Below are 114513 nucleotides of genomic sequence, written 5' to 3'. Positions count from 1 at the left end.
GCGGCCACCACCACGATCCGCCCGGTCACCATGATCCATCCCGCGTACCAGCCGAAGGCGGGGGTGCCGAGCCGGCTCGCCCACTGGTAGATCGCCCCGGCGATGGGCAGGCGGGCGGCGAGCTCGGCGAAGCAGGCGGCGACGAGGAGCTGCCCGGCCAGGACGGCGGGCCAGGTCCAGAAGAAGAGCGGCCCTCCGAAGGAGTAGCCGAGGGAGAAGAACTGGAAGACCGTGGTCAGCACGGAGATGAAGGAGAACCCGGCGGCGAAGGAGGCGTACCGCCCCATCCGCCGCCGCAGTTCCTGGGGATAGCCGAACGAGGCGAGTGCGTCGCCGTCCCCGGGCGGGGGAGACGCCGGTCGTGCGGGATCGGTGGTCACGGTCATGGCGGGCCCCTGTCGCGGAGGTGAGGGTCGTCCCTAATTCCTGTCGGTTGACAGAAATTAGGGACGACCCGTTTCCGCCGCGTGTCGCGGCCGTGTCCCGTCCGTTAGTGACTGCTCTCGTGGCGCCCCGCCCGGCGTCCGGCTCAGCCGGAGGTCTCGCGGACGGCTTCCTCGATGAGGTCGGCGACGGCCTGGGGCCGGGAGGCGAGGGAGGCGTGGCTCGCGTCGAGTTCGATGGTCTTGCGGGGGTTCATGCGCCGGGCCATGCGGCGTTCGTTGTCGGGGTGGATCATGCGGTCCTGGGTGGAGACCTGGTACCAGACGGGCTTGTTGCGCCAGGCGGGGGCGGTGACCTCGTCGCCGAAGGTGGAGCCGACGGGGGCCTTCTGGGTGACGGCCATGACGAGGGCCTCGTCGGGGGAGAGGTCCTGGGCGAAGCTCTCGTGGAACTTCTCGGGCTTGATCCAGAGGTAGCCGTCGGAGTCGGGGGCGATGTCGTCGAACGCGGCGGGCGGGTTCTCCTGGCTGATCCCGCCCGGGCTCTCGCCGGCGTCCGGGGCGAAGGCGGCGATGTAGACGAGGGCCTTCACGTTCGGCAGGTCGCCGGCCTCGGTGATGACGGCGCCGCCGTAGGAGTGGCCGACGAGGACGACGGGGCCGTCGACCTGCCGGATCATCTTGCGGGTGCGTTCGGCGTCGTCGGCGAGGGAGGTGAGGGGGTTCTCGACGGCCCGGATCCTGTCGTAACCGCGCTTGTTCAGCTCGACGATGACGTTCGCCCAGTGGGCGGCGCCGCCCCAGAAGCCGTGGACGAGGACGATGGTGGGCTTGTCGGTCATGGTTCTCTTCCTTCTCGGTGCGGGGGTCGGCGGGCGGTCCCGGCGGCCTCGTCGACCGGGCCGGCGACGGTCCCGGGGCGGGACCTCACGGCGACGTGCGAGGAGTCGGGCCCCACCGCCCGCGAGCCGGCACGCTCGGCCTCGAAGCGCTCCGTTCCCGCGACGGCGACCGGCGGGGCGGGTCCGAGGACGGAGCGACGCCGGGCGGGCGCGTCCGGGCGGGACGGGGCATGCGGGCTCCTGGGAGGGGATACGGGACCACCGGGAGCGAGTCTCGCGGTCCCGGGAGCCGGTGGCGCGCCGAGCCGTCCAAGGGAGTGAGCGCGCCGGGCCGGGAGGCGCACCGGACGGCGGCGCCCGCAGGCGCGGCGGACGGGGCGGGCAGGCGTGCGGCCTCGCCCCGTCAGGACTCCAGGACCTCCACGTGGTCGCCGACCGCGACCACCAGGACCCGCGAGCCCGGCTCCGTGGAGCGCCAGCGGTGGCGGACGCCGCCGGACAGCAGCAGGCTGTCCCCGCGGCTCAGCCGGTGGACCCGGCCGTCGGCCTCCACCTCCACCGCGCCGTCCGCCACGTACACCAGCTCGTCGTTGCGGTGCCGGAACTCGCGGTCCGCCTCGTGCTCGCCGGTGAACTCCAGCGCGTGCAGTTGGTGGCGGCCGCGCACCACCGGCCGGACGCGCGCCTCCCGGTCGAGGCCGCTGTCGTCGCCGGCGCGGACCACGTCGACCGCACGGGTCTCGTCCGAGGCCGCGAGCAACTGGACCGCCGTGGTGCCGAGCGCGTCCGCGATCCGCTGCAGCGACCGCATGCTGGGGCGCGCCCGGTCGTTCTCGATCTGGCTGAGGAACGGGGAGGAGAGCCCGCTGCGCCCGGCCACGTCGGCGAGCGTCAGGTCGAGTGCCCGTCGGCGGCGGCGTACGGCGCCGCCCACGCGAGGTGTGTTCGCGGCCTCCATGGGTCCGTCCCGTCCTTCCGCCCCGAGGCGCCGTTCTCCCTGGTCGACGACGCCTGACGGCACCTTACGCGGCGCGCGGCCGAAACCCGCAGACGGTTTCGTACTCCCGACACACGCCCTTCACACAACGCTCCTAACGTCAAAGCTGTTTGTTCCCATCAAAGAAAGTTTGACGTGAGGAGCCCCGCGTGCCCCCGATCGACCAGAACTCGCGCCGCCGCCGTCCCACCGGCCTGATCGCCCTCGACGAGACGGCCGCGTACGACGGCCACACCCTCTACGCGCCGCTCACCGGCAGCGGGGAGGTCTACCTCGTCGACCTCCATGGCCGCACCGTCCACCGCTGGGACCTGCCCTACCGCCCCGGCCGCCACGCCCGCCTGCTCGCCGACGGAACCCTCGCCTACAACGGCGTCCTCCCGGGCGAGAAGGCCCTCTTCCCGATGTGGCACAAGTACCGGGGCGGCGTCATGCTCCACGCGGCACCGGACGGCACGGTGCTGCGCGAGCACCGCGACGCCCTCCAGCACCACGACGCCCATCACCTCGACGACGGCCGCATCCTCTACACCGCCCTCGAACCCCTCACGGGCGGGGACGCGGCGGCGGTACGGGGCGGGGTGCCCGGCTCCGAGGCCGCGGACGGCGTGGTCTGGGCCGACACCATCCGCGAGGTCGGCCCGGACGGCGAACTCCTGTGGTCCTGGCGGGCGGCGGAGCACCTCGACCGCGAGCAGTTCCCGCTCCACGAGGCGTACGCCCGCGAGCACTGGCCCCTGATCAACAGCGTCACGCCGCTGCGCGACGGCAACGTCCTCGCCAGCCTGCGCAGCGTCTCGGCCGTCGTCGTCATCAGCCGCGACTCCGGCGAGATCCTCTGGCGCAGCCGCCCCGGCACGGTCAGCCAGCAGCACGCGCCCACCGAACTGGACGACGGCCGGTTCCTGGTCTTCGACAACGGGGTCTTCCGGCCCGGCCACGACGTGCCGTACTCCCGCGTCATCGAGGTGGACCGGGCCGGCGGGGACGTCGTGTGGGAGTACCACGACCCGGCCCGCGAGTTCTTCTTCGCACCCTTCATGGGCTCCGCGCAGCGCCTGCCGAACGGGAACACCCTGGTCACCGACTCCCCGTCCGGGCGGCTCTTCGAGGTGACGAAGGACGGCTACCTGTGCTGGGAGTACGTCGTCCCGCACTTCGCCGGCTACGCCGAGAGCGAGGTCCGGGGCCTGTTCCCGTCCCAGCCCAACGCCGTCTTCCGCGCCTACCGCTACGCCGCCGCCGACATCCCGTGGCTGGAGGCGACGGCATGACGGCCCTCCGGACCACCACGGCCGGCCACGCCCCCGAGCCCGTCGACGCGCCGGTGCCGGCGCGGCGACTCGTACCCCTCGCGGCGCAGCACGTCCTGGCGATGATCGCCGCCCCCGTCTCCACCGTCTTCCTCGTCGCCGGCACCCTGAAGCTGCCGTCCGCGGCGACGGCCTCGCTGCTCAGCGCGGTCCTCCTCCTGTGCGGAGCGGGCGCCCTGCTCCAGTCCCTCGGCGTCTGGCGGATCGGCGGCCGCCTCCCCTTCGTCATGCTGCCCGGCGGCGCCGCGACCGCCCTGTTCCTCCAGATCGCCCAGGAGCACGGGGCGCCGGTCGCCGCCGGTTCCGTACTGCTGGCGGCGGCGCTGCTCCTGGCCGTGCTGCCGCTGTACGGCCGTGTCGTACGGCTCTTCCCGCCCCTGGTCATGGGCGTGACCGTGCTGCTCATCGGGATCGCGATGATCCGGGTCGCCGCCCGGCTCGTCACCGGCCCGGACGGCACGGGCGAGCCGCGCGCGGTGTTGCTCGCCGCGCTCACGGTCGCCGCCACCGTCGCCGCGTACGTGCTCCTGCGCGGTGTCTGGCGCCAGACCTCCGTCCTCATCGGCATGGCGGCGGGGACGGCGGTGGCGGTGACGACCGGGCTCGGGGTCTTCGCCCCGGCGGCCGGGAGCGGATTCGCGCTGCCCGCGCTCCTGCCCTTCGGAACGCCCCGGTTCGACCTGCTGGCCGCCCTCCCCCTGCTCGTGTTCAGCCTCACCACGCTGGCGGAGATCACCGGACAGACCGTCCTCAACAGCGAGACCGTCGGCCGGACCCCCGCTCCCGACCGGGACGTTCCCCGGGTCGCCCGCGCCGACGCCCTGGTCTCCCTGGTCGGCGGCCTCTTCGGCACCTCCCTGATGGTCACCAGCGCCGAGAACATCGGCATCGGCCGGCTCACCGGGGTCCGCAGCCGTTTCGTGACCGCCGGGGCCGGCGCGCTCCTGGTCGTCCTCGGCCTGGCCACCCCCGTGTCCCGGGTGCTGGCCGGCATCCCCGAGGCCGTCGTGGGCGGCTCCGCCCTCGTCGTCTACGCCGTGATCACGGTGATGGGCGTCGAGATGCTCCGCCGGGCCGACCTGTCCGGTGCGGGGACGGGCTCGCTGACCGCCGCGCTCGCCCTCACCGTGGGGCTGCTGCCGCTGCTCAGCCCGGACCTGTACGCGGGGTTCCCCGGCTGGGCCCGTACGATCCTGGGCAGCGGCGTCGTTGCCGGCACCCTGACGGCGGTCCTCCTCACCGCCGTGCTCGGCCGGTTCGGCCCCGAGGGCGGTCGCCCCGGGGACGACCCGCCGCCCGCGCCGACGCCCGTCACCCCCGAGGCGCCGCCCCGGTCGAAGGGAAGCCGGCCGGGCCCCCGCTAGGCGACCGGGCCGCGCTCGCGGGGGATCTTCTCCCCGGCCTCGACCGCGACGGGCAGCCGGTTCTCGGCGGGCGGCAGCGGGCAGGTCGCGAAGTCGGTGTAGGCGCAGGGGAGATTGGTGGCGCGGTTGAAGTCGATCCGCACCGTGCCGTCGGGCCCGGGCGCGGCCAGGCCGAGGTGGCGGTTGGCCGCGTACGTGGTGACGCCCGAGGTCGCGTCGGTGAACAGCACCGTGAGGGCCCCGGGCTCCTGCCCGTTGAACGCGGTCAGGCTCAGCTCCCGCCCGTCCAGGCGGAAGACGACGCGGCCGGGCGCGTCGTACACGTGCCGGAGGCCCTCGACGGAGGCGCCGACCGTGGTCGGCCGAGGCTCGGGGAAGGCTTCGTAGCGGCTCGTGACCACCCAGTTCGGGTCGGGCGCGTACGCGGGCGTGCCGGTGAACGCGACCCGCAGCGGGTGGTCGGGGTGCCGCGGCCGGACGATGTCGTGGCCGCCGCGCTTGGCGACCTCGATCACCGTGTCGCCCCAGACGGCGTCGACGCCGCCGCGCTCCGGGACGACGCCGAAGAGGTGTCGCCCGCGTACGGCCGTGCCGTCGACGACGAACTCGGTGCCCTCGTCGAGCTCCACGACGACCCCGTCGGGCCCCGTCGACCAGGTCCCCGGCACGCCGGGGAGAACCCGGGGCTCCGCGGAGAGCCAGTGCAGACCGGTGACCGCGAGGAACCCGTGCTCCGAGGCGAGCCGGGCGTCCCTGTCCCGGTGCCACTCCTCCCACTCCGCGGCGAAGACCTCCGGATCGGGAACGCCGTCGGTGCCGGTGCCGGTGCCGGTGTGGGCGTGGGGGATGCCGTGGACGCTCATGCTGCTCCTTCTGGTGCGGGTGGGTGGTGGAACGAGGCCTCCGGAGAGGCGGGCGCATCGCTGTGAGGCAGGGGGCAAGGGCGGTGAACGGCGACGGGGGTCCGGGACGGCGGTCCGCGACGCGCCGCCCGCCGACGGGCGTCCGACAGGCGCGGCGGAACGCGCGGAGAGCGTCGGCGTGCCGCCGGAGGCCGGCGTGCCGCCGCGTGCCGGAGTTCGCCGTCCGGCCCACGCCGACGAGGCTGGCAGGGGGAATCCGCCCCGTCCATGCGGGACACGGCCCCGTCTCGCGTTCTTGATCTCCCGACATGCGCGCGAAGCGTGCCGTTCATCATCCGCGGTGCGCGGTCGCCCTTTCCCACCGGGCCCGAAGACCGGCCGGCCGGTTCCCCAGCCGCCGCAGGGGAGTGGGCGGCAGTGCGCGGGCCGAGCCCCGCGCGTAGTGGCGCTCGACGTAGAACTGCCCCGCGCTGAGCACGGTGGTGACGGCGACGTACCAGAGGGTGGCGACCATCAGCAGCGGGATGACCTGGTACGTCTGGTTGTAGACCAGCTGCACCGAGTACAGGAGGTCGTGCACCGCGAGGACGCTGACGATGCTGGTGCCCTTCAAGGTGCCGATCAGCATGTTCCCGGCCGTGGGGACGATGGAGCGCATCGCCTGCGGGATGACGATCCGGCGCAGGGCGCGCGGCCTGCCGATGCCGAGGGCCTGGGCGGCCTCCGTCTGGCCGGCGTCCACCGAGAGGATGCCGCCGCGCACCACCTCGGCGGCGTAGGCGGCTTCGTGCAGGGTCAGGCCGATGACGGCGGTGAGGGTGGGGCCGAGGAGGTTGACCGTCTTGACGGTGACGAACTCGGGACCGAAGGGGATGCCGAGTCCGAGCGTCGGGTAGAGCGCGCCGATGTTGAACCAGAACAGCAGCTGCACCAGCAGCGGGGTGGAACGGAAGATCCATACGTATCCCCAGCTCAGGGTGCGCAGCACCGGGTTGGCGGACAGTCGCATCACGGCCAGGGGAGTGCCCAGCAGGAAGCCGAGCACCATCACCGCACCGGTCAGCCAGAGCGTGAGCAGCAGGCCGTCGAGCACGGCGGCGGTGGTGAAGTAGTGGCCGACCACGTCCCACTGGAAGGCGCTGTTGCGGACGACGGAGCCGGCCACCATCGCGAAGACCAGCAGCGCGGCGGCGGCCGCCAGCAGGCGGCCGGGATGGCGGCGCGGCACGATCCGCGGGGGATCGGCCTCGGGAGCCCGGCCGCCGGAGGCGCTCGGGCGCGGTGCGGGCGGGACGGGCGCGGAGACGGGGGCGGGACCGTGGAGGTCGGACGGCGAAGCCATCAGGGGGCTCTCCAGACGAGGGAGGCACGCGGGCGGATGCGGTCACCCGGCGCGTGCGCGTTAGTGGACTCCGGGCAGACGCGGTGCGGGGCACCGGCCGGTGGCCGGACATGGGACGGTGGCCGGGCACCGGTGTCGTCACGCTCGCCGCGTCCCTCAACGCGGCCGGTCCGGCCGTCGCGCGCGGCGGAGCCGGTCCGGTCCCGATCGTACGGGCGCACCGCGCGGGGGTGTCAACCACACGGCGTCCGGGAGCCGTTCGGCACCGGTCCGGCATCCGGGCCGTGGTTGACGCGCGGCGCGATGTCATGCTCAATGGGCGCATGAATGCCGAGCAGCGCCTGGTCACGCGTGACCACATCGACTTCGGTCGGGTGTGGTCCGCGGCGTGTTGCGCCTGACGCGGCAGCGGGCCGTCTGACCGGCCCTTCCCTCCCTCGGTGACCCCGTCGCGGGCCGAGTACCCCCTTTCGTCGCACCGTCCCGCGTACCGCGCGCCCGGCACACGCCGAGTCCGCGGGCGGGCTGCCGCGCGAGAGACCTGACGCGCGCTGCCGCCGCCCTCTTCCGCCCGAGGCCCCGCACCTTCCCCGCCCCGGCGTCGTCACCCGCTCACCCCGGATTCCCCGCCCCCGAAGCGCCGTCGCCACGGCCGTGCCGCGGGCCGCCCCGCTCCGCCGTGCCCGGCCCGGCCCGTGCCACGGCACCGCACGAAGACCTGAGGAAAGGCCATCTCCCATGCCCGTGGAGTTCCTTGGCATCGCCGCCACCCACGACGGTTCCGAAACGACCCCGCGCTCCGGCGCCGCCTTCGACAAGGAGTACACGCTCCGGCTCGCCCGGGCGCACGAGGAGCACGGCTGGGACCGGGTGCTGTTCGCCTACGGCTCCGGGGCGCCCGACCCCGCCCCGGCCGCGGCCTACGTCGCCAGCCGGCTGGAGAAGCTCCAGATCCTGCTCGCCCACCGGCCCAACGTCTCGTACCCCACCTTCGCCGCGAAGACCTTCGCCACCCTCGACCAGATCAGCGACGGCCGGCTGACGGTGCACTTCATCACCGGCGGCAACGACCACGAGCAGGGCCGCGAGGGCGACACCCTCACCAAGGACGAGCGCTATGCGCGGACCCGCGAGTACATCGGCATCGTCAAGAGGGTCTGGACCACCCGCGAGCCCTTCGACCACGAGGGCGACCACTACCGCTTCCACGACTTCGTCAGCGACGTCTTCCCGGTCCAACAGCCGCGGCCCGGCGTGTCGTTCGGCGGCTCGTCCCCCGCCGCGTACGCCGCCGGCGGCGCCGAGGCGGACGTCTACTGCCTGTGGGGCGAACCCCTGGCGAAGACCGCCGAGCAGATCGAGGCCGTGAAGGCCGCCGCGAAGGCGGCGGGCCGCACCGAGGCACCCCGCATCCAGGTGGCGTTCCGCCCGATCATCGCCCCGACCGAGGAACTGGCCTGGGAGAAGGCCCACCGCACCGTCGGCGCGATCCGCAAGCGACGCGAGGAGGGCCTCGTACGGCACCGGCGCGGAGGCGCCCCGGAGAACACGGGCTCGCAGCGGCTGCTCGCCATCGCCGAGGCGGGGGAGCGCTACGACCGCGCCCTGTGGACGCCGACCGCCGCCGCCACCGGCGGAGCGGGCAACTCCAACGCCCTGGTCGGCACCCCGGAGACGGTCGCCCGGGCGCTGCTCGACTACTACGACCTCGGCGTCGACATCCTCTCCGCCCGCGGCTACGACCTCCTGGACGACGCCATCGACTTCGGCCGGTACGTCATCCCGATCGTCCGGGAGGAGGTCGCCAAGCGCGACGCCGAACGGGTGGCGCGCGGAGCCCTCGCGGAGGTGAACGGATGACGTCCGCGGTCGAACTGACGGTCGTTCACGTCCCCGTCTCCGATCCCCGGGTGCGGCCCCTGCTGCGGGAACTCGAGGACGAGTACTCCCGGCGCTACGGCAGGGCCGCGCACGGCGAGATCTCCCGCTACCCCGACGAGGAGTTCACCGCCCCGCGCGGCGGCCTCCTGCTGCTGCTCCTCGAACACGGCGAGCCGGTCGCGGGCGGCGCCTTCCGCCGGTACGACGCGACCACGGCCGAACTGAAGCGGATCTGGACCCACTCCGCCCACCGGCGCCGGGGCCTCGCCCGCCGCGTCGTCGCCGAACTGGAGCATGAGGCGGGCGCCCGCGGCTACCGGCGGCTCTACCTGACCACCGGTCCGCGCCAGCCCGAGGCCCGCGGCCTGTACCTGGCCACCGGCTACGCCCCGCTCTTCGACACGGAGGCCGACCCGGAGACCATCGGCCCGCTGCCCTTCGAGAAGCACCTCCCGGAAACCGCGACACCCCCAGGAAAGGCGGCACGGCCGTGAGCGCCCGGAACACCGGAACCCCCCTGCGCCGTCTGCGCACCGCCGCCGCGGCCGCGCTGCTGCCCGTACTGGTCCTGACCGCCTGCGGCTCCGGCGACGTCTCCGGCGCCGCGCCGGCGGGTGCCCTGGCCTCCCCGGCGCCGACCGACGACCCGGTCGCCGCCGTCGGGAAGGTGGACTCCGCCGCCGCCCTGCTGCCCGCCGACGTACGCCGCGCCGGCACGCTGCGGATCGGCAGCTCGATCGGATTCCCGCCCGGCGCGTACTACCCGAACGGGCAGGACAAGCCGCCCGCCGGACAGGACATCGACATCGCCGAGGCGGTGGCCAAGGTCCTCGGCGTGCGGCTGGAGCGGGAGGACGCCTCCTTCGAGACGATCCTCCCCGCCCTCGGCAGCGGCAAGTACGACGTCGGCACCGGCAACTTCGGCGTCACCACCGAACGCCTGAAGACCGTCGACTTCGTCACCTACGTCAACGACGGCCAGGGCTTCGCGGTCAAGCGGGGCAGCACCATCCTCAAGACGAAGGTCACCGACCTCACCCAGCTGTGCGGGCTGACCATCGGCACCGGCGCCGGCACCACCTTCGAGGCGACCCTGAACTCGAAGAAGGGGGTCTGCGCCGAGGCCGGCAGGAAGCCGTACGACGTCAAGGTCTACTCGGAGAACGGGGCGACCCTCACCGCGCTCCAGCAGGGCCGGATCGACGTCGTCATGTCGACCATCAACGGGCTGCGCCACCAGGCGGCGCAGCCCGCCGCGCAGACCGCCTTCCTCGGCGAGTACCACCGCCTCGACGTCGGCTTCGCCTTCAGGAAGGGCTCCCCGCTCACCCGCGCGTTCCAGGCCGCCGTCAACGAGCTGATCAAGGACGGCACGTACGCCCGGATCCTCGAGAAGTGGGGCACCTCCGCCTCCGCGATCGACGCGTCCCGGATCAACCCGCCCGAACACACGTGACGACCACACACCACGACCACCCGGGGAAACGCCGATGGCCCTCACCGCAGACTCCGCCGCCGCGCCACCGGGCGCGGCCTCCGCGGGCACCGACCCCCCGTCCCGGCCCGCCCGGGACGACCCGGCCTCGCTCGAGGTCGTCCCCGCCCGCCACTACGCCCGCTGGGCGGCGGCCGGCGCCGTGACCGTGCTGCTCGCCCAGTTCGTGCACGGGCTGGCCACCAACCCGGTCTGGGAGTGGGGCGTCTTCCGCGCCTACTTCCTGTCGGAGACGATCGTCCGGGCGGTGTGGGTGACCCTGCAGCTCACCGCGTACGCCACCGTCCTCGGCTTCCTCCTCGGCACCGTCCTGGCCTTCATGAGGCTGTCGCGCAGCCCGGTGCTGCGGACCGTCGCCTGGTCCTACATCTGGATCTTCCGGTCGATCCCGATGATCGTCCAGCTCGTGTTCTGGTTCAACCTGAGCGCCCTGTACGAGGAGCTGGGCGTCGGCATCCCCTTCGGCCCGGTGTTCTGGTCCGTCGACAGCAACGGTCTCATCGGCACCATCGGCGCCGCCGTCATCGGGCTGACGCTCCACCAGGCCGCCTACGCCGCCGAGATCGTGCGCGGCGGCGTCATCGCCGTCGACCACGGCCAGCTGGAGGCCGCCGCCGCACTCGGCATCCCCCGGCTGCGGCAGATCCGCCGGATCGTGCTGCCGCAGGCCATGCGCGCCGTCCTGCCCACGGCCGGCAACGAGATCATCGGCCTCCTCAAGGGCACCTCGGTGGTCTACGTGATGGCCATCGGCGAGCTCTTCTACCAGGTCCAGGTGATCTACGGCCGCAACGGCCGGGTGATCCCCCTGCTCCTGGTTGCCACCGCCTGGTACGTGCTGCTCACCTCCCTGCTGTCGGTCGCGCAGTACTACGTGGAGCGCCGCTTCGCCCGGGGCGCCGACCGCACCCCGCCGCCCACCCCGCTCCAGCGCGCCCGCCGCTTCCTGGCGGCGCAGCGCCTCGGCGCCCCCCGCCCCGCGACGGAGAAGACATGAACGACGTCATGGTCGACGTCCACGACGTCCACAAGAGCTTCGGCCCGCTGGAGGTGCTGCGCGGCGTCGACCTGAAGGTCCGCACCGGCGAGGTGGCCGTGATCCTCGGCCCGTCCGGCTCCGGGAAGTCCACCCTGCTGCGCACCATCAACCACCTGGAGAAGGTCGACCGCGGCTGGGTCGGCGTCGACGGCGAGCTCATCGGCTACCGCCGCTCCGGCGGCAAGCTCCACGAGCTGAAGGAGAAGGACGTCCTCAAGCAGCGGACCGGCATCGGGTTCGTCTTCCAGAACTTCAACCTCTTCCCCCACCTGACCGTGCTCGACAACCTCGTCGAGGCACCCGTCTCCGCCCTGCGCCGGCCGCGCAGGAGCGCGGAGGAGAACGCCCGCCGGCTCCTCGACCGGGTCGGGCTCGCCGACAAGGCCGACGCGTATCCGCGGCAGCTGTCCGGAGGCCAGCAGCAGCGCGTGGCCATCGCCCGCGCGCTCGCCCTCGAACCCAAGGTGCTGCTCTTCGACGAGCCCACCTCGGCGCTCGACCCGGAACTCGTCGGCGAAGTCCTCGACGTCATCAGGGCCCTGGCCCGCACCGGAACCACCATGATCGTCGTGACGCACGAGATCGGCTTCGCCCGCGAGGTCGCCGACACCGTCGTGTTCATGGACGGCGGCGTCGTCGTGGAACAGGGCCCGCCCGCGGCCGTACTCGACGCCCCCGGGCACCCGCGCACCCGCGCCTTCCTCTCCAAGGTCCTCTGACCACCCCCCTTCGCCCCGCCCCCCCGATTCCCGAAGGCAAGGAGCACGACCATGGCCACCACCTCGATCGCCCGCCGCACCACCGCCGCCGCGCTGGGACTGACCGCCGCCCTCGCCCTCACCGCGTGCGGCAACCCTTCCGACGGCGCCGCGACCGAGGTCGCGGCCGCCTCGGGCGGCACGGTGAGGATCAACCTGAGTCCCGACCAGAACCGCGTCACCACCCCCAAGGTCGACTCCATAGCCGCACGGGTCCCCGAGGAGATCCGCAGGAGAGGCACCCTGGAGATCGTCGACTCCTCCGGATCGGCGGCGCCCCTGACCTTCTACGCCACCGACGACAAGACCGTCATCGGCGTCGAGCCCGACCTCGCCCACCTCGTCGCCGACGTCCTGGGCCTCGAACCGCACATCAACACGGTCTCCTGGGAGAACGTCTTCGTCGGCCTGGACAGCGCCAAGTACGACGTCGGCTTCAGCAACATCACCGTCACCGAGGAGCGCAAGGAGAAGTACGACTTCGCCACCTACCGTGAGGACAACCTGGGCTTCGAGGCGAAGAAGGGCAGCGGCCTGAAGGTCGACGGCCCCGAGGACGTGGCGGGCAGGACCGTCGCGGTGGGCAGCGGCACCAACCAGGAGAAGCTGCTCGTCGAGTGGAGCAAGGAGAACGAGAAGGCCGGCCGCGAGCCGGTGGACATCAAGTACTACCAGAACGACAGCGACGTCCACCTCGCCCTCCAGTCCGGCCGCATCGAGCTCTACCTCGGCCCCAACCCCACCGCCGCCTACCACGCGGCCACCACCGGCAAGACGGAGGTCGTCGGTACGTACTCCGGCGCCGGCGCCACCCTCCAGGGCCTCATCGCGGCCACCACCAAGAAGGACAGCGGCCTCGCCGAGCCGCTCGCCGCCGCGCTCGACGAGGTCATCGCGAACGGGACGTACGCCCGGGTGCTCCAGCGCTGGGGCCTGTCCGACGAGGCCGTCACCACGTCCGAGATCAACCCGCCCGGCCTGCCCAGGACCAACAAGTAGCCGCCGCGGGAAGCGGGGCCGCGGACGCCGCGGCGCGCCCGCGGCACGCGGCCCCGCACCCGTCCGATGTCACCTCCCACGCCCCCGAAGGGTCCGCCATGGCCACCGTCCTGTCCGTCTCCGGAAGCCCCTCCGCCACCTCTCGCACCGCCGGGCTGCTGCGCCACCTGGACCGGCGGCTCGCCGCCCAGGGGCACGAGGTGATCCCCCTGGACGTCCGCACCCTCCCCGCCGAGGCCCTCCTCGGCGCCGACTTCCGCCACCCGGCGATCGCCGAGGCGACGGGGCTGTTCGCCCGCGCCGACGGTGTCGTGGTCGGCACGCCCGTCTACAAGGCCGCCTACTCCGGGCTGCTGAAGTCCCTGCTCGACCTGCTGCCGCAGTACGCGCTCGCCGGCAAGACCGTCCTCCCGCTGGCGACCGGCGGCACCACCGCGCACGTCCTGGCGATCGACTACGCCCTGCGCCCGGTCCTCACCTCCATGGGGGCCGCGCACGTCGTCCAGGGCTGGTTCACGCTCGACAAGGACATCGAGGTGGGCGACGACGGCGTCCTGACCGTCGCTCCCGGGGCGGCCGCAGCCCTCGACCAGGTCGTCGACCGGTTCTCCGACGCCCTCGGCGGCCGAACGGCACGGCCCGCCGCCGTCGGACGAGCCGCCTGACGGTGCCCCCGGAAGCGGTTTCACGGAGCCGAAACACGCTCTCCACCTTCCTCCGGTCAACTCCACCTAGGCTGCGAGGAGATGGGGCCGCCGTGCCGGAGCGCGCGGCAGGCCCCGGCCCGAGCGGCGCAAGCTACCCGAGGAGCGGAGGTGACGGTGCCGTCCCCCGTCCTCCCCGGTTCCCGCGTGCCCGTCCCGGCCGCCGCAGCTCCCGCCGCGCCCCGCCGCGCCCGCCCGCACCCCCGCCCCCACACCGAGCCGCGACGGCCGGCCGGCGCCCTCTGTCGCCGCTGACCCGCTCCCGCCATCGGGCCCTCCGCACGAGAGGCCGATGACCCGCACGGCCGACCAGGAAGGCCCCCTCGCCCATGTCCGCACGTCCCCCTCTCCATCTCGCCGTGGCGCTGGACGGCACCGGCTGGCACCCCGCCGCGTGGCGCGAGCCGGACGCCCGGCCCCGCGACCTGTTCACCGCCGGCTACTGGGCCGACCTCGTGGCCGAGGCCGAGCGCGGCCTGCTCGACTTCGTGACGTTCGAGGACGGCCTGGGGCTTCAGTCCTCGCACCCCACGGAGCCGGACGGGCGCACCGACCAGGTGCGCGGCCGGCTGGACGCCGTGCTCGTCGCCGCCCGGATCGCACCGACGACCCGGCACATCGGGCTCGTACCGACCGTGGTGGCCACGCACACCGAGCCGTTCCACGTCTCCAAGGCGATCGCCACCCTGGACTACGTCAGCGGCGGCCGCGCGGGCCTGCGCGTCCAGGTGACGGCGCGCCCGAACGAGGCCGCGCACTTCGGCCGCCGCACCTTCCCGCCCCTCCGCGTCGAGGACCTGGACACCCCGGCCGGCCGCGACCTGGTCACCGAGCTCTTCGACGAGGCCGCCGACCACGTCGAGGCGGTGCGCCGCCTGTGGGACAGCTGGGAGGACGACGCCGAGATCCGCGACGCCGCCACCGGACGCTTCGTCGACCGCGACAAGCTGCACTACGTCGACTTCGAGGGCCCGCACTTCCGGGTCAGGGGCCCCTCGATCACCCCCCGGCCCCCGCAGGGCCAGCCCCTCGTCACCGCCCTCGCGCACTCCACCGTGCCGTACCGGCTGGTGGGCCGCTCCGCCGACATCGGCTACGTCACCCCGCACGACGCCGACCGGGCCAGGGCCGCCGTCGCCGAGATCCGTGCCGCCCAGGCCGCCGCGGGAAGGGAGGGGGAGCGGGTGCACGTCTTCGCCGACCTCGTGGTGTTCCTGGACGACGACCCCGCGGCGGCGGCGTACCACAAGGCCCGCCTCGACGACCTCGCCGGCCACGCCTTCACCAGCGACGCCGAGGTGTTCACGGGCACGCCCGCGCAACTGGCGGACCTCCTCCTCGACCTCCGCGAGGCGGGCCTGACCGGCTTCCGGCTGCGCCCGGGGGTGATCGGCCACGACCTGGAGCGGATCACCCGGGGCCTGGTGCCCGAACTCCAGCGCCGAGGCGCCTTCCGGCACGCCTACGAGGCGGACACCCTCCGGGGGCTGCTCGGGCTCCCCCGCCCCGCGAACCGCTACGCCGCCGTCTGAAGCAGGAGCCGTACCACCATGACGAACCCGACCACCGGCAAGCCCCCCAAGCAGATCCACCTCGCGGCCCACTTCCCCGGCGTCAACAACACCACCGTGTGGAGCGACCCGCGGGCCGGCAGCCACATCGAGTTCAGCTCGTTCGCCCACTTCGCGCGGACCGCCGAACGCGCCAAGTTCGACTTCCTCTTCCTCGCCGAAGGGCTGAGGCTGCGGGAACAGGGCGGCCGGATATACGACCTGGACGTCGTGGGCCGGCCCGACACCTTCACCGTCCTGTCCGCGCTCGCCGCCGTCACCGAACGCATCGGCCTGACCGGCACCATCAACTCCACCTTCAACGAGCCCTACGAGGTGGCCCGCCAGTTCGCCAGCCTGGACCACCTGTCGGCAGGACGCGCTGCCTGGAACGTCGTGACCTCCTGGGACGCCTTCACCGGCGAGAATTTCCGGCGCGGCGGCTTCCTCCCGGAGGACCAGCGCTACGCCCGGGCCCAGGAGTTCCTGTCCACCGCCGTCGAACTGTTCGACTCCTGGCAGGGCGACGAGATCGTCGCCGACCGGGAGTCCGGCGTCTTCCTGACGGACACGAAGGCGGGATCCTTCGCCCACCGGGGACAGCACTTCGACATATCCGGCCTGTTCAACGTCCCGCGGAGCCCGCAGGGCCGGCCGGTGGTCTTCCAGGCGGGCGACTCGGACGAGGGCCGCGAGTTCGCCGCCGCCGAGGCCGACGCCATCTTCAGCCGCCACAGCACCCTGGACGCCGGCCGCGCTTTCTACGCCGACGTCAAGGGACGGCTGGCCCGCCACGGCCGCACCCGCGACCAGCTGCTCATCCTCCCCGCAGCGACCTTCGTCCTCGGCGACACCGACGCCGAGGCACAGGAGCTGGCCCGGGAGGTGCGGCGCCGGCAGGTCAGCGGCCGGACCGCGATCGCGCACCTCGAACAGGTCTGGAACCGGGACCTGTCCGCGTACGACCCGGACGGCCCGCTCCCGGACGTCGACCCCGACCCCGGCGAGCACACCGTCGCCCGCGGCCGGGCCGGCGTCCGGCAGTTCCGCGACCCCCTCGCCGTCGCCCGGCAATGGCGCGAACGCGCCGCGGCCGGCAACCTGTCGATCCGGGAGCTGGTCATCGAGACCACCGGCCGCCAGTCCTTCGTCGGCTCCCCGGCCACCGTCGCCGACGCCCTCGACCACTTCGTCCAGACGGACGCCGCCGACGGCTTCATCCTGGTCCCCCACCTCACCCCCGGCGGCCTCGACGAGTTCGCCGACACCGTCGTCCCGCTGCTCCAGGAGCGCGGTGTGTTCCGCCACGACTACACGGGCACCACGCTCCGGGACCACCTCGGCCTGGCACACCCCGACGCCGGCGCCCCGGCGGCGGACACCCGGCGGGCGGCGTCGTGAAGTTCCTGGCCGTCACCCTCATCGTGCACGCCCCCGACCCGGTCACCGGCGTACGGAAGTCCACCCGGGACCGCTTCCGCGAGGTGATCGACAACGCGCTCCTCGCCGAGGAGCTCGGCTTCGACGGCTTCGGCGTCGGCGAGCGCCACGAGCGGCCGTTCCTCTCCTCGTCGCCTCCCGTCGTGCTCAGCCACATCGCCGCGCTCACCTCGCGCATCCGGCTCTTCACCGCCGTCACCACCCTCAGCCTGCTCGACCCGGTGCGCGCGTACGAGGACTACGCGACCCTGGACCACCTGTCCGAGGGCCGACTCGACCTGATCATCGGCAAGGGCAACGGCACCGCCCAGCGCGAGCTGTTCCACGTCACCCCCGAGGACCAGTGGGACCGCAACGCCGAGGGCTACGAACTGTTCCGCCGGATCTGGCGGCAGGACAAGGTCACCGCCTCCCCGCGCTTCCGCCCCGGACTGACCGACGCCGAGGTGTGGCCGCGACCGCTCCAGCGGCCCGTCCGGGTCTGGCACGGCAGCGCGACCAGCCGGGAGTCGGTCGACCTCGCCGCCCGCTACGGCGATCCGCTCTTCTCGGCCAACGTCACCCACCCGATCGAGCCGTACGCCGCACTCGTCCGCCACTACCGGGAACGCTGGGAGCACTACGGCCACGACCCGGCCCGGGCCGTCGTCGGCGCGGGAACGGCCGGTTACCACGCCGCCCGCACGTCACAGGAGGCCGTCGCCGCGTACCGGCCGGTGTTCGAGGGCCACCTCGCCTTCCAGAAGAGCCTCGGCCTGGAGCCGGTGTTCGCCACCCTGGAGGACTTCGTCGAACGCAGCTCCGCGCTGATCGGCAGCCCGCAGCAGATCATCGACAAGGTGCACCGCTACCACGAGCGGTTCGGACACAGCGTGCTCCACCTGCAGGCCGACGCGAGCGGACTCCTCCCCGCCCGGCACCGCGCGTCGCTCGAACTCTTCCAGTCCGAGATCGCGCCGGTGCTGCGACGCGAGATCCCCGACCCCCCGTTCCCCTGGGCACCGGTCACCGGCACGCCCGAGCCCCCTCTCGTCCCCCCGCCCGCGGCGGCACCCGCGCGCACCGACCACTGAGGAGCCCCACCCGACCATGCCCGGCATACCCCTCGGAGTCCTCGACCTCGTCCCGATCCCGTCCGGCGCCACCGCCGCCCGCGCGCTGCGCGACACCATCGACCTGGCCCGGCAGACCGAGCGGTTCGGCTACGCCCGCTACTGGTTCGCCGAGCACCACCTCAACCCGGGGGTGGCCGGCTCCTCTCCCGCCGTCGTGCTGGCCCTGACCGCCGCCGCGACGTCCACCATCAGGATCGGCTCCGGCGCGGTACTGCTCGGCCACCGCACCGCGCTGTCCACCGTCGAGGAGTTCGGCCTGATCGACGCCCTGCACCCCGGGCGGCTCGACCTGGGCCTCGGCCGCTCCGGCGCACGCCCCTCAGGGAGGACGGCGCCCCCGCCCCCGGCCGCGACCCCCGTCACCGAGGGGCGCGCGCCCAACGGCCTGAAGATCCCGCCCCGGTTCTCCTTCGAGCACCTGATCGGCACCCCCCGCTTCCGGCTCCAGCAGCAGTTGCTGCACCAGCCCGGCGCCCGCCCCCAGGACTACGGCGAGCAGGTCGACGACGTCCTCGCCTTCCTGCGCGGCGACTACCGCGCGGCGGACGGGACCGAGGCGCACGCCGTCCCCGGCGAGGGCGCGGACCTGGAGGTCTGGATCCTCGGCAGCAGCGGCGGGGAGAGCGCCGACGTCGCCGGCCGCAACGGCCTGCGCTTCGCCGCCAACTACCACGTCAGCCCGGCCACCGTCCTGGAGGCGGCCGAGGGCTACCGCGCCGCCTTCGAGCCCTCCGACCACCTCGACAAGCCATACCTCAGCGTCTCCGCCGATGTCGTCGTCGCCGAGGACGACGAGACCGCCCGCGAACTCGCCACCGGCTACGGCCCCTGGGTCCGCAGCATCCGCACCGCCGAGGGCGCCATCCCCTTCCCGACCCCCGACGAGGCCCGGGCCCGCACGCGCACCTGGACCGAAGAGGACCACGCCCTCGTCGCCGACCGCGTCGACACCCAGTTCGTCGGCTCCCCGGCGAAGGTCGCGGACCGGCTCGAACAACTCCAGCAGGCCACCGGAGCCGACGAACTGGTCATCACCACGATCACCCACGACCACGCCGACCGGGTCCGCTCCTACCGGCTCCTGGCAGAGGAGTGGGGACGGCGATGAGCGGCCGTGCCCCCGGAAGGACCCGAGCCTCTTCGGCGAGGAGAGGACGAGCGCCATCCGGAGCAGGGACGCAGCCGGCGGCAGCCGTCACGCCTTTGCGACGCGAGTGCCGCAGCCCGGTCCGGGGCACGGACGGATTCCCGCCCGCCCCGCCCCGGGGTGACGGGGGACGGGTATCGCCGGTCTCCTACCGCTTGTGGCCGTGTCCGTCCGGATGGAGGACCACCTTGGTCCAGTCCTCGTCGCGGGCGTCGAAGTGCTCGTAGGCGGTGGGGGCCTCGTCCAGGCCGAGCTCGTGGGAGACGACGAAGCCCGGCTTCGCCTTCCCGCCGGCGATCAGGTCCCGCAGCGCCCGGTTGTACTTCTTCACCGGCGCCTGCCCCGTGCCCATGCGCTGGCCCTTGAACCACATCATGCCGAAGTCGATCGGGACCTTGCCCTGGGCCTCCAGCTCGCCCTGGGCCTCCGCGCCACCGGGGTCCTGGGGCAGGAACACGCCCACCACGCCGAGGTCGCCGGTGAACCTGACCGAGTCGATCAGGCCGTTGAGCGTGAGGCTTGCGTCCTCGTGTCCCTGGGGGTCGTGGGCCTGGTAGCCGACGCATTCGCAGCCGTTGTCGGCGCCCAGGCCGAGGGTGGCGTCCTTGACGACCTCCGCCGGGTCCTGTTCCGCGGTGTCGATCGGGATGGCCCCGATCTCCTCCGCCATGCGCAGCCGGTCGGGCTGGTGGTCGGCCACCCAGACGCGGCCGGCGCCCTTGAGGAGGGCGGAGTAGGCCGCCATCAGCCCGACGGGACCGGCCCCGAAGACGATGGTCTGGTCGCCGGGCTTGACGTGGGCCATCTCGGTGGCGTGATAGCCGGTGGGGAAGATGTCGGCGAGCATCACGTAGTCGGTCTGCCGCTCGACGGCGTCCTCGCCCAGCCGCAGCGCGTTGAAGTCGCCGTAGGGCACGCGCAGCAGTTCCGCCTGGCCTCCCTGGTAGGGGCCCATGTCGGCGAATCCGTAGGCGGCTCCCGCGAGGGCGGGTTCCGGCTGCATGGTCAGGCAGTAGTTGGTCAGACCCCGCTCGCACTGCTTGCAGAAGCCGCAGGCGATGTTGAAGGGCAGGACCACGTACTCGCCGACCTGAACCTTGCGGACGGCCGGGCCGATCTCCACCACCCGGCCCAGGTTCTCGTGTCCCAGGGTGCGGCCGGACTCGAACGAGGTGCGGCCCTCGTACATGTGCAGGTCCGAACCGCAGATGTTGGTGGTGGTGATCCTGACGACGATGTCGCAGGGGTGCTCGATCCTCGCGTCCGGTACGTCCTTGACCGTGACCGTTCGCGGTCCTTCGTATACCGCTGCCTTCATGATGTCTTCTCTCGGTGTCGCGGCATGACCGCGGCACGGCGATGATGAGACGGCGCCGAGGAGCCCGACCCCCGGAAGTCGCTCCGACGGGGTCCGTGCTTCCCGCGTGCCTCTCCAGGCCGCCCACCCGGATCGGGAGGGACGGGTGTGCCGCCACCGGCACGCCGGGGGGAGCTTCGGCGCTCCGGGAGCGCGCCGTGCGGCTACCCGTCGCCCCCGACCCGAAACAACCCCGCCCACAGAACGGCGGCCCCGGAACCGGACGACCCCCGGAACCGGACGGCCACCGGAACCGGACGGCTCCCGGAACCGGACGGCCACCGGTCGACGGTACGCTCCGCGCCGGTGGGCACCGGCCAGTCGTCGCCGGCGTCCCGCGACGCCGTTGTTCCCGCTCGGAGCAGGCCGCGGCCCGGATCGCCTCGTCGCTCTCCGGGCCCGGCCCCCGCGCGTCGCCCGCGGTGGCGGCCGAAGCGAGGAACCGGGACGGCGTACGCTCCTCACGATCGCGCGGGCGCACAGGATGCCCGCGGGGCGGTGCCCGCGCCGCGTGACCCGCCGGTTCCTGTCGGCAGGCACGCGTGAGACGGTCCGATTCGTCTCGCGCCCGGGTGAGCGAACCCGACCCCTCACCGGGCCGCGCGGTTGCGCACGCCCTCGCGGGCACCGGTTCGGCGCTCCCCGCCCCGCACGCCCCGGTGGAGCGCCCTCCGGTGCTTCCCGCGACGGGGCCCGGTGACGGCGCCCGCCGCGCGGTCCGCGGTGCGATCGGGTAATCAGGAACGGTGAACGAGGACGCGACCGACCCCTTCGTGCATGTCCGGGGCGCCGGCGAGAACAACCTGCGGGACATCGACGTCGACGTCCCGCGGAACGCGCTGGTCGCCTTCACCGGCGTCTCCGGTTCGGGCAAGTCCTCGCTCGCGTTCGGCACGCTCTACGCGGAGGCCCAGCGACGCTACTTCGAGTCCGTGGCACCGTATGCCCGGAGGCTGCTGCAACAGGTCGGCGCACCGCACGTGCGGGAGATCACCGGACTGCCGCCGGCCGTGGCCCTGCAGCAGCGACGGGGGTCACCCGGCTCCCGCTCGACGGTCGGAACCCTCACCACGCTGTCGAACCTGCTGCGCATGCTGTACTCCCGCGCCGGCACCTATCCGCCCGGGGCCGCACGGCTGGAAGCCGAATCGTTCTCCCCGAACACCGCGGCCGGCGCCTGCCCGGAGTGCCACGGACTGGGCGTCGTGCACGACGTCGTCGAGGACCTGCTCGTCCCTGACCCCTCGCTGAGCATCCGGGAGGGGGCGATCGCCGCCTGGCCGGGCGCCTGGCAGGGCGCCAACCTGCGCAGTGTCGTGAACGGCCTGGGGATCGACATCGACCGGCCGTGGCGCAGGCTCAGGAAGAAGGACCGCGACTGGCTGCTGTACACGGACGAGCAGCCCCTCGTGTACATCGAACCGGAGGAGGGCCGGGTCGACCACGGCTACCGGGGAAAGTTCTGGAGCGCCCGCAAGCACGTCATGCACGTCCTCGCCGACTCCAAGAGCGAGAAGACGCGCGAACGGGCGCTCCGGTTCGTCAGGAGCGTGCCCTGCCCCACGTGCCACGGCAGCGGACTGCGGCCCGAGGCGCTCGCCGTGACCTTCGCCGGACGCTCCATCGCCGAGATCAACGCGATGCCGCTCACCGAGGTCGCGGCGCTGCTGCGGCCCGTCGCGGGGCGGTCCGAGGCCGACGCCACCACGTCGACCGCCCGGTCGGGGGAGACGACCGAGGCCGCGGTCCGGATCTGCGGCGACCTCGTCGCACGCATCGAGGTACTGCTCGACCTTGGCCTGGGATATCTCGGCCTCGGCCGCCGCTCGACGACCCTGTCGCCGGGCGAGGCGCAGCGCCTGCGGATCGCCACCCAGCTGCGCTCGGGACTGTTCGGCGTCGTCTACGTCCTCGACGAACCCTCCGCGGGCCTGCACCCGGCCGACGCGGAACCGCTGCTGGAGGTGCTGGACCGGCTCAAGGCGGCCGGCAACTCGCTGTTCGTCGTGGAACACGACATGGACGTGGTGCGACGGGCGGACTGGGTGGTCGACATCGGCCCCGGCGCCGGCGAGGGCGGCGGACGCGTGCTGTACAGCGGCCCGGTCGCCGGTCTTGAACGGGTCGGGGAGTCCGCCACGAGCCGCTGTCTTTTCGGGCGCGCCCAGCCGCTCGACCACCGCCCGCGCGCACCGCACGGCTGGCTGCACCTGCGCGGCGTCTCCCGGCACAATCTGCGCGACGTGTCCGTCGACGTACCGCTCCGTGTGCTGACGGCGGTGACGGGCGTGTCCGGTTCCGGGAAGTCGACGCTGGTGACGCAGGTGCTCGCCCAGGTCGTCCGCGACCACCTCGGACTCGCACCCGAGGAACCCGACGAGGCGGAGCTGGAGGTCGACGTGCGGGACGCGTCGGGGGTCGAGTCGTTCGACCGGGTGGTCCTGGTCGACCAACGGCCCATCGGCCGGACCCCCCGATCCAACCTGGCCACGTACACCGGAATGTTCGACGCGGTGCGCAAGCTGTACGCGGCGACGGACGAGGCCAGGGCGCGCGGCTACTCGGCCGGGCGGTTCTCCTTCAACGTGCCCGAGGGGCGGTGCGAGACCTGCCAGGGCGAAGGGTTCGTCGCGGTGGAACTGCTGTTCCTGCCCGGCACCTACGCGCCGTGCCCGACCTGCGAGGGCACCCGGTACGACACCGAAACGCTGGAAGTCACCTACCGCGGCAAGAACATCGCGGACGTCCTGGCGCTGTCCGTCGACGAGGCCGCCGACTTCCTGTCCGCCCTCCCCGCCGCCGCCCGCAGTCTGGAGACGCTGCGCGAGGTGGGGCTGGGGTACCTGAGGCTGGGCCGGCCCGCTACGGAACTCAGCGGCGGCGAGGCGCAACGCGTCAAACTGGCCACCGAACTGCAGCGGGCCCGCCGCGGGCACGCGCTCTACCTGCTGGACGAGCCGACGGCGGGGCTGCACCCCTCGGACATCGCGCTCCTGCTGAGCCAGCTGCACGGACTCGTCGACGCCGGCAACACGGTCGTCCTCGTCGAGCACGACCTGGACACCATCGCCACCGCCGACTGGATCATCGACCTCGGTCCGGGCGGCGGTGACGCCGGCGGGCGGGTGGTCGCGGCCGGCCCGCCGGCCAAGGTGGCGAAAGCCCGGCGCAGCGCCACCGCCCCCTATCTCGCGGCTCGTCTCGGCCCGTCGGCCGGGGCCTCTTCCGGGGGGCGCGGACGGGGTGCCGCCGAGCGCGGACGACCGTGGAGCCGCACGCGACCACCCCGTTGAGCCACCCTTTCGCCTGAGCGGCCCTCGACCGTGGCGCCCACGTCCTCGTGGTCGCCTTCCCGCTCGGCGTCGGCGTCCTGCGCGTCGCCGAGCGGGAATCGGCGCTAGGAACGGTCGAGCGCGCGGGCGAGGAAGCGCCGCGTGGCCTGCTCGCGCGGGGCGGTGAGCACCTGCTCCGCGGTGCCCTGCTCCACGATCACGCCGCCTTCCAGGAAGCAGACCCGGTCCGCGACCCGCCGGGCGAAGTCCATCTCGTGGGTGGCCATCAGGATGGTCAGGCCACGCCGCTTCAGGTCGGCGACGACGTCCAGGACCTCGCCGACCAGTTCGGGGTCGAGGGCCGAGGTGATCTCGTCGAAGAGCAGCAGCTCCGGCTCGGTGGCCAGGGCGCGGGCGATCGCCGCCCGTTGCTGCTGTCCTCCGGAGAGCCGGTCGGGGTGCTCGTGCGCCTTGTCCGCGAGCCCCAGTCGGTCGAGCAGCTCGAGGGCCGAGGCCTCGGCCTTCCTGCGCGGGACGCCGTGGACCCGGCGGGGCGCGAGCGTGATGTTGTCCAGCACGCTCAGGTGCGGGAAGAGGTTGTACGCCTGGAAGACGATGCCGATCCGGCGACGGGCGACGTCGGGGTCGAGCCGGGGGTCGGTCAGTTCGGTCCCGCCCAGGTGGACGGTGCCGTCGTCGACGACCTCCAGCAGGTCCACACAGCGAAGCAGGGTCGACTTGCCCGAACCCGAGCCGCCGATCAGGCAGACGACCTGGTGCTCGGCGACGTCCAGGTCGATCGAGCGCAGCACCGGCCGCTCCCCGTACTGCTTGCGGAGACCGCGGATGCGCAGCAGCGGCTCGCTCATCGGGCGGCCTCCGCCCAGGTGCGCAGGGTCGCCTTCCGCTGGAGCCGGTCGGCGAAGCGGGTCAGCGGGATGGTGACCGCGATGAACAAGAGGGCCGCTCCCAGGTACGGGGTGTAGTTGAAGTCGTAGTCCGCCTTGATCTGCGCGGCCCTCAGCGCCTCGAGCGGACCGAGGACGGCGACCAGCGCCGTGTCCTTCTGCAGGGCGATGAAGTCGTTGAGAAGGGGCGGCAGCACGTTGCGCACGGCCTGGGGCAGGACGACGTGCCGCACGGTCTGCCGCTCGTTGAGGCCCAGGGCCCGGGCGGCGTTCCGCTGGGCCGGGTGGACCGAGTTCAGTCCTGCCCGGAACACCTCGGCGACGTACGCGGTGTAGGAGAGGGTGAGGGCGATCACGCCCAGGATCCAGGGTTCGGAAGGGGTGCCCTGCAGTTGCAGCGCCGGCAGTCCGAAGCCGACGAGGAAGACCAGCAGCAGGGTCGGTACGCCGCGGAAGACGTCCACGTAGACCGTGGCGGCGAGCCGCAGCGGCTGGAGGCCCGGTGCGCGGGTCACCCGCACCAGGGCGATCAGCAGTCCCAGGACGAGGATCAGCACCTCGGCGACGAGGAACATCTGGATGTTGAGCCAGAAACCCCGGAGGAGATCGGGGAAGGCGGAGCGGAGCTCTGCGCCGTCGAAGAACAGGCTGTCGACGCGTTCCCACCCTGGGGAGGCCATGGCGGCCGCGCCCACCACCACCACGCCGAGGAGGGTGCAGAGGGTGGAGACCCAGGTGTGGCGGCGCTTGCGGGAGCGCCGGTACCGCTGTCGTTCCCGTTCGTGGTCGCTGGGTCGGTAGCCGGTGTCGAGCGCGTCCGGAGAGGTGGCCGACCGTTCCGGTACGGCCGTCTTGCCGATGTCCACAGCCGGCCCGTTATCGCTTCAGCTCGGGGACGTTCGCGGAGGCGGAAAGCCATTGCGTGGTGAGCCCGGCGAGCGTGCCGTCGGCCCTGAGCGCGTCGAGGGCCCGGTTGACGCAGGAGGTGTACCCACTGTTCTTCGGCAGCAGCAGACCGAACTTCTCGGGGGTGCCGCCCGCGTAGCCGAACTGTCCGACGATCGCACCGTTCTCCAGCTCCGCCCCGGCCAGGTAGAAGACCGTGGGCAGGTCGGTGACGATCGCGTCGATCTGGCCGTTCCGCAGCGCGGTCACCTCGTCCTTGGTGGTGCTGAAGACGCTCGGCTGCTTCGAGGGCTTGATCTGGTCCAGCACGGCCTGGTAGCTGGTCGTGGCGACCTGCACGCCGATCCTGGCGTCCTTGAAGGCGCCGAGGGAGTCGGCCTTCGCGAACGCGGACCCGTCGAGTGCCAGGATGGCCTGATTGGCCGTGTAGTAACTGGTGGAGAAATCCACGGCTTTCGCGCGCTGCGGCGTGATGGAGATCTGATTGATGTCGAAGTCGAAAGACTTGGGGCCGGGGGCGTACGAATGGGCGAAAGGCTCGACGACCCATTTCACCTGGTCGCGTTCGAAGCCCAGCTTTTCGGCCACAGCATAGGCCACGGCACTTTCGAACCCCTTGCCGTTCGACGGGGTGTTGCTGTCGAACCAGGGTTCATAGGCGGGGGAGTCGGTGGCGACGGTGAGTTGGCCGCGCTTGTGGAGGCTCGGGTCGTCGGTCGTGCACCGGGAGGCGTCCTTGGATCCGGCCGCTTCCGGGGCGCTTTGCGGCTGCGGCGCGCAGCCGGCCGCCGCGAGTGCGACGAGGGCGGCGGCGAAGGCCGCCAGGGTCATGCGGGTACGGGACATCAGGGGTCCTTCGAGAGGTCCGGGAAAGGTGTGGAAGAGAGGGCCGGTGCTGTGCGCTCAGCGACACAGATCGCCTGCACAGCGCACGTTGTCCACGTGGCGGCGGCTTACCAGCAGGAGAGTTCCGGACATGCTTTTCAGCATTCCGGTCCACGGAGGCCGCCGTCAATCGGGAAGGCGGTTACCGGGGTAACGCGTTGATAACATGTCAGCTGGTGAGATGGAATACGCGGTCGCCTTGGCGCAGCCCGAACTCCTCCGCCGCGGAACCGCCGCGGACCACCAGTTCGGCGAATCCGACCCCGGAACTCCCGACGGTGATTCCGGGCTCGCCGAGCGGGACGTCGGGAAGCCGGTCGTAACAGCGCACCCGGACGTCGCGGCCGTCGAGCCGGTTGCGCACGAGAAGGCTTTCGGCGGTGTCGTAACCGGGCAGTTCGGCGGCCGGGCGGTCCAGCTTGCAGTTGCCGAAGTTGTCGACGACGGCGATCCGCACGTCTTCGGCGGCGGACGGGCGCACCGCTGTCGGCCGCGCGGGGACGGGGTGGCCGTCCACCAGCCAGCGGGCCAGCAGGGGTGCGTACCACAGGCTCCGGAACTGGGTCCGCACCATCTCCTCGATCTCGGCCGGCGTCAGCTCGGCCCAGTCGGCGGCGGCGGCCTCCAGCACCTCGCGGACGTCGGTGACCTGAACCTCCTCCAGCCCCAGGTAGGTGGCCAGCGGGGCCAGGACCCGTTGGTTCAGCGTGCTGACGACCAGGTGGTTCCCGTGGCGGAAGGAGCAGAAGGGCACCCCGTTGGGCCAGTGCCCGTCCCTCGGGGCGATGTTGACGAGCACCACGACCGGCCGGCTCGGGCCGCCGATCAGGTCCGTGGAGCGGAGCAGGTCGAGCAGGGTCAGGGCGGCGGCGCCCTCCGGGTCCGGTCCGTCGAGCGGCAGGACGGTCGGCGTGGAGCCGAACAGGGCGGCGATCCGGGTGGACTGGCGGGCGAGCGCGTTGGGGTCGGCGCAGTCGGTGAGGGAGACGACGGGGGGAAGGGGCATGGCGGTGCTTCGTCCTTCTGTCGAGGGAGGACACGGGGTGGGTGGGGTTCGAGGTGCAGGTGTCGACGGGCTCGGTGGCGGGCCGGGACGACAAAAAACGGACCCTCCGTCTCCGGAGGGTCCGTCGCGTCCTGCGCGCACACGGCTTCGCTAGCGAAGCGCCTCCGGGGGCGGGGGCATCATTCGCATCATGGCGAGGGCGTCGGTGTGCTGCATGAGCTGCACGCTAGCACCGGCGGGAACCAGCTCCAGCACCTTTCCACATAGTGGACGTGAACTTCCCGCCCCTTGCCCGGATCGGCCGGAGCGCCGCTCGGGCGGCTGTGCCGGACGGACCCCCGGGGACGAGAGTGCCCGGCACGACGACGTGAAGCGCACCGGCCGGGCGACGGCACGGGCGCGAGGCAGGGAGCCGGGAGTCGGGAGCCGGGACGCGGTTCCCGGCGGCGATCGACGCATCCGCGCCGTCTGTGGAACGTCCGTCCGCTCGTATCCGTGTCACTTCCGTCCGCCCGCGTCCTCGTGTCCGAGCGCTGTGTCGGACTCCCTGTCGCCTACCCGGCCGCACGCGGCGATCTGCGCGAGCGTGCCCCCGTGCCCGCGGCTTCCCACCCCACCAGACCGTCTGCGGCCGCTTCGCGCGCTGGGAAGCCGACGGGATCTTCGACCGGGTCGCCGGCCTCCTGAGCCGGAAGGTCCGCCAACCCGAAGACCGCACCGGTGAACCCGGCGCCTGCCTGATCGACGGCCGGAGCATCACAACCTCCGCCCCCGTTCACCTCAGCGGCCCCGGCGCCGTCCCGGCCGAGAAAATCGTCGGACGCGCCCTCGGCCCGGCGCCGTAGCGCGCCCGGGTCGCGGCAGGCTGCCCCGCGCCACCGCCCCCACGCGCCGACGGGCGCTCCCGGCCGGGGCCGGGGAGGGGCACGGGCAGTCCGGGATCAGCCGCCGCCCGAGCCGACCGAGGCCGAACCGCCGGAAGTCCAGCCTGAGTTGGGCTGAGGTCGATCGCGCGTGCTGCGCTCGGTGCGCAGCACCACCATGACCCCCGCCGGGTCGAGCAGAGCCTTCAGCGCGGCGGTGAGCCGCTGAGGGTCGCCGCCGAACGGGAGCGTGAGGTGCTCCCGGGTGCCCTGGAGGGCGAGTTCCAGCGTGAGGGTGGAGACGGCCGGCTTGTGGTCCCCCTCGTACGGCTCCACCACCTTGTGCGTCAGCCGCACCTGGCGCAGGGCCTCGACGGGCAGCCAGGCGTCCGGCCCGGCGGCCCGGACCAACCGCAGGGACGCGGGCACCCCGGCCGGCGTGAACTCCACCCGCAGGATGTCCCGGGCCCGGGACGAGGCCAGCACCGGCCAGCCGATCAGGTACTCCAGCCCGACGATGACCCCCACCACGACGAACACGGTCGACGCCCGTGCCCCGGCCAGCGCCATCCAGAAGGCGACGACCAGGGTCGGCACGCCCAAGGCGAGGGGAACGAGCAGCGCCGGCCCCGCCGAGGTCAGCGCGTTCCACACCGGCCCGGTCGGGCCGGCGCGCAGGACCAGTTCCGTCGAGTCGGGGCCCTGTCTCAGCGCGGGATCGGTGGCCATGCCTCCAGCGTAGGACCGGTCCGCAAGAAGGCATCGACCATATCCGGCCGATGAGGCGGGGCTTCTGACGGCCCGGTAGACCGCCGCCGACGGGCGCTGTGAGCTCCCAGGGGTCGAACCACGGGTGGGCCACCGCTCGGCGGCAGCCATAGGCGGGGTAGGCGGAAGGCGCCCTTCCGACCAGCGCGTCTGCGCGCTCGACGAACTCGGCGTCCGCCGGACCCGCCCCACCGGACCACGTGCCTCGCCGGTCGCGGAGAACGGTGGTTCTCGGTGGCGGCGCGCAGTGGTGTGGCCGGCGGCATGGGGCACCGCCCCGTTCCGGCTCGCCGCGCCGCGGTGCGCGGCTTTCCCCGCGGAGCGGTGGCCAACTCGCCCGCAGGGGAGGCGTCGTGGTACTCGCCGTCGCGGCCGCCCCCGGCTCCGCCACACCGGCGGGCCGACCGCGGCCGTTTCGCCCGCCTACCAGCCACCGGCGGTCCCTGCGGGACGGGGACGCACTCCGGTCCCGTGTTCCCCGCAGACCGGCCACGCCTGCCGGAGCGACTCGGTGACGGTCTCCTGCGCCGCATCCGCGACGACGGTCGGGACCGTCGTCGGATCGTCCGGCTCCGGCGGGTCGCCCTCCTCCAGGTCGCACGCGTCGACCGGGTTGCCGTGCCCACGGCCGTCCCGCATCGCCACGTGGACCCGACCCCTGCCGATCCCGGCCAGGGCCGAGGCCGACGTGCGTGAATTGACGCACCGAGGCGTCATCGCGGCCGGGCCGCCCCTCACACTGCGACGCGGATGGACCTTCTTGTGGTGCTCGCGCAGGACCTTGTGGAAGAAGCCCGGGTCGGAGCCGCCCTGCTCCGTCACCGCGGCGAACACCGGCGAGCAGGGGCCGTATCTCGCCGACGGGTCGGGTGATGGTGGAGCGGTCGACTGCGAACCAGCAGGCCAGCACGGCGTGGGTGGCCCCGTGGCGAAGGTGCACGAGCCCGTCAGAAGGCGTAGCGCACCCGCAGCCACGGCGTCCGTTCCGCGATCATGCCGGTCAGCGCCTCGACGGCCTCGTGTTTGACCGGGGTGCGATAGCGGACGTTCAGCGCGCCGTTCTGCGACCTCTTGGGCTGTTGGAGGTCCGGTTGCCACAGGACGTCCTCGGCGCGCGGGTGCCAGCCGAGGTTGACCCCGTGCAGGTCCTCGTTGTGGGTGAGCATGATGATCTCCGCCGCGGCCTGTTCCTTCACCCGCCGCGGGAGCATGTCGTCCATCATCCGCAGCAGCTCGTCCCAGGCGTCCCGCCACCCGGGCCGGACGACCACCGGCGACAGGTTGAAGTGCACTTCGTACCCCGCGTCCAGGAAGTCGCCGGCGGCCTCCAGGCGGGCGGGGACGGGGCTGGTGCGGATGTCGAGGAGCCGGGAGTCGTCCGGCGGCATGAGGGAGAAGCGGATCCGGGTGCGCCCGCGGGGGTCGAGCCGCAGCAGGTCGGGGTTGACGAACTTGGTCGCGAAGGAGGCCTTGGCGGTGGGCCAGCGGCGGAAGGCGTGGACGAGGTCGGCGGTGTTGTCGCTGATCAGGTCGTCGACCGCGCAGTCTCCGTTCTCGCCGACGTCGTACACCCACGCCCGCTCGTCGCACTGGTTGGGTTCCTTCTTCGGTCCGGTCGCGGCGATGTGCCGGCCGATCGCGGCCAGGACCCGTTCGACGTTGGTGAAGACGGTGATGGGGTTGGCGAAGCCCTTGCGGCGCGGTACGTAGCAGTACGCGCAGGCCATGGCGCAGCCGTTGGACAGCCCGGGGGCGATCCAGTCGGCGGAGCGGCCGTTGGGGCGGACGGTGAGGGAGGAGCGCTCGCCGAGGACGAGCGTCTCCCGCTTCACCCGCACCCAGTGCTCGACGTTCCCCTCGTTGCCGTGCAGGTGCGGGATGCGCCAGTGCGAGGCGGTCTCGACGAGCCGGGCGCCGGGGAACCGCGCGATGATCTGCCGCCCCCGCCAGGACGCCGCGGCGCCCGGTTCCGCGTGGATCTCCGCCACCCGCAGCAGTCGAGCCGCCTCGGGCCCGTCCCGGAACGCCCGGTCCTCGCGCGCCCCGGCCGGCGCGGACGCGGCGACGAGCTCCGCCACCCCGAACAGCCCTTCGGCCTCCCCGTCCGTCTCCTGAGGCCGCCCCATGCCCGCTCCGCCGCCGATTCCGATTCCGATGTCCTTGCCCCAGTCTACGAGCCCCGCCCTTCACCCCTTCCGGTCGGACGAGGGCCACACGTACGGGAGGTCGTCCGGCACGTCGGGGAAACGGCCCCGGTAGTGCGCCGGGTCCTTGCGCACCAGCGCCGAACGGTGACTGCGGTGGAACGCCGGGTTCCCCAGCCACGGCGGCAGCTCACCCGCCCGTGCGAGCTCCGCCTGCTCGCGCACCGTGCCCGAGGGTCGCCAGGCACGGTAGTCGTCCAGCAGGGTCACCGCGCAGGTGTCGGCCCGCCCCTGCCCGGTCCACACGGCGCAGACGTCCAGCCCGTACCGCACCAGCGCCTCCTCGTACCCGGCCCACATCCGCACCGCCGGGTGCCGCCGCCACCCGTACGTCGGCACGGTCAGCCCCCGGAACACCTGCAGCGCCTCGACGCGCTGTTTCCCCAGGCGCTTCGGGTCCAGCACGGCGGCGGAGGCGGAGAAACTCTCGTACGGAAGAAAAGTCTGCATGCACACCTGCTCCCCGTCCCCGGCCCCGCCTCCTCGGCTCGATGAGCGGAAACTCCACATCTGCCCTAATTTGTGGGTGAATGTTCATCCCGGAAAGGAGTCGACCCATGGCGGACAAGGCCAAGGGCAAGATGGAGCAGGCCAAGGGCAAGGCCAAGGAGGCCGTCGGCAAGGCGACCGGCAACGAGCGGATGCGGGCCGAGGGCAAGACCGATCAGGCCAAGGGCAAGGCGCGAGAGGCCGCGGGCAAGGCGGAGGAGCAGGCCAAGGGCGTCAAGGACTCCCTCCGGGACCGCCGGAACCCCTGAGGGTCCTCCTTCGGGTTCGAGGCACCTCGATGAGCGAGCAGCCGGCCCGCCCGCCCCTCCCACGGGGCGCGCGGGCCGCCGCATGTCCACGGACAGCCGACAGGTCTCACGGGCACACGGAGAGGACGACGGCACTCGCGCACCAGCAGGGCCTCCCGCCCGGCGGCAGGGCCCACGGCGGCAGGGCCCGCGGCGAGAGAGGGCCCGCCTCCTCCCGGCCGGGGGGGACCCTCCGAAGGCCGGCAGGGCGGCGACCTTCCCACCGCGGCACCGTCCCGCGACCAGCGCCCCGCCCGCCCCCGTCCCCCTGGCGGTGACGGGGGGCATCGGCGGCATCCGGGCGACGCCCGGGGGAGCGGAGGGCGCCCGCCGCGCACCCGTACCGCTCGGCACGCGGTACGCGTCGGGCGTCGGCCCGCTCAGGACGCCGGGGTCGCAGCCGGGGCGACGGCCTCGGGGCCGCCGCCGGGGCCCGGCTCCGTACCCCCGTCGGGGTCGTGGCGCGGCGGTTCGGACAACTGCTCGCGCACGTACCCCCACACCACCGCGATGAGCGCGGCGACGGGCACGGCGAGGAGGCTGCCGACGATGCCGGCCAGGCTGCCGCCGAGGGTGACGGCGAGCAGGACGACGGCGGCGTGCAGACCGAGCCCGCGGCTCTGGATGATGGGCTGGAAGACGTTTCCCTCCAGCTGCTGCACCACCACGATGACGGCGAGCACGAGCAGGGCGTCGGTCAGGCCGTTGGAGACCAGGGCGATGAGCACGGCGACGAACCCGGCGAACAGCGCGCCGACGATCGGCACGAAGGCGCTGACGAAGGTGAGCACGGCGAGCGGCAGGACGAGGGGGACGCCCAGGACCCACAGGCCGATGCCGATGAGGACGGCGTCGAGGAGACCGACCGCCGCCTGGGAGCGGACGAAGGCTCCGAGGGTGTCCCAGCCGCGTTCGGCGATCGTGGTGGCGTCGGTGGCGAGGCGGCCGGGGAGCTGACGGGCGAGCCAGGGCAGGAAGCGCGGCCCGTCCTTGAGGAAGAAGAACATCAGGAAGAGCGCGAGCACGGCCGTGACGACGCCGTCGACGACCGTGCCGACGCCGGTGGCGAGCGTCGTCAGCATGGAGCCGACGCTGTTCTGGAGGCGGTCGGTCGCGGTGTCCAGGGCGCCGGTGATCTGGTCGTCGCCGATGTTCAGCGGCGGCCCCGCGGCCCATGCGCGCAGGCGCTGGATGCCCTCGACGACTCCGTCGGTCAACTCGCCGGACTGCGAGGCGACCGGTACGGCGATGAGCGCGACGGCCCCGGCGGTGACGGCGAGGAAGAGGACGGTGACCACCGAGGCGGCGAGCGCCGGCGGCCAGCCGCGGCGTCGCAGGAAGCGGGCGAAGGGCCAGGTCAGCGTAGTGATCAGCAGGCCGATGACGAGCGGCCACACGATCGACCACATCCGGCCGAGCAGCCAGATCATCACGGCGGTGCCCAAGAGGACCAGCAGCAGCTCCGCCGATATGCGGGCCGAGGCGCGCAGTGCGGCACGGCTTCTCGCAGGACTGAGAGAGGCAGACATGCCGATCACCCTAGAGCCGTCCGAGCGGCCCCCGCGCCCGCGCCCCGGCCCTCCGCGCCCGCGCCCCGGCCCCCCGCGCCTGCGCCCCGGTCCTCCGCACCGGGGCGGCGGGCACCGAGGGGTACGGCGCGGCCCCGGCCGCTCACGAGGGCGTCCCACCACGATGGCGGCCTGAGCGGCTACACCCGCTCTGGGGACACCCTGATCCCGGTCGGCTCGAGTTCGCGGATTGTGGTCCACACCGCCTGTCCGGTCAGCGCTCGGGCCCATTCTTCGAGGTCTGCTCCGGCATCGTGGAAGAACCACGAGGGGAAGCTTCCCGGGGCGTCCAGGGCAGGGGTGGGTCCGTGTCGGAGCTCGCAGTGGACCTGCACCCAGTGGTCGTGATCACCGTCGCTGCCGGAGACCTCGAACTGTCGGGTGAGGCCCGGCGTGAACGTCGCGGGACCGTCGAACGCGGAGGTCCCGTACGGGAACAGAAGGCCGTCGGCATCGGGTGCGTCCGGGACGTGGAACAGCTGACGGCCGAAACGGAGGAAGGCGAACCAGACGCCTTCCGGGACCGGGTCGGCAAAGGCTCGGGGACCCGGTTCACCCTCCAGCAGTCCCACGGCCTCATCCACCGACGGTCTCCGCGTCACGCCTGCCCTCCTCTTCCCCCACAGCCGGGCTGATCCCGCTCAACCCGGTGAGCCTTCCCGGTCAGAGCACTGGACCTGCCTCCCCGAACTTGCGCGGGCGACAGTTCCGGGCCGGTGGCCGTGCCGTGCGGCGTGGGTTCGGAAGCCGAAGAAGCCCAGACCGTCGACCCTGCACCCGGTGCCGATCTCTTCGAGCGTCCAGCAGGGGTCGGAGTGGTCGTCGATGGCGACGCCGCCGGCTTCGAGGACGTGTGACACGAGGGCGCGGATCTCGGCAGTACCGTCCATGTGGCTGGAGACGCTGACCAGCAGGGCCCAGCCCGGGCGATGGCCGAGCGCGGAGTCCAGCAGGCGTACGTCCTCGGGAGTCCAGCCGGGGAACAGGTGATCGTCCTGCTCGTCCATGAGGTCGATGAAGAGTTTCCCGTCCGACCAGTACCCGCCCCTGCCGGGCATCAGCCGGTCGAGCCGTGCGGCTGTCGCGGTCGACTCTCCAGCGGGGAACAGGAAGACGCTGCGCACGGGCGGAGGGTGAAGGGCGACGCAGGGCTTCGGCCAGGCAGTTTCGCCCCGGTCGTGGATCGCCTTCGCCGATGGCGGCATTGCGAGCGGCTCGCTGAACGCGCTCTTTCCGAGTCGGCGGCGATGACCGCGAGTCGGACGGGCCCGCGCAACGGCGAAGCTCCTGGTGGACGGGGTCTCGGCCAGGATCACCCGTGTCTGCCGGGAGCTTCGGGGGCTTGTCCGCCCCTCGGCGATCGATCTGTCCCGCCGCACTCCGCGGTTCCTGACCGGGCGACTGAAGGCCGGGCGGCAGGAGTTCGGTACGCGTTGGCGGCGGCTTCCGCGTCGCGCCAGGCCCTGCTCGCCCTGGCTCACCTGCGATGCGGACGATCCGGGAGAAGGCGTTCGCCCTCTTCGACGGCACCCTGCTGCCGATCGACCGCCTCGCCGCCGACACCCCCTATCGCTTCGGGACGCACAAGCGCCACGGCATGAACGCGCAGGTCCTCACCGATCCGTTCGGACGGCTGCTCCGGGTCTCGCCGGCTCTGCCCGGCTCGCCTCACGACCTGACCGCCGCGCGACACCAGGGGATCGTCGAAGTCCTCGCCGAAGCAGGCCTCGGATGCCGGGCGGACAAGGCGTACCAAGTCGCCGGCAATCCCGCCCGCGTGCCGGTGCGGGGCCGGCGCCTCAAGCGGTGGAAGCGCCGCCACCACACCACCCGCGCCGAGATCCGCTGTCTCGGCGAGCAGCCCATGGCCACCCTCGGAGGGTGGCGCCTCCTGCGGAAGCTCCGCTGCAGCACCACCCGCATCACAGCGATCGTCCAGGCCGTCCTCGTCCTCCACCACGCCACGCCGTGAGGTGGGAAAGGGCTCAGTCCATGGAGGAAGGGGACCGTGTCAGCCGGGGTGCCACCCCTCAGCCGAACCGGACTCGGACCGGAAAGAGACCGGAAAAGCTGGTCGGGACTGGGAGGGCGTGGGAAGGAACCGGGAGTCGCACCGCATGACCCCTCTCGTGCTGCTCGACGCGGCCGGGGGCGCCCGCTTGGGTAAAGGACCAGGTCAGGCGCCCTTTCTTGTGCCCCTGGAAGTAGCCGAGCTTCTTCGGCGAGTAGGACACCAGCAGGTTCTTCGTCTGCTGGTGGTACAGGAGCCCTGAGGCGCTGACCTGCAGGGATGGTGGCGTTGAGGCTTTCGACGAGCGAGATGGTCCGGGAATGGTCCGGATCTTGGTGTTTGCTTAGGTGTCCTGTGAGGGAGCAGCAGATGCTGGGGCCGACGTGGAGCGGCCCGGGTTGTGGTGGAACTTCGTGGGCCGCAGCCACGAGGACATCGCCGAGGCCCGCGAGGAGTGGGAGAAGGCCTCCGACCGCTATGGCCCCTTCCAAGCCCGCCGGCATGCCAAGGCCAAGCAGGCGTGCTGCTCGCCTCAACCGCTGAACCCGGAGCCGGCACCGTACCGGTTGTACGTTCATGCCGTGGCGCCGGTGTTTGTGGGAGCAATCGGCCCGGCCGTCGCCGACCCGGTCGCACTCGGCGGGAGTGCCGTCGAGCAGGATGGTGTCGGGTCCGTGGTCGCGCAGCGTCTTCCGCAGGCCCGGAGCACCTGCGGCGAGCAGGTCGACAATCGCGCCGGTGCAGGCATGCGCGGTGGACTCACTGGTCCCGAACCCGTCGGCGACCTTCGCCGGAGTGATGTGCTCGCGCAGATACACCGGCGCCACCATCGCGCGCTGGGACGGACGGAGCTTGCGGCGCCGGTCGCCCTCGCGGGTGGCGATCAGCATGGTGACCCATTCGGCGATTGCGTGCGGCAGGTCGAGTGCGGTTCGATGCATGACCGACGAGGCCCCCGAGCGACGTGATGGAGACGTCAGACGTCTCGATCAACAGCTCGGGGGCCTCGCGCGTTGTGTTTCACGGGTCGGCACCCGGTCGGTGGCCACATCGACGGAGCTCGTCGATCGCGATGCCCGCGCTGATGGCCGTGAAAGGGGAACCGACCTTGCGTCCGTCGGCAGTTGTGCCGTTGCCGGCCCACGTCCTCGTGGGGCCGCCGGACAGCCGGTGTGACGCCTGTCGGCCGGCTGTCCGGCGGCGGACGCCTACATCAGCGGGCTTGCGCGCCGAAGCGGGTGCCGACGTTGGGCAGGCCGCCGGTGCCCGGCTTGTACGCGGTCACCGGTGCGACCGTTCCACCGGTGACGGTGTTGGACATGGGCAGGGCGTACAGGGCGCCGAGGCCGGGTCCGTAGGGCATGCCGACGTAGAGCTTGGTGCCGGTGTAGTGGATGTTGCGGCCCAGGTACTGGTTGGCGCCCGGGGTGCCGGGGATGCCGTCGCCGTCTCCGGCCTCGATCCAGCGGTCGTTGGTGCCGGCCGCTGCGACCAGGGAGAAGGTGTGGACGGCGCCGGCGTTGGCGGTGGTGCCGAGGGCCTCACCGGGGGCGCCGACGGCGAGGCGCATGGTGGCGGCGGTGCTCACGGCACGGGGCGCGGTGTTGACGGCGGTCAGGCTCTCGCCCATGCGGTCGCCGGCTTCGGCGGTGCCGGAGACGTCGTCGTCGGCGGTGCCCTGCCACAGCTGACGCGTCTCGCTCCACGTGCCCGCGGTGGTCACGCGACCGACCACGACGCGGCCCGCGTCGGCCTTCTGCGTGGCGCCGCCGTCCGTGGACATGGCCTCACCGGGCGAACCGATCGCGAGGATCGACTCGTTGGCGGTGGACGAGCCCGAGGGGCGGTAGTCGGTCAGGGAGAGCGACCAGGCGAAGTCGTCGTTCGCCTCGGCGCCGCCGGAGACGTTGTCGAGGTCCTGGTCGAGGCCGAACAGCGGCTTGGGGTGACCGTCGGCGTGCAGGGTGTGGCTGAACACCGCGAGGTTGCCTGCGGCGGCGTCGCCACCGATGACCTCGTTGGGTGCGCCGATCGCGATGTGGTTGGAGTCGGCGGCCAAAGACGTGCTGAAGCCGTCGTTCGTCTCGGCCGAACCGGGGACGTCGGTCTTGTCCTGGTGGATCGCGACGTTGACGGATCCGCGCAGGTAGAAGGCCGCACCGGCCTTGGCGATCGTGCCCACCTTCTCGCCGGGCGCCGAGACCACGATGTAGGGCTCGCCCGCGGCGGTGGTGCCGGCCACGATGTTGTCGCCCATCCGGTCGCCCGCCTCGGGCGTGGCGGCCTTGATCGCTCCGTCACCCGCACCCTGCTCGAAGTGGGTGCTCTTCAGAGCGCCGGTGCCCATACCGCCCGGGGCGCCGTACAGGATGTCGAAGAAGCCCGCGTCGGCGGCGGTGCCCACGTCCTCGAGGGTGGTGCCGACGACGAGGTCGGTGTAGCCGTCCTCGTTCCAGTCGACGGTGTCCATGGAGTCACCGAACCAGTCGCTCTGTTCGGCGCCCCCCGCCACCCAGTCGAGGTCCTGGTTGATCTCGGCGACGCCCTTGCCCCCGCCGTACACGATCCGCACCAGACCCGCGGTGGTGTCGGTGCCGACCGTGCCGCCCGGGTCGGCGATCGCGATGTCCTCGAGACCATCACCGTTGAAGTCCACGATCCGGGTGGCAGCGACCTTGCCGTCGATCCAGGACTTGAGGTCGTCGACACGGGAGATGACACCGGCCGTGGAGGTCTGCGCGGGGTCGATGCCGTAGCAACCTCCCTGCGAGGACTTGCTGTTGATTCCGACCAGCTGGCCGGCGCGTACGACTGGGCCTCCCGCGTCGCCCATGCAGACGGCCGCGCCGTCCTTGCCGGTGACGGTCGCGGAGGTGGCGGCCGCCGAGTCGACGGTGTAGGCGGCGGTGTGCAGCTTGAGCGGTGCCCACTCGGTCTTGTTACGGCCGTAACCGGCGAACTTCAGCTCTTCACCCGCTGCCGGTGCGGACGTGGCGAGCGCCACCGGAGTGACGCCTGCGACCGGCCTGTTGAGGCGGGCCAGGACGACATCGCGGTCGGTACGCGGGACGAGTTCGACCACGCGCCGCTCGGCACCCTGGGCGCCGGACAGATCGGAGCGGCCGATGATCGCGGTGGTGCTCTTCTGCGGGGCTCCGGCCGGGACGGCGAGCGAAGCGGCCGGGTCTGCGGCGAAGCAACTCGCCGCGGTCAGCAGCCATTCGGCGTCCACGAGGACGGCGGAGCAGCCGCGGTCGTGCGGGCCGACGGTGATCTGGGCCGTGTAGGCGTAGGTGGTGTCGGAGTCGGCGACGGGCGTGCCGGTGACTGCGGAGGCGGGTGGGGCGCACAGCGCCAGCGGAGCCGCTATCAGGGCTGCGCCGAGCGTGGCCAGGCGGAGACCTCGGGAGTGCTGCATGAGTTGTTTCCTTGCTGCGGGATCCAAGGGGTGAACAGGCGGTCCGACGTTCCTACTTGGAGGTGCGGATCTCGACGAGCATGTGGTCGCGGCCCTCGGGGTCGGCACTCTCGCCGACCGCGGTCCAGGTGTTCTTGGCGACGTCGAAGGACTTTTCCTCCGTACCGACCGTCATGTCGACCTGGGCGCTCTGGTCGACGCTGCCCTTGACGGCGTACACGGAGGGGATCTCAAGCGTCAGCCAGCCGCTGTTCCCGGTGACCTTGAAGCAGATCTTGTCCTTGCTGCGGGCCCAGACCTCGAGCAGTCCGGTCTCGCCGGCGCAGTCGGCCAGCACGATGTGCCCGTCGCCCCGCTTCAGGACGATGTTCTTCTCGGCGAGGATCTTGTCCGCGTTCGGGTAGTTGTAGTCCTCCACGGCATAGCCGGGTGCCGCGTCGGCCACGGGGGCGGTGTTCTCCGTCGGCCGACCCGCCGACGAAGTCGTCCACAGCACGGCCGCCAGGCCGGCGGTACATGCCGTCGCAATGATGCGAGTGACGAGTTTCATGTGCAGTTCCCTCTTGTGAATCAGGTGCCTCATCCCCTTCTTCTATGCATGGCGACGCGTCCCGACCGGGCGCCTCCACGCTGTTTCAGGGAAATGCGAGCAAGTCCTGGGGGCAGCCGGGATGACGGCTGCCAAGTATTTCCGCGCAGGCCGCTTGAGCCCACCTGGCGAGGTGTGCAAATTCGCCCAGGCGAGCTGAAGCGGCTTTCTGTGGCGCTTCATTCAAGAGCTCGATCCCTCCACATGTCCAGCAGGGCAAACCGGAAGCGATCATGCAGTGTTGGCCAATTCGCCCGCTGAGACGGCCGGCTTCACGAAGGTTGTAGGGACGGCCGTGAAGGAATCGTGAAGATCCAGAGGTGCAACCTTCGCGAATGTGTGGGGTTACACGCGCGAATAGAAATTCCATCGAGAGAAGTTTGGGTTCGAAATTTCCAATTTGCTGGATGGGTTGCGCTTTGCGATCCGTCATGAGCAACAGAGTCGATTGTCCGGGAAAACGGAACAATTGCCACGGATCGAGCCGTAGAACTGTACCCCGCATTGCCATCCAATTGACGTTTAACTGAATGGGTGTTGGGATCATGCTGCTTCGACGCCCGGACAGCGCCTGCGCGCTATTTGCGCATCCGTCTGGGCAATGCGGCGGGAGGGCGGCACCGTGCCGCGCCATCGGGGTGAGCACGGGTCGGACAGACACAGTGAGAGTGGAAAGGAGTCGTGATGTCACAGCAATCACGGCAGGGGTTGAGTAGGCGTCAGGCGCTGGCCATTTTCACCGGGGTGGCGGCCGGCAGCGTGCTGTCCAGCGGTGTGTTCGGGACGCGCCCGGCGTACGCGGCGAGCGGTTCGGGTGGCACGCCGGCGGTGCCCGAGGGATCCGGGCTTCCGGATACCGATCGCGGCAAGGTGGTCTGGGCGTACCGATCGGGCCGCCGGGCCGTCCGCACCGCGGCGGCCGCGGCGCTGGTCGGCTCCGCCGCGGACATAACGGATTTCCTCGTTCAGAAGGCACCTGTGGCCTGGGCCGAGGACAACAGGTTCGCGCTCACGGAGTCCCTGGCCACAGCGGGCTCGGCGACGCGCAACGCCATCGGTGCGGCGCTGTCCGGCGGGGACGCGGCGGTCGAGACCCTCCTCCAGGGCGGTTTCCAGACTGCCGTGGACGAGGATCTCAGGGTGGCCGTGAGTACGGTCCAGGCCCACGGTGCCAAGGCTGTGAAGCGTGACGCATCCGCCGCGCTGGCGGCCGATTCCCCCTTCGCGTTGCGCGCCTTCCTCAGTGATGGGCGGTTCACCGCGCAGGAGGAGGACGATCGTGTGCAGGTGATGACCATCCTCGCCTCAGGATCACCACAGGTGCGTGAGTACGCGGGTCGGGCCATGAACGACGGGTCGGCCAGGGCCATCCGGTGGTTCCTGGAGACGGGTCAGTACATCGCCCGGGCACGCGACGAGGAAGCGGCCACGATCCAGCAGTTGGTCGACGTCGTGGAGAAGGAAGGACGCCGCGCCAGTCTGAAGACCGACGAGGCTGTCGAGCTGTCCAACCAGGCGGTCAGTGCTTCCGAGAAGGCGAAAGCCTCGGCGTTGGAGGCCAAGGCCGAGGCCTTGGCCGCCGAGCAGGATGTCGCACGCTCGGCCAAGGCGGCGGGGAAGGCCGCGCAGGCGGCCAAGGGCGCGGCCGCGGCCGCGTCGACCGCGGTGTCCGCCTCACGGACGGCACAGGCCGCCGCACAGCGTTCGGTGGCTGCCGCCAATGCCGCTGCCGCGGCTGCGGCTTCGGCGGGACGCGCTGCGGCGAATGCGTACCGTGCGGCGATCGCCGCTTCCAAGGACAGGGCGATGGCGGGCGCGGCCAGCGCGGCGGCGGACGTCGCTCTGAAGCTGGTGAGCTTCGTGCGCACGGTGGCCGCCAAGGCGGAAATGGCGGCCTTGGCTTCCGACGCGGCGGTGCGGGCGGGCGACGCCGCCCGCAGCTCGGCGATCAACGCGGCCGCAGCCGCCGGCGCGGCGGCCGACGCGGCCGTGGCCTCCGGAGCGGCCCAGTCCGAGGCCGCCGCCGCGAAGCGGGCCGCCGCCGAAGCGGATGCCGCCGCGGCCCGGGCGACCCAGGCGGCGGGCAGGGCGCGGACCCTGGCCGCGCAGGCGGCCGCCGCTGCCCGCGCTGCGCGTGACGCGGCCAACAGCGCCGCCGATCACGCCGAGAAGGCCGCGGCCGCGGCCAAGGAAGCGGCCGCCCACGCCGGTGAGGCGGTCGACTACGCCAACCGGTCCACGCTGGCTGCCAACGCCGCTGTCGAGGCGGCGAACGCCGCCGCCGCCGCGGTCGTCAAGGCGCGGGACGTCGAAGCGGCGGCCCGCCAGGCCGAGGCCGACAGTCTCGCCGAGGAGACCAGCGAGGCGATCGAGCAGGCACGGCTCGCGGCGCAGGCGGAGTTGAACGAGCTCGAGCGGTTCAACCGGGAGCGGACCCAGGAAGCACGCCTCTCCGAAGAGCTCCGGGCACTCATCAGCGCTGCGGAATCCGCACTGCAGAACGGCACCGTCGAGCAGGCCGCGGCGGCCGGGCGCAAGGCGGCGGTCCGCCTCCTGGAGGGCGCGGGGACCTGGACCCGTCAGGCGGCGGAGTACGCGCTGGCCGGTTCGGACCAGGACGTCGTCAACTGGATCTCGACCGACCGCGTCCTCGCGCTGCAGCAGGACAACGTCGAGAACGTCGGGGCGCAGGCCGCGACATCGACGCAGGCCGTGGCCACGGCGGCCGCGGCGGCTCTGAAGACCGAAGACCACGCCAAGATCAAGGCGTTCCTGGAGACCGGAGCGATCGAGGCGGCTGCTGAGGACAACCGGGTCGAGGTGGCCAGGATCCTGGCCGACCCCAGCAGCGGCACGAGGGTGCGAACCGAGGCAGCGGCCGCATTGGACGCGGGGACCGCCGAGGCCCTGCACACCTTCCTGTGGGTCGGCCGCGAGGCGGCCGTACGCGAGGACGACCGGGTGGCGGCGTCCGCACTCCTCGCGAACGGAGGCCCTTACACCAAGGCGGCGGCGCAGATCGCGCTCGAGGGCGACACCTTCATGCTCCGCCAGTTCATCGCCACCACCCAGTACGAGATCGCGCGGATCGATCACGATCGCGCCACGCACATCAGCGCTGTCCGTGCGTCCATCGCACGCGCTGCCAAGATCGCGGCGAATGCGCAGGAGGACGCGGCCTATGCCTCCAAGGCGGCCGCCGAGGCCCGCAACGCCGCCGCCGAGGCCACCGAGTGGGCCAACCGCGCCAAGGGTTACGCCGAGGACGCGACGAAGTCCGCACAGGAAGCACGTGACAACGCCGATGCCGCAGAGAGGTCCGCGGCCGAAGCGGCGAATTCCGCCCAGACCGCGAGCAACGCAGCCGCCGCGGCAGTCAAGGCGAGCAGCGTGGCACGCAAGGCCGCGACGCGAGCCGTGCGGTCCGCCGAGATCGCCGCGCGCTACGCCACGGACGCCGCGATCTCGGCGACGATAGCTCGCAAGCAGGCACTCGAAGCCGGCAAGGACGCTGTCGCCGCCGCGCAGGCCGCAACCCAGGCCTACATTCTTGTTGCCCAGGCCGCGGTGCGCGAGGCGATCCAGAAGGCGATCGACAATGCGACCGTTCCCGTCGGCGACGACAAGGGCGAACTTCCGGTCGGAGCCGAGAGCTGTCTGACGCCGTTCGGCAAGCCCATTCCGTCCGGAAACGGCAATAACCCGTTCGAGCTGGGGTGGAGCTGGCTCACGGGGGGCGGCGATCGATCCCAGTGCTTCGGCCCGGACGACGGGTTCACCAAGCTCTACCGCGAGCACCCCTGGACCAGTAAGACCCTCGACTACTTTGCTGGTCGGGTGCAGTCCGGGGACTACACGCTGGGTCACACGTACATGTACGACTACAGTCTCGGTGGCTTCCAGGGCCTGAAGTGGCTCAGGGACATCGGGGCCACGCAACCGGCAGACGGGTTCCTGACCGGGTACACCGGAAACTTCGCGTACGCGTTCCTGGGCTCACAGCAGATCCGGATGACCCCCATCCGGAAGAACGCGGACGGCAGCGTGGTGTGGCGGTACACGGCTTACAGCGCGCAGAGCTTCGAGTCCGCGACCCGTCCACCTGTCATCGGGTACCAGGACTGGTACAAGGACACCGTCGGCAAGGCCGCCAATGGCTTGATCGACTGGATCAGCGGCGACTCCGGGCCAGGGTCGACCATGACCATGGTGATCGAGTTCAATGTGACGCTGGGGCCGTAATGGGCAAGCTGAGGAGCGGCCGTTGGTTCGCCGCCGTCCTGGCCGCTGCCGCGGTACTCACCGCAGGCTGCACGGCTGAGGTCGACGCCGAAGACCTGCCCGGCGTCTACCGTGACAAGGAGACCGGCGGCGAGATCCGGCTCGATTCCGACGGCACGTTCACCGCCACTGGTCTGTCGACAGACGCGAACACCGACCCCGAAGACTTGCACGGCCACTGGGACTTCGTCGACGGCGGCTCCTTCAGCGACGACTTCGTCTACCTGGACATCGCCGAGCGTGGCATCGGTGAGGTCTCCGGTGTCCAGCTCTACGCGCGCGGTGGAGGGAAGGTGGCGTTCAGCCGTCCGGACGGGTCGTGGTCTCTGGTGCTCACCAAGAGCACGGAGAGTTAGAAGCGTGTCTCAGCCGGTCATGGAACGTGTGGGTCGAACAGGCTCCTGGTCGGGTGATCTTCCAGTGATGTACGCATGAAGGCAGGGCCTCTCGGTAGCTCGGTGGTTGTTGAAGCCAAGAGCTTTCCAGGAGGCCCTGTTGCCGCATGCGCACGCGGTCGCGCCCGCTGACTTCAGCCCGCCCGTCGTATCGTGCGGCTGAGCCTTTCCCCACCTCACGCTGATGCGGGGTGAAGCCGGAGCTTCCTCGAGAACCACGCCACCGCAGCCCCGGAACACCACGTCAACGCATGACCACGCCCAGGCAGGCAGAACCATCCGGCCTGCCCAGGCCCCCCACCCATCCGTCCTCATGGAACAAGGCGAACTCATCGTGGTGCGGCATCCGGCTGTCGGTCGTCACCACGATCGGCTCACCCTCCACCGGCAGTGTCCGGATGCGCACTCCTGCCACCGCGCCGTAGACCTGCGAGGCCATGGCCCGGTCGGCATAGATCTCCGGTTCATAGGCGTCCTCTCCACGGAGACCGGTCTCCGTGACCCGGTAGAGAGACAACAGCACGACCACCAGGGACCGGCCCGAGAGCACCGCGGCCACCAGACCGTCCTCGCGCTCCTCCAGAGCCGATGTCCGGAAGTGCGGATGACTGCCGACCTGCGCCGCGACGAACTCCCAGGCGTCCCGGTGACGGACCAGCGTCGCCGACGCGGCCCTGCCGGCCCTCGTGACCGCCCGGATCCGGCCCGCCGAACTGAAGGGATACGGCCCTCTCCACCCGCCGCCCTTCCGCCCCGGCACCTCCGGCTCCGTTTCCCGGGCAACAGAGCCGGCCCCACCCGGCACCCCGTCGGACAAGGTGCCGGCCACGCCCTCCTGCGTCTGCCCGGCAGGTTCCACACCCGTCGGCCCCTCACCCTCCGCAGAAACGACACCATCCGCCGAAGCCGACTCTCCCGTCACCGCCCGCTGCCGTCCGGGCAACTGCTCCGAGCCGTCCCCGAGACCTTCGCCGCTCCCGACACGGCGCCACCGGGCTCTGCCCCCGCCCGCGCGGGGATGGACGCCGAGGGGACGCTCACCCGCTCTGCTGGGTCTGTCAATCGAACGGCTCTTCCAAGATTTTCGTAGGCGTTGATCGTTCCAGTGATCTGCCACGAGGAGGGGGCTGCTGCTGCCAGGCTGCTGACGTGTGATGTCACTGTTGAGGAACTGCTGCCCCAGCTCGTGGGGTTACGGATCGAGCGTGTGGATGCCGGCCCGGTGATGTTGAGAATCACCGCGTTCACCAGGGATGACGTATCCCAGCCCTGCCCGGGGTGCGGGCAAATGTCGGACTGGCCGCACTCGCGGTATGTGCGGCATGTCGCGGACGAGGCGGTCGGTGGGCGGCCGGTTGTGATCGATCTGTCGGTACGGCGGCTGTACTGCGAGAACCCCGCCTGCCCAAGGACGACGTTCGTCGAGCAGGTCAACGGGCTGACGGAGCGCTATCAGCGCCGGACCCCGGCTCTGCGGCAGATCGTCGAGGCGGTCGCGGTGGCGCTGGCGGGTTCGGCCGGGGCCCGGCTGCTGGCGGTGATGCACCAGACGCTGTCCTGGGCGACGGTGCTGAACTGTCTGATGCGCATCGCGCTACCGGACCGGCCGCCGCCCGTGGTGGCCGGGATCGACGAATTCGCCCTACTCAAGGGGCACCGCTACGCAACGATCATCATCGATGCCGACAGCGGGCAGCGCGTCGACGTGCTGCCCGACCGGAAGGCGGCCACCGTGACCGCCTGGCTGCGCAAGCATCCCGGCGTCCGCGTGGTGTGCCGCGACGGCTCGGGCGCCTTCGCCCAGGCCACCACCGACGCCGACCCGACGATCGTGCAGGTCGGCGACCGCTGGCACCTCTGGCACGGCCTAACTGTATTGACCTGCAGCGTTGTTGACGCGGGTGATGGGCGGGTGTCCGTCGAGTGCGGTGTGGCAGCGGTGGTGGTTGTAGGTGTGGAGGAAGTCTGCCAGGGCGGCTGTCCGCTCGGTGTTCGAGGTGTAGGGCCGTAGGTAGGCCCATTCGTCGAGCAGGGTGCGGTTGAAGCGTTCGACCTTGCCGTTGGTCTGCGGCCGGTAGGGCCTGATCTTCTTGTGGGCGATGCCGGCCGCGGTCAGGGTCTGGGTGAAGAGCTTGGACTTGTAGCAGGCGCCGTTGTCGGTCAGGACGCGTTCGACGGTGATGCCGTGGCCGGTGAAGAACGCGTTCGCGCGTTGCCAGAAGGCGATCGCGGTGTGCTGGCGTTCGTCGGGCAGGATCTCGCTGTAGGCGAGGCGGGAGTGGTCGTCGACGGCGGAGTGGATGTAGCTGTAGCCGATCACCGGCGTGCAGCTCTTGCGCTCGGTCGTGGTGGCCTGGCGGTTGCGGTCGCCGGCCGTCCTGCCGACGGTCCGCCAGCCGCCGCCGTCGGGGATGTTGCCGAGTTTTTTGATGTCGACATGGACCAGCTCGCCGGGCCGGTCGCGTTCGTAGCGGCGGATCGGCTCGCCGATGGGCCGGTCGAGCCAGGCCAGGCGGTTCAGGCCGTGCCGGCGAAGGATCTGGTGCACGGTCGAGGCGGGCATGCCCAGGATCGGGCCGATCCGGGCCGGGCCGAGTTTGCGGTCGGTCCGCAGCCGGCAGACCTGGTCCTCGACCACGGCGGAGGTCCGGTGCGGGGTCGAGTGTGGGTGGCTGGAACGGTCGGCAAGGCCCGCGTCGCCCTCGGCCCGCCAGCGGCGGACCCATTTGTGGGCCGTGGGCCGGGATATCCCCATCTCCGCGGCCACATGCGCGATGGGACGGCCCGCGAGGACGCGTTCGACCAGGATCCGCCTGCCGTGAACGGTCAGCCGGGCATTACGGTGGGACACGAAGACCTCCGTGTGCGGTGTGGAGCCTAGACACCCCCACCACACCGGAGGTCTTCGCCATGATCAAGACCAGCCAGCGTTAACAACGCTCGTGATCAATACAGCTAGGCAGTGTCTTCAAATGATCATCGCTGGTGGATCATGGGGTCGTGATACGTCGTCATGAACTGCCTGATGCCGAGTGGGAGTTCGTCCGGCCGTTGCTGCCCGTGTCGTTGCGGGGGCGGAAGCGGCTGGACGACCGCCGAGTCCTGAACGGGATCGTGTGGAAGTTCCGGACCGGGACGGCCTGGCGGGACGTGCCCGAGCGTTACGGCCCGTGGGCCACGCTGCACACGCGGTTTCGCAGGTGGGCGGCGGACGGGACGTTCGACCGGATGCTGCGGGCTGCACAGGCGAAGGCGGACGCAGCAGGCGACATCGAGTGGCTGGTGTCGGTCGACTCCACGATCGTCCGCGCCCACCAGCATGCGGCCGGGCCCCAAAGGGGGCTCCGTGACCCGGCCCTCGGTCGGTCCAGAGGCGGGCTGACCAGCAAGATCCATTTGGCCTGCGACGGCCGCGGCCGTCCGCTCGACTTCGTCGTGACGGGCGGCAACACCAACGACTGCACCCGGTTCACCGCCGTGGTGGAAGCGATCCGGGTGCCCCGGACCGGACCGGGACGGCCCCGCGCCCGGCCCGATCACGTCCTGGGCGACAAGGGCTACAGCTCCAAAGCGATCCGTACCTGGCTCCGCCGTCGGGGCATCCCGCACACGATTCCCGAACGGGCCGACCAGGCTCGCAACCGGGCCCGGCACGGCTGCCGCGGAGGCCGCCCGCCGGCCTTCGACCGTGAGGTCTACAAGCGCCGCAATGTCGTGGAACGCTGCTTCAATCGCTTGAAGCAGTGGCGTGGCATCGCCACCCGGTACGACAAGACTGCTCAGTCCTACGAACCTACGAAGCCGCCGTCACCCTCGCATCACTCCTGATGCGGGCGTGACATTTGACGACAGAACCTAGACGCCGTCGCTGCACTGCCCGGACGTGGTCCGCCCCTGGAGGCTTTCTTCGGTTGCATGTACTACGCGGCCATGCGGCCCGCAGAGGTCATCCATCTCCGCGTTGAGCAGTGCCACTTGCCCAAGTCGGGATGGGGAATGCTGAATCTGTCCGGGGGTGTCGTCACCGCCGGCAAGGACTGGACGGATGATGGCAGTGTGTACGAGGTTCACTCCCTCAAGCGACGCGCAGCCACCGCGACGCGTCCTGTCTCGATCCCGCCCCAGTTCGTCCGCATACTTGCCACCCACATAGAGAGGTTTGGCGTGGAGCCGGACGGCCGCCTGTTCCGGAACCGGGAGGGGAACTATGTGGAGGCATCGGCCTACGGCCTGACGTGGGCGCGGGCCAGGAAGCAGGCCTTGACGCGAATGGAGCTTGCCTCAGGCCTTGTCAAGCGACCGTATGACCTCCGCCATGCCGGCATCTCCTTCTGGCTGTACTCCGGCGTGGACCCGGCCGAATGCGCTCGCAGAGCCGGTCAGAGCATCGAGGTCCTCTTCCGCTTCTACGCCAAGTTCCTGGACGGCGTTCGGGACCAGGCGAACCGCCTCATCGAGCAGTCCATGGAGGAATGGGACCGTATCAGCCAGGGCGCCACCCCCTCAGCCGGGCCGGACTTGGACCGGAAATAGACCGGAAGAGCTGGTCAGGACTGGGATAGAGGTGGGAGAAACTGGTAGTTACGCCGCATAATCCATCTCGCGCTGGCTGATGCGACTGGTGGGCGCCTGCCTGGGTAAAAGCCCAGGTCAGGCGCCCTTTCCTGTGCCCCTAGAAGAAGCCGAGCTTCTTCGGCGAGTACGACACGAGAAGATTCTTCGTCTGCTGGTAGTGGTCCAGCATCATCTTGTGGGTCTCGCGGCCGACGCCCGACTGCTTGTAGCCGCCGAAGGCGGCGTGGGCCGGGTAGGCGTGGTAGCAGTTGGTCCAGACGCGGCCCGCCTGGATCGCGCGGCCGGCGCGGTAGGCGGTGTTCGCGTCGCGGGTCCAGACGCCGGCGCCCAGGCCGTACAGGGTGTCGTTCGCCGTCCGGATCGCGTCGTCGAAGTCCGTGAAGGAGGTCACCGCCACGACCGGGCCGAAGATCTCCTCCTGGAAGATCCGCATGCGGTTGTCGCCCTCGAAGACGGTCGGCTGGATGTAGTAGCCGCCCTCCAGGTCCCCGCCGTGGCCCACCTGCTGACCACCCGTCAGGATCTTCGCGCCCTCCTGCTGGCCGATCTCCAGGTAGGAGAGGATCTTCTTCAGCTGCTCCGCCGACGCCTGCGCGCCGATCATCGTCGCCGGGTCCAGCGGGTGGCCCGCGACGATCGCCTCCGTGCGGGCGACCGCCGCCTCCATGAACTCGCCGTAGCAGCCGCGCTGGACGAGCGCCCGCGAGGGACAGGTGCAGACCTCGCCCTGGTTGAGGGCGAACATCGTGAAGCCCTCCAGCGCCTTGTCGCGGAAGTCGTCGTCCGCCGCCCACACGTCGTCGAAGAAGATGTTCGGCGACTTCCCGCCCAGCTCCAGCGTCACGGGCTTCAGGTTGGCGGAGGCGTACTCCATGATCAGGCGGCCGGTCGACGTCTCACCGGTGAAGGCGATCTTCGCCACCCGCGGCGAGGAGGCGAGCGGCTTGCCGGCCTCCTCGCCGAAGCCGTTGACGACGTTCAGCACGCCCGGCGGCAGCAGGTCCGCGACCAGGCTCAGCCAGTAGTGCACCGACGCCGGCGTCTGCTCGGCCGGCTTCAGCACGACCGCGTTGCCCGCCGCCAGCGCCGGGGCGAGCTTCCACACCGCCATCAGGATGGGGAAGTTCCACGGGATGATCTGCGCCACGACCCCCAGCGGCTCGTGGAAGTGGTACGCCACCGTGTCCTCGTCGATCTGGCTGAGCGCCCCCTCCTGCGCGCGCAGCGCCCCCGCGAAGTAGCGGAAGTGGTCGATGGCGAGGGGGATGTCGGCGGCGAGGGTCTCCCGGACCGGCTTGCCGTTGTCCCAGGTCTCCGCGACCGCGAGCGCCTCCAGGTTCGCCTCCATCCGGTCGGCGATCCGCAGCAGCACCGCCGACCGCTCGGCCGGCGCCGTGCGCCCCCAGGCCGGGGCGGCCGCGTGCGCCGCGTCCAGGGCGCGCTCCACGTCCTCGGCCGAACCCCGGGCGATCTCGGTGAACGGCTTGCCGTCGACCGGGCTCGGGTTCTCGAAGTACCGGCCGCCGGCCGGGGCGACGTACTCGCCGCCGATCCAGTGGTCGTAGCGCGTCGCGTACGCCATCAGCGCGCCCTCGGTGCCGGGTGCGGCGTAACGGGTCATGGACGGACCTCCCTGCGGGTCGGACGGATCCGGCCCCCGCGGGCCGCCGGGAGGCGGGCGCGCGCGGACGGCCGGACGGTACGCGCCGTCGTCGCGACCGGCGCCCTCTCACCGCCGAGTGTGCGGAAGCGGACGTTGCAACCCCGTTGCGCCGGCGGACAGCTCCGCCTCCAGACGGTCGAGCCGGGCCCGTACGGGCGCCCGCTGCGCCGCCGGCACCGCCGCGCTCAGCGCCCGCCACACCTCCGCGTCGTCCTCGCCCCACGCGCTGTGCGCCCAGTCCGCGAGCAGCAGCGGATCCGCCCGCGCCACCAGCGCCGCCCGCACCCGGTCCGCCAGCCGCTCCCGCAGGCGTACGACCCCGGGCGCGGCCGACCCCGGCAGCAGCGGGCCCGCGTACTCCCCGGCCGCCGCCGCCACCGCCCCCGAGGCCAGGCGCCGGTCCACCGTCGCGAAGTCCGCGTCCACCGGACCGGCGAACCGGTACGGCCGCGAGCGCAGCAGCCCCGGACCGAGCAGCGCCCGCAGCCGGGACAGCTCCGCGCGCAGCGTCACCGGCGGGACCGACTCGTCCTCGTACAGCAGCGTCAGCAGTTCCTCGCCCGTCACCCCCTCCGGACGGTGCGCGAGCACCACCGCGATCTCGCTGTGCCGCCGGCTCAGCCGCAACCGCCGCCCGTCCACCGCCAGCAGCGCCTCGTCCCGGCCCAGCGCCGTCAGCCGCGGCCGCCCCGGCGCCGGATCCGGGGCCAGCAGCGCCAGCTGGGCCTCGGCCGCCCGCGCCACCGCCCGCACCAGACCGAGGCTGTGCGGATGGGCGAGCCCCGCACCGCCCGTCAGGTCGACCGCGCCGAGCAGCCGCCCGCTGCGCGGGTCGTGCAGCGGCGCCGCCGCGCACGTCCACTCCCGCACCGGCGGCCGGAAGTGCTCGGCCGCCACCACCTGTACCGGCCGGCCGACGGCGAGCGCCGTCCCCGGCGCGTTCGTCCCCGCGGCCGCCTCCGCCCAGCCGGCCCCGGCCACGAAGTTCATCCGCCGCGCCTGCCGCAGCGTCGCCGGATCCCCCTCCACCCACAGCAGCCGGCCGGCCGCGTCGCACACCGCGAGCAGGTGCCCGCCGTCCCGGACGTCGGCGCCGAGCAGCTCCCGGATCACCGGCATCGCCGCCACCAGCGGATGCCCCTCCCGGTACGCCGCCAGCTCCTCCTCGTCCAGCTCCATCGGCGCCGCCCCGTCCCGGCTGACCCGCGCCCGCTCGGACCGCCGCCACGACTCCGCCACCAGCGCCCGCACCGCCGGCCGCGCTCCCGGCCGGGACGCGGGCCCCGGCTCGTGCCGTCCGCCCCTCCGCGTCGTCGTCTCGCTCAACTCGGCCTCCCCATCGAGGTCGTACGGCTCCCAGGCGGACATCGTCGTGTCCCGGCCCGCCGCCGACAAGGACCGGGACCGGGCCGCATATGCCTCCTGTCCGGGAGCGGCGGTGCCGGGCCGGCCGCACCCCTTGACCTCAACCAAACCTGAGCTTCTACGGTGATCGCGTACTGCTGATCCGATGCACGGAAGGAGCGGCACGTGGACGTGGACGTGGACGTGAACGCGAACGGGGGCGGGGACGTGAACGTGAGCAGGGACGGGAGCGTGAACGGGACACTCAAGGACTACTCGCGGCGGGAACTCGCCGCGCAGCCCATCGGCGCCTGGACCGGCATGGCCTTCCGCCTGGTGGTCGGGGCCCTCCGCGAACAGCTGGCGGTGGAGGACCTCACACAGCCGCACTGGTGGACCCTCAACCACGTCGCCGGGGCGCCGGGCCGGTGGAACCGCGCGGAGCTGACCGAGCGGCTGGCGCGGTGGGCCGACGCCGGCACCCCCTTCCACGACGTCTTCGACGACCTCGCCGCCCGCGGCTGGCTGACGGAGGAGGAGGGTACGGGGCGCATGACGCTGACCGCGGCGGGGGAGGAGGGCCGGGCCCGTGCCGGGGAACGCAACCTGCGCGTCCACCGGCAGGTCCACGAGGGCATCGACGAGGCGGACTTCGCGACCACGATCGACGTCCTGCGCCGCATGGTCGCCAACATGGGAGGCGACGGAAACCTGCCCGGATGACGGCCGCCGTTCCGGCCCGGGACGCTCGCAGGGCCGCTCCCCGGCCCGGCGGGCACCCGGAGGCGCCCCCGGGGAGGGCGGCATTCCTTGATCAGGTTGAACGTCGCCCACAGCCCGCTCGATGCCGATGCCGATGCCGACGTCGACGTCGAGGCGGGGATACGGAGCGGTCGGAGGGGTGCTGGACTCGGTGGACAGACTGGACAAGACGCTGGCGGGCACCCCCTACCCCGGGCGGGGCGTGCTGTGGTGCCGTACCGGCGACGGCGACCTCCTCGGCGCGTACTTCCTCACGGGCCGCAGCCGCGCCTCCCAGGCCCGTACGCTGCACCGCACCCCGGAGGGCACGCTGACCGTCGCCCCCTCGGAGGCGAGCGCGCACGATCACCTGCGCCACTACGTCGCCGCCCGCCAGAGCGGCCACCGGCTGGTCTTCGGCAACGGCGAGCAGGTCGCCGCGGTCGCCGACCGGCTGGACTCCGGAGAGCACCCGGCCCTGGCCCTGGACGGCCTGGACTACGAACCCGACCCGCCGATCTTCACCCCCGCCTGACCGTCGTGGCCGACGGCCGGGGCAGCGGACCGGCCTGGTTCGGGGCGGCGCGGCACAGCGCGGGTGCGCGCGCGGAGACCAACCGGCTGACCCTGCGGGTCGACGGCCTGGAGCCCTGCGAGGGAGTCCTCATGACGACCTACCGCTCGGACGGGCAGGAGATCGCCACAGGCGACCCCTTCACCGAGGTCCGCGTCGACGCCGGGAACCGCGCCGACCTCCTCACCGCACTGTGGTCCGCCCTGCCGGCCGGGCTCCGGATCGCCGCCGCGGTCTTCTCGCCCGGTGCCCTCGCCGAGGCCGACATCCGGCAGGCCGACGGCCGGCAGGCGGACCCGGCCGACGGCCGGCAGGCGGACCCGGCCGACGGCCGAGCGCCGGAAGCCGACCACGGCGAGGCCTCACCGCCCGCCCCGCACCGCTCGCCGGCCCGCCGCCAGATCGCGGCGAAGTCCTCGGAGCGGGCGCCGCCGTCGGCCGAGCTCGTCACCCGATCCCGGGCCAAGGTCCGGGCCACCAGGAGCGCCATGCCCCTCCGGTCCGCCGGTCTCCCGCTCCCGCAGGACGAGTTTCCGGGGAGCGACGGGACGCGGGACGGTCTCGTCCGGCATGCTGCGGCTCCGGTTCCTCGCGTCCGTGCGGTTCCGTCCCGCACGGCCGTCGCGGTCGACTGCTTCGGACCTCTCCGGCCTCACGCGCGCTCCGGCGGAGCGCTGCTCGCCCGTCGCCCGCGACGGCAAGGGAGCGCCGGGAGGGGGGCGCCGGGAGGGGGCGGGTCGGGGCGTCGGTACGCGGCCCTCGTTGCGCGGCCGACGCCGTGGCCGCGCGGGCGCGGGTCCTGGCGGGTCAGCCGATCTCCTTCGGTCCGTAGAGGGCGGCGGCAGCGCCCGTCTTCAAGGCCCAGTAGCGGTCCCCGAAGGACCAGTGCCACCATTCCGTGGGGTAGTTCACCAGGCCCGCCGCGGTGAGCACACCGCCCAGGAGTTCGCGGTGGGAGCGGGCCTCCGGGCTGATGCCGGCGGCGTCGGTGTAGCAGGCGCCCCCGCTCTCCTCCGGGTCCGCGTTCATGCGGGTGCCCAGGTCCAGTTCCCGGCCGTCGGCGTCGGCCAGGGTGAGGTCCACGGCCGCGCCCGCGCTGTGCGGGGCGATCTCGGGCGGGGACACGTACCGGCTCGCCGCCGAGTGGATCTCCCCGGGGGACAGGTCGGGGTGCGCCTCGCGCAGCCGGCCGGCGTACTCCTCGAAGTACTCCCGCTGGAGGGAGGGCGGCCGGTACCCCTCGACGAACAGCAGCCGCAACCCCTCGGGCAGCAGCCCCTGTGCCTTGACCAGCCGTCCCAGCACGCCCTCCCGGAGGTGCGCGAAGGCGTCCGCCGGATCCTGCTTGCGCCTGTCGACCAGCAGCGCGCCCTCACGGCGGACGTCCACGAGGGGTTCGCCGCACTCGGCGACCGGTACCGCGGCCACCTGCGGATCCGACATCAACACGATCTTCGTCATGGGTCGATCATTCCCCAGCGCTCACCGCCGCCGGCCCACAGGGCTCCCGGGGGGCTGACGGAGGCGTGCTTCACGCTCGGCCTGCCGCCGCACGGGTTCAACCAGTGACGCCTGCCGCCGCACGAGTTCGACCGGTGCCCGGCGAGGCGGTCGCCACCTCGGGTGGTCGCCGGCACCGCCTTGAGGGGCTCCCCTGCGAGCTGCCCGGCAGGCGGACTGAACCGGGGAGTGTGGCCTTCATCTGTTGAAGATTGTGGCCTGAATTCTATGGACTGAAAAGAATCGCCGGAAGCTGGACGGAGAAGGCCCGGGGCCGGCTCGGCCCCGGGGGGCTACTCGATGCCCAGCTCGGCGCACTCGGCGGCGAGGTCCGCGGTGCAGATGTCGGCGGCCTTGTAGATGCCGTCCTTGATGACCGTGGACTGGATGTTGGTCCTGTCGACGACCACCGGGTCGAGGAGGTTCGACGGCACCCCGTCGGTCATGGTCTGGGCGTGGACCGGGACGCCCATCAGCAGGTCGACCGCGAACTCGGCCGCCTTGGGGGCCAGGTCGAGCGGGCTCTTGTAGATGGTGAAGGTCTGGGTGCCGGCGACGATCCGCTGGATGCCCGCGACCTCGGCGTCCTGGCCGCCGACCGGGATGCCCTTGATGCCGGCGTTCTCCAGGGAGGTGACGATGCCGCCCGCCATGCCGTCGTTGGCGGAGTAGACGGCGCCGATCTTGTCCTTGCCGACGGAGGAGATGGCGGCGGTCATCTTCTCGCCCGCGACCTTCGGATCCCACTCGCCCGAGGCCTCGTAGGCGATCTTGCCGACCCTGTCGTCGAGCGCCATGTGGGCGCCCTTCTTGAAGAGGGCGGCGTTCGGGTCCTTCTCGTCGCCGTTGATCATGACGACCCGGGCGGAGGCGGCCTTGTCGCCGAGGGCGGCGAGCAGGGCTTCGCCCTGGAGCTCGCCCACCTTGTAGTTGTCGTGGCTGACGTAGGCGTCCGCGCCCTGGATCGCGCGGTCGTACGCGACGACCTTGACGCCCTTGCCCTTCGCCTCGGCGACCCAGCCGGCCGCCTTGGCGGCGTCGACCGACGCGAGGGCGATGACCTTCACGCCGTCGGCGACGAGCTGGTCGAACTGCTGCTTCTGCTTCACGACGTCGGAGGCGGCGTTGCCGTACACGACCTCGCAGTCCATGCACGCCCTCTTGACGGCCCTCTCGAACTGCGGCTTGTCCAGCGCCTCGTACCGCGCCGCCTTGTTCTCCGGCAGGAGCAGGCCGATCTTGGTCGAGCTGCCCTCGTCCTGGCCGCCGCCGTCGGCCGTGCCGCAGGCGGAGAGGGCGAGGGCCATGGAGACCGCGGCCGTGCCTGTGACGACACGACGGGTCGTTGCGTTCATGGGGTGGTGCCTCCCTGACGAGGCCGCGACGGTGCGGCCGAGGTGCCACGAAGTCAACTCGGCCCGCAGTTTGCCGTCAAGAAGTGAAGAGTTAACGAGATCGCAACGGACCTGCCCATCGACAGGTGAACAGACGCGGGGCCCGCCGGAGCGCTCGGACCCGGCAGTCCACGACCGCGCTCACCGCCGTCGGGCGTACGCCGCCACCACCGCGCCCAGAATCCCCCCGCAGGCGACGGCGATCGACCAGGCACTCCCGGTGAGCCCGTACGCACCGGCCCCGCAGAGACCGACGGTCCCGCAGAGGCCGGCCACCACGCTCCGCGCCCCGCCCGCGCGGGAGGGCCGGCCGGCGTCCTCGCGGGACGACCGCCTCGGTGCGGCGCCGGAGCAGCGCTCCCGCAGTTCCTCGCCCGGCCACCCGTCGCCGGCTCCCGCCAGCAGCCGTATCGGGTCGGTGTGCTGCCAGCGCAGGAAGTCACGGACCAGACCGTCCACCCGCCCGCCGGCCGGCAGGGGCCGGCCGGCGTCGAGCCGTTCCAGATCGGCCAGGGTCTCCTCGAACAGCAGCCGCAGGCCGCCCTCGCGGCCACCGGCCAGCGCCTCGGTCCTCAGCAGTGCGCAGGGGGCGAACCGGGCGTCCACGAGCGCGACGAACTCCTCGTAGAGCGGCGCGAAGCGCGGGCCGATCCGGGCCAGCAGCGCCTCCCGCCGGCCCTCCAGCCGCGCCAACGCCGTCCGGCGGTCGACGACCAGGTACGGGTAGGTCGCCTCTCCCCACGCGTCGAGCAGCTCCTCGTGCTCGACGCTGCCCGCGTCCTCGGTGTCGGCGATCCTCGCCTCCGCCAGGTCTCCGGAGCCGAACATCGCCCACCACAGCAGCGGCGGCCAGTCCTTGGCCTCCAGCTCCATCGCCCCGTCGAAGAAGCCGGCCCATTCACCGGCCGAGCCGTCAGGCATCCGGGGCTCCCGGGAGCTGTTCAGATAGAGACGCGCGCTCATGCCGCGCCCCCGCCCCCACGGGTACGGGCGGCCCGGCAACCCGGCAGACCCGGCAGCTCGTCCCCGGTGGCGAGCGGGGCGTTCTCGTATTCCTCGATCAGCACGCGCCCAGCCTGCCACCTGGCTCTGACAGGCCCCACGGCGTACCCGCGGGTACCTGCGGCGTGCCCACGGCGTACCCGCGCACCCGTGACGCGTGCGGAGGGCCCCGTACGACTCGGAAGCCGAAGAAGGCGTCAGGCCTACGGGTTGAGCGCCCAGAAGCGGACCGTGTCGCTGTCGCGGTCGAACCACAGGGCCGTGCGGTGACCGGTGCCCTCGCGGTCGAGTTCCCGCGAACGGATCCACCGGGGGTGCTCCGGCCCCTCGCCGTCGAGCGGCTTCTCGAACCACGAGGAGAAGTCCTTCGCGGGCCCTTCGGAGGTGAAGGCGTGGGCCGCCGTCAACTCGGCGAGCCTGCCCGGGGCGAGGCGGGCGTAGCCCGAGATCACCAGTTCCGGGGAGGGGAGGTCCCGGTCGTCGTCCCGGCTGCTCACCCACTTCGCGTCGGTGAGCGGACCCAGCCGCGGGAACGCCCGCTCCAGTGGGGCGGTATCGGTGCGCCAGTCGTTCCCCGTCCCGTTCCCCGCACCGTCCGCCAAGGCCCGGAGCGCCCACCAGACGGGCAGGGCCGCCAGCGCGGCGCCGAACCCGAACCCGAGCAGCTTCCGCCGTTCCCGTGCGCTGACCTCCTGGGGGCGCGGAGCGCCTGATCCGGTCGTGAGAGCCGGGCCGTCGGATCCACTCACGTGCTCGTTCCCCGTTTCCCGTTCGCCGCGTCCGCCAGGTGTGCCGAGGCTGCTCCGTGCCCTCGGCGGGGAAGGCGAACAGCCTGTGGATCCTACGGCGCCGGGCGTTTGGGCGGCCTCGTCACGGCGGCACTGGGCACCGTCGCCGCCTGGGCGGCGTGGCACAGGGCGGCGGGACGGACGGCCGGCGAGCCGAGGCCGCCGACCGCCGGAGCTCCGCGCTGTTCGACCGCTGGAACGCGGCCCCGCGGTCGAGGGGCAGCCGGGCACCGTACCGTGGGAGCCCCGAGGGCTGCTCCGCCGGCCGCATCCGTCGCGTCACAGCCCGGATCCCGGCGACGACTCGGCCGGTCTCGTTGCTGCCGGGCGCTGATCACGATGACCGGCACGTCACCGTGACGCCGCGTCCCCGCGTCCCGCGTCACCGTGACGCCGCAGCGCCCGGCAGACGTCGAGCCCGTCGGTGTCGGGCCGCCCGAGGTCGAGCAGGACCAGGTCGTACGGGGTCGTGCGGCCAGGCCGGCCGACCCCGTGGTGACCCACTCCACCTCGAACCCGTAGCGCCGCAGGGACTCCGCGACCGGCTCGTCGTCTCCCACCGGCAACACACGCACGGGGCCACACCAGTTCGACGCGCGCACGTCGATCCGCCATCGGGCGCCGTGCTTCGCTCCGTACTCTCCTCCGTGCTCGGTTACGTGCTCCGTTCCGGGGGCGGGTGCCGCTCGCGGATCCCCGGTTCAGGGGCGGTGGAACCGCATCTCGGGGTACGCCGGGTCCGGGCCGTCGAGCAGGGGCTGGTCCTCGCCCCGCAGGTGCTCGTCGAAGAAGGCGGCGACGTACGTGCGGGTGAGGGCGATCGCGCGCTCGGCCGGGAGCGCTCCGCCGGGAATCCCGAAGTGGCCGAGGAGGACGGGCGCGTCGGAGAAGTCGAGGTGCTCGGCGCCGTCGGCCGTCAGCCAGCGCCGCTCCCCGCCGAGCGCCGCCCACGTGGTGTCCCACGAGGCGTCCTCGCCGCCCGGACGGTGGTACGCGTCGGTTCCCAGCAGCAGGAACGGGCGTCCGCCGAGTCCGTCGGAGGGCGGCGCGTCCCAGAACGAACCGTCCATGTTCACTCCGGCGTCGACGCGTCCGTCGGCGGCCATGGCGGCGAAGGCGCTCGCGCCGCCGACCGAGTGGCCCGCCATTCCGATCCGCGTCCGGTCGATCGAGGACGCGAACCGCCAGGCGGCCCGGGGACCCGTCAGCCGGTCCAGGACGAACCGGGTGTCGGCGGCCCGGGTGCCGGTCACCAGCGCCCCCTTGGACCAGCCGCTCTCCTCCATCACGGTGCAGGCGACGCAGGTCAGGGCGGGCCCGCCCGGCACCGACGTGCCCGACGACTCGTAGGCGTGGTCGAGCGAGGCGACGACGTAGCCCCGGGAGGCGAGGTCCACGGCGAGGGCGGTGAGGGTGAACCGCGGCATGCCGAACCCGGGCGAGAGCACCACCAGGGGGTGGCGCCCCGGAGCGGGGCGCACGTCGACCGCGCTGTACGCGGGGATCCGGGCCAACCGCCCCACCGACGCGGGGTCGTCGACCTGGATGGCCTTCAGCAGCAGCCGCGCCTCCTCCCGGGTGGAGTACGGGGCGGGACGGCCCGGCGCGGGCCGGGCGGCCGCGGGCCGGGCCGCGGGGTAGTGCAGGGTGACCATCAGCTCCCGGCCGTCGGCCTCGGGCACCCAGGGGTCGGTGCGGGAGCGGTCCACGAGGTGGAGGACGGAACTCCCCACCCCGTACGGCCCGGTGGGCGCCGGAAGCCGCAGGGCGAGCCGGTCGGCCGGGGCGTCCGGGGTGGCGGCGGTGAGGGCGGCGGGGCCGGCTGCGGCTGCGGAGAACGGGGCCGGATCCGGGACCGGACCCGGGGCCGTGGTCGCGGTGGCGGTGGTGGCGGCCGGTAACGCGACCGCGCAGGCGAGAAGGGCGGCGGCTGCCGCCCGGGTCAGCTTGTTCATGCCGACGACGTTACGTTTCCGTCGCCGCGCGCCGCGTCCACCCACGGGCGCAACCGCCGCCGGAGCCGTACGACCTGGGTCTTACGGCTCCGGTGGACCGCACCGTCCGTCTCGCTCGCTTCCCTTCTATCTCTTATCGTCATTGTCATTAGAATGGTCCGATGGAGGACATCGACGCGATCGCGGTGCTGCAGGATCCGGTGCGCCGCCGCCTGTACGAGTACGTGGCGGCGCAGGGCCGCGAGGTCGGGCGCAACGAGGCGGCGGAGGCGGCCGGCGTGGCGCGCACGCTCGCCGCGCACCACCTCGACCGGCTGACGGAGGCGGGGCTACTGGAGAGCGGCAGCCGCCGCCTGACGGGCCGTTCGGGACCGGGGGCGGGCCGTCCCGCCAAGGTGTACACGCGGGCGCGGGCCGAGCGTTCGGTCTCGCTGCCCGCCCGGGACTACCGCACCGCCGCCGAACTGCTCGCGGAGGCCGCCGAGCTGGCCGGCCTGGACGCCGGGCTCTGCGCGGCCGCGCGCCGCAGGGGAGAGGCCCTGCGCGGCTCGGCCGCGCCCTGCGGCGGCCTCGAGGAGGCCATGGCGGTGCTGGCGGCCCGGGGCTACGAACCGCGCCTCGAAGCACCGGAGGGCGCCGACGGCCCGGGGGAGGGCGGTCCGGGCGAGGGCGGGGCGGAGCCCGGCGGCCCCGCCGACGCGGCCACGGGCGTGATCCGCATGCGCAACTGTCCCTTCCATGCCGTCGCCGAACGCTTCCCGCCCCTCGTCTGCGGCATGAACCTCGCGCTCCTGGAGGGGCTGCTCGGCGCGGACGGACCCGTCCGCGCCCGCATGGACGCCCGGCCGGGGGAGTGCTGCGTGGTGGTCGAACCTTCTAAAAACAACATTCATTGACATAGAAAAGGGGTCGTGCTGGGATGAGGTCATGACCTCACCCCTGCCTCCTGTGCCTCCCATGCCTGCCACGCCTGCTGGGTCGTCTGTGACTCCCGCGCCGCCCGCGTCCTCCGCGTCCGCGTCGCACGCGCCGGCCGCCCACCTCGCCCAGCTCAACGTGGCCACGCTTCGCTTCCCCCTCGACGACCCCCGCATGGCGCCGTTCGTCGAGATGCTCGACCCGGTCAACGCCGCCGCCGACGGCGCGCCCGGCTTCGTGTGGCGACTCGTGGAGGAGGGGACGCCCGACGCCACCGGGCTGCGCCCGGCGGGGGAGGACGTCATCGTCAACCTCAGCGTGTGGGAGAACCAGGAGGCCCTGTGGGACTTCACCTACCGCAGCGGGCACCTGGAGGTGATGCGCCGGCGCCGCGACTGGTTCGCACGGCACGTCGAGGCGCACCTGGTGCTCTGGTGGGTTCCCGCCGGCCACGTCCCGACCGTCGCCGAGTCCCTGGAACGGCTGGCGGACCTGCGCGCGCACGGGCCGTCGCCGCGCGCCTTCACCTTCTCCTCCGCCCACACCGCGGCCGAGGCCGCCCCGCACCTCCGGACCGCGTGGCGCGGCTGAACCCGGCCCGGCCCCGCCCTGTTTCCGGCTCCGGCGGGGGCTTTCTCTCCAGTTCCGGTTCCGGCCCCGCGGAGGACTTCCGAGACCGTACGAGGCCGTACGAAACCGTACGAGGCGTTACGGGGCGGGAGGGCCGCCGGCCGGGACGCGCCGCTCGCGGGGCGGGCGTCCCGGCCGTCCGTCAGGCGTGCTGCTCGTCCTCGGGGACGCTGACCAGCCAGCGGGTCTCCTGGCGCGGGCGCAGGTAGAGCGCCCAGTACAGCGTGGCGACCGCCGTGATGCCGCCGGTCCACAGCAGGTACGCGGTGTCCTGCATGGACAGGACGTACAGGAGGACCACGATGAGCACGACCGGGATCGCCGGCCACAGCGGCATGCGCCAGGCCGCGACCTCGCGGTGCGCGCCGCGCCGGCTGAACAGGGCCGCCACGGAGACGAGCAGGTACATGCCGGTGACGGAGACGCCGGTGACGCCGTAGAGGGTGTCGAGGTTGACGAAGCAGAGGGCCGCGCCGGGCACGCCCACGACCAGGGTGGCCACCCACGGGGAGCCGAAGCGGCCGAGGCGGGACAGGGCGTTGTTGACCGTCTCGGGCCACGCCTTGTCCCGGGCGGAGGCGAACAGCACGCGGGAGTTCTGGATGACCATCACGATGCCGGCGTTGATGATCGCGAGCGCCACGCAGAGGCTGATGAAGGTGCCGACGGCGGAGTTGGACCAGGCGGTGATCATGCCGCTGAGGTCGCCGCCGGTCAGCGCCGCGAGGTCGTCGGCGCCGAGGGTGATCGCGATGACGGGCACGAGGATGACGGCGGTCGAGATGGCGAGCGTGGCGAGCACCGTGCGGGCGACGTTCCGGCGCGGGTTCTCCAGCTCCTCGGAGAGGTAGACGGCCGTAGAGAAGCCCTGGGTGATGAAGAGCGCGATGGCGAGGCCGGAGACGACGAGGGCGGCGGTCACCAGCGAGTGCGTGCCGTTCTCGCCCGCGACCTGGCCGTGGAGGAGGGATCCGGCGCCGCGCTGCGCGTGGGTGAAGCCGAGGACGGCGACGACACCCGCCGCGATGACCTCCAGGACGAGGAAGACGCCGGTGATCCAGGCGTTGGCCCGCAGGTCGAGCAGTCCGGCGAGGGTCGCGAGGAGCATGACGCCCGCACCGGCGAGCGGGGCCGGGACGTGCACGAGCGGCGCCAGGTAGTCGGCGGTGCCCATGGCGATCACCGGCGGCACGATCATCACCACCAGCAGCGACAGGACGAAGACCAGCCAGCCGGCGAGCCGCCCGGCCAGCGTGGAGACCATCGCGTACTCGCCGCCCGCGCTGGGGATGAGGGTGCCGAGCTCGGAGTAGACGAAGGCCACGCCGACGCAGAGCAGCGAGCCGATCGCGATGGTGAGGGCGGTGAAGGTGCCGACGCTGCCGAACAGGTCGGGGACGACCACGAAGAGCGTCGAGGCCGGGGTGACGCACGAGAGCGTCAGGAGGGTGCCGCCGACGACACCGATGGAGCGCTTGAGTTTCTGTGGCACGGGGCCGGTCTGAGGGGCCAGGGCGTGTGGTGCGCTGAGGGTGTCGGTCATCAGGCGGTTCCGATCGATGCGTGCGGTGTTTCCGAGGGGGAGCGGTATCGCCTCCGAGGCGGCCGGTGATGTGAGGGGTGTGATGTCCGTTGCTCCCGGGCTGAATGGAAGCCCTCGCGAACCCGCAGGTCAATGGCCTGCCGACTGCGGAATCCGTCGTCCGGGCCCGGGCCGGCGGGCCATCCGGGCGTCAAGGACGCGATAAGACGGCGCGAACCCCGCGTACGGGAACCGCAGGCCGGCCGGGAGGAGTTTTACCGCGCTTTACCTGCCGCCGACCCGGCCGGCCCCGGGTTCGTGCCCCGGCGTCTCCGACTTCCCGGTGCGGGCCCAGGTGGGCGCCGTCCTCGGCAGGCACGAGGGGACACCGCTACCGCGGGTCCCCCTCCACCACCGCGTAGCCGGGAATCGACGGCCGGCGCACCGTCAGCACCACCGAGTCCTCCTCCGCCACCCACGAGTGGTCCACGTCCCACCCCCGGACGACGTAGTCCCCCTGCTTCTCCAGGAGCACGCTGCGCCCGGGCAGTTCCACGCGGAAGCGACCGCTGACGAGCACGAGCAGGGCCGTACGCACCTCGCCCCGCGCCCACCGCGCGCGTTCCTCACCCCGCGGATGCACACCCCACTTGATCTCCACGTCCTCGCTGTGCCGAGGACTCCCGGCCTCCTTGAAGTGCCCGAGGATCCATCCCTTGTCGAGCGCGGCGTCCTCGCCCGCGTTCCCCACGTACACACCGCTGTCCACCGCACCGCCGTCCACGGCACGCGCCGCCGGCAGCGTGCCGTGCGCGCACCCTCCGCCGGGATACGGTGACCCCGCGAACCCGGGTGTACGGACGACGACTTCCGCACGGAAGAGACCGAGTGGGCACCGACCTGTTGATCACGAAGATCAGCCACGGCTTCGACCACCTCGACGTGGACGGCGACGGGCGGCTCACCGAGCGGGACCACGTGCTGTGCGGCCGCCGGGTGGCCGCCTCGCTCGGCCACGCCGAGGGTTCGGAGGGCGAGCGGAAGATCGTCGACGCCTATCGGGGCATCTGGCGGAACCTGCACCTCCCGCACCTGCCCGAGGGCAGCACCGCGATCTCCAAGAAGGAGTTCGTCGCCTCCACCGCCGGCCTCGCCGGGGACCCGGACGCCGCCGCGGCCACCGTCGGCGCGCCGGCGCGCGTGTTCCTGGAGGTCGCCGACACCGACCGCGACGGCCGCGTCTCACCGGCCGAGTTCCTCGTCTTCCAGCGCGGCCACTTCCCTGGCCTGACCGAGGCGGAGGCCGACGAGGCCTTCGCCCACCTGGACACCGACGGCGACGGCTCCCTCTCGGCCGAGGAGTTCGTCCGCGCCATCACCGAGTTCTGGTCGAGCACCGACCCCGCCGCCCCCGGCAACTGGTGGATGGGCCGCCCGGACCACCTGTAGGCCATCGCCGTCGGCGGGTCCGGGACAGGGAGTCCGGATTCTCCGACCCCCGGTCCGGGCACGGTCACCGTCGATCGCCCGGAACGTCCTGCCGACGACGGACGCGGGACCGATACGGCGGGGAAGCCGGTGACGTGGGCCGCCTCACGGGGGCGGCCGGGGAGGGCCGTACCTGCGTGAGGGCGACCCGCGAGCCGCTCGCCGCCGGGTACGGGGCCGGGTGCCGCTGCTCGCCGACGGCGTCTTCGCCGACGAACACGGCCGGCCCACCGCCGCGCAGGTGGGCGAGCGCCTGAGCCGACCGGACGGACGAGAGCCGTGATCCCTCCTCGCCTTCCGGCGGCCCCCCGACCCGGCTCTGCCGCGCACCGACGCCCGGTCCGCGCAGAGGCCGTGGCGACGCCGCCGCCGGTCGCCGCACTGGACCGGCCCGCCGGCGCCGTGGGATCCGCCGGTTCCTCGCCGCGCTCCGGGAACGGGACATGGCCGCGCCGGGCCTGCGCGTGCCGGGCATCCCGCCCGACGCCGGCCGTGAGGTCCGCACGGCCCCGAGGTGCCGGGAGGAGACCGGCGTGCCCGACGGGCCGCCCGGATGCCCCGTCGCTGCGGGTGGGCGGCATCCTGATGCCCCCACGGCCACGTCGTGGTGGTACGCCTCCACCGCGTCGAGCAGCTCGACCGCGGCCCCGGCGGCCACCACCTCGCCCCCGCCGGCCCCCAGCGGCTCGACCATGCCGTCCCGCGGCACGACGGAGCCCCCGGCCGACGCCATGCGGAGGCCTCTTCCGGTCGCCACGCCGTCATCGGTCGCGACGCCGTGATCGGTCGCGACGCCGTCGTCCGGCGCGGGCCGAACGGAGTTAACGATCTTGAGCTGGGGCGGTCACGGACCGGGCGGTCCGAAAGGGGCCCGATGCGCGGTCTTTCGCCGTCGCGGATGAATCGTTCCCCCAATTCTCCGGACCCCCGCAGCCCGTGATCTTCCCGGCGCGTTAGGACAACCGGAAACCCACTCCCACCGCCCTTCCCGCCCCCACCCGCCCTCCGGAGGCCTTCATGACCACCGCCCCGGCTCCCACCCGGGTCCGGATCGCGGCATCCTGCCGCTCCGTGACCGAGGCACCCGCCTTCTCCCTCGCCGTCCTGACCGTGATCCTGCTCAACGCCGTCCTGCTCGGCGCCGAGACCTACCACGGCTTCGCCACCGACCACGCCGCCCTGCTCCGCGCGGCCGAGCACGGCTGCCTCGCCTTCTTCACCCTGGAGATGCTGCTGCGCCTCGGCGCCCACGCCGACCGGCCCAAGGAGTTCGGGCGCGACGGCTGGAACCTCTTCGACCTCGCCGTCGTGGCCTGCGCCTACATCCCCTTCGTCCGCGAGAACGCCACCGTCCTGCGCCTGCTCCGCATGGTCCGGGTCCTGCGCACCGCCCGCTTCCTGCCCCAGCTGCGCATCCTGTTCATCGCCGTCTCCCGCAGCCTGCCCGGCACCGTCAGCTTCCTCTTCGTCGGAGCCGTCATCCTCTACGTCTACGCCATGGTCGGCTGGGTCTGCTTCGGCTCCCACGACCCGGCCCACTTCGGCTCCCTGGGACGCGCCCTGCTCACCCTGTTCCTGCTGATGACCCTGGAGGGCCTCCAGGACGCCATCTACAACGGACTGGCCATCTCGCGCCTGAGCATCCTCTACTACGGCTCCTACGTCCTGCTCGCCTCCTTCGTGCTGGTCAACGTCCTCATCGGGGTCGTCCTCAACAGCCTGGACGAGGCCCGCGAACTCGACGCCGCCGCCCTCGACGCCCCCGGCCGCGCACCCCGCCCCGGAAAGACCGACGACGGCACCCGCCCCGTCGCCTCCCCCGTGGAGCCCGGCGCCGGAGAACTCGCGGAGCGCATCGCCGGCATGCGGCAGGCGCTCGACACCCTGGAGCGGTCCCTGGCCGCGCACCCGCCCGCCGCCCACGACCGGGAGCGCATGACGACCATCGCCTGACCGCCCGCCCCGCTGTGGCGTCCGGACGGGAGGATACGGACAATGGGAGGGCCGAACGGCGCGCGGGACCACGCGCGCGGAGCCGACAGGGATCCAGGTGATCGGGCATGTGCCGATGGCTCGCCTACTGGGGCACGCCGGTGCTGCTCGACACGATCCTGTACCAGCCGGCCCACTCCCTCATCGACCAGAGCCTGCACTCCAAACTGGGGGTGGAGACCACCAACGGCGACGGGTTCGGCGTGGGGTGGTACTCGGAGCACAGCGAGACCCCAGCGCTCCTCAGGGACGTCGGGCCCGCCTGGAACAACCGCAACCTGCGCGAGCTGGCGGACCACGTCCGGTCCCCGCTGTTCTTCGCCCACATCCGTGCCTCCACCGGGACGGCGGTGCAGCAGTCGAACTGCCACCCGTTCCGGTACGGCCGCTGGATGTTCATGCACAACGGCGCCATCGCCGGGTTCCCCCGGCTGCGCCGTGAACTCGCCCTGCTCGTCGACCCCGGCCTCTACTCCGACATCGAGGGCACGACGGACTCCGAGGTGATGTTCTACCTGGCCCTCACCTTCGGCCTCGACGAGGACCCGCCCGCGGCCGTCGCCACGATGGCGGGCGTCGTGGAGCGGGTCGGACGGGCGCACGGGGTGGAGTTCCCCCTCCAGATGACGCTCGCCCTGACCGACGGCACGCGCGTCTGGGTCTTCCGCTACTCCAGCGCCCGGGCCTCGCGCTCGCTGTTCTACAGCAGCCGGGTGGAGGCCCTGCGCAGGCTCCACCCGGACGTCGGATTCCTGCGCCACCTCTCCGAGGACACCCGCCTCATCGTCTCCGAGCCCCTCGGCGACCTGCCCGGCGCCTGGAACGAGGTGCCGGAGAACAGCTACGGCGTCGTCCAGCCCGGCACCGACGAACTCCACCGCTTCGCCCCCGCCCCGGCCTGACCGCGACCCGGGCCGGGGGCCGCCCCCGACCCGGCGGCCGGGGCCGGGGGCGCGGCCTCAGGACCAGGAGGCGGTCACCAGGGCGCGCTCGGCGGCGTCCAGATGCACCGCCGAGGCCAGCCACGCCCGGGCGTACGCGTCCGGGGAGGCGTCCACCAGCCGCCCGAAGGAGTCCCGCGGTCTGCGGTCCGCCTCGGCGGCCAGACCCTCCGCGAGGTCGGCCGCCCCGGAGAGGCCCGCCCGGCGCAGCGGCACCCCGAGGGCCGCCCGGTCCGCTCCCCGGGCGGCCTCGGCGACGGCGCGCCGCCCGCCCGCCACACCGGTCTCCAGCAGCCGCCGGACCCGCCACAGCGGCCCGTCGGCGAGCGGGTCCGGGCCGGCCGGCCCGAGAGTGCTGTCGGACCCGCCCGCCTCCGGACGCGGGAAGTGATCGCCCTGGAGCCGGTCGTAGCCCAGATCCGCGTGGCCCCGCCACTCCTCCGGCAGCCGCAGCGAGGACACCGCGCCCGGCACCGGCCCCACCGCCAGCGGACGGAGCGTCGCCGCACGGTCTGGGTCGGGGCGGCCCAGGACCCGCAGGACGAGACCGGGGAAGCCGCCGATCCGGCGCAGGTTCTCCCCGTGCGGCAGCTCCGGGTGGGGATGGGCGACGCGCAGCCGCACCAGCGGCCCACCGTCCAGCACGCGGACCAGCACGTGGTCGTCGGCCGCGCCGAGGACCGTCACGTCGCAGCCGACCAGCGCCGGGTCCGCCCCGCCCGCGGCCTCCGCCGCCGCGTCCAGCGCCGACCCCACGGCCTCCCGCACAGGCCGGGCGAAGAGCGACGCCACGGGCTCCTCCGACCAGTCCGCACCGCGTACGGGAGTGGCGCGCACGCCCCGGCCCGCGCCGAGCCGCCCGTCCGCCGAGACCGTCGCCCCCGCGATCAGCAGCCCGCCGCGCGCCAGCCCCGCGTGGTCGAGGACGGCCCCGCCGAGCGCGACCGACGCCGTACCCGCCCCCCTGGCCCGCGAGAGACCGCCCGGCCGCACGTCGGACAGGGTGTGGAAGGCGCCGTCGGGCCCGAGCAGATGGGTCGTCACCCCGCCGTAGCCGGTCGCGGACAGCACCGGCTCCCGGCACAGCCCGACCACCCGCAGGCTCCCGCCCTGCGCGTAGGCGCGGCGCACGGACCCGGCCCCCTCCGGCCCCGCCGTGCCGGACGCGAGCGCCGCGGCCCCGGCGAGCAGGGCGCGGAAGGCGGCCGTCAGATCCGTGAGCCGCTGCCCCCGGCCCTGCTCGCGCGCCGCCCGCAGGCCTCGTACGACCCTGAGCGCGGCGGCCTCGGCCCGGGGCAGTCCCGCCAGCCGCGCCGAGTGCGCGGCGCGCAGCAGCTCGGCCTGGACCACCGTCCCGCCCGCGGTGACGCCCGCGGCGAGGGCCTCCGCGGCGGCCAGCCAGAGGCCCGCCGCCGCGTCGGCCTGGGCGGGCGTCAGCGACGGCCGTCCCTCCTCGGCGGGCGCCGCCGGACGGGACGCCGCCACGGCCGCGGCCCCCGGGGAGGACGCTTCCTCCGCGGGCTCCGGGGCGGGCGGACCGGCCGGGGCCGCGGCGTCCGCGTCCGCGAGCGGCGCCGCGCCGAGGACGGCCGCCCGGTGCAGGCAGCGCGGTGCCAGGAGGCAGCTGCAGACCGCCTGGCCGGGCTCCGTCACGTCGCCCGACGGGCCCGGCCGCAGGGTCACCAGCGTGTCCTCGCCGAACCGCACCTCCACCGAGCCGCCGGCACCCGCCACGGCCTTCCCGGCGCACTCGGCGACGGCCGCGTCGAGCTTCTTGCGCAACCGCGCGGTGAGCTGCTCCACGGCCTCGGCGAGGACCTCGGGGGCGACGGGCGGCAGCGGTTCGGTGCTCATCGGGCTTCTCCACGGAGGCGGTCGCCCACCCAGCGGGCGAGGGCGAGGGGGCTGAGGGCGGCCACCGGCATCCCGGCGGCCACGAGCCGGCGCGCCACCGGCACCGAGTAGCGGGGCGCCCCGGCGTCGTCGAGGGCGGCGCAGCCCAGCAGGTGCGCCCCGGAGGAGGCCAGCGCGCGCACCTCCCCGAGGAGGCCGCCCAGCGGCGCGCCCTCCTCGAAGTCGCTGACCACGACGACGAGGGTGCGGCTGGGCACGGTGACGAGCGTCCGGGCGTGCGCGAGGCCCGCGGCGATGTGGGTGCCGCCGCCGACCCGCACCTCCAGGAGCAGCGAGAGCGGATCCTCGACCCGGTCGGTGAGGTCTACCACCTGCGTGGAGAAGGCCAGGAAGTGCGTGGACAGGGTCGGCACGCCGCCCAGGACCGCCGCCGTGAGGGCGGACCACACGACCGACGCCTCCATCGAGCCGGAGACGTCGACCACCAGGATCAGCCGCCAGTCCGCCTCCTTGCCTGTCCGGGTGCCGAACACCGGACGCTCCGGGACGACCACGACCCGGCCGTCGTCCAGCCGCCGGGTGTGCGCCAGGTTGGCCCGCAGGGTGCGGGCCAGGTCGAGACGCCCACCGGGGCGCCGGGTGGGCCGGGGCGAGCCCAGCCCGGACAGGGCGGGCCGCACCCGGGTGGCCAGCTCCCTGGAGAGCTCGTCGACGAGCCGCTTCACCAGCGGCCGGAGCCGGGCGAGCTGCGCCTCGGGCATGCCGCCGGCCAGGGACAGCACCGAGGACAGCAGCTCCACCGACGGACGGACGGCGGCCGGGTCCAGCTGCGTCAGGACATCGGCCCGGCCCGCGTCGGCGGCGTCGGCGAGGACCTCCTCGCGGACGTCGGCCCCGAACAGGGCCTCCAGCTCCTCCGCCCACTCGCGGGCGGTCGGGAAGGACGCCTCCTGCCCGCCGCCCTGCCCGGACGCGCCGCCGCCGAGCCCGTCGGACCCCTCGCCGCGACCGTGGCCGTACAGCTCGTCCAGCGCGTGGGCGTAGCGGCGCGCCCGGCCGCCCAACAGGTCCTTCTGCCGGCCGAGGAGCAGCCGCCACCGGTCCGCGGCCCCGAGCCCGTGCTCCGGCACGGGCAGCACCGGCTCCGCCGCCGGCCCGGGAGCCGGCGACCCCGGAGCCGGTACGGGAACGGGCTCCGCGCCGGGCAGCGCCAGCGCCTTGAGCGCCGCCAGGCCCGCCGCGTCCGCGGCCGCCCACAGCGCGAGGAGTTCGGGCGGGGCCTCGAGCGAGAGGTCGAGGCGGTCGCCGAGCCGCTCGGTGACCGTGGTCAGGAGCCGCTCGCGCGCGGCGGGGGACAGCGCGTCGAAGCCGCCCCGCAGGGCCGGCAGGCGATCGAGGAACTCCTGGTCGGCCAGGGTGTCGACCCGGTCCAGGAGCGGCCCGAGGGCGTCCGGGGAGACTTCGAGGAGCGGCCCGGCGGCGGTGAGCAGGCCGGCCAGCCGCTTCGCGAGCGCACGGCGCGCGCCGGGGCCCGCGGCGCCGTCGATCCAGCCCGCGGCCCGCTCCCCGAGCCCGGCGGCCGGATCGAGGTCCAGCAGGACGCGGACCGCGAGGGCCGCGCCCTGCACGAGGGGCGAGCCGTCCGCCGCGAGGTCGGCCAGCGCCCGGTCCATCCGCAGGCCCAGCTGCCGCGCCGCCGCCCGGTCGGCCAGCGCGACCAGGGCCGCGGCGTCCGCGGGGGCGTCGCTCCCGGCGAGACCGGGCAGCGACCGGACGGCGGCTTCGAGGAGTTCACCCGTCAGCGCTCCGGCGGCCTCCCGCGCCTCGGGCGTGGTGCCCGGGAAGTGGCCCCGGCGCAGCGCCTCCAGCAGGTCCAGGGCGTCGATGAGTTCGGGCAGGTCCGCCGTCCCGGGCAGGATCGCCGACGCCTCCCGCAGCCGGTCCGCGACCAGCTCGGGGAGGTCGCAGCGGGCGGCGGCGGTGAGCCCCGCCAGCACCTGAGACGGGGTCGGCCCGCCCTCGGCCGCCTCGCGCCGCGCGGTCTCGCCCAGCGTGCCCGCGGCCGCCTGCGCGGCCGTCACCCCGCGGGCCCCGGCCAGGTCGAGCCGCGCGGGCACCGAAGGCGTCCACGTCAGGCGCCACTTGGTGCCCAGGGCCGTACCGTCGCCGGTCGAGGCGACCGCGACCGGCTCGCCGTACGCGGCACCGATGACCAGCAGCCGCTGGAGCAGCACCTCGCGGCGCCCGTCCAGCGGCGAGCGCAGCGGGTCGAGCCGCACCTCGCGCGGCTCGGGGTCGTCCGGGCGGGGCAGCCGCAGCCGGGCCAGCTCCTCCTCCACGGACGGACCGAGGCCGGACCGGGGGGCGTGCGGGGTGAGCCTGCCCCGCGCGGTGCCGACGAACACGGCCTCCAGGGCGCGGGCCAGCGCCCGCCCCCGGCCGAGCGGCTCGCCCTGCCCGAGCACGGTGGTGACCGCCTCCAGCAGCTCACCGCGGCCCGGCGCGGGCAGCCCGCGCAGCGCGGCCAGGTCGCAGGCGAGCCGCAGCGCCTCGGTGGCCTCGCCCGTGCCGGCGGTGTGGCCCGCGCGGCGCAGCTCCCGGCACAGGCCCGTCAGCGCGGCGGCGGCCGCCTCCCGCAACCGGTCCGGCGCGCCGCCCGCCTCCCACACGGCCTGCTGCCAGCGCGGGTCGCGGATGCCCGCCGGATAGCCCGAGCGGGAGTCCAGGAGGTCGAAGGAGTACGGGACGAAGGAGGTGACGGCCGCCCCGGCCGGTGCGCCCGCCGGGGCCGCCGCGCCGGCCGGGGAGGAGGCGCCCGGGCGGTCCGCGAGCGGGTCGCCGCCGTCCTGCTCCGTCCCGCCGGCCCCCGCGAACCCCGCCGCCAGCGCCGGGGCGTGGAACGCGCCGACGACCGCCGCGACCCGCCGCCCGTCCGCCGCCGCCTCCGCGATCACCCGGCGCATCCGGGCCTCGCGGGCCAGGTCGGTGGCGGGCACCGCGGCATCGGCGCGCAGCGCCCAGCCCACGCCGAGCGCCGCCCGGCGCACGGCCTCGGGCGCACAGCCGGGGGCGAGCACCTCGACGGCGCGGTCCCACAGGTCGTCGCCGTCCCGGCCGGTGCCGGCGGCGGTCAGCGCGTCGGCGAAGGAACGCCGCGCCGGCCCCTCCGCCCCGGCACCGCCGTCCGCGCGGCCGGTGCGGTCCGCCGTGGCGGACCAGCCGGGATCGCCGAGGGGAAGGTCGCAGCAGACGACCTCCGCGCCCCGGGCCCGCGCCCACCGCACCGCCGCCAGCTCCGGCGAGAAGTCGGCGAACGGGTAGAAGGAGAGCCGCCCGCCCCCGCCCGTCCCGGCCAGGGCGACCGGCGCGACCGTCTCGGGGTCGGCGAGGTGCTCCAGCCACGGCTGGAAGTCGGCGGGGAGCTCCACGCAGACCACCTCGGCCCGAGCCGCGTCCAGGAGGGCGGGCACCACGGCGGCGAGCGCCGGGCTGTGGTGCCGCACGCCCAGCAGGTACGGCGTGCGCGACGCGGCCAGCGAGTCGACGGCCGCCCGGGGGTCGGGGAGGGTCACCGCAGGCTCCCGCGCAGGTCCCACAGGCGGCGCCACATCGCCGAACCCGTCTCCGCGCGGCGGCGGACCGGCCCGTCCCAGTAGCCGAGGAGACGGGCGTGGTCGGCCGGGTCGTCCTTGCGGACGACGCCCAGGAGGTGGCCCGGGAGCAGGTCGAGGACGTCCCCGCCGGGCAGGTAGGCCGCCGAGAGGCCCAGCGAGGCCGCCACCTGCACCGCCTCTGCGGTGGACATGACGGTGCCCGGCCGCTCCACGTCCCAGCCCTCGGTGGACCGGCCGGAACGCAGGTCGCGGAAGACCGTCACGAGGGCGTCCAGGACGGCGTCGTCGACGCCGAACTCGGCCCCGGCCCGCCGCACCGCCGCGACGGCCTGGCGCCGGATCAGGGTCGCCTCCGCGTCCGCGTCCGCGATCGGTTCCACGGTCTCGAAGTTGAAGCGGCGCTTGAGCGCGGCCGACATCTCGGAGACCCCCCGGTCCCGGAGGTTGGCCGTCGCGATCACCGTGAAGCCGGGCGCGGCGCTCACCACGGCGTCCTCGGTGGCGGTCAGTTCGGGGACGGTGACGCGCCGGTCGGACAGCAGGGACACCAGCGCGTCCTGCACCTCGGGCAGACAGCGGGTGATCTCCTCGACGCGCACCACCCGGCCGGTGCGCATCGCGGACAGCACCGGGGAGTCGACCAGGGCCTGGGGGGTGGGGCCCTGGGCGAGCAGCAGGGCGTAGTTCCACCCGTACCGGAAGGCGTCCTCGGTGGTGCCGGCGGTGCCCTGGACGGTGAGGGCGCTGGTGCCGCAGACCGCCGCGGCGAGCAGTTCGGACAGCATCGACTTGGCGGTGCCCGGTTCGCCGGTCAGGAGCAGCCCGCGCTCGCCGGCCAGGGTGACGACGCAGCGCTCCACGAGGGCCCGCTCGCCGACGAACTTCGGGCTGATCGCCAGCTTCGCGGGCAGGTCCTCGCGCCGCTCGGGCAGGGCCAGTTCGGCGCCGGCGCTGCCGCAGACGAAGGTGACGACGGCACGCGGGGTGAGCGCCCAGCCCGGCGGACGGGGCCCCGGGTCCTGGGCGGCGAGGAAGGCCAGCTCGGCGGCGTACCGCTCCTCGGCGGGCCGGACCTGCCGGGCGGGGGCGGGGTGTTCGGTGACGGTCATGCGCGGTTCCTTCGGGACGGAGGCCGGTGAGGGGCGTGAGCCGGACGGGAGGGAGGGGAGGTGAAGCGGGAGACAGAGTGGGGGAGGGGCAGGGGGAGCGCGGGGCGGGGGAGCGGGGCGGGCCGGGCGCCGACAGCGCGCCCGGCCCGGCGGACAGCGGTCCCCCGGAGGGCGGGGGACCGCTGTCCGCCGCAGCCGCAGCCGCAGCCGCAGCCGCAGCCGCAGCCACGGCCACGGCCGTGCGGCGGGCCGGTCAGCGGCGCCGGCGGGTGCGCTTCACCTTCAGCTCCTCGAAGCGCGGCAGGTCGCCGTCGGCGATCCGCCGCCACGCCCGGGCGTACAGCTCGGCGACCGGCTCGGCCGGCACCAGCGCCCCGAGGAGGGGGCGGCCGCCCGCCGGCACGCCGAACAGCGACAGCTTCCACTGCTCGACGGGGAGCAGGGGCGCCGACTGGTCCACCCAGGCGCCCGGCAGGAACAGCGAGCGTCCCGCCCGGGCCCGGACGGCGGACACCACCAGGTCGGTGGCGGCGAGTTCGGCCCGCGCCGCCTTCAGCCGCGCCGGCTTCCACCCCGTCCACCGGGCCGTGTTCCGGTCGGTCGGATCGGGCAGCGCCAGCAGCATCAGGTACAGCGTCGCGGCGTCGGCCCCCAGGCCGTGCGCCCCGGCGGCCTCCGCCACGAGCGCGGGCACCGAGCGCGACGGGTCCTGCGGCCACCACGTGCCGTCCTCGGCCGTCCCGCCCGCCGCGGGAGCGCCCGGATCGGCGAGGAGCCGCGCGAACGCCGGGTCGTGGCAGCGGCGCAGGGCCGCCTCGACCGCCGTCGGCTCCTGGTCCGGCCCGCGCAGCGCGACCAGGTACGGGTCCGAGCCGGTCGAGTCCAGCAGCGACGTCCGCAGCGCCGGCAGCGGCTGCCCGTCGTGCGTGGCCATCAGCACCGCCCCGTACCGCTCGTGGTCCGGTGCCGTCTCGGTCGGGGCACCCGCCACCTTCCGGAACTCCGCCAGGCTCGTGAAGTGCCCGACCGCGACGAGCAGGTCCGGCGAGGCCAGCCGCTGCCGCACGGCCGTCAGCGCGCCCGGCAGCGCCGCCCGCAGCGGATCGCCCGCCGGGAGCCGGTGCGCCATCCACGTCATCAGGCCCACCGCACCCGTCAGCACGGAGGCGTTGAACGGAGCGTCGGCCGGCGCCACCGGCTCCGGCCGGTCGTTCTGGATCCGCCACGCCACGTCCGTGCCCAGCTCGGGGGAGGCCGCCGGATCCAGCAGCGCGGTCAGCGCCCGGGGCGCGGGCCAGCCGCAGCGCACCGCCCGCGCGGCCTCGGCCGTCAGCCAGTCGGGCACCTGGGCCCGGCGGCCGACGCGCGCGTTCCACACCTCGGCCGCTGCCGCCGCGTCCGGCCCGGCGGTCCACAGCAGCGCCGGGTCGCCGGGCAGCAGCGCCGCCACGACCTCCTGGCGCACCTCCACGGGCAGGGACCGCAGTTCGTCGCGCGCGTGCCCGGCCTCGGCGACCTTCAGGCCCAGAGTCTTGCGCAGCTCCGCGGGCAGGAAGTTGTTCTCGTAACCGTCGATCCCGGGCATGCCGGCCACCACGAGCGCGGCGAGCGCCCGCGAGGCCCCGGTGAGCCGGCCGAACTCCTCGGCCGCCGCCGGCACGTACGGCGCCGCGCCCCGCGCCCGCGCCTCCTCGAGGAACGCGGCCGCCCACCCGGCGCCGCGCACCGGGTCGCCGACGGGAGCGGCGGCGCGCACCGTGTACGGCCCCGGGACGTCGAAGCGTCCGCTCGGGTCGTACAGCAGGGCGCCGAACTCCCGGCCGTCGGGGACGTTGTCGCTGTGCTCGGTGAGGCCGAGGACCGCTCCGCCGCCGAGCGGGACGACGCTGCGGTGCGACAGGTTCCGGTCCTGGCCGTCGGGGGCGGTCAGGTGCGGCTGGGCCAGGTGCAGCAGGACCCGCCGCCAGCGGCCGGCCGATCCGGCCGCCGAGAGGAGGCCGAGGACGTCGGCCGCCCCGAGCATCCCGAGCAGCACGCTCCGGTGCTCCGTGTCCGTCCCGGGCGCGACGGCCCGGTGGGCGAGCGCGGCGGGCCGGTCGAGGAGCTGGGTGAACGGCAGACCGGACCAGGGGATCGACGGCACGTCGAAGTGCAGGCGGCCGGGCACGGCCTCCGCGTCCGTGTCGCCGATCGCGGCGGCCAGCGTCTCCAGGTAGAGGTGGGCGACGTCCGAGGCGGAACCCCGCCGGTAGTAGCCGGAGCCGACGACGCCGTTCAGCGCCCGGGCCAGGACCTCGTCGGCCGGGCCCTCGGCCCGCCGCACGACCGGCTCGGTCGCCGGGTCGAGGCGGGCGGCGACCGCGTCCAGCGCCTTCTGCTGCCGGACGGCGAACGCCATCGTCTGCGCCACGCCGGCGACGAGTTCGGGCGTGGTCAGCTCCGGGAACGCGGTGCACAAGAGGGTCGCGACGTCCTCCCCGGTCTCGACGCCGGCGGCCCCCTTCAGCAGGATGCCGGCGGTCTCCGCGTCGGTGCGGCGCAGCGCCGCCGAACCCTGCGGGTCGCGGGTGCGCAGCGCGTACAGGAAGGCGAGCGGCGGGAGCAGCGACGTCGCGGTGCGGAACAGCTCGCTCCGGCCGCCCTCGCTGGTCGCCGTGACGACGCCGTCCGGATCGGTGAGCGACAGCGTCCGCCACGCCCGGGTCAGCGCGCGGGGGCGGTCGTCGCCGGGGAAGGTCAGCGCCGCGAGCGGCAGCTGGGCGTCCGCCGGGAGGACGACCTCGCGCCCGGCGAGGTCGTCCGCGTACCAGCCGCGGTCCGCCAGCCGCACCACGCGCCAGCCCAGCAGGCCGTCGACGGGCGCGCCCAGGGCGGAGTCCTCCACGGTCGGGGCGGGCCGCAGCCAGGAGGAGAACGCGCCGAGTTCGGCGCCCGGGGCGTGCGGCCGCAGGGCGTCGGCGAGGAAGCCGGGCTGCGAACGCCGCCCGTAGGTGCCCTCGACGGGGTCGTACTCGCGCCAGCCGCTCCCGTCGGTGCCGTCGCCGTTCTCGTACACCCAGTACGACGTCCCGTCGGAGATCACGGGGACCTCCTCCGGGAGCCGGGTGTCCCCGGCGTGCAGCACGCCGCGGCCCGTGGTGCGACCGCCGCCGGGCAGCGGAAGGCTGACCTGGCCGGAACGCAGCGACCAGAGGTTGACGCCGTCGTCGAGGGTGAACGGCCGGTCGGGCGCGGTGTGCCAGTACCCCTGGACCCGGCCGTCGCTGTACACGCTCCAGAACACGAGCAGGGCGCCGTCCACGTAGTGGAAGCCGCGGGACCGGACCGACGACGAGGACGGGATGCGCAGGTCGTGGGTGAGGACGGTGGAGTCGGCGTCGATCACCCGGACCTGGGTGGCGTTGGCCACGATCAGGTACGGCCACGCCTCGACCACGGTCAGCTGGTCCATGCCGGACCGGGCGGGCGACAGCTCCGCCACCGCCCGCTCCCACGCGGGCCAGTGGAACTCCTCCCACAGCCCGCCGCGCAGGGTGCGCGCCAGCGTCTCGCCGAGGTCGACGCCCACCGCGGCGGCCACCTCCTCCCGCGCCAGCGCCAGCACTTCGGACGGCAGCCACGACAGCGTGGACAGGGCGCCCGGCACGGCGGGGAGCCCGGCCGCCACCGACTTCCGGGCGACCTCCCGGGTCCAGCGGGCCAGCAGCACCGCACCGCCCTCCGAGGCGGCCAGCCGGCGCATCACGTCCACGCTGTGACCGGCGCCGTTGAACGAGTCCGCGCCCCGGTCGAAGGCGTGGTGGAACCGCGCGTCGGCGGCGAGCGCGACGAGGTCCCGCGGCCGCTCGGACTGGTACCAGTCCGTCAGGTCCAGCAGGGTGTCGCGCCGGCTGCCGTCGGACGCCGGGGCGGTGACGGGGACGTCCAGCGCGAGCAGCAGGTCCAGCAGGTTGACGTCGTCGACCCCGATCCGCAGCTCGCGGCTCCCCTCGGGGCGGGCCGCGAGGTCGGAGCGGATCCGGCCCGCCGCGCGCTCGACCAGCTCCAGCAGCCGGGTCGGCGTCGGGCGCCGGCCCCAGCCGCGGTGCCGGGCCGCGTGGTACCGCTCCAGCCAGCCCGCGGCGCCGTCGGCGCACCGCTCCTCGGCGGGCAGGCCGCCGTCGACGAGGCCCGCGTCGGCGCCGGACTCCGCGAGGATGTCCAGCCACAGCTCGCTCATGGCGCCGTCGTCCGACGGCGGGGTCAGCGTGAGCAGGGTGCCGCGGACCGCCGGCACGCGCCGGGCGAGCGCGACCAGGGCGGGACGCTGCGCCTTCCACCAGCCCGTCGCCGCCCGCAGGGTGGCCGGCAGCGGCAGCAGCTCGGCGAGGTGGTCCTGCTCGGCCTCCGCGGCGGGCAGCCCCGCCGCGCGGGCCAGCCGCCGCAGCTCCGTGGCGGCCTGCGCGGACGGGGCGAGCCCGCCCGCGGTGCGGCGCACGCACAGGCGGCGGAACCGCTCGTACGCCTCCGCCGGCGCGAGGCGCGCCGACAGCTCCTTGCCGTAGCCGGACAGCACCTTCACGGGCAGCGCGCCGGCCAGCGCGAACTCCAGGAACACGGCGTCGAGCCGGTCCTCGTCGACGCTCAGCCCGTGCTGCGCCTCGCTGGTGCGGGCGCGGCCGAACAACTGCCCCGCGTACGTGGTGTTCTCCACCGCGAGGAAGATCCGTGCGGCCTGCTCGTAGAAGACGGGGAGGAAGTGCGGGACGGAGGCGGCGAGCCGTCCGGAGAGTTCGAGGCAGGCGTCGAGCGCCGCCTTCGGCTTGGTCTTCGCCTGCCGGGCGATCCGGTCCAGCTCGGGCACGACGGCCAGCGCGTGGTGGCCGTCCTCCGGGTGGTGCACGAGCACCCACTCGGGAAAGCCGAGCTCCTGGCGCCGGCCCAGCCCCACCACCACCGGCTCCGCGGCGGGTTCGAGGCCGAGGAAGCCCGCGGCCAGGTCCTCCGCGGCGCCGAGTTCGGCGGCGGTGAGCCGCACCACGACCCGGTCCTCGCCGAGCACCGGATGGCGGTAGGTCCGTGCGGTCAGCTCCACGGCGGAGGGCCCGGCCCCCACCGTGCCGGCCGGGAGCACGGCCCCGGCGTTCAGCAGCTCCGTGTCGACGTTCGTCGCGGTCGTGCCGGTCACGCGTTCCCACCCTCTTCGATCGTGCGGCCGGCGTAGAGCGCGGCGGCCATGCGCATCCCCTCGGACCAGGCGACCGGTCCGACCCCGTCGAGCCGCACCGCGCGGCCCTCCCCGTCGTGCCAGCTGAGCCCGCCGGTCTCCGACTCCCCGTCCCAGTACGGCTCGCCGATCCACACCGACGCCTCGGTGTCGCGGCCCCCGTCCCGGACCTTGCAGGTGGCGTAGCCCCCGGACACCCGGTAGCCGAGACCGGTGGCCCGCGCGGCGAGCCCGAAGCGGGAGGCGAACTTGCCGCCCGCGTAGTCCCGCACCTCCGTGACGTTCGCCGGGTGGGTCTCCGGGCGGACCCAGGTGGCGCGGTGGATCTGCTCCACGCGCTGGGTGATGCCCAGCTCCGCCGCGAACTCCCGCACGTCGTCGAGGTCGGGGAGGAGCACCGGATGCGGCACGGTGACCGTGAGCGGCGCCATCCGCACCGTCTCGCCGTCGAGGTCGACGACCTTGAGGCCGCCGTCCTCGGACACGTCCCTCAGGAAGCCGACCTCCTCCGGGTCGTCCCCGACGACGGCCATGTCCCGCAGCGCGGACCGCCACGCCTCGTCCGGCCAGACCCGGGCGATCAGCGCGGTCGGCACCGGCAGCGAGGACACCATCCAGGCGTCCACCTGCGCCACGCACGCGTCCGCGTGCCGGTCCAGCCACTCGGAGAGCCGTCGCAGCCGGTCCACCCCCGGATCGTCCCGAAGTGCCTTCGGGACGGACTTCAGCTCCCGCCCCCCGGCCCGGCGCGCGATCACGCGCCCGCCCTCGCCGAGGGTGACCTCGTACCCCTCACCCGCATCCAGCCACGCCATCAGCCGCGCCTCTCCACCCGTACGTCATCCGTCCACGCAGCCCGAACCAGGGGCCGATGCGCCCCCGAACCGCGATGTGCGAGCGACATTAGGCGGCGCCACTGACAGCGCGTCCGCCAGCCCCCGTCCCCGCGTCGCCGACCGTCGCACGGAACCGCCGGCCCGCCGGGGGCGGATGCAGCTCCGTACGGCGAAAACCCCGGCGGGACGCCGGGGTTCACGTACAGTCCGGGGAGGGGGAGCCCGGGGCCGTCGGCACGCCCGCCACGGGGACTCCCTCGCGTCGCGTCGGCAGGCGTCTCCACGGGGGTGGGCGAACATGTTGAGGACCGCTCGGTCATGGGCCGAGGGATGGGCCGTGTCCCGTGGGGCGCCCCGGCCGGAGGACGTCCCCTGGGGGCTGCGGATCGAGGTGGGACAACCGTCGCAGAAGGTTCGTCACGTCCTGCTCGGTGCCGACGCCGACACCGCCCGCGGGCTCGTCGGCACGATCACCGAGCCGACCACGTGCGTCAAGGCCTTCCTGCCGCCGGCCGCCATGGAACCCTGGTTCCCGGCCGCGTGGGAGCCCACCGAGCCCTGTTTCCTGATGGCCACCGGTCTGCGTCCGGCGCGCGTGCGCCTGCCGGACGGGTACACCGCCACCGCCGGGACCGCCGACGGCGTGGCCCGGGTGCGCGTCCTGGCCGCCGACGGCGAACTCGCCGCCGGCGGCCAGGCCGGTCTGACGGACACCGCCTGCGTCTTCGACCGGATCGTCACCGAGCCGGCCCACCGGCGCCTCGGCCTCGGGACGGCGGTGATGGCCGCCCTCACCCGGGCCGCCCTCGAAAGGGGCGTCTCCGAGGGCATCCTGGGAGCGACCGTCCAGGGCCGGGCGCTCTACGAGGCGATCGGCTGGAGGACCCTCGCACCGCTGACCGGTTTCACCTACCGGCCCGTCACCTCGTGACCGGCTCCTCCGCGCGCACCGCCGGGGACGAGGGGTCCTTCGGGGACGAGGGCTCCTTCCTCCCGCCCGCCGCGGCGGTGCGCACCGGCCACCACATGCCCCGGCCCAGCAGCGCCGCGGCCGACGGGACCAGCAGGAGCGACAGCACGAAGGCGGACAGGAGGATGCCCAGCGCGGTGGCGAAGCCCAGCTGCCGGGTGGACGGGTCCGCGTTTACCGCGAGGGCGCCGAAGGAGGCCGCGAGGACCACGCCGGCCGTCGCGACGGCCGGCGCCGTGTGCCGCACCGCGCGGGCCACGGCCGCCCGGGCCGGCCCGCCGCGGGCCATCTCCTCCCGCAGGCGGTCGCTGACGAGGATGTTGTAGTCGGTGCCCAGGGCCACCACGAAGAGGAACAGCACCAGCGGCAGGACGAAGTTCACGCCCGGCTCGCCGCCCAGGTGCTGGAAGACCAGCGCGGCGGCCCCGAGCGTCGCCGCGAAGCAGAGCCCGACCGCGAGCATCAGCACCACCGGGGCCGCCAGGCTGCGCAGCAGCACCACCAGGATCAGCGCGATCAGCGCCGCCGCCACCGGGAACACCGTCCGCAGATCGCGGTCCACCGCCGTCGCCACGTCGGCGAACACCGCGGCCGTACCGCCGACGTGCGCGGTCAGCCCGGCCGGCGTCGCCTCCCGGACGGCCTCGCGCACCGGGCCCGCCACCAGGGCGCGCGCCCGCTCGGACTGGCTGTCGACCGTCAGGTACGCGTCCAGCCGGGCGGCCGTGCGGTCGGCGTCGAGCACGGGGGCGGCCACCGAGCCCACCCCGGTCACCTTCGCCAGGGCCCCCCGGAGGGCTCCCAGTTCGGCGGGGTCCAGGGCGCGGCCGTCGTCTGCGGTCACGTACACGGTGGTGGGATCGGACACCCCGGGCGGCAGGGCTCCGGCGATCTCCCGTGCCGTCGCCGCGGCCGCCGTGTCGCGCGGGGCGCCGCCGATGCCGAAGTCCATGCGGACCCCCGCCACGCCGACGGCGAGCGCGCCGAGCAGGGCGGTCGACGCCACGAACACCAGCAGCGGGCGGCGGGCCACCAGCTCGCCCGTCCGTCCGGCCAGCCGGGGCCGGGCGGCCTTCGCCAGGCTCTTCGACGGCCAGAACATCCGCCGGCCGCAGACCGCCAGCAGCGCCGGCATCAGCGTCAGACTCGCCAGCAGCATCACCAGCACCGACACCGCCACCGAGGGCCCGAGCACCCGGAACTGGCCGAAGGTCGCCACGCCCAGCGTCGCGAAGGCCGCCACGATCGTCAGCGCCGCCGAGGTCACCGCCGTGCCGACCCGTCCGGCGACGTCGGCGGCCACCGCGCGGTGGTGCTCCTCCGGGCGCCGCCGCAGCTCCTCGCGGAAGCGGAACAGCAGGAAGAGGAAGTAGTCGATGCCGATGCCGATCAGCACGGTGCCGATCATGCTCGGCGTGCCCGTGTCCAGTTCGAGGCCGGTCAGCAGGGCCGCCCCCACGACCGTCCCGGCGGCGGCGCCGCCCACCACGGACACCGCGAACAGCGGCACGAAGGCGGCCAGGACGCTGCGGAACACCAGCACGTTGACCAGCACGATCAGACCGACCATCAGCAGGCCGACCACGGTCTGCGTGGTCTTCTCCCCGTCGGCGCGCTCCACCACGTCCGCCAGGCCCCCGGTGAAGCCGGTCCGCAGTCCGGCCTCGTCGAACTCCTGCCGGGCGCGGTCCTGGAAGACCCGGTACACGGAATGCATGCCGGGGTCCGTGGAGTTGCCGCGCAGCCGCACGCCGAGCAGGGCGAAGGACCGGTCGGGGGCGGTCGCCGTCAGCGCCACCCGGGGGACCTGGGAGTAGTCCGTGGACAGCCCCCGTATCTGTTCGTCGGTCCAGGGCATCTCCAGGCGCGTGGCGTTCAGCTCGCGCACCACGTCCGCCGCCCGCTTCCTGTCGGAGTCCTCCAACGGTCCGCCGTCGCGGCGGGCCACCAGTACCGTCACCGCGTCGGCGTCGGGCTCCGCGCCGAACTCCTCCCGGGCGACCCGCAGGGCCGCGGCCGCGTCGTACTCCTGGGGCAGGAAGCCGGCGCTGTCGGTGTGCGTCACGCGGAAGACGAGCGCCTGGCCCATGAGCGTCAGGAAGACGCCGACCACCGCCCACACGGCGATGACCCGCCAGGGTCTGCGGGTCGAGAAACCGGTCAGGGCACGGATCACGGAAAGGCCTCCAGGGTGAGTGCGGAAGGGCGCGCCCGGCACCGCGGGGGCCCGGGGCAGCGCTCCGGCCGGGTGGCCCCGGCACGTCTCCAGCACATCAGCGGCATCGGGCCCGCACCTCGGAGCCGGGGACGAGAAAGCTCCTGGGAGCAGGGCCCCGCACCGTCCGCCCTCTGGGAGCACGCTCCTGGTCCCCGCTCCCTCCCGGTCCCGACGCCACGGCTCCGGCGCACCGGCACCATGGGAGACTCGACGGACCGAACCGCACGTCAGCGGGCCGCCACGCGGCCCCGGGACCGGTGCGGCCATGTGCAGGGGTAAAGGGGAGACGGAGATGGGACGGCGGGCGGACGGGACGCGCCCCGGCCGGGCGGTGCACGAGGCGGACCCGTCCGCCGCCGGGACGCCGGACCGCCGGGCCGGGAGCCGGGAGGGCGAGCCGGGGACGGGTAACGGGCAGGGCGGGTCGAGGGTGTGGAGCCGGCAGGACGGGCTCGTCGCCGCCGGCGCCGCGGCCGTCGACCTCGTCGGGTTCACCATCACCAGCCAGATGGACCAGGGGCGGGTGCCGGTGGCCGGGTGCCTGGTCATGGCGGCCGCCTCGCTGCTGCTGCTGGCCCGGCGCCGCGCCCCGCTGACGGTCCTCGCCGGCGTCCTCGCCGTGAACCTGTCGCTCGAATGGGTGAGCCCGGTCGGCCAGCACTACGGTGCCGCGACCGTCGTCGCGCTGTACACCGCCCTGCGCCACCACCGCCCCGCGGTCGGCGCGGCGGCCGTCGCGGGATGCGTCGCGGTGATCCAGTTCGTCCACCCGGTGGCGGTCCCCCCGAGCGCCGTCGAATTCGCCGCCAACCTCACGTCCGCGCTGTTCGTGGCCGGCGCCGCCGCCGCCGTGGGGCGCTGGCAGCGCAACGCCGAGATCCACCGGCAGCTGCTCGCCGAGCGCGCCGTCTCCGACGAACGGCGCCGCATCGCCCGCGAGCTGCACGACATCGTCGCCCACCACCTCACCACGATGCAGCTGCTCGCCGGAGGGGCCCGGGCCAATCTCGACCGGTCCCCGGAGACGGCCCGCGAGGCGCTGGTCACCCTGGAGGGCTCCGGCCGCACCGCCCTGCGCGAGATGCGCCACCTGCTCGACGTGCTGCGGGCCGGCGACGAGGGCGACGAGGGCGAGACGACCTCCCCGCAGCCCGGCGTCGGGGACCTCGACCGCGTCGTCGAGGACAGCCGGCGCGCCGGCCTCCCCACCACCCTCACCACCGACGGCGACCCCGGGAGCCTCCCGCCCGGCGTCGGGCTCACCGTCTTCCGCATCGTCCAGGAGGCCCTCACCAACACCCGCAAGCACGCGGGCCCCGGCGCCCACGCCGACGTGCGGCTCGCCTTCGCCGCCCACGAGGTGCGCGTCGCCGTCACCGACGACGGCCCCCGTCAGGGCCGGCCCGTCGGACGCGGTGCGGGCTACGGGCTCATGGGCATGCGCGAACGCGTCGCCCTGCACGGCGGCAGCCTCCGCGCCGGACCGGAGGGCGAGGGCTTCGCCGTCCGCGCCCGCCTGCCCCTTCCCGCCGACCGTCAGGAGACGCGCGCGTGAACGCCCCCGTGAAGGTCCTCATCGCCGACGACCAGCCCCTCGTCCGCCACGGCCTCGCCCTGATGCTCGCACCCGAACCCGGCTTCCAGGTCGTGGCCGAGGCCCCGGACGGCGCCGAGGCGGTCCGCCTGGCCCATGAGCACCGGCCCGACGTGGTCGTCATGGACATCCGCATGCCGGTCCTCGACGGCATCGCCGCCACCGAACGCCTCACCGCCGAACTGCCCGACTGCCGCGTGCTGGCCCTGAGCACCTTCGACATGGACGAGCACGTGGTCGGCGCCCTGCGGGCGGGGGCGTGCGGCTTCCTCCCCAAGGACATCTCGCCCGAGGACCTCGTCGCCGCCCTGCGCGTGGTCCACGACGGCGAGGCGATCCTCGCCCCCCGGCTCCTGACCCGGCTCATCTCCACGCACGTCACCCGTCCCGACCACCGGACGGCGCCCCCGGCGCCTCCCGGCACCGACGGACTCACCCCGCGCGAACGGGAGGTCTGGCGGCTGATCGCCGGCGGCCTGGACAACACCGAGATCGCCGACCGGCTGGCCGTGAGCCCCTCCACCGTGAAGAACCACATCACCGGCCTCTTCGCCAAACTCCGCGTCCGCGACCGCGCCCAGGCCGTCATCGCCGCCTACGAGTCGGGCCTGGTGACGGCCGGACAGGCGCGCTGAGCCGCCCCGGATCCGGCCGCTCCCGCACGCCGGGCGGGCGGGGCCGCCTCCGCCGGCACGCACGGCCGTCTGCGCGTGCGGGGGAGGCGGGCCGCGGATAACCTCACCGAAGGCCATCGACGTCGTGTGACGTCGTTCCGTGTGGAAAGAGCGAAGGCGGTCGCGGTGTCCCGTAATCGGCGCTTGATCCTGAGCCCGCCGTCGCGCGTGTGGGGCCTCCTCGCGGACGGCCTCCGGTACGGCGAGTGGGTGTCGGGCACGCAGCGGGTCATCGCCGCCGACCCGCAGTGGCCCGAGGTGGGCGCCCGGCTCCGGGTCCGGGTGGGCGTCGGCCCCCTCACCCTCGACGACACCTGCGTCGTCCGCATCTGCGAGCCGCAGCGCCGGCTCGAACTGGAGGCGAAGGCGGACCCCTTCGGTGCGGCCCGCATCGCCATGCACCTGATCCCCTGGGGCGAGAACACCCTCTTCCTCCTCGAATGGCATCCGCTGCGGGGCCCCGGCACCCGGATGCACGGACTGCCCGTCGACTACCTCGTCTCCATCCGGAACGGCATGATGCTGACGAAGCTTGCCCGCATCGCGGTACGCGAGCAGCGGAGCGGCGAGCCGGCCGCCCGCCCGTCGGAGGCCGTCGGCGGCTGAGCCGCCCGGCGGGGCCCGTTCAGAGGTGTGCCTCGACCAGTTCCCGTACCTCGGTGTGGGTCAGCGCCCCCGTGCCGCGCGCCACCGCCTCCCCGTCCTTCAGCAGGACGCAGGACGGGGCTCCGGTGATCCCGTAACGCCTGGTCGCGGCGGGGCAGCGCGTGATGTCGGCCCGTACGGCGGTGAGGCGGCCGGCGTACTCGTCGGCGACGGCGCCCACGACGAGGTCCATGGTCCGGCAGGGCTCGATCGCCTTGGGCCAGGTCCCGACGAAGTAGGCGAGGACCGGCCCTTCGGTCCTTCCGAGGACGAAGTCGAACTCCGCGTCCTCGCGGGGCTGGTGGACCCGCTTCACCATGAGGGCTCCTGTCTCCGTGTGCCGGTGTCTCCCTCCCATCATCGCCCGGGGGAGCGGTGGACGGACGCCGCCCTCGCGGTGGGGACCCCGGGCGCACGGGGCCTCGGACGAGAAGTCCGCCCTACGCGGATAGTCTGCAACAAAACCATCTGCTAATGTCTCTCTTGGCCGCTCCGCCCGATCTCGAAGGACTGATCCCATGAGCCAGAACGCCGCCACCGCCACCACCACCCGGAACGACGGGCCGGCGCCCCGGGCGCTCGCCGACGGTGAACTCTCCCGGCTCCTGGACCGGCAGCGGTTCGGCGTGCTGGCGAGCGTCCGGAGCACCGGCCACCCGCACCTGTCGACCGTCCTCTACCAGTGGGACGCCGAGCAGCGCGTCCTGCGGATCTCCTCCACCGCCGACCGGCTGAAGGTACGTCAGCTGCGCCGCGACCCGCACACCTCGCTGCACGTCAGCGGCCCGGACGTGTGGTCGTTCGCCGTGGCGGAGGGCGAGGCGGAGATCCTGGACCCGGCCGACGGCGCGGCCCCCGGCGAGAAGCCCCTGCCGGACCGGCGGGTGACCATCCTCATCCGGGTCTCCCGCCTGTACGGGACCGCGCTGGACATTCCCTCCCAGGACTGACGCGACCCGGCGCGGCCGGTGGGGGCGCGCCGCCTTCAGGAGGAGGACGGATAGGGGGCGGACTTGAGGCGGCGGGCCAGGTGGGCGGTGTTCGCCGCGAGGGTGCGGGTGGTGCCGGCGGTCGCCTCGGGGGTCTCGTCCAGGTCCTGGAAGTCGGTCCCCTGCATGGCCTCGCCGACCCAGTAGGTGACCGCGTTGGGCGCGAGGGAGAAGCCCACGTCGTTCAGTCCCTGGAAGAGGTCGGCGCTGACCTTGTGGGCGCCGTCCTCGTTCCCGACGACACAGACCGCGGCGACCTTGCCGTACGTGAGCATGCGGCCCTCGTCGTCGGTCTCGGAGAGCTCGGCGTCCAGCCGTTCCAGCACGCGCTGGGCGAGGCTGGAGGGATGGCCGAGCCAGATCGGGGTGGACAGGACCAGGATGTCCGCGTCGAGGACGGCCGCCCGGATCTCCGGCCAGGCGTCGCCGTGGCCCATGTCGGTCTTCACGCCGGGTTTCACGTCGTGGTCGGCGATCCTGATCGTCGTCCCCGTGACCCCGTGCGCGGCGAGGGCGGCCATCGTCTGCTCGGCGAGCAGCTGCGAGCTGGACCGGGCAGGGGAGGGGGAGAGGGTGCAGACCAGGGCGACGGCGCGGAGGGGCGTCGGCTCATGAGTGTCCATGCCGTCCGGCTACCCGGTCCGCGGCACCGTATCCGCCCTTCACCACCGGAACCACGAGCCGCCCGCGCCCGCCGTCCCCCACCCGGCCCGGGTGTCGTGCCGGGCCCGGGTGTCCCGCCCGTCGCGCTCCGCAGCCGCAGCAGCCGTCCCCGTAGCCCGTACCCGCCGCGATCACGGTCTGCGGAGGCCCGGCGGCCCGGCACCCGGTAGCCTGAGCGCCCCCCGCCGTGCCCCGGGCGGTCAGGGGCGGCGCCGGGCCAGGGTCGCGCCCAGGCCCGCGGCCGCGGCGCGCACCGCGTTGGCGTGGGACTCGGGACGGAAGCGCCCCACCGGGCCGGTCACGCTGACCGCGGCGACCGCCGTCAGCCCGTCGGGGGAGAGGACCGGCGCGGCCACACACAGCAGACCCGGCGTCGACTCCTCCCGCTCGTAGGCGACGCCCGTCTCCACCGCCCTGACCAGCTGGCCGTGCAGCAGGCCCGGGGCGATCACCGTGTGCGGGGTGCGGCGTTCCAGCGGGGCGGTCAGCACGGCCGCCCGCTCGTCCTCCCCGGCGTGCGCGAGCAGCACCTTGCCGATCGCCGTGCAGTGCAGCGGCATCCGGCCGCCGGTGCGGGACGGCGCCCTGGCCTGCCGGTGGCCGCCGATCTTGGCGACGTAGACGACCTCGTGGCCCTCGCGCACCCCCAGGTGCACCGTCTCGTGGGTGCGCTCGTACAGGTCCTGGAGGAACGGCATCGCCACCTCCAGCAGGGTCCGCTCGGCCGCCGCCCGCATGCCCAGCTCGAACAGGCCCCCCGAGAGCCGGTACCCGTGGTCCGTCTTGTCCAGCAGCCGGTGGCGCACCAGGTCCCCGGCGACCCGGTGGACGCTGCCCTTCGCCAGACCGGTGCGCCGGACCAGCTCGGCGAGCGGCAGCACGGAATCGGCCGGGCCGAACGCGCGCAGGATCCCCAGTGCCTTGCCCAGGACGGTGTCGCTGTCCTCCATGCGCAAGAGCGTACCGCTGAGTGGAACGCCTTCGTGGAACCCGCCGCTCCCCGTGCTGCACATTGGGCGCCATGCCCCAGAACCACCGCGCTGTCGGCACCGACAGCATCGCCGCAGCCGCCGCCCGGCTCCGCGAGGCCGCCGCCACCGGCACCCCCGCCGCCCCCGTCCGCGACCTGATCGGCCGCGACGACGTCACCGCCGCGTACGCCGTGCAGCGGCTGCTCACCGCCGAGCGGATCAGGGCCGGCGCCACGGTCGTCGGCCGGAAGATCGGCCTGACCTCCGTCGCCGTGCAGCGGCAGCTCGGCGTCGACCAGCCCGACCTCGGCGTCCTCTTCGACGACATGGCGCACGCCGACGGCTCGACCGTGCCCGCCGGTGCCGTCCTCCAGCCCCGCGTCGAGGCCGAGATCGCCTTCGTCCTCGGAGCGGACCTCGCCGAGGGCCCCCTCGACGACGCCCAGGTCCGCGAGGCCGTCGACCACGCCGTGGCCGCGATCGAGATCTGCGGCAGCCGGGTGGCCGGCTGGGACATCAGCCTCGGCGACACGGTCGCCGACAACGCCTCGGCCGGCGCCTACGTCCTCGGCACCCGGCGCGTCCCGCTCACCGCCTTCGACCCCGTCGCCGCCGAGATGACCATGACCATCGACGGCGAGACCGTCTCCACCGGCAACGGCGCCGCCTGCCTGGGAGACCCGGTCAACGCCGTGGTCTGGCTCGCCCGTCAGGCCCGAGACCTGGGCGAACCGCTCCGCGCCGGCCAGGTGATCCTCTCCGGAGCCCTCGGCCCGATGCGTCCCGTGACACCGGGCGCCACCGTCCACGCCACCGTCACCGGCCTCGGCACGGTGTCGCTCACCTTCTCCGCGTAAGGACACGACGATGAGCAGGACCAAGGTCGCCGTCATCGGGTCGGGCAACATCGGCACCGACCTGATGATCAAGATCATGCGCACCGCGCAGCACCTGGAGATGGGCGTCATGGTCGGCATCGACCCGGCCTCCGACGGACTGGCCCGCGCCGCGCGCCTCGGCTTCGAGACCACCGCCGAAGGCGTCGACGGCCTGCTGAAGTCGCCGCTGATCGACGAGCTCGGCATCGTCTTCGACGCCACCTCCGCCGGCGCCCACCGGGACAACGACGCGAAGCTGCGCCCGCTCGGCATCCGCGTCATCGACCTCACGCCGGCCGCGATCGGCCCGTACGTCGTCCCGGCCGTCAACCTCGACGAACACCTCGACGCGCCGAACGTCAACATGGTCACCTGCGGCGGCCAGGCCACCATCCCGGTCGTGGCCGCGATCAGCCGGGTCGTCCCGGTGGCGTACGCGGAGATCGTCGCCTCCATCGCCTCCAGGTCGGCCGGCCCCGGCACCCGGGCCAACATCGACGAGTTCACCGAGACGACCTCCGAGGCGATCGTCCGGGTCGGCGGCGCCCGCCGCGGCAAGGCGATCATCATCCTCAACCCGGCGGAGCCGCCGCTGATGATGCGCGACACCGTCCTCGCCCTGGTCACCCTGGGCGAGGGCGAGGGCGAGGGCGAGGGCACCGACGCCGCGAAGGAGCGGATCACCGAGTCGGTGCGGCGGATGGTCGCCGAGGTGTCGGCGTACGTCCCCGGCTACCGCGTGGTCCAGGACGTCCAGATCACCGAGATCCCTGCCGACCAGCCCGTCGAGACCCTCCTCGCGGACGGCGCGGCCACCCGGCCGACCCACCAGGTGTCCGTCTTCCTCGAGGTCGAGGGCGCGGGCATGTACCTCCCGGCGTACGCCGGGAACCTCGACATCATGACCTCGGCCGCCGTGCGGGTGGCCGAGAAGATCGCCGAGAGGACCGCGGAGAAGGCCGCGCCCGTGAAGGAGGCCGCCAAGTGAGCACCCCGATCTTCGTGCAGGACGTCACCCTCCGCGACGGCATGCACGCCGTCCGGCACCGCATCGCGCCCGAGGACGTCCAGCGCATCGTCGTCGCCCTGGACGAGGCCGGGGTCGACGCGATCGAGGTCGCCCACGGCGACGGCCTCGCCGGCGGCTCGGTCACCTACGGCCCCGGCTCCCACACCGACTGGGAGTGGATCGAGGCCGCCGCCTCGGTCCTGAAGGGCGCCCGCCTCACCACCCTCCTGCTGCCCGGCGTGGGCACCGTCCACGAGCTGAGGCACGCCTACGACCTCGGCGTGCGGTCGGTGCGCGTGGCCACCCACTGCACCGAGGCCGACGTCTCCGCGCAGCACATCGCCGCCGCCCGCGAGCTGGGCATGGACGTCTCCGGCTTCCTGATGCTCTCCCACATGGCCGAACCCGAACAGATCGCCCGGCAGGCCAAGTTGATGGAGTCGTACGGCGCCCACTGCGTCTACGTCACCGACTCCGGCGGCCGGCTGACGATGAACGACGTCGCCGCCCGGGTGCGCGCCTACCGCGATGTCCTCGACCCGGCCACCGAGATCGGCATCCACGCCCACGAGAACCTCTCGCTGTCCGTGGCCAACTCGGTCGTGGCCGTCGAGAACGGAGTCCGCCGCGTCGACGCCTCCCTCGCCGGACACGGCGCGGGCGCGGGCAACTGCCCCATCGAGGCGTTCGTCGCCGTCGCGAACCTGTCCGGCTTCCGGCACGGCTGTGACCTGGCCCGACTCCAGGACGCCGCCGACGACATCGTCCGCCCCCTCCAGGACCGTCCCGTCCGCGTCGACCGGGAGACCCTGACGCTGGGTTACGCGGGCGTCTACTCCAGCTTCCTGAGGCACGCGGAGACCGCCGCGCGGCGCTACGGGGTCGACGTGCGCGACATCCTCATGGAGTGCGGCCGGCGGCGCCTGGTCGGCGGCCAGGAGGACATGATCGTGGACATCGCCCTCGGCCTCGCGGCCGACCGCTGACACCCCGGCGCGGCCGGAACCCCCCCTTCCCCGACCAGAGCGGGCCACCCGGATCCAGGACCCCCGGCCGCACCGCCCCCGCTCCGACGGCCGCGGACCGCCGCTCGCCTCCTGCGGGGTGGCGGGTGCCGGCGGGGCCGTCGCGCTGCCCGCGGCCCTGGGCAGCGGGCAGGACCTGTCCCCGCCCTCCCGCCCGCGGCGTGCCCTTCGGGTACGCCGCGGTTTCCTGGGCGCAACGCCGCCGAAACACCTCCTCCCTACCGTCACCCCCACACCGGTCATGGCTGCAACGGCCGGTGTGCGTCCGGGTGCGGGGCTTGCCCGGGCGCTAACCAGCCGTCTTCCGCCGAGCTTCGAGGAGGAACGATGGCTGTCGTCGAGCATGCCGTCGCGCCCGCACACCGGGGACCCCACCCCGTCGACGTACGACCGCCGTGGCGGCGGCTCGTGCCGCTGAGCCTGCAACATCTGCTCGTCGCCTACGCGGGCATGGCCACGATGCCGCTGCTCGTGGGGACCGCGCTCCATCTGCCCGAGGACCGGATACGGCTGCTCATCAGCGCGAACCTGCTGGTCAGCGGGGTCGCCACCGTACTGCAGTCGTGGGGGCTGAAGTGGTTCGGGGCGCGGTTGCCGATCGTGATGGGCTCCACGTTCACCGCGATCACCCCCGCCATCCTCATCGGGCAGCAGTACGGGCTCGCCGCCGTGTTCGGGGCGACCGTCGTGTCCGGCCTGGTGACGCTGGCCGTCGCCCCCTGGTTCGGGCGCTGTCTGCACCTGTTCCCGCCGCTGGTCACCGGGACGGTCATCGCCGTCATCGGGTTCTCGCTGGTGCCTTCGGCGGCCGGTCTCGTCATCGGCGGGGGGTCCGGCGGCAGCGGTGGCCGCGGGCTCGCGCTCGCCGCCGGGACGGTGCTGCTCGTGGTCGTCGTGGAGCGCGTCGCGCCGCCCGCGCTCGCCCGGTTCTCGGTGCTCCTCGCCCTGGCCGCGGGCACCGTGGCCGCGCTGCCCCTGGGACTGTTCGACGGGTCGGGGGTCGCGGACGCGCGCGCCGTCACGGCGCCCGACCCGACCGCTTTCGGGGCGCCCGCGTTCGTGCTGCCCGCCATCGCGGCGATGCTCGTCGTGCAGCTCGTGAACATGGTGGAGTCCGTCGGCGACACCCTCGCGGTCGGCCAGATCGTCGGCCGCGGCGACGACGCGCCCACCGTCGTACGGGCGCTCCGCGCGGACGGGGCCGCCACCGTGCTCTCGGGGGCGCTGGCCTCCTTCCCCATCGTGACGTTCGGGCAGTCGGTGGGGCTGGTGAGCGTGACCCGCGTGAAGAGCCGGCACGTGGTGGCACTGTCGGGAGCGCTGATGGTGGTGCTCGCGTTTGTGCCCGTCCTCGGGGCCGCCGTCGCCACCGTGCCGGGGCCGGTCCTCGGCGGGGTCTCGCTCGTCATGTTCGGGACCGTCGGCGCCGTCGGGCTGCGCATCCTCGCGCGCGCCGACCTGACCGAACCGCGGAACCTGCTGACCGTCGCCCTCGCCTTCGCGCTCGGCATGATTCCCCTCGGCGCACCGGACTTCTACGCGCCGCTCCCCTCGTACCTGCGCACCGTCCTGGACAGCGGCATCGCCGTCACCGGGATCGTGGCGTTCCTGCTCAACCTGCTGTTCCACCACACGGGCGCGGCCCGTCGCCGGAAGGAGTCCGCCCGATGACACCCGGGACGATCACGGACGTCACCGTCCACAGCGGGGGCCGCTGGCTGCCCGGGAGGGACGTGCACATCGCCGACGGGCGGGTCACGGCGATCTCGGCGCACGGTGAACTCCCGTGCGGCGGCGAGGTCCTGGACGGGCACGGCGGACACCTGACGGCCGGCCTCGTCAACACCCACACCCACCTCTTCCAGGCGGGACTGCGCGGCATCGGCGAGGGGCTCGGGCTGCTCGCGTGGCTGCGTGCCGTCGGCGAGGAGGCGGCGCTGCTCACGCCCGAGCGGGCCTACGCGACCGCTGCCGCCGCCGCGGCCGAAGCGCTGCGCAGCGGCACCACCACGCTCGTCGAGCACATGTGGCCGCACCCGTCGCCCGAGGTGCACGACGCGGTGCTCCGGGCCCTCAAGGACAGCGGCGTACGCGCCGTGCTGTGCCGGGGCGTCGCCGACCGGGCCGACCCGAGCCGCGCGTGGGGCTTCGATCCGCGGCTGATGCAGCCGCTGAAGGAGGCCCTCGCGCACACCGACGAGCTGATCGCGCAGGCGCGCGGCAGCCGGGTGGACGTCGGCGTGGCCGTGCCCAATCCGCGGTGCCTGACGCCGGAGGGCATGGGCGCCGTGCGCGCGTACGCCGAGGAGCGCGGACTGCCCGTCTCCCTGCACCTGCTGGAGACCACCACGGACGACACGATGTGCCGCGACCGCGCGGGAGTCGGCGCCGTCGAGTACCTGGAGCGGGCCGGGTTCCTGTGGGAGCGGCTGCTCGCCGTGCACTGCGTGGAACTCGACGCCCGGGGGCGGGCCACCCTCGCCCGGCACGGCGTCGGCGTCTCGTACAACCCGCTGAGCAACATGCGGCTCGGCAGCGGGATCGCACCGGTGCCCGAGATGCTGGAGGCCGGCCTGAGCGTCGGTCTCGGGGTCGACGGGGCCGCCAGCAACGACACGCAGGACATCCTGGAGGCGCTGCGCATCGGCGCCTACCTGCAGCGGGCCGCGCACCGCAAGGCGGACCTGTTCGGCTTCCCCGAGATGTTCGCGATAGCGGCGGGCGGTGCGAACCGGGTGCTCGGGATCGAGGAGAACCCGGACGGCGGGGTGCGGGTGGGGATGCGGGCGGACCTCGTCCTGCACCGCTTCGACCGGGACTACGCCTGCCTCCCGGTCCGCGATCCGGGGGCGACGCTGCTGACGTGCGCGGGCAGCAGGACGGTGGCGGCCGTGCTGGTCGGGGGCGAGGTGCTGGTACGCGACGGAGAGCACGTCAGGCTGTCGTCGCGGGAGCTGGCGGCAGGCCTCGCGGGTGGGGGCTCCCGCGGCGATCGACCGGCGGAGCCCGGGACCTCCACCGCGGGCGCCTCGGGCTTTACGGCCGCGTAACAGCGTGATCCCCACCGGTAACACACACCGTGCAGGCTGAGCACATCGCGTGCGGGCCCCGGCGACCGGGGCCCGCACCAGCCCACGGCGCCGGGCCCACGAAGGGGCCCGCCGCGACCGTGCACGCGGGCATACGAGTGCCCGTGCTGGGGATCGCAGGGGCGGTGACTGCATCCCGTACGCAACTCCCTGTCACAGGAGCGACAGCCGCGATGACGAACACCACGTACACCCTCGACGAGTTGGCCAAGGAGACCCGCATGGGCGGGGCCGGGACGGAGACGTCCGCCCGGGAGATCCGCCGCATCGACCTCACCGACTTCGAGCACCGCAAGGCGGAGATCACCGGGGAACTGTGGGCCGCCGCCACGGACATCGGCTTCTTCCAGCTGGTCAACCACGGCATCGAACCCGACGTCGTGGACGGCGCGTTCGCCGACGCCGAGGCCTTCTTCGCCCTGCCGGAGGAGACCAAGGCGCGGCACGCCCTGAAGAAGGGGCTCAACTCCGGCTGGGAGTCGATGACCCAGGTGCGCCCCTCGATCGGGACGCCCGACCAGAAGGAGTCCTACCAGGTGACCCGCCCGCACATGGAGGGGCTGTGGCCGGACGACGCGCTGCCCGGGTTCCGGGAGCGCGTGCTGGCGTTCGAGGCGAGCTGCCGGGACCTGGCGATGCGGGTGCTGTCCTGCTTCGCGGACCGGCTGGGGATGCCCGAGGGGTTCTTCGCGCGGGCCCACGACCCGGCGAGCCCGCGGTACCAGTCGACCCTGCGGATGCTGCACTACTTCGCCGTGCCCGACGACGCCGTGATCCCCGCGAACGTGTGGCGGGCCGGGGCGCACACCGACTTCGACTGCCTGACGCTGCTGTTCCAGCGGGAGGGGCAGGGCGGGCTGCAGGTGTGCCCGGGCAAGGAGGCCGAGGCGCAGGAGTGGACGCCGGTCGAGCCGGCGGACTCCGTGATCACCTGCAACATCGGGGACATGCTGATGCGGTGGAGCGACGACCGGCTCCCGTCGAACTTCCACCGCGTCAGGTCACCGGGCCCCGACGACGACCGGTCGGCCCGCCACAGCATCGCGTTCTTCGCGCAGGCCGACCGTGACGTGGTGATCGAGGGCCCGGAGGGCCGCTACCCGCCGATCACCGCGGCCGACTACATCCAGCAGCGCATCGCCGCGAACTTCGCCCGCTAGGAAGGTGGTCGACGTGACGATGTCTGCGACGGGCGGACGGCGGGCCGGTTTCGGGCGGCTCGCGGTGCTGGGGCTCCAGCACGTGCTCGTGATGTACACGGGATGTGTGACCGTGCCGCTGGTGTTCGGTGCCGCGGCCGGGCTCGACGCCGCGACGATCGCCGTTCTGATCAACGCCGATCTGCTCGTCGCGGGCGTCGTCACGATGATCCAGGGCGCCGGTGTCGGCCGCTTCCTCGGCGTGCGGATGCCGGTGATGGCCGGGGCCGCGTTCACCGCGGTGACGCCGATGATCCTGATCGCCGGGGAGTACGGTCTTCAGGCGGTGTACGGGTCGATGCTCGCCGCCGGAGTGTTCGGGCTGTTGGTCGCCTATCCGTTCGCGAAGGCGGTCCGCTTCTTCCCGCCGCTGGTGAGCGGCGTGGTGATCACGGTGGTGGGGCTCGCGCTGATCGGCGTGGGCGTGAACCTGGTCGTCGGGAACGACCCCGGGGCCGCCGATCACGCGGCGCCCTCGCGGCTCGCGCTCGCCGCGTTCGTCGTCCTCGTGATCCTGCTGGTGGCACGGTTCGGGCGCGGTTTCCTCGCTCAAACCGGTGTGCTGCTGGGCTTGTTGGCGGGGACGGCGGTCGCCGTTCCGCTCGGTCTGGTCGACTTCTCGGCGGCACGGGCGGCGGACTGGATCGGGATCAGCGCCCCGTTCCACTTCGGCGCCCCGGAGTTTCCCGCGGTCGCCGTGCTGTCCATGTGCGTGGTGATGCTGGTCCTGTTCGCCGAGTCGACGGCCGATCTGATCGCGGTCGCGGAGCTGACCGGGAAGCGGCTGACCACCGCGGACATGGCGCGCGGACTGGCCGCGGACGGGTTCTCCGGGGTGCTGGGAGGCGTCATGAACGCCTTCCTGGACACGGTGTTCGCACAGAACGTGGGCCTGGTGACGATGACGAAGGTGCGCAGCCGGCACGTCGCGACGGTCGCGGGCGGCATCCTCGTCCTCCTCGGCCTGGTTCCCAGGCTCGGGGCGCTGGTCGCGGGGCTGCCGCAACCGGTGGTCGGCGCGGCGGGGCTCGTGATGTTCGCGACGGTCGCCGCGGTCGGTGTCAGCACGCTCCGCAAGGTCGACTTCGACGGCACGCACAACCTGCTGATCGTCGCGGTGTCGATCGGCGTCGGCATGGCGCCCGAGGTGGCGCCCGACCTGTACTCCCGCTTCCCCGAAGGCGTCGGCATCGTCCTCGGCTCACCGGTGACGAGTGCGACGCTGCTGGCGTTCTTCCTGAACCTGGCGTTCAACGGAGGGGGCTCTCGGCGCGATGCCGGTCCCGTGCCGGTGCCGACGCCGGTGCCGGTGTCGGAGGGGCGGCGCGAGACGCCTGCGGGGCGGGCGGGAGCCTGACGGCGGGCGGGGGCCGGCCCGCTCGTCGCCGAGGACCGTCGGGGCGAGCCATGCGGCGGCGGTGAGGGCTCCGGCCTCTGGCGGGCCGCGGCGAAGGGCGGCCGAACGACGGCCACTGTTGGTATGGACCTGACAAGGAAGGGCCGCTAACGTGACTGAGAGCGCTCTCAGAGAGCGCTCTCAGCGTTCGGATTCCCCCACCCTGGAGGTCCCGTGAAACGCACCACCCCCCTGCGCGCCGCCGTCGGCGCCCTGCTCCTGACGGTCTGTCTCGGCGCCGCCGCGGCGAACGCCGCCCCGCTTCCGGAGCGCGCCGCGCCGCCCTCGGCGTCCGCCGGACTGCTCGACGCGATGCGGCGGGACCTCGGGCTGACCGAGGCGCAGGCCGAGGAACGGCTCCGCGCCGAGAAGACGGCCGCCGAGGTGGAGAAGGCCGCCCGGCAGCGCGCGGGCGCCGCCTACGCCGGCTCGTGGTTCGACCCGGCGGCCGGCCGGCTCGTCGTCGCCGTGACCGACCGCGCCGAGGAGGCGGAGGTGCGGGCGCTGGGCGCCGACACCCGGCTGGTCCGGCACGGTGCCGCGGCCCTCGACCGGGCCAAGGCGCGCCTGGACGGGCTCCGCGCCCCCGCGGGGATCGCCGGGTGGCACGTCGATCCGAAGGCCAACAGCGTCGTGGTCGACGTCGTGCGCGGACAGCGGCAGGCCCCCGCGGTGCGGGCCTTCCTCGACCGGGCCGGGGCGGCCGGGCCGGTCACCGTCGCCGAGACGGCCGAGGCGCCCCGTACGTACGCGGCGGGCACGGTGGGCGGCGACCCGTACTACACGGGCAACGTCCGCTGTTCGATCGGCTTCTCCGTCCACGGCGGCTTCGTGACGGCCGGTCACTGCGGGCGGGCCGGTGCGGCGGTGCGCGGCTGGGACGGCTCCGCGATGGGCACCTTCCAGGGCTCGTCGTTCCCCGGGGACGACTACGCGTACGTCTCGATCCACAGCGGCTGGTGGACCGTGCCCGTGGTGCTCGGCTGGGGCACCGTCCCCGACCAGCTGGTGCGCGGCTCGGCCGAGGCCCCGGTGGGCGCCTCGATCTGCCGCTCGGGCTCCACCACGCGCTGGCACTGCGGCACCGTCCTGGCCAAGAACCAGACGGTCAACTACAGCCAGGGCGCGGTGTACCAGATGACCAAGACCAGCGTCTGCGCCGAGGGCGGCGACTCCGGCGGCTCGTTCCTCAGCGGCGACCAGGCCCAGGGCGTCACCTCCGGCGGCTGGGGCAACTGCTCCTCCGGCGGCGAGACGTGGTTCCAGCCGGTGAACGAGATCCTCGCCCGCTACGGCCTGCGGCTGCACACCGCCTGAGGCCGCGCCGCGCCGCCCCGCGCCCCGGAGCGCGGGGCGGCACGGCACCGACGGGAAGTGCCTGCCCGCCGCCCGACCCCGCGGCGCCGGAGGGCCCGCCCGCCCTTCTTCCGGACGACGCGACCCTATGGACGCGACCCCATATGTGGGCAAAACAGACTGAACCTGGATAGTTTCTCACCTTGATGGGCGTTCCAGGCGCCACGGTCTGTCAACTCCTCGGAGGGGGTCCACGTGAAGAAGGACGCGTCGGCGAGCGACGAGACGGTCTCCGGGGAGGCCGCGCCGACGGCCAAGCTCACCCTGCCGACCCTCACCGCGATGGTCGTCGGGTCCATGGTGGGCGCCGGCGTGTTCTCGCTGCCCCGGCGGTTCGCCCAGGAGACGGGCGTCGCGGGAGCGCTGATCGCCTGGGCCGTCGCCGGCTTCGGCATGCTGATGCTCGCGTTCGTGTTCCAGACCCTCGCCGTGCGCCGTCCCGACCTGGACGCCGGCGTCTACGCCTACGCCAAGGCGGGCTTCGGCGAGTACCTGGGCTTCTTCTCGGCCTTCGGCTACTGGGCGAGCGCGTGCGTCGGCAACGTCACGTACTGGGTGCTCATCATGTCGACGGTCGGCGCCCTCGCCCCCGCCCTCGGCGACGGCGACACCGCCCTCGCGATCGTCCTGTCCTCGGCGGGCCTGTGGGGCTTCTTCCTGCTCGTCCGGCGCGGAGTGAAGGAGGCGACGGCGATCAACCGGATCGTGACCGTCGCCAAACTCGTCCCCATCCTCGTCTTCGTCCTCCTGGCCCTCTTCCTCTTCGAGCCCTCCGTGTTCGCGGACAACTTCGCCGGCGCGGACTACGCGGGCTCCCTCTTCGACCAGGTCCGCGGCACGATGCTCGCCACGGTCTTCGTCTTCCTCGGCGTCGAGGGCGCCAGCGTCTACTCCCGGCACGCCAAGCGCCGCGAGGACGTGGGGCGCGCCACCGTCCTGGGCTTCCTGAGCGTCTTCGCGATCTTCGCCTCGGTCACCATCGTCTCGTACGGCGTCCTGCCGATGGGCGAGATCGCCCAGCTCCGCCAGCCGTCCATGGCGGGCGTGCTGGAGGCGGCCGTCGGCACCTGGGGCCAGGTCTTCGTCAGCGTCGGCCTGATCGTGTCGGTCCTCGGCGCCTACCTGGCCTGGACGCTGATGGCGGCGGAGGTGCTGTTCGTCGCCGCCAAGGACAGGGACATGCCGCGCTTCCTCGGCCGCTCCAGCGGTGACGACGTGCCCGTCCCCGCGCTGCTGCTGACGACGGCCCTGAGCCAGGTCGTCCTCGTTGTCACGGCCTTCTCCGGCGACGCGTTCAACTTCGCCCTCGACCTCACCAGCGCCCTCAGCCTCATCCCGTTCCTGCTGGCCGCCGGCTTCGCGGTGAAGATCGCCCTGAGGCCCCGCCAGGAGGAGGTGAGGGGGTGGACGACCCGCCGGGACCTCGTCGTCGCCGTCCTCGCCACCCTCTACACGGCCTTCCTCCTCTACGCGGCGGGGCTCAAGTTCGTCCTCGTCTCCTTCATCGTCTACGCCCCCGCCACCCTCCTGTTCGCGCAGACCCGCCGGGAGCAGAACCGCCGTCTGTTCTCCCCGGGGGAGGCCGTCATCTGCGCCGTCTCCGTCGCCGGTGCCGTGCTGGGCGTCGTCGCCCTGGCGGCCGGCTGGATCGAACTCTGACCCCACCGACGCCCCGCGCCACCAGAAAGGCCGACCATGACCACCAGCGACTCCGGTTCCGCCAAGCCCGCCCTGGGCGTCCACTCCGAGGTCGGGCGGCTCCGCAAGGTCCTCGTCTGCTCACCCGGCCTCGCCCACCGCCGGCTGACCCCGACCAACTCCGACGACCTGCTCTTCGACGACGTGATGTGGGTGGAGAACGCCCAGCGCGACCACGCCGACTTCGTGAACAAGCTGACCCAGCGCGGGGTCGAGGTCGTCGAGCTGCACAACCTGCTCTCGGAGACCATGACCCTCCCGGCGGCCAAGGAGTGGCTGCTCGACCGGAAGATCACCGCCAACGAGGTCGGCCTCGGACTCGTCCGGGAGACCCGGGCGTTCCTCGACTCCCTCGCCCCCCGCGCCCTGGCGGAGTTCCTCATCGGCGGACTGTCCACCGCCGACCTGCCGGACGACCTCCGGTCCGGATACGCGGCACTGGCCAGGGAAGGCACCGGAGCCCGGGAGTACCTGATGCCGCCCCTTCCGAACACGCTCTACACCCGCGACACCACGTGCTGGCTCTACGGCGGCGTCACCCTGAACCCGCTCTACTGGCCCGCCCGCCACGGCGAGACCCTCCTGATGAAGGCGATCTACACCCACCACCCCGACTTCAAGGACGCCACCGTCTGGTGGGGCGACCCCGAGCGGGACTGGGGCCAGGCCACCTTCGAGGGCGGCGACATCATGCCCGTCGGCAACGGCGTCGTCCTCATGGGCATGAGCGAACGCACCTCCCGCCAGGCCATCACCCAGGTGGCCCGCGCCCTCTTCGAGAACGGCGCCGCCGAGCACGTCGTCGTGGCCGGTATGCCCAAACTGCGCTCGGCCATGCACCTCGACACCGTCTTCACCTTCGCCGACCGCGACATCGTCACCCTCTACCCGGCGATCATGGACTCCGTCCACACCTTCTCCCTGCGGCCCACCGACCGGGAACCGGGCGTGGAGATCACCGACGAGGGCTCCACCCCCTTCGTCGACGTCGTCGCCAAGGCCCTCGGCCTGCCCGAACTGCGGGTGGTCCGGACCGGCGGCGACGTCTACGCCTCCGAACGCCAGCAGTGGGACAGCGGCAACAACGCCGTCGCCCTCGAACCCGGCGTCGTCTTCACCTACGACCGCAACACCCAGACCAACACCCTGCTGCGCAAGGCCGGGGTGGAGGTCATCACCATCGTCGGCGCCGAACTGGGCCGCGGCCGGGGCGGCGGTCACTGCATGACCTGCCCCCTGATCCGCGACGAAGTCGCGTTCTGACCGGCCGGCGGACCCCGGAGAAGCCCGACCGCCCGACCACCGCCAGGATCACCACCCTGCTCCACGACACCCGGTACCGCACCGCCCTCACTCCCCGGCCGAAGGCGGACGGCTGATTTTTGCAGGCTCTGCATTTTTGCGTACCATGCACGCATGGCAGAGGGGGTGCCCGCCCGCGGCGGGCTCAGGGAACGCAAGAAGAAGGCGACACGCGCCGCCCTGGCGGAGGCGGCCGTGCGCCTGGCGGCCGAGCACGGCGTCGAGAACGTCACCGTCGACGCCATCAGCGCGGCCGCCGGCGTCTCCGCGCGCACCTTCTTCAACTACTTCGACTCCCGCGACGAAGTCTTCGTGATGATCGGGGCGGACTCCGGTGCCCGGGTCCGCCGCGCCGTCCTCGCCGCCCCGGCCGGGCTCGCCCCGCTCGATGCGCTCCGCGAGGCCCTGGCCGCGGAACTGGAGGAGATCGAGCAGGAGCACGAGCTGTGGCGGCTCCACGCGGAAGTCCTCGGCACCCACCCCCAGCTACTCGCCCGGACCCTCGGCGCCCACATGGCCGACGAACTCCTCCTCGCGGAAGCGCTCGCCGAGCGCGTCGGCGCGGACTCGCCGCTCTTCACCGAGGACCGCCCCGCCCAGGGCTCGCCGCCGGAGCAGGAGCGCAGACGCGCGCTGCCGCTCTACCCACGCCTCCTGGCGGCCGTCGGCAGCACCGCCGTCCGCGTCGCCGTCGAGCACTGGTGCGTGCGGCAGGCCGAGACGTCCTTCGCCGACGTCTTCCGGGAGACCTTCGAGCACCTGGCCGCCGGCCTCCCCGAACCCCCCGTTCCCCCCGACGCCCACCCCGGCGGCGGCTGAGGCGCCCGCCCCCGGACGCCCGCCCCCGGGCGCCCGGCCCGGCCGCGCCCCCGCCACCCGCCGAACGGATCTCCCCGGAGCGCCGCGACCCGCGTCCGCGGCAGCGGCCCTCCGGACAACGCACCACTTGAGAAGGATGCTGTGACCTCAACGACGGCGCCGGTCGAGGCGCCACCGACCTCCATGTCGGACCGACAGATACTCCAGGCCATGTCCGGCCTGATGGCCGGCATGTTCGTGTCGATCCTGGCCGGCACGGTGGTCGCGAACGCCCTGCCCAGGATCATCGCCGACCTCGGCGCCAGCCAGTCCTCGTACACCTGGGTCGTCACCGCCGAACTGCTCGCGATGACGGCGACGGTCCCGCTCTGGGGCAAGCTCGCCGACCTCTACAACCAGAAGCTGCTCCTCCAGATCTCCCTCGGCCTGTTCGTGGTCGGCTCGCTCCTCGCCGGCTTCTCGCACGACGTGGGCCTGCTGATCTTCAGCCGGGTCGCCCAGGGCATCGGCGCCGGCGGCCTGACGGCCCTGGCCCAGGTCGTGATGGCGGCGATCATCCCGCCCCGCAGGCTCGGCAAGTACGCCGGACTGTTCGGCGCCGTCTTCGCCGTCGGCACCGTCGCGGGCCCCCTCATCGGCGGCGTGCTCGTCGACACCTCCTGGCTCGGCTGGCGCTGGTGCTTCTTCATCGGCGTCCCCTTCGCCCTGCTCGCCATCGTGCTGCTCCAGCGGACCCTGAAGCTGCCGACCACGCGCCGCGAGGCGAAGATCGACTACCTGGGCGCCTTCCTCATCGTCGCCGGCGTCTGCGCGCTCCTGATCTGGGTGTCGCTGGCGGGCAACAGCTTCGACTGGGCCTCCTGGCAGACCGCGGCCCTGACCGGCGGCGGACTGGTCCTGCTCGCCGCCGCCGTCCTCGTCGAGTCCCGGGTGCCCGAGCCGATCATCCCGCTCGGCATCTTCCGCAACCGCACCGTCACCCTGACCACCGTCGCCAGCCTCTTCGTCGGCCTGGCCATGTTCGGCGGCACCGTCTTTCTGTCCCAGTACTTCCAGATCTCGCTGGGCAAGTCCCCGACGGTCGCCGGCCTGATGAGCCTGCCGATGATCATGGGGCTCCTGGTGTCCTCCACGGTCGCCGGGCAGTTCATCAGCAAGACCGGCCGCTGGAAGGCGTTCCTCGTGGCCGGCGGCGTGCTGATGACCGCCGGTCTCGGCCTCCTCGCCACGATCGGCGCCGACACCCACTTCGGCCTGCTCAGCCTCTACATGGCGGTCATGGGCGTCGGCGTCGGCATGCTGATGCAGAACCTGGTCCTGGCCGCGCAGAACGACGTGCCCGCCTCCGAACTGGGCGCCGCCACCTCGGTCCTCTCCTTCTTCCGCAGCCTCGGCGGCACCATCGGCACCAGCGTGCTCGGCGCCATCCTCGCCAACCGGGTGGCCGCGGAGATGAGCAAGGGCCTCCAGGACGCGGGCGTGCCCGCCGGGGGAGGCGCGGCCGGACACGGAGCGGTGCCGGACATGACGACCCTGCCCGGCCCGATCCGCGAGATCGTGGAGCACGCCTACGGCGTCGCCACCGGCGAACTCTTCCTCGTCGCCACCCCCTTCGCCCTCCTCGCGCTCGTCGCGGTCCTCTTCGTCAAGGAGAAGCCGCTGAAGACCACGAGCGGCATGGAACGCCTCGCCGAGGAGTCGGCCGCCGGACGGAAGACCGAGGACGGCCCCTCCCGGGCCACCGCGTCCACCCCGGCGGAGCACGCCGGGACGGCCTGACGAACCCCGGGCGGCGGACGCATGCGTACCGTCCGCCGCCCGGTGGCGGCCTCTCCCACAGGGACGGTGGGAGAGGCCGCGTCGGCATGCGCGGACGAGCGCGTCCCCCTCACCGGACCCCGTGCCCGCCCGGCCGTCCGGCCCGTCCGGGGGTGTCGGGCACGGGCCCGAGCCCCGTCCCCGGTATACCGGTGGCGTCGAAGGGCCACGCACCACAGCAGGGAGAACCGTCATGACCCTCCAGCGGATGGACAACGTCGGGATCGTCGTCGAGGACCTGGACGCCGCCGTCGCCTTCTTCACCGAACTGGGCATGGAGGTCGAGGCCAGGTCGCCGATCGAGGGCCTCTTCGCGGACCGGACCGTCGGACTCGACGGCGTCCGCAGCGAGATCGCGATGATGCGCACCCCCGACGGCCACGGCAAGCTGGAACTCGCGCAGTACCACCACCCCGCTCCCGTCCGCGACGGCTCCCCCCACCCGCCGCCGAACACGGTGGGCCTGCACCGGGTCATGTTCGCCGTCGACGACATCGACGCGACCCTCGCCCGCCTGCGCCGCCACGGCGCCGAACTCCTCGGCGAGGTGGCGCGGTACGAGGACGTCTACCGCCTCTGCTACCTCCGGGGCCCCTCGGGCATCATCGTCGCCCTGGCCGAACGGATCGGCTGACGCACCGCCGGGGCGGGACGCGGCCCCGCACGGGGCGGCGGAGCGGCGGCTTTCGGCCACGCGCGGCACCGGTCACGACCCGCGTCCCGCACGGACCGGCGCACGGGGAACGGACCCGCCCCGCACGCCCCGGGCTTCGAACACCGTCCGAATCGCATGTGCTCGGCACGAGGGCCCCGGTCGTTGGGCCGGGGGACGTCCCAACCGCCCGTCCTCCGTCCCGAACCCGGTGAGGTGCCGAGATGCCCCCGTCCCCCGACCCCGTGCGCGCCCCGGCCGCCGAACGCCTCGAACGGCCCCCCGGCGGCCGCGGCGCCCCCGCCCACCTCGCCCCCCGTACGCGCGCCGCGCGCGAAGGCATCCCGGCCGGCCGCCCCCGCACGGAGACGGGGCGGCCGCGGTGACCGACTTCGCCCCCGTCGCCGCCGCCTACGGCGCCCACTCCGACAGCGCCCGCGGCCGGCTGCGCCACGACCTGGTCGAGCGCCGCCTCCGCGCGGAGCTGGGCCCCTCCCCGGTGCGGGTCCTGGACGTGGGCTGCGGGACCGGCGAGATGACCCTGCGACTCGCCGCCGCGGGACACCACGTGACCGGCGCCGACCCGGACCCCCGCATGCTGGCCGCCACGGCCCGCCGCCTCGCCGCGAGACCCGGGCTCGACGCCCGCGTGCGCCTGGTCGAGGCCGGCGTGGAAACCCTCCCCTTCACCTGGGAGCGGTTCGACGCGGTCTGCTGCCACGGGGTGCTCATGTACCTGGACGGGCCCGACCGGGCGGTCGCCCGCCTCGCCGAACTCGTCGCTCCCGGCGGGCTGCTGAGCATCCTCGCCAAGAACCGCTGCGCCGTCGGCGTGCGCGAGGCGCTCGCCGGCGACTACCAGACCGCGCTCCGCCTCATCGAGAGCGGCGCCGCCACCAGCCTCGGCAACCTCGGCATCCACAGCCGGGGCGACACCGCCGAGGCCCTCGACCGCCTGGCGGCGGGCCACGGGCTGAGGCCGTTGCACTGGCAGGGCGTGCGGATCTTCACCGACCACCTGGTGGGCTGGGAGCCCGACGACCACGTGTACGCGGCGGCGGTCGCGGCGGAGTGGGCCGCCTCCTGGCGCTCCCCGGCCCGCGACATGGCACACCTCGTGCACACCCTGGCCCGCCGCCCCCGGGAGCCCCGCCCGTGACGGCCCCGCCCTCGCCCCGGAACGCCCCTTCCCGTCCCCCGCCGACGGGAGGCACCCGGTCATGACCCGCACACCCGGCCCGCTCCCCACGGCCCGCGAGGTCCGGCGGGCCACGCCGGACGACGCCGCGCGCGCCACGCCCTGCCGGTCCCGCCGGTGTCCCTGCCCGCCCACGACGACCTCGCGGCGATCCGGCGCCCGCTCGGGGCGACCACCTGCCCGCCCCCCCGGAGCGGGGCACGTCGAGGGCGGCGGCTGCGGAAAGCGTGACGGTGAGGGTGATCCGGATGCAGTCTCTGGTTCAACCCGAAGGGCGATTCACGGCTGTATGTCTTCGGGACGCCTTCGAGGCGTTCCCGAGGAGCCGTGTCCGGACGGACGGGGAGGGCCGGCCCGGACCGCTCCGGGAGGGTGAAACATTTCCGGTGGCCCGCCGCGTCGGAGGTACCGAGAGCACGCGCACCACCTCCCGCACCCCGAACCGAGGACGGTCCTTCATGTTCTTGACGCTCCCCAGGTCGGCCACGGCCCTCGCCATCGGGCTGGCGGCCGTCTTCGGCGCCGCCGCCCCGCCCGCTGCCGCCCACGGAGGGAACTGGCGGGACGTCAGCCCGTCCGACGGCGACGGCAGCGTGCTGTTCGACGTCGAGACCACGCGGGGCGCGACCTGGGCGGTCGGCCTCCGCAGCGACGCGACCACCCGCCCCTTCGCGCCGGTGGCCCTGCGCTGGACCGGCACGGGCTGGCAGTCGCCCCCGCAGCCCGCCGACCACGGCCGCCTGGACGACCTCGCCGCCGGCGCGCCCGACGAGGTGTGGGCGGTCGGCACCCGCTACGAAGCCGTGGGCGACACGGACTGGGACCGGGGCCGCGCCCTGCTCCAGCACTGGGACGGCGCGGCGTGGAGCGAGGTCGCCCTCCCCTTCCCGGAGGGGGCGAGCGGGACGTCGCTGTCCGCCGTCGCCGTGGACGAGGGCGGTTCGGTCTGGGTGTACGGCGGCTACGCCGACGCGGCCGGGGAGTACGTACCGGCCCTGTTCCGCGGGGACGCGGACGGCGGTGGCGACTGGACCCGGTTGCCCGCGGACACCGGGCTCAACTGGGTCTCCCAGCTGGAGGCCCGCCCCGACGGCGTCCTCCAGGCCGTCGGCGACGGCGTCTCCCGTTTCGACGGCACGTCGTGGACCAAGCAGCGCCTGCCGCCCGCGCTCGACGGGGCGCTCTTCGACGGCATCGAGACGCGGGCGGCGGACGACGTCTGGGCCGTCGGCCACATCAGGGACGAGAAGCTGTGGCGCCGCCCCGTGATCGTGCGCTTCGACGGCCGTGCGTGGCGCACGGTCCGCACCCCCGCCGAGACGGGCCAGTTCTACGACATCGCCTTCGACGGCTCCGGCCGCCCGGTGGTGGTGGGGGAGACCCTGAACCCCGAGGTCGAGCCGGACGGGAACTACGTCCTCACGCCCGGCCCCCAGGGCTTCCTCACCCGCACCGAGGAACCCCCCGGGGCCGGGTACCTGTACGGAGCGGCGACCGACGCGGCGGGCCGGGTCTGGACCGTCGGCGGCACGGCCGGCGCGGAGGGCGGCATCTCCCCGGGGGCGTACGCGGGCGTCCGCCGCTGAGCGGAGGGGGCGCGGCGCACGGCGTGAGCGGCGCGCCCCGGGACGGCCGGCGGCTTTCCCGGGGCCGTCAGGCCGTTCGGCCGGGCTCCCGCGCCTGCGCCCCGGCCCGGTGCAGGGAGCGCAGCGCCGCCAGCAGGACGCCGATGTCGTCGAGGAGGACGGGATCGGGGAGCAGGTCCGCCGGGCTGACCAGGTAGAGCAGGGCTCCCCAGAAGAGCACCTTGCGCGACATGGGGACGCCCGAGTCGCCGAGCGTCCTGCGCGCCCGGGCCAGCCGTACGGCCAGGACGACGGCCACCGCGAGGGTCGCGGCGAAGACCACCGCGGCGACCGCCCACCAGAAGCCGCTCACGCCGTCCATCCGGTCCTCCTTCTCCTCGGTGTGCTCGAAGAACGTGTGCCCCGAAGCTCCGGTTCCGTACCCACGCCTTTGGCCGCGGCCGTGCCGCTTCCCGTTCGGGCGGGGGAATACGGTCGGCCGGCGCGTCGTTTGCCGCAGCACGCAGGTGCCGTCCATCGTCAGGCGGTCGAGAGCCATGACCCGTGTCCGCCCCGCCCGCCGTGCCGCCGCCGCGACGGCGCTCCTGGTCCTGCTCGGAGGCTGCGCCGCGCCCGGCGCGGGCGCTCCCGACGGGCCCCCGGCCGCCGCCCCGCCGGAACCCGCGCCCCTCGGGGCCGTACCGCCGCCCGCCCGCGGCCCCGGAGCCCCCGCACCGGTGGCCGCCGCCCCGACCCCGACCCCTTCCCCGGTCCCCACCCCGCGCCCGCGCCCCGCCGAGCTCGACGTTCTCTCGATCGGGGTGGTGGACCTGCGGGTCGTGCCGTACGAGGGGAGGACGGACGACCGGGCGGGCACCCGCATCCAGGACCGGGGCGTCGCGGCCAGCCCGTACGGGAAGCACGGCGGCGTCGGCCCGGGCGACATCGGCAACTACCAGGTGACCGCCCACCGGCTCTCCGCCGGGGGACCGCTCCGCGACCTGCCCGACGTCGAGGTCGGGGACGAGGTCCGCGTCACCGTCGAAGGCGCCACGTACACGTACCGGATCGTCGCGACCCGCACCACCTCGTTCCGCTCCGAGCGCTCGCTGGCCGAGCAGCGGGCCGCCGTGCCGGGGGAGCCCGGGGAACGGCCGACCCGCGCCATGATCACGCTCTCCACCTGCGCCACTCCGGAGGACGACGCGGCGGGAAACCTCTGGCGCGACGCCCAGGGCAACCCCGAGCACCGCATCGACAAGATCGGAGTCCTGACCTCGGCCCGCCCGCCGTCCGAGGACGACTGACCAGGACGGCTGACCAGGACGACCGGTCAGGACGACCGGCGAGGGCGTCCGGTCGGGCGATCCGCTCAGGACGGCGCTCCCGGCCTGCCCTCCGGGTCCTCGGCGGGTACCGGCCGGGCCAGCAGGCGCTGCCTGACCGCGGCGAGGACCTCGGAGCGGGGGCGCGGGCCGTCGTCGGCCGCGATGAGGTGGTCGCCGATCCGCAGGGAGAAGGTGATGAGGCAGCGGGCCTCGACGTCGTCCTCGTCGGGGCAGAAGGCCCCGTAGAGCGCGCGCAGGTAGTCCATGCGCCGGTTGTCCGCCCGGCGGAGGCGGCCCGCGACGTCCTCGTCGCGCCGGGCCCAGTCGCGGACGGCGAGCTCGACCCCCGCGCCGGTCACGGGGGTGTCGGCGGCCCCGACGACGTCGAAGAGCCGCCCGAGCCGCTCGCGGGCGTCGCCCCCGCCGCGCTCGACCCGCTCGATGACGTCCTCGGTGACCCCGCGCTCCCAGGCGTCGAGCATCTCGTCGAGGAGGGCGGCGCGGTTGCGGAAGTAGCCGTAGAAGCCGCCCTTGCTGACGCCGAGGGCCTGGGCGAGGACCTCGACCCGGACGGCCTCGGGCCCGCCGGCGGCGAGCGCCCGCAGCCCCTCCTCGATCCACCGGACCCGCGGCGTGCGGATCGCACCCATGCCAGGTCTCCCCTCGCTTCGTTCCGAACCGGAGTATACGGCGCCGTACAGAAAGGGGTTATGCTCGATCTATACGCCACCGTACAGACAGGGGGACCGTCATGAACGCGCTGCGCCTTCCCGCGAGCGACCACACGTCCCGGCCCTGGCGGATCCACGAGATCACCGGCGACTTCCGGCTGGAGGACCTCTGGGCACTGCCGACCCCGGGCGGCCCCGACGACCTGCACCACCTGGTCGAGCAGATGGCGGGCGGCACGGACGGCCCGCACGGGGGCAACCCCGTGGGCCGTTTCCTCTTCGCGGTGCGCTGGAAGCTCGGGGCGCTGCTCGGCTGGGACGCGCCGGACTCGGGCGTCGGCGGCCGGGTGGAGACCCTGCGCGACCGCCTCCCGGAAGACCTCCGCGAGGCGCCGCCGGGACCGGACCTCGCCTCGTCCCCCTTCACCTCGGTCTTCCGGACGCACGACGAGTGGGCCGCCGAGTACGCCAACAAGACCATGCACGGCGTGATGCACATCGGCTGGGTCCCCGACGGGAGCGGCGGCTACCGGGGCCAGATGGCCGTCCTGGTGAAGCCCAACGGCCGCCTCGGCTCCCTGTACATGCTCGGCATCAAGCCGTTCCGGTACCTGGGCGTGTACCCGGCGCTGATGCGGTCGATCGGCCGGGAGTGGCAGGCGAACGCCACGCGCCGCGCGCTTGCGCCGGACGCGAACCCCTGACCCCCCGTGCCGTCTTCCTCGTGACCGCGATGCTTCGAGGGAACGAAGTGACCGGACGCGGGGACGGACGGTCCGTCATCCGCGGCGGGGCGGCGGCCGGTGCGGGCACGGCCGCCATGACCGCCTCCGCGGCGCCACCCGCGTGGCGGACGTCGGGAATCCCGCGCGACGGCGCCGATCCGTTCGTCACTCCGTCATGACCCGCTGGGCTTCCCGAGCGCGAAGGAGGCCCGCTGGTCCCACCGCGTGCCGTCGTGGACCACGAGTTCGACCGAGGAGACGTGGGACGTGAAGGGGAGCCGGCCGGCCAGGTCGGCCTCGATCTCTTCCGTCACCGCGGCCCCCTGGCCCTGCGCGACGGTCAGGTGGGGCACGATCTCGGCGTGCCGGCCGCCGTACGGCGGAGCCTCGGGCCATCGGCCAGCGATCGCCTCCGTGAGCCGCCGCAGCGGCCCGTCCGGCTCGGGAACGAGGTAGGACACCCCGGGGAGCCGTCCGCACCTCTCGAACCGCAGGTCGAAGGCCTGGTGACTTCCCAGCACCTCCGCGAGGGCGGAGTGGACGGCCGCATCCATCCGGCCGTACTCGAGAAACGGGAACAGCACCGTGATGTGCGCCGGAACCCCGCCCCGGGCCGGGGGATCGAACCGATCGCGCCACGGGCGGACGGCCGGCTCCGCCTCCGGGACCCGGACGATGAGCCCCGTCCGGCCCGCCTGAAACCTGTCGTTGCCGTCGTCCGCCATGGCACCGCATGATGCCACTCCGCCACCGCGCCCCCGCATACGGGGGCGGCCCCCGGGCCCGGCCGCCGGCGGATGACGCCGGTGTGCGGCCCGTCGACGAACGGGCCGAGTCCGGCCGAGGAGATCCTGGCCGGTCCCTGGGAGTCGGACGGCGGCCCGTCGCCCCCGCCGGGACCTCCGGACGGGCCGGGGGCGGCGCCGGGTTGGGGGCCCGCCCGGCCGCCTCGTAGGGTCGGGCCATGACCAACAGGCAGTCCGGCGCGGACACCGAGGGCAAGGGGCCGGGCCGGCCGCGGGACGAGCGGATGACCGGTGCCGTACTGGACGCGGTCGTCGAACTGGTCGCGGAGCGCGGCATGGGGGAGCTGACCATGGCGGCCGTCGCCGCCCGGGCGGGGGTCAGCAAGCCCGCCATCTACCGGCGGTGGCCCACCAAGCAGGACCTGGTCATCGCGGCCGCCGAGGCCCGGGTCGGCGTCCTGACCGTGCCGGACCTCGGCAGCTTCCGGGACGAACTGCGCGAGCTGCTCACCGCCCGCCTGCGGCAGTACCGCGCGCCCGGAGTCGACCGGCTCCTCGCGGGCGTGATCGGTTCCGCGGCCGAGGCGGGCGCCGAGCGGAGCGCGTACGGCGCCTACGCCGGCCGGGTCACCGGCGAGACCCGCCGCATCCTGGAGCGCGGCATCGTCCGCGGCGACGTACGGCCCGACACGGACGTGGCGGCGACGGCGACGCTCGTCGCCGGCTCGCTGCTGTTCCGCATGCTGGCCGAACAGGACGCGCCGGACACGGGATTGGTGGACGCGGTGGTCGACATGGTCGCCCGGGCCGTCGGAGCGGAGGCCTGACGGCCGCGGCGAGGCCCGGCGGAGGCTTCCTGGGCCTTCCTGGGCCTTCCGAGGCGACCCTGAGGCCTCCGGGCCTTTCCGATGGAGCCTGCTCCTCCGGGGCTTTGGGGCCCTGCCTTGGCCAATGCAGTTGCCTTACGAGCTGGTGCGTGATAGAGGGTGAGGCATCCGGGCTGTTGGGTGGCATGATCCGATCGTGACGATCATGGTTAACCGGATGGTTCTCGCGGATCAGGTGTTCACGGGCATCTCCCGGCTTCATCTCGCCCGCTTGCTTGAGGAGTTGGCCGGCCCGTGGAAGGCCGCTGTCGAAGGACGGCGTCACCAGACACGCGGCGGGGCCAGGAGGCGGGCTGCGGGGGCCGGCGCCCGGCACCAATTGGTCTTCGTTGACCGGCTGGTCGCCACACTGATCCACCTGCGGCACGATCTCCCGCACTCTCTCCTCGCCCTGCTGTTCGGTGTCGACCGCTCCACCGTCACCCGCGCTATCGGAGAGATACGCGGGCTTCTGGCCGAACGTGGATGCGCCGTCCCCGACCACCCTGGCCTGCGGCTGCGGACCCTGGCAGACGTGTTCGCTTATGCCCAGGCCGAGGGCGTCGAGCTGAGGCTGGATGCGACCGAGGTCCAGGTCCGCAGGCCCCTGGCCGGCCGCGGCGGCCGCCGCGCGTTCGTCTCCGGCAAGAAGAAGCAGAACACGATGAAGGCCACCGTCATCGCCGACTCTCAGGGCCGCACGCTCTGGACCGACGCCCTGCGGCCGGGGCGGATGCACGATGCGACCGCCGCACGCAATGAGGGGATCGGTCTCTGCTTCCAGCACTTCCCCGATGTGAAGGTTCTCCTGGACGACGGATACCTCGGCCTCAGACGCGACCACCCCGGCAAGGCGATCACACCACCCAGGAAGCCGAACAAGATCGCCCTCCCACACGTGCACGCAGCCAGAGAGGAAGCCCGGCACCGACACTCATCGAAGCGCATCACCGTCGAGCACGCGCTTGCCGACCACAAACGCTGGAAGCAGCTGACCCGCTGGACCCACCGCCGCGAAGCTCTGCCCGCCACCTATCGGGCCATCGCCGGCCTTGTCTCCGACCGCACCGCCAACACCTGAGAAAAGGCCACGACCAGGCGAAACACGCCTACACCACTATCACGCACCAGCTCGTAACTGATGGTTTCAGAATGACCCGTGGGAGCAGGTGACGCCGCTTCTGCCGCCCGCTCCCGAACGGCGTCACCGCCACCCACGTCGACTGCGTGTTCCCGACGGGGCGGCCTTCACGAGCGTCATGTACGTCTTGCGGACCGGTGTCGCGTGGCGCGATGTCCCGGCCGAAACCGTGGGCTGCTCCGACGCGACGGCCTGGCGGCGGCTGCGGGAGTGGACCGAGGCCGGTGTCTGACCGCGCTTCCACGCCGGCCTCCTGACCGAACTACGCCGCGTCGGCCTTCTCGGCCTGGACGACTGTTCCGTGGACGGTTCTCACGTCCGGGCTCTCCAAGGGGGGATCACATCGGCCCCTAGCCCGTCGGCCGTGCCCGCCCTGGCTCCCAACGTCATCTGATCGTCGACCGCCACGGCACCCCGCTCCTCGATCTTCCGGCGGCAGGCTCCAGGGCCGACCCTTGCGGACCGGATCCGCGCCCTCGTGCCGCAACGTGGTGATCAGCTTGCCGAACCGACGCGGGCTCAACCCGGTGAACGGGGCTGTCCAGGACGGCTCGGACGCCGTGATCACACCAGCCACAGCAAGATCGTCTCATTGAGGTGTGGCAGGCTCCCCCTCTGCCCGTCGCCGGCCCGACCACATGTCGCCATACGCGGCATCCATGAATTGCACCTGCGGGCCACGCAGCACGGAAACGTCGGCTATCTCGCCTCGGGCCGCCTCAGCAAGGCAGAACGCGTAACGGTAGGCAGCGCCCCGCAGTGGCTCGCTCCTGGCTGCCAGATCGATCTCCGCCTGGGCGAGCCAAAGGCCGTCGAGGAGTTCGCCGAGCGCGGGGTCGTCCGCCGGGCTGCCACCGTCCGATCGCGTGAGTGCCGCCTTCTCCACCTGCAACGCGATGCTCACGAACTTCAGAACCGCGTCCTTGAGCTGCGCCCGGTGGGCGGCTGATTCCTGCGCTTCGAGCTGCCGAACACTCGTACGCGAGACGAGGTACTGCCCAAACAACGATCCGCCCGCGCCGAGCGCAACACCCGCGAGAGACAACAACGCCGGCCCCAAGGTTCCCCAAGTTCCCATAGCTGTAGTCTCTCAACATCGGCCCGCCCCTTACGAGCTGGTGCGTGATAGAGGGTGAGGCATCCGGGCTGTTGGGTGGCATGATCCGATCGTGACGATCATGGTTAACCGGATGGTTCTCGCG

Annotated in this window: 95 protein-coding genes and 6 pseudogenes (1 of these 101 cut by a window edge); 54 read left to right on the top strand and 47 right to left on the bottom strand. The window is 73.5% G+C overall.

Annotated features, from left to right (window positions below):
- The 3 genes from ACFW6A_RS15555 to ACFW6A_RS15545 all read right to left on the bottom strand — a co-directional run.
- On the bottom strand, window positions 1–386 hold the beginning of the coding sequence (locus ACFW6A_RS15555; protein ID WP_351845531.1) for an amino acid permease. It extends 1180 nt beyond the left edge of the window; 386 of the gene's 1566 nt are visible here — the first part of the coding sequence; it begins with the start codon at window positions 384–386; the stop codon falls past the left edge of the window.
- A gap of 143 nt (window positions 387–529) precedes the next feature.
- Window positions 530–1225, bottom strand: a complete 696-nt coding sequence (locus tag ACFW6A_RS15550; protein WP_386640986.1) for an alpha/beta hydrolase — start codon at window positions 1223–1225, stop codon at window positions 530–532.
- Window positions 1226–1628: 403 nt separating this feature from the next.
- Window positions 1629–2183, bottom strand: coding sequence for a helix-turn-helix transcriptional regulator (locus ACFW6A_RS15545; protein ID WP_351845526.1), 555 nt, complete (start codon window positions 2181–2183; stop codon window positions 1629–1631).
- A gap of 188 nt (window positions 2184–2371) precedes the next feature.
- Here ACFW6A_RS15545 and ACFW6A_RS15540 point away from each other — a divergent pair, with 188 nt between their 5' ends.
- Window positions 2372–3496 (top strand): arylsulfotransferase family protein, encoded by a 1125-nt coding sequence (locus tag ACFW6A_RS15540; RefSeq protein ID WP_351845524.1) that lies wholly within the window; start codon window positions 2372–2374, stop codon window positions 3494–3496.
- Window positions 3493–4899 carry a solute carrier family 23 protein gene (locus ACFW6A_RS15535; RefSeq protein WP_351845522.1) on the top strand — a complete coding sequence of 469 codons (1407 nt, stop codon included), beginning with the start codon at window positions 3493–3495 and terminating at the stop codon, window positions 4897–4899. The genes ACFW6A_RS15540 and ACFW6A_RS15535 overlap by 4 nt, the downstream gene beginning before the upstream one ends.
- Here ACFW6A_RS15535 and ACFW6A_RS15530 read toward each other — a convergent pair.
- Together ACFW6A_RS15530 and ACFW6A_RS15525 are read right to left on the bottom strand one after the other, a co-directional pair.
- Window positions 4896–5762, bottom strand: a complete 867-nt coding sequence (locus ACFW6A_RS15530) for a DUF1684 domain-containing protein (RefSeq protein ID WP_386640981.1) — start codon at window positions 5760–5762, stop codon at window positions 4896–4898. The two genes, ACFW6A_RS15535 and ACFW6A_RS15530, sit on opposite strands and share 4 nt — an antisense overlap.
- Before the next feature lie 331 nt (window positions 5763–6093).
- Window positions 6094–7104 carry an amino acid ABC transporter permease gene (locus tag ACFW6A_RS15525; RefSeq protein ID WP_386640978.1) on the bottom strand — a complete coding sequence of 337 codons (1011 nt, stop codon included), beginning with the start codon at window positions 7102–7104 and terminating at the stop codon, window positions 6094–6096.
- A gap of 738 nt (window positions 7105–7842) precedes the next feature.
- Between ACFW6A_RS15525 and ACFW6A_RS15520 the strand changes: the two genes are divergently transcribed.
- The 11 genes from ACFW6A_RS15520 (at window position 7843) to ACFW6A_RS15470 (ending at window position 19193) form a co-directional block, all read left to right on the top strand.
- Window positions 7843–8964, top strand: coding sequence for an LLM class flavin-dependent oxidoreductase (locus tag ACFW6A_RS15520; protein ID WP_386640975.1), 1122 nt, complete (start codon window positions 7843–7845; stop codon window positions 8962–8964).
- Window positions 8961–9479, top strand: coding sequence for a GNAT family N-acetyltransferase (locus tag ACFW6A_RS15515; RefSeq protein ID WP_386640972.1), 519 nt, complete (start codon window positions 8961–8963; stop codon window positions 9477–9479). Before ACFW6A_RS15520 ends, ACFW6A_RS15515 begins: the two co-directional genes overlap by 4 nt.
- Window positions 9476–10441, top strand: coding sequence for an ABC transporter substrate-binding protein (locus ACFW6A_RS15510; RefSeq protein ID WP_351845512.1), 966 nt, complete (start codon window positions 9476–9478; stop codon window positions 10439–10441). Before ACFW6A_RS15515 ends, ACFW6A_RS15510 begins: the two co-directional genes overlap by 4 nt.
- A 34-nt stretch (window positions 10442–10475) precedes the next feature.
- Window positions 10476–11477 carry an amino acid ABC transporter permease gene (locus tag ACFW6A_RS15505; protein WP_386640969.1) on the top strand — a complete coding sequence of 334 codons (1002 nt, stop codon included), beginning with the start codon at window positions 10476–10478 and terminating at the stop codon, window positions 11475–11477.
- Window positions 11474–12238, top strand: a complete 765-nt coding sequence (locus tag ACFW6A_RS15500; RefSeq protein WP_386640966.1) for an amino acid ABC transporter ATP-binding protein — start codon at window positions 11474–11476, stop codon at window positions 12236–12238. Before ACFW6A_RS15505 ends, ACFW6A_RS15500 begins: the two co-directional genes overlap by 4 nt.
- 51 nt (window positions 12239–12289) lie before the next feature.
- Window positions 12290–13276 carry an ABC transporter substrate-binding protein gene (locus ACFW6A_RS15495; RefSeq protein WP_351845506.1) on the top strand — a complete coding sequence of 329 codons (987 nt, stop codon included), beginning with the start codon at window positions 12290–12292 and terminating at the stop codon, window positions 13274–13276.
- 98 nt (window positions 13277–13374) lie between these two features.
- A complete protein-coding gene (gene ssuE / locus ACFW6A_RS15490; RefSeq protein WP_351845504.1) occupies window positions 13375–13941 on the top strand; it encodes an NADPH-dependent FMN reductase in 567 nt (188 codons plus the stop codon).
- A gap of 368 nt (window positions 13942–14309) precedes the next feature.
- Window positions 14310–15512 carry an LLM class flavin-dependent oxidoreductase gene (locus ACFW6A_RS15485; RefSeq protein WP_386486520.1) on the top strand — a complete coding sequence of 401 codons (1203 nt, stop codon included), beginning with the start codon at window positions 14310–14312 and terminating at the stop codon, window positions 15510–15512.
- An 18-nt stretch (window positions 15513–15530) separates the two neighbouring features.
- Window positions 15531–16931 carry an NtaA/DmoA family FMN-dependent monooxygenase gene (locus tag ACFW6A_RS15480; RefSeq protein WP_386640962.1) on the top strand — a complete coding sequence of 467 codons (1401 nt, stop codon included), beginning with the start codon at window positions 15531–15533 and terminating at the stop codon, window positions 16929–16931.
- The gene (locus tag ACFW6A_RS15475) at window positions 16928–18043 is read left to right on the top strand and encodes an LLM class flavin-dependent oxidoreductase (protein ID WP_351845497.1); all 1116 of its coding nucleotides are present in this window, start codon (window positions 16928–16930) and stop codon (window positions 18041–18043) included. The genes ACFW6A_RS15480 and ACFW6A_RS15475 overlap by 4 nt, the downstream gene beginning before the upstream one ends.
- A gap of 16 nt (window positions 18044–18059) precedes the next feature.
- Window positions 18060–19193: an LLM class flavin-dependent oxidoreductase gene (locus ACFW6A_RS15470; protein ID WP_351845495.1), complete on the top strand. Its 1134-nt coding sequence runs from the start codon at window positions 18060–18062 to the stop codon at window positions 19191–19193.
- A gap of 187 nt (window positions 19194–19380) precedes the next feature.
- Here ACFW6A_RS15470 and ACFW6A_RS15465 read toward each other — a convergent pair whose 3' ends face one another.
- Window positions 19381–20550, bottom strand: a complete 1170-nt coding sequence (locus ACFW6A_RS15465; protein WP_386640958.1) for a glutathione-independent formaldehyde dehydrogenase — start codon at window positions 20548–20550, stop codon at window positions 19381–19383.
- Between the two features lie 785 nt (window positions 20551–21335).
- Here ACFW6A_RS15465 and uvrA point away from each other — a divergent pair.
- Window positions 21336–23882 carry an excinuclease ABC subunit UvrA gene (uvrA, locus tag ACFW6A_RS15460; protein WP_386640955.1) on the top strand — a complete coding sequence of 849 codons (2547 nt, stop codon included), beginning with the start codon at window positions 21336–21338 and terminating at the stop codon, window positions 23880–23882.
- Window positions 23883–23986: 104 nt separating this feature from the next.
- Here uvrA and ACFW6A_RS15455 read toward each other — a convergent pair whose 3' ends face one another.
- From ACFW6A_RS15455 to ACFW6A_RS15415, 9 genes and pseudogenes are all read right to left on the bottom strand, one after another.
- Window positions 23987–24730 carry an amino acid ABC transporter ATP-binding protein gene (locus ACFW6A_RS15455; RefSeq protein ID WP_351845489.1) on the bottom strand — a complete coding sequence of 248 codons (744 nt, stop codon included), beginning with the start codon at window positions 24728–24730 and terminating at the stop codon, window positions 23987–23989.
- Window positions 24727–25635, bottom strand: coding sequence for an amino acid ABC transporter permease (locus ACFW6A_RS15450; protein WP_351845487.1), 909 nt, complete (start codon window positions 25633–25635; stop codon window positions 24727–24729). The genes ACFW6A_RS15455 and ACFW6A_RS15450 overlap by 4 nt, the downstream gene beginning before the upstream one ends.
- 10 nt (window positions 25636–25645) lie before the next feature.
- The gene (locus tag ACFW6A_RS15445) at window positions 25646–26521 is read right to left on the bottom strand and encodes an ABC transporter substrate-binding protein (protein WP_386484017.1); all 876 of its coding nucleotides are present in this window, start codon (window positions 26519–26521) and stop codon (window positions 25646–25648) included.
- Window positions 26522–26729: 208 nt separating this feature from the next.
- Window positions 26730–27566 carry an SAM hydroxide adenosyltransferase gene (locus ACFW6A_RS15440; RefSeq protein ID WP_386484019.1) on the bottom strand — a complete coding sequence of 279 codons (837 nt, stop codon included), beginning with the start codon at window positions 27564–27566 and terminating at the stop codon, window positions 26730–26732.
- 941 nt (window positions 27567–28507) lie between these two features.
- Window positions 28508–29158, bottom strand: a complete 651-nt coding sequence (locus ACFW6A_RS15435) for a hypothetical protein (RefSeq protein ID WP_386640952.1) — start codon at window positions 29156–29158, stop codon at window positions 28508–28510.
- A 462-nt stretch (window positions 29159–29620) separates the two neighbouring features.
- Complete coding sequence (locus tag ACFW6A_RS15430) at window positions 29621–30019, bottom strand: hypothetical protein (RefSeq protein WP_386640949.1); 399 nt, start codon at window positions 30017–30019, stop codon at window positions 29621–29623.
- A gap of 25 nt (window positions 30020–30044) precedes the next feature.
- Window positions 30045–30137 (bottom strand): annotated as a pseudogene (locus ACFW6A_RS15425) (transposase family protein); the annotation flags it as partial.
- A gap of 7 nt (window positions 30138–30144) precedes the next feature.
- Window positions 30145–31323 (bottom strand): spore photoproduct lyase family protein, encoded by a 1179-nt coding sequence (locus ACFW6A_RS15420; protein WP_351845480.1) that lies wholly within the window; start codon window positions 31321–31323, stop codon window positions 30145–30147.
- 60 nt (window positions 31324–31383) lie between these two features.
- A complete protein-coding gene (locus ACFW6A_RS15415; protein WP_351845478.1) occupies window positions 31384–31851 on the bottom strand; it encodes an MSMEG_6728 family protein in 468 nt (155 codons plus the stop codon).
- Window positions 31852–31958: 107 nt separating this feature from the next.
- Here ACFW6A_RS15415 and ACFW6A_RS15410 point away from each other — a divergent pair, with 107 nt between their 5' ends.
- On the top strand, window positions 31959–32159 hold the full coding sequence (locus ACFW6A_RS15410) for a CsbD family protein (protein ID WP_351845476.1): 201 nt from the start codon (window positions 31959–31961) through the stop codon (window positions 32157–32159).
- A gap of 419 nt (window positions 32160–32578) precedes the next feature.
- Here the strand turns inward: ACFW6A_RS15410 and ACFW6A_RS15405 are convergent, their stop codons facing one another.
- From ACFW6A_RS15405 to ACFW6A_RS15395, 3 genes are all read right to left on the bottom strand, one after another.
- Window positions 32579–33727, bottom strand: coding sequence for an AI-2E family transporter (locus tag ACFW6A_RS15405; RefSeq protein WP_351845474.1), 1149 nt, complete (start codon window positions 33725–33727; stop codon window positions 32579–32581).
- Window positions 33728–33906: 179 nt separating this feature from the next.
- A complete protein-coding gene (locus tag ACFW6A_RS15400; RefSeq protein WP_351845472.1) occupies window positions 33907–34338 on the bottom strand; it encodes a hypothetical protein in 432 nt (143 codons plus the stop codon).
- 69 nt (window positions 34339–34407) lie between these two features.
- The gene (locus tag ACFW6A_RS15395; RefSeq protein WP_386640943.1) at window positions 34408–34890 is read right to left on the bottom strand and encodes a hypothetical protein; all 483 of its coding nucleotides are present in this window, start codon (window positions 34888–34890) and stop codon (window positions 34408–34410) included.
- A 187-nt stretch (window positions 34891–35077) separates the two neighbouring features.
- On the opposite strand from ACFW6A_RS15395, the pseudogene ACFW6A_RS15390 reads away from it, so the two are divergent.
- Window positions 35078–35738: pseudogene (locus ACFW6A_RS15390) on the top strand (transposase family protein).
- Window positions 35739–36337: 599 nt separating this feature from the next.
- Here ACFW6A_RS15390 and ACFW6A_RS15385 read toward each other — a convergent pair.
- From ACFW6A_RS15385 to ACFW6A_RS15375, 3 genes and pseudogenes are all read right to left on the bottom strand, one after another.
- Window positions 36338–36718, bottom strand: a pseudogene (locus ACFW6A_RS15385) (transposase family protein); the annotation flags it as partial.
- Window positions 36719–36990: 272 nt separating this feature from the next.
- Window positions 36991–39195, bottom strand: a complete 2205-nt coding sequence (locus ACFW6A_RS15380) for a trypsin-like serine protease (protein ID WP_351845468.1) — start codon at window positions 39193–39195, stop codon at window positions 36991–36993.
- 52 nt (window positions 39196–39247) lie between these two features.
- On the bottom strand, window positions 39248–39745 hold the full coding sequence (locus ACFW6A_RS15375) for a hypothetical protein (RefSeq protein ID WP_351845466.1): 498 nt from the start codon (window positions 39743–39745) through the stop codon (window positions 39248–39250).
- A gap of 723 nt (window positions 39746–40468) precedes the next feature.
- Between ACFW6A_RS15375 and ACFW6A_RS15370 the strand changes: the two genes are divergently transcribed.
- Together ACFW6A_RS15370 and ACFW6A_RS15365 are read left to right on the top strand one after the other, a co-directional pair.
- Window positions 40469–44026, top strand: coding sequence for an ALF repeat-containing protein (locus tag ACFW6A_RS15370; protein ID WP_386640939.1), 3558 nt, complete (start codon window positions 40469–40471; stop codon window positions 44024–44026).
- Window positions 44026–44421 (top strand): hypothetical protein, encoded by a 396-nt coding sequence (locus tag ACFW6A_RS15365; RefSeq protein ID WP_351845462.1) that lies wholly within the window; start codon window positions 44026–44028, stop codon window positions 44419–44421. The genes ACFW6A_RS15370 and ACFW6A_RS15365 overlap by 1 nt, the downstream gene beginning before the upstream one ends.
- A 283-nt stretch (window positions 44422–44704) precedes the next feature.
- Here the strand turns inward: ACFW6A_RS15365 and ACFW6A_RS15360 are convergent, their stop codons facing one another.
- Window positions 44705–45289: a hypothetical protein gene (locus ACFW6A_RS15360; protein ID WP_351845460.1), complete on the bottom strand. Its 585-nt coding sequence runs from the start codon at window positions 45287–45289 to the stop codon at window positions 44705–44707.
- 396 nt (window positions 45290–45685) lie between these two features.
- On the opposite strand from ACFW6A_RS15360, the pseudogene ACFW6A_RS15355 reads away from it, so the two are divergent.
- A pseudogene (locus tag ACFW6A_RS15355) lies at window positions 45686–46318 on the top strand (ISL3 family transposase); the annotation flags it as partial.
- Between the two features lie 9 nt (window positions 46319–46327).
- Here ACFW6A_RS15355 and ACFW6A_RS15350 read toward each other — a convergent pair.
- Window positions 46328–47311, bottom strand: coding sequence for an IS481 family transposase (locus tag ACFW6A_RS15350; protein WP_386640936.1), 984 nt, complete (start codon window positions 47309–47311; stop codon window positions 46328–46330).
- A 152-nt stretch (window positions 47312–47463) separates the two neighbouring features.
- On the opposite strand from ACFW6A_RS15350, the gene ACFW6A_RS15345 reads away from it, so the two are divergent.
- Together ACFW6A_RS15345 and ACFW6A_RS15340 are read left to right on the top strand one after the other, a co-directional pair.
- The gene (locus ACFW6A_RS15345) at window positions 47464–48288 is read left to right on the top strand and encodes an IS5 family transposase (RefSeq protein WP_351845581.1); all 825 of its coding nucleotides are present in this window, start codon (window positions 47464–47466) and stop codon (window positions 48286–48288) included.
- A gap of 87 nt (window positions 48289–48375) precedes the next feature.
- Complete coding sequence (locus tag ACFW6A_RS15340; RefSeq protein ID WP_351845456.1) at window positions 48376–48993, top strand: hypothetical protein; 618 nt, start codon at window positions 48376–48378, stop codon at window positions 48991–48993.
- Window positions 48994–49132: 139 nt separating this feature from the next.
- On the opposite strand, the gene ACFW6A_RS15335 is transcribed toward ACFW6A_RS15340, so the two are convergent.
- On the bottom strand, window positions 49133–50656 hold the full coding sequence (locus tag ACFW6A_RS15335) for an aldehyde dehydrogenase family protein (protein WP_386640933.1): 1524 nt from the start codon (window positions 50654–50656) through the stop codon (window positions 49133–49135).
- Window positions 50657–50764: 108 nt separating this feature from the next.
- Window positions 50765–52066 carry a GAF domain-containing protein gene (locus tag ACFW6A_RS15330; protein ID WP_351845452.1) on the bottom strand — a complete coding sequence of 434 codons (1302 nt, stop codon included), beginning with the start codon at window positions 52064–52066 and terminating at the stop codon, window positions 50765–50767.
- A 228-nt stretch (window positions 52067–52294) separates the two neighbouring features.
- Here ACFW6A_RS15330 and ACFW6A_RS15325 point away from each other — a divergent pair, with 228 nt between their 5' ends.
- A complete protein-coding gene (locus tag ACFW6A_RS15325; protein WP_351845579.1) occupies window positions 52295–52765 on the top strand; it encodes a MarR family transcriptional regulator in 471 nt (156 codons plus the stop codon).
- A gap of 190 nt (window positions 52766–52955) precedes the next feature.
- Window positions 52956–53318: an IMP cyclohydrolase gene (locus ACFW6A_RS15320; protein ID WP_386640930.1), complete on the top strand. Its 363-nt coding sequence runs from the start codon at window positions 52956–52958 to the stop codon at window positions 53316–53318.
- A gap of 846 nt (window positions 53319–54164) precedes the next feature.
- Here the strand turns inward: ACFW6A_RS15320 and ACFW6A_RS15315 are convergent.
- The 6 genes from ACFW6A_RS15315 to ACFW6A_RS15290 form a co-directional block, all read right to left on the bottom strand.
- Complete coding sequence (locus ACFW6A_RS15315) at window positions 54165–54818, bottom strand: M15 family metallopeptidase (RefSeq protein WP_351845448.1); 654 nt, start codon at window positions 54816–54818, stop codon at window positions 54165–54167.
- Between the two features lie 332 nt (window positions 54819–55150).
- The gene (locus ACFW6A_RS15310; protein WP_351845446.1) at window positions 55151–56212 is read right to left on the bottom strand and encodes a substrate-binding domain-containing protein; all 1062 of its coding nucleotides are present in this window, start codon (window positions 56210–56212) and stop codon (window positions 55151–55153) included.
- A gap of 180 nt (window positions 56213–56392) precedes the next feature.
- Window positions 56393–57214, bottom strand: a complete 822-nt coding sequence (locus tag ACFW6A_RS15305) for a hypothetical protein (protein WP_386640926.1) — start codon at window positions 57212–57214, stop codon at window positions 56393–56395.
- 242 nt (window positions 57215–57456) lie between these two features.
- A complete protein-coding gene (locus tag ACFW6A_RS15300) occupies window positions 57457–58002 on the bottom strand; it encodes a hypothetical protein (protein WP_386640923.1) in 546 nt (181 codons plus the stop codon).
- A gap of 390 nt (window positions 58003–58392) precedes the next feature.
- Window positions 58393–58545, bottom strand: coding sequence for a hypothetical protein (locus tag ACFW6A_RS15295; protein ID WP_351845440.1), 153 nt, complete (start codon window positions 58543–58545; stop codon window positions 58393–58395).
- Window positions 58546–58742: 197 nt separating this feature from the next.
- The gene (locus ACFW6A_RS15290; protein ID WP_386640921.1) at window positions 58743–59996 is read right to left on the bottom strand and encodes an alpha/beta hydrolase family protein; all 1254 of its coding nucleotides are present in this window, start codon (window positions 59994–59996) and stop codon (window positions 58743–58745) included.
- Window positions 59997–60157: 161 nt separating this feature from the next.
- Here ACFW6A_RS15290 and ACFW6A_RS15285 point away from each other — a divergent pair, with 161 nt between their 5' ends.
- Window positions 60158–60892, top strand: a complete 735-nt coding sequence (locus tag ACFW6A_RS15285; RefSeq protein ID WP_386640918.1) for a helix-turn-helix transcriptional regulator — start codon at window positions 60158–60160, stop codon at window positions 60890–60892.
- 88 nt (window positions 60893–60980) lie between these two features.
- On the top strand, window positions 60981–61505 hold the full coding sequence (locus tag ACFW6A_RS15280; protein ID WP_386640915.1) for a DUF3291 domain-containing protein: 525 nt from the start codon (window positions 60981–60983) through the stop codon (window positions 61503–61505).
- Window positions 61506–61686: 181 nt separating this feature from the next.
- Here ACFW6A_RS15280 and ACFW6A_RS15275 read toward each other — a convergent pair whose 3' ends face one another.
- Both ACFW6A_RS15275 and ACFW6A_RS15270 read right to left on the bottom strand, forming a co-directional pair.
- A complete protein-coding gene (locus ACFW6A_RS15275) occupies window positions 61687–63087 on the bottom strand; it encodes an APC family permease (protein WP_386640912.1) in 1401 nt (466 codons plus the stop codon).
- 370 nt (window positions 63088–63457) lie between these two features.
- Window positions 63458–63835 (bottom strand): signal peptidase I, encoded by a 378-nt coding sequence (locus ACFW6A_RS15270; protein WP_386640909.1) that lies wholly within the window; start codon window positions 63833–63835, stop codon window positions 63458–63460.
- Window positions 63836–63954: 119 nt separating this feature from the next.
- Here ACFW6A_RS15270 and ACFW6A_RS15265 point away from each other — a divergent pair, with 119 nt between their 5' ends.
- The 3 genes from ACFW6A_RS15265 (at window position 63955) to ACFW6A_RS15255 (ending at window position 67448) form a co-directional block, all read left to right on the top strand.
- On the top strand, window positions 63955–64515 hold the full coding sequence (locus tag ACFW6A_RS15265) for an EF-hand domain-containing protein (protein WP_386640906.1): 561 nt from the start codon (window positions 63955–63957) through the stop codon (window positions 64513–64515).
- A 1056-nt stretch (window positions 64516–65571) separates the two neighbouring features.
- Window positions 65572–66507: an ion transporter gene (locus ACFW6A_RS15260; RefSeq protein WP_351845426.1), complete on the top strand. Its 936-nt coding sequence runs from the start codon at window positions 65572–65574 to the stop codon at window positions 66505–66507.
- 107 nt (window positions 66508–66614) lie between these two features.
- The gene (locus ACFW6A_RS15255) at window positions 66615–67448 is read left to right on the top strand and encodes a class II glutamine amidotransferase (RefSeq protein WP_351845424.1); all 834 of its coding nucleotides are present in this window, start codon (window positions 66615–66617) and stop codon (window positions 67446–67448) included.
- A gap of 57 nt (window positions 67449–67505) precedes the next feature.
- Here the strand turns inward: ACFW6A_RS15255 and ACFW6A_RS15250 are convergent, their stop codons facing one another.
- The 5 genes from ACFW6A_RS15250 to ACFW6A_RS15230 all read right to left on the bottom strand — a co-directional run bounded on the left by ACFW6A_RS15250 (window position 67506) and on the right by ACFW6A_RS15230 (window position 80085).
- Complete coding sequence (locus tag ACFW6A_RS15250; protein WP_386483642.1) at window positions 67506–69341, bottom strand: hypothetical protein; 1836 nt, start codon at window positions 69339–69341, stop codon at window positions 67506–67508.
- Window positions 69338–72913 (bottom strand): DUF5682 family protein, encoded by a 3576-nt coding sequence (locus ACFW6A_RS15245; protein WP_351845420.1) that lies wholly within the window; start codon window positions 72911–72913, stop codon window positions 69338–69340. The genes ACFW6A_RS15250 and ACFW6A_RS15245 overlap by 4 nt, the downstream gene beginning before the upstream one ends.
- A complete protein-coding gene (locus tag ACFW6A_RS15240; RefSeq protein WP_351845418.1) occupies window positions 72910–74064 on the bottom strand; it encodes an AAA family ATPase in 1155 nt (384 codons plus the stop codon). The genes ACFW6A_RS15245 and ACFW6A_RS15240 overlap by 4 nt, the downstream gene beginning before the upstream one ends.
- Before the next feature lie 253 nt (window positions 74065–74317).
- Window positions 74318–79231, bottom strand: a complete 4914-nt coding sequence (locus ACFW6A_RS15235; protein ID WP_386640904.1) for a DNA-binding protein — start codon at window positions 79229–79231, stop codon at window positions 74318–74320.
- Window positions 79228–80085, bottom strand: coding sequence for a DUF4132 domain-containing protein (locus ACFW6A_RS15230; protein WP_386640901.1), 858 nt, complete (start codon window positions 80083–80085; stop codon window positions 79228–79230). The genes ACFW6A_RS15235 and ACFW6A_RS15230 overlap by 4 nt, the downstream gene beginning before the upstream one ends.
- 358 nt (window positions 80086–80443) lie before the next feature.
- Between ACFW6A_RS15230 and ACFW6A_RS15225 the strand changes: the two genes are divergently transcribed.
- Window positions 80444–81037, top strand: a complete 594-nt coding sequence (locus ACFW6A_RS15225; protein ID WP_386485107.1) for a GNAT family N-acetyltransferase — start codon at window positions 80444–80446, stop codon at window positions 81035–81037.
- On the opposite strand, the gene ACFW6A_RS15220 is transcribed toward ACFW6A_RS15225, so the two are convergent.
- On the bottom strand, window positions 81027–83252 hold the full coding sequence (locus ACFW6A_RS15220) for an MMPL family transporter (RefSeq protein ID WP_386640898.1): 2226 nt from the start codon (window positions 83250–83252) through the stop codon (window positions 81027–81029). The two genes, ACFW6A_RS15225 and ACFW6A_RS15220, sit on opposite strands and share 11 nt — an antisense overlap.
- A gap of 334 nt (window positions 83253–83586) precedes the next feature.
- Between ACFW6A_RS15220 and ACFW6A_RS15215 the strand changes: the two genes are divergently transcribed.
- The 3 genes from ACFW6A_RS15215 to ACFW6A_RS15205 all read left to right on the top strand — a co-directional run bounded on the left by ACFW6A_RS15215 (window position 83587) and on the right by ACFW6A_RS15205 (window position 86168).
- Entirely contained in the window at window positions 83587–84849 is a 1263-nt protein-coding gene (locus ACFW6A_RS15215; protein WP_386485105.1) for a sensor histidine kinase, read from the top strand.
- Window positions 84846–85523: a response regulator transcription factor gene (locus ACFW6A_RS15210; protein WP_351852011.1), complete on the top strand. Its 678-nt coding sequence runs from the start codon at window positions 84846–84848 to the stop codon at window positions 85521–85523. Before ACFW6A_RS15215 ends, ACFW6A_RS15210 begins: the two co-directional genes overlap by 4 nt.
- 165 nt (window positions 85524–85688) lie before the next feature.
- Window positions 85689–86168, top strand: a complete 480-nt coding sequence (locus ACFW6A_RS15205; RefSeq protein ID WP_386485102.1) for an SRPBCC family protein — start codon at window positions 85689–85691, stop codon at window positions 86166–86168.
- Between the two features lie 19 nt (window positions 86169–86187).
- Here ACFW6A_RS15205 and ACFW6A_RS15200 read toward each other — a convergent pair whose 3' ends face one another.
- Window positions 86188–86526, bottom strand: coding sequence for a thioredoxin domain-containing protein (locus tag ACFW6A_RS15200; protein ID WP_351852006.1), 339 nt, complete (start codon window positions 86524–86526; stop codon window positions 86188–86190).
- 199 nt (window positions 86527–86725) lie between these two features.
- Here ACFW6A_RS15200 and ACFW6A_RS15195 point away from each other — a divergent pair, with 199 nt between their 5' ends.
- Window positions 86726–87157, top strand: coding sequence for a pyridoxamine 5'-phosphate oxidase family protein (locus ACFW6A_RS15195; RefSeq protein WP_386487244.1), 432 nt, complete (start codon window positions 86726–86728; stop codon window positions 87155–87157).
- A 35-nt stretch (window positions 87158–87192) separates the two neighbouring features.
- Here the strand turns inward: ACFW6A_RS15195 and ACFW6A_RS15190 are convergent, their stop codons facing one another.
- Entirely contained in the window at window positions 87193–87819 is a 627-nt protein-coding gene (locus ACFW6A_RS15190; RefSeq protein ID WP_386640893.1) for a flavodoxin family protein, read from the bottom strand.
- Between the two features lie 240 nt (window positions 87820–88059).
- Entirely contained in the window at window positions 88060–88809 is a 750-nt protein-coding gene (locus ACFW6A_RS15185; RefSeq protein WP_351851998.1) for an IclR family transcriptional regulator, read from the bottom strand.
- A gap of 71 nt (window positions 88810–88880) precedes the next feature.
- Here ACFW6A_RS15185 and ACFW6A_RS15180 point away from each other — a divergent pair, with 71 nt between their 5' ends.
- The 16 genes from ACFW6A_RS15180 (at window position 88881) to ACFW6A_RS15105 (ending at window position 107855) form a co-directional block, all read left to right on the top strand.
- On the top strand, window positions 88881–89687 hold the full coding sequence (locus ACFW6A_RS15180) for a 2-keto-4-pentenoate hydratase (protein ID WP_386640890.1): 807 nt from the start codon (window positions 88881–88883) through the stop codon (window positions 89685–89687).
- A 10-nt stretch (window positions 89688–89697) separates the two neighbouring features.
- The gene (locus ACFW6A_RS15175) at window positions 89698–90696 is read left to right on the top strand and encodes an acetaldehyde dehydrogenase (acetylating) (protein ID WP_386640887.1); all 999 of its coding nucleotides are present in this window, start codon (window positions 89698–89700) and stop codon (window positions 90694–90696) included.
- The gene (dmpG, locus tag ACFW6A_RS15170) at window positions 90693–91703 is read left to right on the top strand and encodes a 4-hydroxy-2-oxovalerate aldolase (protein ID WP_386640884.1); all 1011 of its coding nucleotides are present in this window, start codon (window positions 90693–90695) and stop codon (window positions 91701–91703) included. The genes ACFW6A_RS15175 and dmpG overlap by 4 nt, the downstream gene beginning before the upstream one ends.
- Before the next feature lie 366 nt (window positions 91704–92069).
- Window positions 92070–93413, top strand: coding sequence for a nucleobase:cation symporter-2 family protein (locus tag ACFW6A_RS15165; RefSeq protein WP_351851987.1), 1344 nt, complete (start codon window positions 92070–92072; stop codon window positions 93411–93413).
- Window positions 93410–94792: an amidohydrolase family protein gene (locus ACFW6A_RS15160; RefSeq protein ID WP_351851984.1), complete on the top strand. Its 1383-nt coding sequence runs from the start codon at window positions 93410–93412 to the stop codon at window positions 94790–94792. The genes ACFW6A_RS15165 and ACFW6A_RS15160 overlap by 4 nt, the downstream gene beginning before the upstream one ends.
- Window positions 94793–95004: 212 nt before the next feature.
- Window positions 95005–95991, top strand: coding sequence for an isopenicillin N synthase family dioxygenase (locus tag ACFW6A_RS15155; protein WP_386480604.1), 987 nt, complete (start codon window positions 95005–95007; stop codon window positions 95989–95991).
- A gap of 19 nt (window positions 95992–96010) precedes the next feature.
- Window positions 96011–97387 carry a nucleobase:cation symporter-2 family protein gene (locus ACFW6A_RS15150; protein WP_386641075.1) on the top strand — a complete coding sequence of 459 codons (1377 nt, stop codon included), beginning with the start codon at window positions 96011–96013 and terminating at the stop codon, window positions 97385–97387.
- 213 nt (window positions 97388–97600) lie between these two features.
- Window positions 97601–98743 (top strand): alpha-lytic protease prodomain-containing protein, encoded by a 1143-nt coding sequence (locus ACFW6A_RS15145; RefSeq protein ID WP_386640880.1) that lies wholly within the window; start codon window positions 97601–97603, stop codon window positions 98741–98743.
- Between the two features lie 234 nt (window positions 98744–98977).
- Window positions 98978–100441: a basic amino acid/polyamine antiporter gene (locus ACFW6A_RS15140; RefSeq protein ID WP_351851974.1), complete on the top strand. Its 1464-nt coding sequence runs from the start codon at window positions 98978–98980 to the stop codon at window positions 100439–100441.
- A gap of 36 nt (window positions 100442–100477) precedes the next feature.
- Window positions 100478–101743 carry an arginine deiminase gene (gene arcA / locus ACFW6A_RS15135; RefSeq protein WP_386480593.1) on the top strand — a complete coding sequence of 422 codons (1266 nt, stop codon included), beginning with the start codon at window positions 100478–100480 and terminating at the stop codon, window positions 101741–101743.
- A gap of 153 nt (window positions 101744–101896) precedes the next feature.
- Entirely contained in the window at window positions 101897–102601 is a 705-nt protein-coding gene (locus ACFW6A_RS15130) for a TetR family transcriptional regulator (RefSeq protein ID WP_351851968.1), read from the top strand.
- 183 nt (window positions 102602–102784) lie between these two features.
- Complete coding sequence (locus ACFW6A_RS15125; protein ID WP_351851965.1) at window positions 102785–104380, top strand: MDR family MFS transporter; 1596 nt, start codon at window positions 102785–102787, stop codon at window positions 104378–104380.
- A 232-nt stretch (window positions 104381–104612) separates the two neighbouring features.
- Window positions 104613–105053 (top strand): VOC family protein, encoded by a 441-nt coding sequence (locus tag ACFW6A_RS15120; protein ID WP_351851962.1) that lies wholly within the window; start codon window positions 104613–104615, stop codon window positions 105051–105053.
- A 242-nt stretch (window positions 105054–105295) separates the two neighbouring features.
- Window positions 105296–105457 (top strand): hypothetical protein, encoded by a 162-nt coding sequence (locus ACFW6A_RS15115; protein ID WP_386640877.1) that lies wholly within the window; start codon window positions 105296–105298, stop codon window positions 105455–105457.
- Window positions 105454–106230 (top strand): class I SAM-dependent methyltransferase, encoded by a 777-nt coding sequence (locus tag ACFW6A_RS15110; protein ID WP_386640874.1) that lies wholly within the window; start codon window positions 105454–105456, stop codon window positions 106228–106230. Before ACFW6A_RS15115 ends, ACFW6A_RS15110 begins: the two co-directional genes overlap by 4 nt.
- A gap of 497 nt (window positions 106231–106727) precedes the next feature.
- Window positions 106728–107855, top strand: a complete 1128-nt coding sequence (locus ACFW6A_RS15105; RefSeq protein ID WP_386640871.1) for a hypothetical protein — start codon at window positions 106728–106730, stop codon at window positions 107853–107855.
- Window positions 107856–107922: 67 nt separating this feature from the next.
- Here the strand turns inward: ACFW6A_RS15105 and ACFW6A_RS15100 are convergent, their stop codons facing one another.
- On the bottom strand, window positions 107923–108216 hold the full coding sequence (locus tag ACFW6A_RS15100; RefSeq protein WP_351851951.1) for a YkvA family protein: 294 nt from the start codon (window positions 108214–108216) through the stop codon (window positions 107923–107925).
- A gap of 175 nt (window positions 108217–108391) precedes the next feature.
- Here ACFW6A_RS15100 and ACFW6A_RS15095 point away from each other — a divergent pair, with 175 nt between their 5' ends.
- Entirely contained in the window at window positions 108392–109141 is a 750-nt protein-coding gene (locus ACFW6A_RS15095) for a class E sortase (protein WP_386640868.1), read from the top strand.
- Window positions 109142–109206: 65 nt separating this feature from the next.
- Here the strand turns inward: ACFW6A_RS15095 and ACFW6A_RS15090 are convergent, their stop codons facing one another.
- Entirely contained in the window at window positions 109207–109812 is a 606-nt protein-coding gene (locus ACFW6A_RS15090) for a TetR/AcrR family transcriptional regulator (protein WP_386640865.1), read from the bottom strand.
- Between the two features lie 101 nt (window positions 109813–109913).
- Between ACFW6A_RS15090 and ACFW6A_RS15085 the strand changes: the two genes are divergently transcribed.
- Window positions 109914–110537, top strand: coding sequence for a DUF2867 domain-containing protein (locus ACFW6A_RS15085; RefSeq protein WP_386640862.1), 624 nt, complete (start codon window positions 109914–109916; stop codon window positions 110535–110537).
- A gap of 194 nt (window positions 110538–110731) precedes the next feature.
- On the opposite strand, the gene ACFW6A_RS15080 is transcribed toward ACFW6A_RS15085, so the two are convergent.
- A complete protein-coding gene (locus ACFW6A_RS15080) occupies window positions 110732–111283 on the bottom strand; it encodes a 2'-5' RNA ligase family protein (protein ID WP_386640859.1) in 552 nt (183 codons plus the stop codon).
- A 239-nt stretch (window positions 111284–111522) separates the two neighbouring features.
- Between ACFW6A_RS15080 and ACFW6A_RS15075 the strand changes: the two genes are divergently transcribed.
- From ACFW6A_RS15075 to ACFW6A_RS15065, 3 genes and pseudogenes are all read left to right on the top strand, one after another.
- Window positions 111523–112131, top strand: coding sequence for a TetR/AcrR family transcriptional regulator (locus ACFW6A_RS15075; RefSeq protein ID WP_386480568.1), 609 nt, complete (start codon window positions 111523–111525; stop codon window positions 112129–112131).
- 205 nt (window positions 112132–112336) lie between these two features.
- Window positions 112337–113251, top strand: coding sequence for a transposase family protein (locus ACFW6A_RS15070; protein WP_386641072.1), 915 nt, complete (start codon window positions 112337–112339; stop codon window positions 113249–113251).
- Between the two features lie 70 nt (window positions 113252–113321).
- Window positions 113322–113764 (top strand): annotated as a pseudogene (locus tag ACFW6A_RS15065) (transposase); the annotation flags it as partial.
- Here ACFW6A_RS15065 and ACFW6A_RS15060 read toward each other — a convergent pair.
- Together ACFW6A_RS15060 and ACFW6A_RS15055 are read right to left on the bottom strand one after the other, a co-directional pair.
- Window positions 113733–113888: pseudogene (locus ACFW6A_RS15060) on the bottom strand (IS5/IS1182 family transposase); the annotation flags it as partial. The pseudogenes ACFW6A_RS15065 and ACFW6A_RS15060 overlap by 32 nt on opposite strands.
- A 12-nt stretch (window positions 113889–113900) precedes the next feature.
- A complete protein-coding gene (locus tag ACFW6A_RS15055) occupies window positions 113901–114389 on the bottom strand; it encodes a hypothetical protein (RefSeq protein WP_351851935.1) in 489 nt (162 codons plus the stop codon).
- Window positions 114390–114513 lie beyond the last annotated feature (124 nt).

This window comes from Streptomyces sp. NPDC058758, from assembly GCF_042746075.1.
Lineage (GTDB): Bacteria > Actinomycetota > Actinomycetes > Streptomycetales > Streptomycetaceae > Streptomyces.
This window is presented reverse-complemented; position numbering and strand designations above follow the sequence as displayed.

Excerpts from the sequence above, each read along its gene's own strand:
- ACFW6A_RS15545 (WP_351845526.1), bottom strand. The coding sequence starts at position 2,183 with ATGGAGGCCGCGAACACACCTCGCGTGGGCGGCGCCGTACGCCGCCGC.
- ACFW6A_RS15375 (WP_351845466.1), bottom strand. The coding sequence starts at position 39,745 with ATGAAACTCGTCACTCGCATCATTGCGACGGCATGTACCGCCGGCCTG.
- ACFW6A_RS15130 (WP_351851968.1), top strand. The coding sequence starts at position 101,897 with ATGGCAGAGGGGGTGCCCGCCCGCGGCGGGCTCAGGGAACGCAAGAAG.
- ACFW6A_RS15120 (WP_351851962.1), top strand. The coding sequence starts at position 104,613 with ATGACCCTCCAGCGGATGGACAACGTCGGGATCGTCGTCGAGGACCTG.
- ACFW6A_RS15200 (WP_351852006.1), bottom strand. The coding sequence starts at position 86,526 with ATGGTGAAGCGGGTCCACCAGCCCCGCGAGGACGCGGAGTTCGACTTC.
- ACFW6A_RS15330 (WP_351845452.1), bottom strand. The coding sequence starts at position 52,066 with ATGTCCGCCTGGGAGCCGTACGACCTCGATGGGGAGGCCGAGTTGAGC.
- ACFW6A_RS15340 (WP_351845456.1), top strand. The coding sequence starts at position 48,376 with ATGTACTACGCGGCCATGCGGCCCGCAGAGGTCATCCATCTCCGCGTT.
- ACFW6A_RS15255 (WP_351845424.1), top strand. The coding sequence starts at position 66,615 with ATGTGCCGATGGCTCGCCTACTGGGGCACGCCGGTGCTGCTCGACACG.
- ACFW6A_RS15115 (WP_386640877.1), top strand. The coding sequence starts at position 105,296 with ATGCCCCCGTCCCCCGACCCCGTGCGCGCCCCGGCCGCCGAACGCCTC.
- ACFW6A_RS15075 (WP_386480568.1), top strand. The coding sequence starts at position 111,523 with ATGACCAACAGGCAGTCCGGCGCGGACACCGAGGGCAAGGGGCCGGGC.
- ACFW6A_RS15535 (WP_351845522.1), top strand. The coding sequence starts at position 3,493 with ATGACGGCCCTCCGGACCACCACGGCCGGCCACGCCCCCGAGCCCGTC.
- ACFW6A_RS15480 (WP_386640962.1), top strand. The coding sequence starts at position 15,531 with ATGACGAACCCGACCACCGGCAAGCCCCCCAAGCAGATCCACCTCGCG.
- ACFW6A_RS15290 (WP_386640921.1), bottom strand. The coding sequence starts at position 59,996 with ATGAACAAGCTGACCCGGGCGGCAGCCGCCGCCCTTCTCGCCTGCGCG.
- ACFW6A_RS15380 (WP_351845468.1), bottom strand. The coding sequence starts at position 39,195 with ATGCAGCACTCCCGAGGTCTCCGCCTGGCCACGCTCGGCGCAGCCCTG.
- ACFW6A_RS15440 (WP_386484019.1), bottom strand. The coding sequence starts at position 27,566 with ATGCCCCTTCCCCCCGTCGTCTCCCTCACCGACTGCGCCGACCCCAAC.
- ACFW6A_RS15175 (WP_386640887.1), top strand. The coding sequence starts at position 89,698 with ATGAGCAGGACCAAGGTCGCCGTCATCGGGTCGGGCAACATCGGCACC.
- arcA (WP_386480593.1), top strand. The coding sequence starts at position 100,478 with ATGACCACCAGCGACTCCGGTTCCGCCAAGCCCGCCCTGGGCGTCCAC.
- ACFW6A_RS15070 (WP_386641072.1), top strand. The coding sequence starts at position 112,337 with ATGGTTAACCGGATGGTTCTCGCGGATCAGGTGTTCACGGGCATCTCC.
- ACFW6A_RS15405 (WP_351845474.1), bottom strand. The coding sequence starts at position 33,727 with ATGTCTGCCTCTCTCAGTCCTGCGAGAAGCCGTGCCGCACTGCGCGCC.
- ACFW6A_RS15230 (WP_386640901.1), bottom strand. The coding sequence starts at position 80,085 with ATGGCGTGGCTGGATGCGGGTGAGGGGTACGAGGTCACCCTCGGCGAG.
- ACFW6A_RS15240 (WP_351845418.1), bottom strand. The coding sequence starts at position 74,064 with ATGACCGTCACCGAACACCCCGCCCCCGCCCGGCAGGTCCGGCCCGCC.
- ACFW6A_RS15055 (WP_351851935.1), bottom strand. The coding sequence starts at position 114,389 with ATGGGAACTTGGGGAACCTTGGGGCCGGCGTTGTTGTCTCTCGCGGGT.
- ACFW6A_RS15090 (WP_386640865.1), bottom strand. The coding sequence starts at position 109,812 with ATGGGTGCGATCCGCACGCCGCGGGTCCGGTGGATCGAGGAGGGGCTG.
- ACFW6A_RS15420 (WP_351845480.1), bottom strand. The coding sequence starts at position 31,323 with ATGGGGCGGCCTCAGGAGACGGACGGGGAGGCCGAAGGGCTGTTCGGG.
- ACFW6A_RS15150 (WP_386641075.1), top strand. The coding sequence starts at position 96,011 with ATGTCTGCGACGGGCGGACGGCGGGCCGGTTTCGGGCGGCTCGCGGTG.
- ACFW6A_RS15100 (WP_351851951.1), bottom strand. The coding sequence starts at position 108,216 with ATGGACGGCGTGAGCGGCTTCTGGTGGGCGGTCGCCGCGGTGGTCTTC.
- ACFW6A_RS15160 (WP_351851984.1), top strand. The coding sequence starts at position 93,410 with ATGACACCCGGGACGATCACGGACGTCACCGTCCACAGCGGGGGCCGC.
- ACFW6A_RS15550 (WP_386640986.1), bottom strand. The coding sequence starts at position 1,225 with ATGACCGACAAGCCCACCATCGTCCTCGTCCACGGCTTCTGGGGCGGC.
- ACFW6A_RS15310 (WP_351845446.1), bottom strand. The coding sequence starts at position 56,212 with ATGAACGCAACGACCCGTCGTGTCGTCACAGGCACGGCCGCGGTCTCC.
- ACFW6A_RS15465 (WP_386640958.1), bottom strand. The coding sequence starts at position 20,550 with ATGAAGGCAGCGGTATACGAAGGACCGCGAACGGTCACGGTCAAGGAC.
- ACFW6A_RS15085 (WP_386640862.1), top strand. The coding sequence starts at position 109,914 with ATGAACGCGCTGCGCCTTCCCGCGAGCGACCACACGTCCCGGCCCTGG.
- ACFW6A_RS15365 (WP_351845462.1), top strand. The coding sequence starts at position 44,026 with ATGGGCAAGCTGAGGAGCGGCCGTTGGTTCGCCGCCGTCCTGGCCGCT.
- ACFW6A_RS15080 (WP_386640859.1), bottom strand. The coding sequence starts at position 111,283 with ATGGCGGACGACGGCAACGACAGGTTTCAGGCGGGCCGGACGGGGCTC.
- ACFW6A_RS15275 (WP_386640912.1), bottom strand. The coding sequence starts at position 63,087 with ATGACCGACACCCTCAGCGCACCACACGCCCTGGCCCCTCAGACCGGC.
- ACFW6A_RS15505 (WP_386640969.1), top strand. The coding sequence starts at position 10,476 with ATGGCCCTCACCGCAGACTCCGCCGCCGCGCCACCGGGCGCGGCCTCC.
- ACFW6A_RS15285 (WP_386640918.1), top strand. The coding sequence starts at position 60,158 with ATGGAGGACATCGACGCGATCGCGGTGCTGCAGGATCCGGTGCGCCGC.
- ACFW6A_RS15260 (WP_351845426.1), top strand. The coding sequence starts at position 65,572 with ATGACCACCGCCCCGGCTCCCACCCGGGTCCGGATCGCGGCATCCTGC.
- ACFW6A_RS15500 (WP_386640966.1), top strand. The coding sequence starts at position 11,474 with ATGAACGACGTCATGGTCGACGTCCACGACGTCCACAAGAGCTTCGGC.
- ACFW6A_RS15485 (WP_386486520.1), top strand. The coding sequence starts at position 14,310 with ATGTCCGCACGTCCCCCTCTCCATCTCGCCGTGGCGCTGGACGGCACC.
- ACFW6A_RS15315 (WP_351845448.1), bottom strand. The coding sequence starts at position 54,818 with ATGACGAAGATCGTGTTGATGTCGGATCCGCAGGTGGCCGCGGTACCG.
- ACFW6A_RS15165 (WP_351851987.1), top strand. The coding sequence starts at position 92,070 with ATGGCTGTCGTCGAGCATGCCGTCGCGCCCGCACACCGGGGACCCCAC.
- ACFW6A_RS15335 (WP_386640933.1), bottom strand. The coding sequence starts at position 50,656 with ATGACCCGTTACGCCGCACCCGGCACCGAGGGCGCGCTGATGGCGTAC.
- ACFW6A_RS15515 (WP_386640972.1), top strand. The coding sequence starts at position 8,961 with ATGACGTCCGCGGTCGAACTGACGGTCGTTCACGTCCCCGTCTCCGAT.
- ACFW6A_RS15445 (WP_386484017.1), bottom strand. The coding sequence starts at position 26,521 with ATGTCCCGTACCCGCATGACCCTGGCGGCCTTCGCCGCCGCCCTCGTC.
- ACFW6A_RS15125 (WP_351851965.1), top strand. The coding sequence starts at position 102,785 with ATGTCGGACCGACAGATACTCCAGGCCATGTCCGGCCTGATGGCCGGC.
- ACFW6A_RS15195 (WP_386487244.1), top strand. The coding sequence starts at position 86,726 with ATGAGCCAGAACGCCGCCACCGCCACCACCACCCGGAACGACGGGCCG.
- ACFW6A_RS15415 (WP_351845478.1), bottom strand. The coding sequence starts at position 31,851 with ATGCAGACTTTTCTTCCGTACGAGAGTTTCTCCGCCTCCGCCGCCGTG.
- ACFW6A_RS15470 (WP_351845495.1), top strand. The coding sequence starts at position 18,060 with ATGCCCGGCATACCCCTCGGAGTCCTCGACCTCGTCCCGATCCCGTCC.
- ACFW6A_RS15155 (WP_386480604.1), top strand. The coding sequence starts at position 95,005 with ATGACGAACACCACGTACACCCTCGACGAGTTGGCCAAGGAGACCCGC.
- ACFW6A_RS15370 (WP_386640939.1), top strand. The coding sequence starts at position 40,469 with ATGTCACAGCAATCACGGCAGGGGTTGAGTAGGCGTCAGGCGCTGGCC.
- ACFW6A_RS15410 (WP_351845476.1), top strand. The coding sequence starts at position 31,959 with ATGGCGGACAAGGCCAAGGGCAAGATGGAGCAGGCCAAGGGCAAGGCC.
- ACFW6A_RS15495 (WP_351845506.1), top strand. The coding sequence starts at position 12,290 with ATGGCCACCACCTCGATCGCCCGCCGCACCACCGCCGCCGCGCTGGGA.
- ACFW6A_RS15095 (WP_386640868.1), top strand. The coding sequence starts at position 108,392 with ATGACCCGTGTCCGCCCCGCCCGCCGTGCCGCCGCCGCGACGGCGCTC.
- ACFW6A_RS15525 (WP_386640978.1), bottom strand. The coding sequence starts at position 7,104 with ATGGCTTCGCCGTCCGACCTCCACGGTCCCGCCCCCGTCTCCGCGCCC.
- ACFW6A_RS15305 (WP_386640926.1), bottom strand. The coding sequence starts at position 57,214 with ATGAGCGCGCGTCTCTATCTGAACAGCTCCCGGGAGCCCCGGATGCCT.
- ssuE (WP_351845504.1), top strand. The coding sequence starts at position 13,375 with ATGGCCACCGTCCTGTCCGTCTCCGGAAGCCCCTCCGCCACCTCTCGC.
- ACFW6A_RS15435 (WP_386640952.1), bottom strand. The coding sequence starts at position 29,158 with ATGGCCACCGATCCCGCGCTGAGACAGGGCCCCGACTCGACGGAACTG.
- ACFW6A_RS15105 (WP_386640871.1), top strand. The coding sequence starts at position 106,728 with ATGTTCTTGACGCTCCCCAGGTCGGCCACGGCCCTCGCCATCGGGCTG.
- ACFW6A_RS15190 (WP_386640893.1), bottom strand. The coding sequence starts at position 87,819 with ATGGACACTCATGAGCCGACGCCCCTCCGCGCCGTCGCCCTGGTCTGC.
- ACFW6A_RS15455 (WP_351845489.1), bottom strand. The coding sequence starts at position 24,730 with ATGAGCGAGCCGCTGCTGCGCATCCGCGGTCTCCGCAAGCAGTACGGG.
- ACFW6A_RS15180 (WP_386640890.1), top strand. The coding sequence starts at position 88,881 with ATGCCCCAGAACCACCGCGCTGTCGGCACCGACAGCATCGCCGCAGCC.
- ACFW6A_RS15185 (WP_351851998.1), bottom strand. The coding sequence starts at position 88,809 with ATGGAGGACAGCGACACCGTCCTGGGCAAGGCACTGGGGATCCTGCGC.
- ACFW6A_RS15250 (WP_386483642.1), bottom strand. The coding sequence starts at position 69,341 with ATGAGCACCGAACCGCTGCCGCCCGTCGCCCCCGAGGTCCTCGCCGAG.
- ACFW6A_RS15530 (WP_386640981.1), bottom strand. The coding sequence starts at position 5,762 with ATGAGCGTCCACGGCATCCCCCACGCCCACACCGGCACCGGCACCGGC.
- ACFW6A_RS15520 (WP_386640975.1), top strand. The coding sequence starts at position 7,843 with ATGCCCGTGGAGTTCCTTGGCATCGCCGCCACCCACGACGGTTCCGAA.
- ACFW6A_RS15215 (WP_386485105.1), top strand. The coding sequence starts at position 83,587 with ATGGGACGGCGGGCGGACGGGACGCGCCCCGGCCGGGCGGTGCACGAG.